The sequence below is a fragment of the Methylobacterium sp. Leaf111 genome (assembly GCF_001423285.1).
In the GTDB taxonomy this organism is placed as follows: domain Bacteria; phylum Pseudomonadota; class Alphaproteobacteria; order Rhizobiales; family Beijerinckiaceae; genus Methylobacterium.
On record NZ_LMNE01000001.1, the window covers coordinates 173,015 to 273,416 of the forward strand.

97 protein-coding genes and 2 other RNA genes (1 of these 99 only partly in view) are annotated in these 100,402 nt (G+C 71.2%); 44 read left to right on the plus strand and 55 right to left on the minus strand.

Annotation, left to right across the window (positions count from 1 at the left end):
• Nucleotides 1–488, plus strand: the 3' portion of a protein-coding gene (locus tag ASF41_RS00655; protein ID WP_056490002.1) for an FAD-binding oxidoreductase. The gene continues 235 nt to the left of window position 1, outside the view; 488 of the gene's 723 nt are visible here — the last part of the coding sequence; the start codon falls outside the window, past its left edge; the stop codon is at nt 486–488.
• Between the two features lie 82 nt (nt 489–570).
• Nucleotides 571–996 carry a GFA family protein gene (locus ASF41_RS00660; RefSeq protein ID WP_056490005.1) on the plus strand — a complete coding sequence of 142 codons (426 nt, stop codon included), beginning with the start codon at nt 571–573 and terminating at the stop codon, nt 994–996.
• 240 nt (nt 997–1,236) lie between these two features.
• Here ASF41_RS00660 and ASF41_RS00665 read toward each other — a convergent pair whose 3' ends face one another.
• On the minus strand, nt 1,237–2,325 hold the full coding sequence (locus ASF41_RS00665) for an NAD(P)/FAD-dependent oxidoreductase (protein ID WP_056490008.1): 1,089 nt from the start codon (nt 2,323–2,325) through the stop codon (nt 1,237–1,239).
• Nucleotides 2,326–2,573: 248 nt separating this feature from the next.
• On the opposite strand from ASF41_RS00665, the gene ASF41_RS00670 reads away from it, so the two are divergent.
• Entirely contained in the window at nt 2,574–4,289 is a 1,716-nt protein-coding gene (locus ASF41_RS00670; protein ID WP_056491179.1) for a DEAD/DEAH box helicase, read from the plus strand.
• 169 nt (nt 4,290–4,458) lie between these two features.
• Here ASF41_RS00670 and ASF41_RS00675 read toward each other — a convergent pair whose 3' ends face one another.
• Entirely contained in the window at nt 4,459–5,430 is a 972-nt protein-coding gene (locus ASF41_RS00675; protein ID WP_162242099.1) for a hypothetical protein, read from the minus strand.
• A gap of 218 nt (nt 5,431–5,648) precedes the next feature.
• Nucleotides 5,649–6,593 (minus strand): DUF6925 family protein, encoded by a 945-nt coding sequence (locus ASF41_RS00680; protein ID WP_056490013.1) that lies wholly within the window; start codon nt 6,591–6,593, stop codon nt 5,649–5,651.
• A 49-nt stretch (nt 6,594–6,642) separates the two neighbouring features.
• Between ASF41_RS00680 and ASF41_RS00685 the strand changes: the two genes are divergently transcribed.
• Both ASF41_RS00685 and ASF41_RS00690 read left to right on the plus strand, forming a co-directional pair.
• Entirely contained in the window at nt 6,643–8,127 is a 1,485-nt protein-coding gene (locus ASF41_RS00685; protein ID WP_056350439.1) for an ATP-binding protein, read from the plus strand.
• Entirely contained in the window at nt 8,124–8,783 is a 660-nt protein-coding gene (locus tag ASF41_RS00690) for a response regulator transcription factor (RefSeq protein WP_056350441.1), read from the plus strand. Before ASF41_RS00685 ends, ASF41_RS00690 begins: the two co-directional genes overlap by 4 nt.
• A gap of 12 nt (nt 8,784–8,795) precedes the next feature.
• On the opposite strand, the gene ASF41_RS00695 is transcribed toward ASF41_RS00690, so the two are convergent.
• The 5 genes from ASF41_RS00695 to tsaD are packed head-to-tail and all read right to left on the minus strand — an operon-like array spanning nt 8,796 to nt 12,622.
• Nucleotides 8,796–9,212, minus strand: coding sequence for an EVE domain-containing protein (locus ASF41_RS00695; protein WP_056490017.1), 417 nt, complete (start codon nt 9,210–9,212; stop codon nt 8,796–8,798).
• 48 nt (nt 9,213–9,260) lie between these two features.
• The gene (locus ASF41_RS00700; RefSeq protein ID WP_056490020.1) at nt 9,261–9,725 is read right to left on the minus strand and encodes an opioid growth factor receptor-related protein; all 465 of its coding nucleotides are present in this window, start codon (nt 9,723–9,725) and stop codon (nt 9,261–9,263) included.
• The gene (locus tag ASF41_RS00705) at nt 9,722–10,711 is read right to left on the minus strand and encodes an NAD(P)H-dependent glycerol-3-phosphate dehydrogenase (protein WP_056490023.1); all 990 of its coding nucleotides are present in this window, start codon (nt 10,709–10,711) and stop codon (nt 9,722–9,724) included. Before ASF41_RS00705 ends, ASF41_RS00700 begins: the two co-directional genes overlap by 4 nt.
• Nucleotides 10,708–11,586, minus strand: coding sequence for a GNAT family N-acetyltransferase (locus ASF41_RS00710; protein WP_056490026.1), 879 nt, complete (start codon nt 11,584–11,586; stop codon nt 10,708–10,710). Before ASF41_RS00710 ends, ASF41_RS00705 begins: the two co-directional genes overlap by 4 nt.
• Nucleotides 11,579–12,622 carry a tRNA (adenosine(37)-N6)-threonylcarbamoyltransferase complex transferase subunit TsaD gene (gene tsaD / locus ASF41_RS00715; protein WP_056269787.1) on the minus strand — a complete coding sequence of 348 codons (1,044 nt, stop codon included), beginning with the start codon at nt 12,620–12,622 and terminating at the stop codon, nt 11,579–11,581. The genes ASF41_RS00710 and tsaD overlap by 8 nt, the downstream gene beginning before the upstream one ends.
• Nucleotides 12,623–12,783: 161 nt before the next feature.
• Between tsaD and ASF41_RS00720 the strand changes: the two genes are divergently transcribed.
• From ASF41_RS00720 to ASF41_RS00735, 4 genes are all read left to right on the plus strand, one after another.
• Nucleotides 12,784–13,509, plus strand: coding sequence for a uroporphyrinogen-III synthase (locus ASF41_RS00720; protein ID WP_056490029.1), 726 nt, complete (start codon nt 12,784–12,786; stop codon nt 13,507–13,509).
• Nucleotides 13,510–13,638: 129 nt separating this feature from the next.
• Complete coding sequence (locus ASF41_RS00725; protein ID WP_056490033.1) at nt 13,639–15,864, plus strand: hypothetical protein; 2,226 nt, start codon at nt 13,639–13,641, stop codon at nt 15,862–15,864.
• A gap of 135 nt (nt 15,865–15,999) precedes the next feature.
• Nucleotides 16,000–17,616 carry a heme biosynthesis protein HemY gene (locus tag ASF41_RS00730; protein WP_056490037.1) on the plus strand — a complete coding sequence of 539 codons (1,617 nt, stop codon included), beginning with the start codon at nt 16,000–16,002 and terminating at the stop codon, nt 17,614–17,616.
• Nucleotides 17,617–17,793: 177 nt separating this feature from the next.
• Nucleotides 17,794–18,918 (plus strand): DUF2336 domain-containing protein, encoded by a 1,125-nt coding sequence (locus ASF41_RS00735; protein WP_056490041.1) that lies wholly within the window; start codon nt 17,794–17,796, stop codon nt 18,916–18,918.
• A gap of 32 nt (nt 18,919–18,950) precedes the next feature.
• Here the strand turns inward: ASF41_RS00735 and ASF41_RS00740 are convergent, their stop codons facing one another.
• From ASF41_RS00740 to ASF41_RS00750, 3 genes are all read right to left on the minus strand, one after another.
• Complete coding sequence (locus ASF41_RS00740; RefSeq protein WP_056350455.1) at nt 18,951–19,292, minus strand: DUF1491 family protein; 342 nt, start codon at nt 19,290–19,292, stop codon at nt 18,951–18,953.
• Between the two features lie 31 nt (nt 19,293–19,323).
• Nucleotides 19,324–20,052 carry a peptidoglycan-binding protein gene (locus ASF41_RS00745; RefSeq protein ID WP_056490044.1) on the minus strand — a complete coding sequence of 243 codons (729 nt, stop codon included), beginning with the start codon at nt 20,050–20,052 and terminating at the stop codon, nt 19,324–19,326.
• Nucleotides 20,053–20,141: 89 nt separating this feature from the next.
• Nucleotides 20,142–22,082: a PAS domain-containing sensor histidine kinase gene (locus ASF41_RS00750; RefSeq protein ID WP_056490052.1), complete on the minus strand. Its 1,941-nt coding sequence runs from the start codon at nt 22,080–22,082 to the stop codon at nt 20,142–20,144.
• 321 nt (nt 22,083–22,403) lie between these two features.
• On the opposite strand from ASF41_RS00750, the gene ASF41_RS00755 reads away from it, so the two are divergent.
• From ASF41_RS00755 to ASF41_RS26375, 3 genes are read left to right on the plus strand one after another with little or no spacing between them, the layout of a single operon-like run.
• Nucleotides 22,404–22,718 (plus strand): hypothetical protein, encoded by a 315-nt coding sequence (locus ASF41_RS00755; RefSeq protein WP_056217016.1) that lies wholly within the window; start codon nt 22,404–22,406, stop codon nt 22,716–22,718.
• A gap of 39 nt (nt 22,719–22,757) precedes the next feature.
• Nucleotides 22,758–23,804 (plus strand): cytochrome d ubiquinol oxidase subunit II, encoded by a 1,047-nt coding sequence (gene cydB / locus ASF41_RS00760; RefSeq protein ID WP_056217013.1) that lies wholly within the window; start codon nt 22,758–22,760, stop codon nt 23,802–23,804.
• Complete coding sequence (locus ASF41_RS26375) at nt 23,801–23,923, plus strand: hypothetical protein (protein ID WP_280138116.1); 123 nt, start codon at nt 23,801–23,803, stop codon at nt 23,921–23,923. Before cydB ends, ASF41_RS26375 begins: the two co-directional genes overlap by 4 nt.
• 46 nt (nt 23,924–23,969) lie before the next feature.
• On the opposite strand, the gene dgcA is transcribed toward ASF41_RS26375, so the two are convergent.
• Both dgcA and dgcN read right to left on the minus strand, forming a co-directional pair.
• Nucleotides 23,970–24,956, minus strand: a complete 987-nt coding sequence (dgcA, locus tag ASF41_RS00765) for an N-acetyl-D-Glu racemase DgcA (protein ID WP_056490054.1) — start codon at nt 24,954–24,956, stop codon at nt 23,970–23,972.
• Nucleotides 24,953–25,984, minus strand: coding sequence for an N-acetyltransferase DgcN (gene dgcN / locus ASF41_RS00770; protein WP_056269808.1), 1,032 nt, complete (start codon nt 25,982–25,984; stop codon nt 24,953–24,955). The genes dgcA and dgcN overlap by 4 nt, the downstream gene beginning before the upstream one ends.
• Before the next feature lie 185 nt (nt 25,985–26,169).
• On the opposite strand from dgcN, the gene maiA reads away from it, so the two are divergent.
• The 3 genes from maiA (at nt 26,170) to ASF41_RS00785 (ending at nt 28,614) form a co-directional block, all read left to right on the plus strand.
• On the plus strand, nt 26,170–26,814 hold the full coding sequence (gene maiA / locus ASF41_RS00775; RefSeq protein ID WP_056490056.1) for a maleylacetoacetate isomerase: 645 nt from the start codon (nt 26,170–26,172) through the stop codon (nt 26,812–26,814).
• Nucleotides 26,815–26,927: 113 nt separating this feature from the next.
• The gene (locus ASF41_RS00780; RefSeq protein ID WP_056216997.1) at nt 26,928–28,259 is read left to right on the plus strand and encodes an NAD(P)/FAD-dependent oxidoreductase; all 1,332 of its coding nucleotides are present in this window, start codon (nt 26,928–26,930) and stop codon (nt 28,257–28,259) included.
• A 22-nt stretch (nt 28,260–28,281) separates the two neighbouring features.
• Nucleotides 28,282–28,614: a hypothetical protein gene (locus ASF41_RS00785; protein WP_056216991.1), complete on the plus strand. Its 333-nt coding sequence runs from the start codon at nt 28,282–28,284 to the stop codon at nt 28,612–28,614.
• Nucleotides 28,615–28,631: 17 nt separating this feature from the next.
• On the opposite strand, the gene ASF41_RS00790 is transcribed toward ASF41_RS00785, so the two are convergent.
• The 9 genes from ASF41_RS00790 to rnpB all read right to left on the minus strand — a co-directional run bounded on the left by ASF41_RS00790 (nt 28,632) and on the right by rnpB (nt 39,804).
• A complete protein-coding gene (locus tag ASF41_RS00790) occupies nt 28,632–29,891 on the minus strand; it encodes an O-antigen ligase (RefSeq protein WP_056382486.1) in 1,260 nt (419 codons plus the stop codon).
• Nucleotides 29,892–30,000: 109 nt separating this feature from the next.
• Nucleotides 30,001–31,362, minus strand: coding sequence for a UDP-N-acetylmuramoyl-L-alanine--D-glutamate ligase (murD, locus tag ASF41_RS00795; RefSeq protein ID WP_056490059.1), 1,362 nt, complete (start codon nt 31,360–31,362; stop codon nt 30,001–30,003).
• A 5-nt stretch (nt 31,363–31,367) separates the two neighbouring features.
• A complete protein-coding gene (gene mraY, locus ASF41_RS00800) occupies nt 31,368–32,453 on the minus strand; it encodes a phospho-N-acetylmuramoyl-pentapeptide-transferase (protein ID WP_056216982.1) in 1,086 nt (361 codons plus the stop codon).
• Between the two features lie 85 nt (nt 32,454–32,538).
• A complete protein-coding gene (locus ASF41_RS00805) occupies nt 32,539–34,014 on the minus strand; it encodes a UDP-N-acetylmuramoylalanyl-D-glutamyl-2,6-diaminopimelate--D-alanyl-D-alanine ligase (RefSeq protein ID WP_056490062.1) in 1,476 nt (491 codons plus the stop codon).
• The gene (locus ASF41_RS00810; protein ID WP_056490064.1) at nt 34,011–35,489 is read right to left on the minus strand and encodes a UDP-N-acetylmuramoyl-L-alanyl-D-glutamate--2,6-diaminopimelate ligase; all 1,479 of its coding nucleotides are present in this window, start codon (nt 35,487–35,489) and stop codon (nt 34,011–34,013) included. Before ASF41_RS00810 ends, ASF41_RS00805 begins: the two co-directional genes overlap by 4 nt.
• Entirely contained in the window at nt 35,486–37,279 is a 1,794-nt protein-coding gene (locus tag ASF41_RS00815; protein WP_056269988.1) for a penicillin-binding protein 2, read from the minus strand. Before ASF41_RS00815 ends, ASF41_RS00810 begins: the two co-directional genes overlap by 4 nt.
• A gap of 119 nt (nt 37,280–37,398) precedes the next feature.
• Nucleotides 37,399–37,827 (minus strand): hypothetical protein, encoded by a 429-nt coding sequence (locus ASF41_RS00820; protein ID WP_056216973.1) that lies wholly within the window; start codon nt 37,825–37,827, stop codon nt 37,399–37,401.
• Nucleotides 37,824–38,882, minus strand: a complete 1,059-nt coding sequence (gene rsmH / locus ASF41_RS00825; protein WP_056490067.1) for a 16S rRNA (cytosine(1402)-N(4))-methyltransferase RsmH — start codon at nt 38,880–38,882, stop codon at nt 37,824–37,826. The genes ASF41_RS00820 and rsmH overlap by 4 nt, the downstream gene beginning before the upstream one ends.
• A gap of 511 nt (nt 38,883–39,393) precedes the next feature.
• Nucleotides 39,394–39,804: RNase P RNA component class A (gene rnpB, locus ASF41_RS04500), an RNA gene on the minus strand.
• Nucleotides 39,805–40,041: 237 nt separating this feature from the next.
• On the opposite strand from rnpB, the gene ASF41_RS25525 reads away from it, so the two are divergent.
• A complete protein-coding gene (locus tag ASF41_RS25525) occupies nt 40,042–40,215 on the plus strand; it encodes a hypothetical protein (protein ID WP_200941237.1) in 174 nt (57 codons plus the stop codon).
• Nucleotides 40,216–40,288: 73 nt separating this feature from the next.
• On the opposite strand, the gene gloA is transcribed toward ASF41_RS25525, so the two are convergent.
• Entirely contained in the window at nt 40,289–40,729 is a 441-nt protein-coding gene (gene gloA, locus ASF41_RS00830; RefSeq protein WP_056216966.1) for a lactoylglutathione lyase, read from the minus strand.
• Between the two features lie 147 nt (nt 40,730–40,876).
• Here gloA and pepN point away from each other — a divergent pair, with 147 nt between their 5' ends.
• Nucleotides 40,877–43,507, plus strand: a complete 2,631-nt coding sequence (gene pepN, locus ASF41_RS00835; protein ID WP_056490076.1) for an aminopeptidase N — start codon at nt 40,877–40,879, stop codon at nt 43,505–43,507.
• Nucleotides 43,508–43,700: 193 nt separating this feature from the next.
• The gene (locus ASF41_RS00840) at nt 43,701–46,091 is read left to right on the plus strand and encodes a PAS domain-containing sensor histidine kinase (protein WP_056269829.1); all 2,391 of its coding nucleotides are present in this window, start codon (nt 43,701–43,703) and stop codon (nt 46,089–46,091) included.
• Between the two features lie 256 nt (nt 46,092–46,347).
• On the opposite strand, the gene ASF41_RS00845 is transcribed toward ASF41_RS00840, so the two are convergent.
• From ASF41_RS00845 to ASF41_RS00865, 5 genes are all read right to left on the minus strand, one after another.
• Nucleotides 46,348–49,266 (minus strand): bifunctional [glutamine synthetase] adenylyltransferase/[glutamine synthetase]-adenylyl-L-tyrosine phosphorylase, encoded by a 2,919-nt coding sequence (locus tag ASF41_RS00845; RefSeq protein WP_056490078.1) that lies wholly within the window; start codon nt 49,264–49,266, stop codon nt 46,348–46,350.
• A gap of 3 nt (nt 49,267–49,269) precedes the next feature.
• Nucleotides 49,270–50,682, minus strand: coding sequence for a HAMP domain-containing sensor histidine kinase (locus tag ASF41_RS00850; RefSeq protein WP_056490080.1), 1,413 nt, complete (start codon nt 50,680–50,682; stop codon nt 49,270–49,272).
• Complete coding sequence (locus ASF41_RS00855) at nt 50,679–51,389, minus strand: response regulator transcription factor (RefSeq protein ID WP_056216948.1); 711 nt, start codon at nt 51,387–51,389, stop codon at nt 50,679–50,681. Before ASF41_RS00855 ends, ASF41_RS00850 begins: the two co-directional genes overlap by 4 nt.
• A gap of 180 nt (nt 51,390–51,569) precedes the next feature.
• Entirely contained in the window at nt 51,570–52,112 is a 543-nt protein-coding gene (locus ASF41_RS00860) for a DUF3016 domain-containing protein (RefSeq protein WP_056490083.1), read from the minus strand.
• 1 nt (nt 52,113) lies between these two features.
• A complete protein-coding gene (locus ASF41_RS00865) occupies nt 52,114–52,650 on the minus strand; it encodes a DUF2244 domain-containing protein (RefSeq protein ID WP_056216945.1) in 537 nt (178 codons plus the stop codon).
• A 20-nt stretch (nt 52,651–52,670) separates the two neighbouring features.
• On the opposite strand from ASF41_RS00865, the gene nth reads away from it, so the two are divergent.
• Nucleotides 52,671–53,405 carry an endonuclease III gene (gene nth, locus ASF41_RS00870; RefSeq protein ID WP_082501105.1) on the plus strand — a complete coding sequence of 245 codons (735 nt, stop codon included), beginning with the start codon at nt 52,671–52,673 and terminating at the stop codon, nt 53,403–53,405.
• A 272-nt stretch (nt 53,406–53,677) separates the two neighbouring features.
• Nucleotides 53,678–54,472: a phosphoribosylaminoimidazolesuccinocarboxamide synthase gene (purC, locus tag ASF41_RS00875; protein WP_055955211.1), complete on the plus strand. Its 795-nt coding sequence runs from the start codon at nt 53,678–53,680 to the stop codon at nt 54,470–54,472.
• 285 nt (nt 54,473–54,757) lie between these two features.
• On the opposite strand, the gene ASF41_RS00880 is transcribed toward purC, so the two are convergent.
• The 4 genes from ASF41_RS00880 to ASF41_RS00895 form a co-directional block, all read right to left on the minus strand.
• The gene (locus tag ASF41_RS00880; protein ID WP_056490086.1) at nt 54,758–56,449 is read right to left on the minus strand and encodes a glycosyltransferase family 2 protein; all 1,692 of its coding nucleotides are present in this window, start codon (nt 56,447–56,449) and stop codon (nt 54,758–54,760) included.
• A gap of 24 nt (nt 56,450–56,473) precedes the next feature.
• Nucleotides 56,474–58,384, minus strand: a complete 1,911-nt coding sequence (locus tag ASF41_RS00885) for a glycosyltransferase (RefSeq protein ID WP_082503888.1) — start codon at nt 58,382–58,384, stop codon at nt 56,474–56,476.
• A 136-nt stretch (nt 58,385–58,520) separates the two neighbouring features.
• Nucleotides 58,521–59,186: a hypothetical protein gene (locus ASF41_RS00890; RefSeq protein WP_056490092.1), complete on the minus strand. Its 666-nt coding sequence runs from the start codon at nt 59,184–59,186 to the stop codon at nt 58,521–58,523.
• 55 nt (nt 59,187–59,241) lie between these two features.
• Nucleotides 59,242–59,772: an invasion associated locus B family protein gene (locus tag ASF41_RS00895; RefSeq protein WP_108039224.1), complete on the minus strand. Its 531-nt coding sequence runs from the start codon at nt 59,770–59,772 to the stop codon at nt 59,242–59,244.
• Between the two features lie 192 nt (nt 59,773–59,964).
• On the opposite strand from ASF41_RS00895, the gene ASF41_RS00900 reads away from it, so the two are divergent.
• Nucleotides 59,965–60,342 (plus strand): hypothetical protein, encoded by a 378-nt coding sequence (locus ASF41_RS00900; RefSeq protein WP_056350489.1) that lies wholly within the window; start codon nt 59,965–59,967, stop codon nt 60,340–60,342.
• A 7-nt stretch (nt 60,343–60,349) separates the two neighbouring features.
• On the opposite strand, the gene ASF41_RS00905 is transcribed toward ASF41_RS00900, so the two are convergent.
• A complete protein-coding gene (locus ASF41_RS00905; protein WP_056216930.1) occupies nt 60,350–61,084 on the minus strand; it encodes a M48 family metallopeptidase in 735 nt (244 codons plus the stop codon).
• A 56-nt stretch (nt 61,085–61,140) separates the two neighbouring features.
• Nucleotides 61,141–62,442 carry a polyhydroxyalkanoate depolymerase gene (locus tag ASF41_RS00910; protein WP_056490097.1) on the minus strand — a complete coding sequence of 434 codons (1,302 nt, stop codon included), beginning with the start codon at nt 62,440–62,442 and terminating at the stop codon, nt 61,141–61,143.
• 189 nt (nt 62,443–62,631) lie between these two features.
• Between ASF41_RS00910 and ASF41_RS00915 the strand changes: the two genes are divergently transcribed.
• From ASF41_RS00915 to purQ, 5 genes are all read left to right on the plus strand, one after another.
• Nucleotides 62,632–64,017, plus strand: coding sequence for an ActS/PrrB/RegB family redox-sensitive histidine kinase (locus tag ASF41_RS00915; RefSeq protein ID WP_056490100.1), 1,386 nt, complete (start codon nt 62,632–62,634; stop codon nt 64,015–64,017).
• A gap of 54 nt (nt 64,018–64,071) precedes the next feature.
• On the plus strand, nt 64,072–64,674 hold the full coding sequence (locus ASF41_RS00920) for an ActR/PrrA/RegA family redox response regulator transcription factor (RefSeq protein ID WP_056490104.1): 603 nt from the start codon (nt 64,072–64,074) through the stop codon (nt 64,672–64,674).
• A 118-nt stretch (nt 64,675–64,792) separates the two neighbouring features.
• Nucleotides 64,793–65,029, plus strand: coding sequence for a hypothetical protein (locus ASF41_RS00925; RefSeq protein ID WP_056216916.1), 237 nt, complete (start codon nt 64,793–64,795; stop codon nt 65,027–65,029).
• Nucleotides 65,030–65,144: 115 nt separating this feature from the next.
• Nucleotides 65,145–65,384, plus strand: a complete 240-nt coding sequence (purS, locus tag ASF41_RS00930; protein WP_056269849.1) for a phosphoribosylformylglycinamidine synthase subunit PurS — start codon at nt 65,145–65,147, stop codon at nt 65,382–65,384.
• The gene (purQ, locus tag ASF41_RS00935) at nt 65,384–66,067 is read left to right on the plus strand and encodes a phosphoribosylformylglycinamidine synthase subunit PurQ (RefSeq protein WP_056490111.1); all 684 of its coding nucleotides are present in this window, start codon (nt 65,384–65,386) and stop codon (nt 66,065–66,067) included. Before purS ends, purQ begins: the two co-directional genes overlap by 1 nt.
• A 135-nt stretch (nt 66,068–66,202) precedes the next feature.
• Here purQ and ASF41_RS00940 read toward each other — a convergent pair whose 3' ends face one another.
• The 8 genes from ASF41_RS00940 to gap form a co-directional block, all read right to left on the minus strand.
• Nucleotides 66,203–66,748 (minus strand): adenine phosphoribosyltransferase, encoded by a 546-nt coding sequence (locus ASF41_RS00940; RefSeq protein WP_056216903.1) that lies wholly within the window; start codon nt 66,746–66,748, stop codon nt 66,203–66,205.
• A 51-nt stretch (nt 66,749–66,799) separates the two neighbouring features.
• A complete protein-coding gene (locus ASF41_RS00945) occupies nt 66,800–67,594 on the minus strand; it encodes an inositol monophosphatase family protein (RefSeq protein ID WP_055955245.1) in 795 nt (264 codons plus the stop codon).
• A gap of 119 nt (nt 67,595–67,713) precedes the next feature.
• On the minus strand, nt 67,714–68,709 hold the full coding sequence (locus ASF41_RS00950; RefSeq protein ID WP_056491181.1) for a tetratricopeptide repeat protein: 996 nt from the start codon (nt 68,707–68,709) through the stop codon (nt 67,714–67,716).
• A 26-nt stretch (nt 68,710–68,735) separates the two neighbouring features.
• Nucleotides 68,736–69,398, minus strand: coding sequence for a thiamine phosphate synthase (locus tag ASF41_RS00955; protein WP_056490114.1), 663 nt, complete (start codon nt 69,396–69,398; stop codon nt 68,736–68,738).
• 19 nt (nt 69,399–69,417) lie between these two features.
• The gene (fba, locus tag ASF41_RS00960; RefSeq protein WP_056216895.1) at nt 69,418–70,491 is read right to left on the minus strand and encodes a class II fructose-bisphosphate aldolase; all 1,074 of its coding nucleotides are present in this window, start codon (nt 70,489–70,491) and stop codon (nt 69,418–69,420) included.
• Between the two features lie 193 nt (nt 70,492–70,684).
• The gene (locus tag ASF41_RS00965; RefSeq protein WP_056382516.1) at nt 70,685–71,887 is read right to left on the minus strand and encodes a phosphoglycerate kinase; all 1,203 of its coding nucleotides are present in this window, start codon (nt 71,885–71,887) and stop codon (nt 70,685–70,687) included.
• 35 nt (nt 71,888–71,922) lie between these two features.
• Nucleotides 71,923–72,390 carry a hypothetical protein gene (locus ASF41_RS00970; protein WP_056350500.1) on the minus strand — a complete coding sequence of 156 codons (468 nt, stop codon included), beginning with the start codon at nt 72,388–72,390 and terminating at the stop codon, nt 71,923–71,925.
• 70 nt (nt 72,391–72,460) lie between these two features.
• Complete coding sequence (gap, locus tag ASF41_RS00975) at nt 72,461–73,468, minus strand: type I glyceraldehyde-3-phosphate dehydrogenase (protein ID WP_056382520.1); 1,008 nt, start codon at nt 73,466–73,468, stop codon at nt 72,461–72,463.
• 425 nt (nt 73,469–73,893) lie between these two features.
• Between gap and ASF41_RS00980 the strand changes: the two genes are divergently transcribed.
• The 7 genes from ASF41_RS00980 to ASF41_RS01005 all read left to right on the plus strand — a co-directional run bounded on the left by ASF41_RS00980 (nt 73,894) and on the right by ASF41_RS01005 (nt 78,431).
• Nucleotides 73,894–74,175 carry a DUF4164 domain-containing protein gene (locus tag ASF41_RS00980; RefSeq protein WP_082503889.1) on the plus strand — a complete coding sequence of 94 codons (282 nt, stop codon included), beginning with the start codon at nt 73,894–73,896 and terminating at the stop codon, nt 74,173–74,175.
• 36 nt (nt 74,176–74,211) lie between these two features.
• Nucleotides 74,212–74,571, plus strand: a complete 360-nt coding sequence (locus ASF41_RS00985; protein ID WP_056216876.1) for a cell division protein ZapA — start codon at nt 74,212–74,214, stop codon at nt 74,569–74,571.
• A gap of 121 nt (nt 74,572–74,692) precedes the next feature.
• Nucleotides 74,693–74,850: non-coding RNA, 6S RNA (ssrS, locus tag ASF41_RS23435), on the plus strand.
• On the plus strand, nt 74,840–75,448 hold the full coding sequence (locus ASF41_RS00990) for a 5-formyltetrahydrofolate cyclo-ligase (protein ID WP_056490118.1): 609 nt from the start codon (nt 74,840–74,842) through the stop codon (nt 75,446–75,448). The genes ssrS and ASF41_RS00990 overlap by 11 nt, the downstream gene beginning before the upstream one ends.
• A gap of 9 nt (nt 75,449–75,457) precedes the next feature.
• Nucleotides 75,458–76,279 carry a TIGR00282 family metallophosphoesterase gene (locus ASF41_RS00995; RefSeq protein ID WP_056216868.1) on the plus strand — a complete coding sequence of 274 codons (822 nt, stop codon included), beginning with the start codon at nt 75,458–75,460 and terminating at the stop codon, nt 76,277–76,279.
• Between the two features lie 141 nt (nt 76,280–76,420).
• Nucleotides 76,421–77,416, plus strand: coding sequence for a MotA/TolQ/ExbB proton channel family protein (locus ASF41_RS01000; protein ID WP_056490120.1), 996 nt, complete (start codon nt 76,421–76,423; stop codon nt 77,414–77,416).
• 1 nt (nt 77,417) lies between these two features.
• On the plus strand, nt 77,418–78,431 hold the full coding sequence (locus ASF41_RS01005; RefSeq protein ID WP_056216859.1) for a peptidoglycan -binding protein: 1,014 nt from the start codon (nt 77,418–77,420) through the stop codon (nt 78,429–78,431).
• Nucleotides 78,432–78,440: 9 nt separating this feature from the next.
• Here the strand turns inward: ASF41_RS01005 and ASF41_RS01010 are convergent, their stop codons facing one another.
• The 3 genes from ASF41_RS01010 to ASF41_RS01020 are packed head-to-tail and all read right to left on the minus strand — an operon-like array spanning nt 78,441 to nt 80,890.
• A complete protein-coding gene (locus ASF41_RS01010) occupies nt 78,441–78,833 on the minus strand; it encodes a hypothetical protein (protein ID WP_200941238.1) in 393 nt (130 codons plus the stop codon).
• Between the two features lie 10 nt (nt 78,834–78,843).
• Nucleotides 78,844–80,397, minus strand: coding sequence for a S10 family peptidase (locus ASF41_RS01015; RefSeq protein WP_056490122.1), 1,554 nt, complete (start codon nt 80,395–80,397; stop codon nt 78,844–78,846).
• Nucleotides 80,398–80,437: 40 nt separating this feature from the next.
• Nucleotides 80,438–80,890, minus strand: coding sequence for a DNA polymerase III subunit chi (locus ASF41_RS01020; RefSeq protein WP_056269888.1), 453 nt, complete (start codon nt 80,888–80,890; stop codon nt 80,438–80,440).
• 351 nt (nt 80,891–81,241) lie between these two features.
• Between ASF41_RS01020 and ASF41_RS01025 the strand changes: the two genes are divergently transcribed.
• Nucleotides 81,242–82,105: an alpha/beta fold hydrolase gene (locus ASF41_RS01025; protein WP_244479512.1), complete on the plus strand. Its 864-nt coding sequence runs from the start codon at nt 81,242–81,244 to the stop codon at nt 82,103–82,105.
• 169 nt (nt 82,106–82,274) lie between these two features.
• Complete coding sequence (locus ASF41_RS01030; RefSeq protein ID WP_056216844.1) at nt 82,275–82,505, plus strand: hypothetical protein; 231 nt, start codon at nt 82,275–82,277, stop codon at nt 82,503–82,505.
• 10 nt (nt 82,506–82,515) lie between these two features.
• On the opposite strand, the gene ASF41_RS01035 is transcribed toward ASF41_RS01030, so the two are convergent.
• The 5 genes from ASF41_RS01035 to tpiA form a co-directional block, all read right to left on the minus strand.
• Nucleotides 82,516–82,818, minus strand: coding sequence for a hypothetical protein (locus tag ASF41_RS01035; RefSeq protein ID WP_056490127.1), 303 nt, complete (start codon nt 82,816–82,818; stop codon nt 82,516–82,518).
• Between the two features lie 236 nt (nt 82,819–83,054).
• Nucleotides 83,055–84,683: a CTP synthase gene (locus tag ASF41_RS01040; protein WP_056216838.1), complete on the minus strand. Its 1,629-nt coding sequence runs from the start codon at nt 84,681–84,683 to the stop codon at nt 83,055–83,057.
• Nucleotides 84,684–84,942: 259 nt separating this feature from the next.
• Nucleotides 84,943–85,383, minus strand: a complete 441-nt coding sequence (gene secG, locus ASF41_RS01045) for a preprotein translocase subunit SecG (RefSeq protein ID WP_056269897.1) — start codon at nt 85,381–85,383, stop codon at nt 84,943–84,945.
• Between the two features lie 208 nt (nt 85,384–85,591).
• Complete coding sequence (locus ASF41_RS01050) at nt 85,592–86,350, minus strand: GNAT family N-acetyltransferase (protein ID WP_056490130.1); 759 nt, start codon at nt 86,348–86,350, stop codon at nt 85,592–85,594.
• 80 nt (nt 86,351–86,430) lie between these two features.
• Nucleotides 86,431–87,195, minus strand: coding sequence for a triose-phosphate isomerase (gene tpiA / locus ASF41_RS01055; RefSeq protein ID WP_056490133.1), 765 nt, complete (start codon nt 87,193–87,195; stop codon nt 86,431–86,433).
• A 176-nt stretch (nt 87,196–87,371) separates the two neighbouring features.
• Here tpiA and ASF41_RS01060 point away from each other — a divergent pair, with 176 nt between their 5' ends.
• The 7 genes from ASF41_RS01060 (at nt 87,372) to glp (ending at nt 95,185) form a co-directional block, all read left to right on the plus strand.
• On the plus strand, nt 87,372–89,276 hold the full coding sequence (locus tag ASF41_RS01060; protein ID WP_056382535.1) for a peptidylprolyl isomerase: 1,905 nt from the start codon (nt 87,372–87,374) through the stop codon (nt 89,274–89,276).
• A 7-nt stretch (nt 89,277–89,283) separates the two neighbouring features.
• The gene (gene trpE / locus ASF41_RS01065; protein ID WP_056490135.1) at nt 89,284–90,807 is read left to right on the plus strand and encodes an anthranilate synthase component I; all 1,524 of its coding nucleotides are present in this window, start codon (nt 89,284–89,286) and stop codon (nt 90,805–90,807) included.
• Nucleotides 90,808–90,870: 63 nt separating this feature from the next.
• Nucleotides 90,871–91,485: an aminodeoxychorismate/anthranilate synthase component II gene (locus ASF41_RS01070; protein WP_056216817.1), complete on the plus strand. Its 615-nt coding sequence runs from the start codon at nt 90,871–90,873 to the stop codon at nt 91,483–91,485.
• Nucleotides 91,486–91,549: 64 nt separating this feature from the next.
• Nucleotides 91,550–92,575 carry an anthranilate phosphoribosyltransferase gene (gene trpD / locus ASF41_RS01075; protein WP_056350526.1) on the plus strand — a complete coding sequence of 342 codons (1,026 nt, stop codon included), beginning with the start codon at nt 91,550–91,552 and terminating at the stop codon, nt 92,573–92,575.
• A gap of 9 nt (nt 92,576–92,584) precedes the next feature.
• On the plus strand, nt 92,585–93,436 hold the full coding sequence (gene trpC / locus ASF41_RS01080; protein ID WP_056490138.1) for an indole-3-glycerol phosphate synthase TrpC: 852 nt from the start codon (nt 92,585–92,587) through the stop codon (nt 93,434–93,436).
• A 10-nt stretch (nt 93,437–93,446) separates the two neighbouring features.
• Nucleotides 93,447–93,932: a cyclic pyranopterin monophosphate synthase MoaC gene (moaC, locus tag ASF41_RS01085; protein WP_056216808.1), complete on the plus strand. Its 486-nt coding sequence runs from the start codon at nt 93,447–93,449 to the stop codon at nt 93,930–93,932.
• A gap of 35 nt (nt 93,933–93,967) precedes the next feature.
• Nucleotides 93,968–95,185, plus strand: coding sequence for a gephyrin-like molybdotransferase Glp (gene glp, locus ASF41_RS01090; RefSeq protein WP_056490141.1), 1,218 nt, complete (start codon nt 93,968–93,970; stop codon nt 95,183–95,185).
• Between the two features lie 14 nt (nt 95,186–95,199).
• Here glp and ASF41_RS26380 read toward each other — a convergent pair whose 3' ends face one another.
• The 3 genes from ASF41_RS26380 to ASF41_RS01100 form a co-directional block, all read right to left on the minus strand.
• On the minus strand, nt 95,200–95,334 hold the full coding sequence (locus ASF41_RS26380; RefSeq protein ID WP_280138118.1) for a hypothetical protein: 135 nt from the start codon (nt 95,332–95,334) through the stop codon (nt 95,200–95,202).
• Nucleotides 95,335–95,405: 71 nt separating this feature from the next.
• Nucleotides 95,406–96,566, minus strand: a complete 1,161-nt coding sequence (locus ASF41_RS01095; protein ID WP_348271617.1) for a hypothetical protein — start codon at nt 96,564–96,566, stop codon at nt 95,406–95,408.
• 3 nt (nt 96,567–96,569) lie between these two features.
• Nucleotides 96,570–97,940 (minus strand): RsmB/NOP family class I SAM-dependent RNA methyltransferase, encoded by a 1,371-nt coding sequence (locus ASF41_RS01100; RefSeq protein WP_056490143.1) that lies wholly within the window; start codon nt 97,938–97,940, stop codon nt 96,570–96,572.
• Nucleotides 97,941–98,023: 83 nt separating this feature from the next.
• Between ASF41_RS01100 and ASF41_RS01105 the strand changes: the two genes are divergently transcribed.
• Nucleotides 98,024–98,251, plus strand: coding sequence for a DUF1674 domain-containing protein (locus ASF41_RS01105; protein WP_056216798.1), 228 nt, complete (start codon nt 98,024–98,026; stop codon nt 98,249–98,251).
• 176 nt (nt 98,252–98,427) lie between these two features.
• Nucleotides 98,428–98,736, plus strand: coding sequence for a cupin domain-containing protein (locus ASF41_RS01110; RefSeq protein WP_056216795.1), 309 nt, complete (start codon nt 98,428–98,430; stop codon nt 98,734–98,736).
• A gap of 117 nt (nt 98,737–98,853) precedes the next feature.
• Here ASF41_RS01110 and ASF41_RS01115 read toward each other — a convergent pair whose 3' ends face one another.
• Nucleotides 98,854–99,384 carry a L,D-transpeptidase gene (locus ASF41_RS01115; protein WP_056382547.1) on the minus strand — a complete coding sequence of 177 codons (531 nt, stop codon included), beginning with the start codon at nt 99,382–99,384 and terminating at the stop codon, nt 98,854–98,856.
• 195 nt (nt 99,385–99,579) lie between these two features.
• On the minus strand, nt 99,580–100,212 hold the full coding sequence (gene bluB / locus ASF41_RS01120; protein WP_244479513.1) for a 5,6-dimethylbenzimidazole synthase: 633 nt from the start codon (nt 100,210–100,212) through the stop codon (nt 99,580–99,582).
• Nucleotides 100,213–100,402 lie beyond the last annotated feature (190 nt).

Here is a 100,402-nt window from a genome sequence, read left to right on the forward strand (position 1 = left end):
GCCTGCCGGACGGCGAGGTCTCGGGCTTCTTCGACGCGGTGGCGGCGGTCAGCGACACGATCGAGCTGCGCGGCCCGATCGGCGGTTCCTTCGTCTGGCGCCCGGAGGATGGCGGGCCCCTTCTCCTGGCGGGCGGCGGGTCGGGCGTGGTGCCCCTCCTGTCGATGCTGCGCCACCGCGCGGCGAAGGCGCCGGCGGTACCCGCCCTCCTCATCTATTCCGTGCGCGACGCCGGCGAGATCCTCGCCGCCGAGGAGCTTGCGGTGCGCGCCCGCGACGAACCGCACTTCCAGCTGATGCTCAACCTGACCCGCGCCGGCGGCCGCCGGGTCGACGCGGCGATGATCGCGGAGGCGCTGGACCGGCTCGGACCGCCGCGCCATGCCTATCTCTGCGGCGGCAATCCCTTCGTCGGGGCGGTGGCGGACCTCCTCCTCGACGCCGGGGTGGACCCCGCCCGCGTCCGGACCGAGCGCTTCGGCGGCTGAGTTGCCATCGCGGGGCGCGGGCCGACCCGGTCCCGCCACGGATCACGGACCTGGAAGGTCTCGGCAGACGGAGGAAGACGCCATGTCAGCGCAGCTCGATCAGCGCGAGGGGCAGTGTCACTGCGGCGGCGTCCGGTTCCGTGCGACGCTGAGCGAGGGTCTCGACACGGTCCGGCGCTGCACCTGCTCGTATTGCCGGATGCGGGGGGCGGTCGTCGTCTCGGCCGAGACCGGCGGCGTCGAGATCCTGCAGGGCGCGGACCTGCTGACCCGCTATCGCTTCAACACCAGCGTGGCGCAGCACTTCTTCTGTTCGCGCTGCGGGATCTACACGCACCACCAGCGCCGCTCGAATCCCGACCAGTACGGCGTCAACGTCGCCTGCCTCGACGGGCTCAGTCCCTTCGACTTCGCCGAGGTCCCGGTGGTCGATGGCGTCAACCACCCGAACGACACCGGCGGATCGAGCCGGCTGGCCGGCATGCTGCGCTTCGTCCCCGCGCGCTAGTCGCCCCTCCCCGCCGCAAGGAATCCGGCCGCGGCCGCGTCCCGACGGTCGCGGCCGGACGCATGCCCCAGGCCCCGAGGCATGGTGCCGGTGGTCAGGGCGCGCGGGCGGGCGCGTGGAAGCGGGCGACGATCGCAGAGGGGCAAGGCCACAGCGTCGAGCAAATCGACTGCCGTCGCGGCGACGGGGCTGGCGCGGGCGGCCCGCTCGGCAGCGTCGCAGGCTCGTGCGCCGTTTCGCTCAGCCCCCGACGAGCCGATCCGCGACCTCCTCGGCCAGGGACAGGCTCGAGGTCAGGCCCGGGCTCTCGATGCCGAAGAGGTGGACCAGGCCGGGGAGCCCGTGCTCGGCCGGGCCGTCGATCCGGAAATCGGCGGCGGACTCGCCCGGTCCCGTCAGTTTCGGGCGGATGCCGGCATAGTCCGGGGTCAGCACCCCGTCGGGCAGGCCGGGCCAGTAGCGCCGGATCGCCCGGGCGAAAGCATCGGCCCGGGCGGGATCGACCCGGTAGTCCAGGCTCTCCACCCACTCGACATCGGGGCCGAAACGCATGCGGCCGGCGAGATCGAGGGTCAGGTGAATCCCGAGACCGCCTTCGACGGGCGCCGGATAGATCAGCCGCGAGAAGGCCGGCCGGCCGGTACAGCCGAAATAGCTGCCCTTCGCCAGGACCTGGCGCGGGATGCGCGCGGCGGGATAGGCCTCGACCGCGCCGGCGACCCCCTGGGCCCCGAGGCCGGCGGCGTTGACCACCGCCTCGAACGGCAGGGCCTCGCCGTTGACGGTGACGCTCCAGCCCGTGCGCGTCCGGGCGATCCGCGTCACCCGGCTGTCGAAGGCGATGGCGCCTCCGGCATCCTCCAGGTCGCCCTGGAGCGCCAGCATCAGCCCGTGGCTGTCGACGATCCCGGTGCCGGGCGCGTGCAGCGCCGCCACGCAGGCGAGGTTCGGCTCCAGGGCCCGGGCCTCGGCCCCGTCGAGGAGCGCCAGATCCGGAACCCCGTTGGCGTCGCCGCGCGCCTTGAGCGCCGCGACGGCGTCGCGCTCGGAGTCCGCGGTGGCCACGATGAGCTTGCCGCAGCGCCGGGTGGCAACGCCGTGGCTGTCGCAGAAGGCCGCGAGCATGGCCGCGCCGGCGACGCAGTGACGGGCCCGCAGGGAGCCCGCCGGATAGTACATTCCGCCATGGATCACCTCGGAATTGCGTGCCGAGATGCCCGTGCCGATCGCCCCCTCGGCCTCGGCCACGATGACGGCATGGCCCCGGCGCGCGAGGGCACGGGCCACGGCGAGTCCAACGATTCCGGCACCGACGACGAGGATATCCATGACGGGCCGGAGATGAGCACGAGAGGCACGGGGAACACAACACGAGGCGCGTCCGCTGCGGGTCCGGGCGCCCAGGGGTGGAGGGGCATGCATCCGCGGTCATGGCGCTGCGCCGCAGTTCCGGCTACAAGAGACGCCATCCGTAACCGTTCGAGGCCGGAATCACGTCGGTTTGGAGAGGATCGCGTCCGTCGCGACGGCTCCCCGGCGGGTTCTCCGCCTGCTTGCCCGCTAAGGCTTCCGTCACCGTGCCCTTCCCCACCCTGCCGGCCCCGCTCGCCCGAGCGCTGACCGCGCGCGACTACGAAGACCCGACGCCCGTCCAGAGCGCCGTCATCGAGGCGGCCGCGCAAGGCCGTGACCTCCTCGTCTCGGCCCAGACCGGCTCGGGCAAGACCGTCGCGTACGGCCTGGCCTTCGCCGAGACCCTGCTCGGCGACGCCGAGCGCTTCGGCCCCGCCGGCGCGCCCCTCGCCCTCGTCATCGCCCCGACGCGCGAGCTCGCGCTGCAGGTCGAGCGCGAATTGTCCTGGCTCTATGCGGAGACCGGCGCTCGCGTCATCTCCTGCGTCGGCGGCATGGACCCGCGCCGCGAGAGCCGCCAGCTCAACGACGGCGCCCACATCGTCGTCGGCACTCCGGGTCGCCTGCGTGACCACCTGGAGCGCCGCAACCTCGCGACGCAGGATCTGCGCGCCGTCGTCCTCGACGAGGCCGACGAGATGCTCGACCTGGGTTTTCGCGATGACCTGGAATTCATCCTCTCGGTGACCCCGAAGGAGCGACGCACGCTGCTCTTCTCCGCGACCCTTCCGAAGGCGATCGCGACCCTGGCCGAGCGCTACCAGAACGACGCCCTGCGCATCGCCGTGAAGGGCCAGGAGCGCGGCCACGCGGACATCACCTACAAGGCTATCCGCGTGGTGCCGCGCGAGCTGGAACACGTGGTGGTCAACACCCTGCGCTTCATGGATGCGCCGACGGCGATCATCTTCTGCAACACCCGCAACGCGGTGCGCCATCTCCAGGCGGTGCTCACCGAGCGCGGCTTCTCGGCCGTGGCGCTCTCGGGCGAACTCGGCCAGGGTGAGCGCAACGCCGCCCTCCAGGCGCTGCGCGACGGCCGGGCCAAGGTCTGCGTCGCCACCGACGTCGCCGCGCGCGGCATCGACCTGCCCACCGTCAGCCTCGTCATCCACGCCGACCTGCCGCACGATGCCGAGGTGCTGCAGCACCGCTCCGGCCGCACCGGCCGCGCCGGGCGCAAGGGCACCAGCCTCTTGCTGATCCCGGCCTCGAAGCGGCGCCGGGCCGAGCAGATGCTCATGATCGCCAAGGTCTCGTTCGAGTGGGCCGGCCCGCCCACCGCCGACGAGATCCGTCGCCTCGACGGCGAGCGCATGTGGCAGGATCCAATCTTCACCGAGGAGCCGGCCGAGGAAGACGTGGCCATGGCCGAGACCCTGATGGCGCAGCGCACGCCCCAGGAACTCGCCGCGGCCCTGGCGCGGATCTACCGCTCCCGCCTGCCCGCCCCCGAGGACGTCACCGATCCGGGCGCCGGCCCCGAGCGCAAGTCGCGCCCGGTCTACGATCCCGCCGACGCGGAGCGCATCGACGCCCAGGGCCCGGCCGTGTGGTTCCGGCTCAATCTCGGCCGGCGCGACAACGCCGATCCGCGCCGCCTGCTGCCGATGCTGACCCGGCGCGGCAATATCGGCCGCCAGGAGATCGGCGCGATCCGCATCTTCGATCGCGAGACGAAGTTCGAGGTCCGGGGCGGCGCCGCCTCGCGCTTCGCCCAGACCTTCGCCAAGAACGGCTCGCCCGAGATCCAGGTTGAACCGATCCTCGACGAGGAGCCGGCCCGCGAGGAGAAGGGACCCAAGGGCTTGAAGAGCCCGCGGGGCGCGCGCCACGAGCGCGAGATCGCCAAGAAGCCCCGCGCCAGCCGGGCGCGCTGACCGGACGGGGGCGCCCGAAACCGGGCGCTCCACCTCGACGAAGGGCGCCCGAAGCCGGGCGCTCCGATCCGACGAAGGGCGCCCGAAGCCGGGCGCTCCGATCCGACGAAGGGCGCCCGAAGCCGGGCGCTCCGGTCCGACGAAGGGCGCCCGAAGCCGGGCGCTTGCGCTAGAAGTGATCGGGCAGGTTCTTCACCGCATTGCCGAGGGCCTCGACGCTCTCGGCGATCTTGCGGCCGGCCGGGGCGAGCGACGGCACCTTCACGCCCAGGAATTCCGTCTGCTCCGGCTCGGGCTCCGCCTGCGCGACCGGGGGCGCCGACGCAGTCTCCGGCGCGCCACTCGGTGCCTTGGCAACGAGAGGCTTGGCAACAACGGGCTTGCCGACCGAAGACTTGACGCTCGAAGACTTGACGACCGAAGGCTTGGTCTCCGTCGCCTTGGCGACCGGGCTGTGCTTCGGCGCTTCCGGCGTCAGGGCCGTGAAGGTGCCGTTCGTCGCCCGCGACCGGGTCGTCTCGTTGGGCAGCGGCGCGATCAGGGTGGCGGTGCGCGTCACCGGGACCAGCGAGGCCGGACGCGCCGGCGGCAGCACCGCGGCGCTCTCGATCGGCGGCAGGCGCGCCGGCTTCGCGGCGACGGGCACCGCCGCCGGCTTCTCGACCGGAATCGCCTCGGGCGCCCGTACCGCGGGCGGCCGCGCTTCGGCGACCGTCACGCCGATGGGCTTCGCGTCCACGGTCCTGATTTCCAGGGGCCTCACTTCGGCGACCCGCGCCGCGGGCGGGGCGACCGCGGCCAGCGGACGCTCGGCCGTCGGAGCCGCGGACGGCTGATCCGGCGCGGCCGCGACGGACTTTGGCCTCGCCGGCGCGAGGGCCGGGACGCCATCGCGCAGGTCCGGCCATTCGGAGGCGTTGTGTCCGAGACTGGCGGGCGTCGCGGACGCCGTGGCGAGAGTCGGCCGGGTGAATTGCGGCCCCGCGAGGTTGCCGAGGGTCGCGAAGGCGAAGGCAGTGAAGCCGGCAAGGCCCAGGATGCCAGCGCCGGAGAGGAGCACCACCCGGAGTTTCACCCGGGACGGGCGGGGCGCCGGCGCGACGGGGCGCCGGGTCTCGGAGGGATCGATCGTTACGGACATCAGGGTCTCAGACATCTCGCACGCTTCAAGAGGTTCGGATTGACCGTTGCCGGTCGATCACGCGGCGCTGGTCGGGCACGACCGGCGCGGCGAGGCCCGAGGGGCGACGCCTGCGTGTAACGAAAGAGGCGCCGCAATGGGGCATGAAGATGTCCTTAACCCAATCCTTGAACAGGCTCGGATCAGACGCGTCACGAATCTGAATAGATCCAACAGGTTTAACGCGAGGTGTCTGGGCAGGACTTGGTCCCGTCCTGATTCGCCGCCGCCGCAGCCTGGACGTGAAAGAGGCGCGAGACGGCGCGCGTCGCACGATTCGCCGTCATGGGCGCGAAGGGCTCGCCCGCGACCAGGCGCGCCTTGAGGCGGACCCGCTCCGGGTCGCCCCAGCGGGTCAGCATCGCCTGGAAGGCGGCATGCGTCCGATGATCGAAGGGGCGGGGCCGGCCCTGCCCGTCCCGGCAGGGATGCGGCGGCGTGAACTGGGCGACGGGCACCAGCCCGGTGGGAATCGGGGCGGTGGCGGCGTGGGTGCGGCCCAGGGCCAGGATCCTCGGGTCGAGGAAGGCCCGCGGCCCGCCCGACTGCGGGTCCGCGCCGGCATAGACCTCGATCCGGCCGAGGGGCGTGGTGACGATCACATCCGCGGCGGCCATCAGGCTCGAAACCGCCTCGGGATCGTGTGCGGCGGTCCGTCCGGCCAGGGCGGCGAGGCGCGCGAGCGCGTCCGGGTCGGCGGAACGCAGAAACAGGCGGCCCTGCGGCAGGTCGAGGCCGAGGTCGAACCACTTATCCCCAAGATTCCGCGGTCGCAGGGCCCCGTCGTCGCGTCCGGCGGCGCGGATCGGCCCCGCCCCCGTCCGGGGGCAGAGCGCCATCGGCAGACACAGGGCGATGGCGTGGCTCCAGCCGCCGGTGAAGGCGGTCTCGTAGGCCACGGGAATCGCCTCCGCCGGCGCGAGGGCGATCCCGCCGAACGGGGTGATCCAGCCGAGGCGGCCGTCCGCCGGAGCGGCGACGACCTGATCGCCGCGGCGCCCGACGCCGGCGAGCGCGCCGAATCCCCCCATCGTCCAGGTGGTCTCGGGATCCGCCAGGGCTCCGGCCACGAGGCCCGAAACCGAATCGGGACGCTGCCATTCGGCGTCGGGTTCGCTACACACGGGGCGACGACCGCGCACGCTTTCCCCGACGGCCGCCACCCGAGTCGCCATGCCTCACGACGCCGCCTCCGCAGCCCGATCCCGATGGGGCCTGCCCCACCGCAACGGCGCCCCGCCCGCGGCGTCGGCGGAGGCGGGCCGCCGGTCGCTCTGGGCGTCGTGGCCGACGCGGACCCGGATGATCGTGCTGGTCCTCGCCATCGATGTCCTGGCCGCCCTGGTCTCGTGCGCGGTCATCGTCGTCAACGCCCGCTCCGCCGTCGAGGTCGAGATGCAGGCCGCGATGACGAATGTCGAGCTTCTGGTGTCCGATACCATCGACCTCGCCCAGGCGGGGCCGCCCGCCGGCATCCTCCAGACCCTGAACCTGCGCATCCACGATTTGCGCCACGTCCGCGTCACGGTGCTGGACGACGCCGGCAAGGTCGTCACCGGCGGCCTCGGCCGGGTCCGGCACGACCCGCACGCGGCGCCGGCCTGGTTCGCGGCCCTGATCGCCCCGGCGATCCGCGAGCACGACCTGCCGATCGTGGCGCAGGGCCGGCGCATCGGCACCGCCCGCATCACCACTCAGCCGCACGACGAGATCGACGAGGTCTGGGTCTATGCCCTGTCGCTCTCGCTTGCCAGCCTCTGCCTCAGCCTGGGGCTGCTCGGCGCCCTCACGGTGGCGTTCGGCCGCGTCCTGGCGCCGCTGACGGACCTCGCCGAGGGGCTGATCCAGCTGGAGCAGCAGGATTACACCGTCCGGCTCGAACCGCCGGCCTCGCGCGAACTCGCCGCCATCGCCACCCGGTTCAACCGGGTGGCCCAGGCCCTGGCGGAGACGCGGGCCGCCAACGGGCGGCTCAACCGCCAGCTCCTGTCGGCACAGGACGACGAGCGGCGCCGCACGGCCCTGGAGCTGCACGACGAGTTCGGCCCCTGCCTCTTCGCCCTGGAAGCGACCGCCGCCTCGGTGGTCCGCATGGCCGAGGCCGAGGCGCCGCCGGACCGGGCGCGCCTGAAGCAGCGCGCCCAGGACATTGCCAGCATCGTCGGCCAGGTCCAGACCCGGAACCGCGACCTCCTCAACCGGCTGCGGCCGCACGCCCTCGGGCAGGTGCCCCTGCCGGAATGCCTCGATCTGCTGCTGCGCGATTTCCGGCGCCGTCACACCGGGACGCGCTTCGCCGGGAGCTTCGAGGGCTTGGCCCGCGGCTACGGCGACGTGACCGACCTGACTGTCTTCCGCTGCATGCAGGAGAGCATGACCAACGCGGTGCGGCACGGCGGGGCGCGGAACGTCACCGTCCAGGTGCGAGACGAGGCCACCACCGCCGGGCGGGTCCTGCGCCTCGCCATCCGCGACGACGGCACCGGCATTCCGACCGGTCACAGCCTCGGACTCGGTCTTTCGGGGATGCGGGAGCGCGTGGAAGCCCTCGGGGGCACGTTCATGCTTGACAACGATCAGCCCGGCGCGGTTGTCCGGATCATGATTCCGCTCGATGATGAGCGGGACGTCGACACGAGTCCGATTCCCAGCGCATGAACGCGATCGCCACCACCACCGAGGCGCCGACCCTCGTCATCGACGATCACCCGATCGTACTCCAGGGCTGCCGGCGGGTGCTCGAGGATGCGGGGATCGAGCGGATCGTCGAGGCCACCAGCGTGGTCGCGGCCTATCGCAGCTTCCTGCGCCTGCGTCCCGGGACGGTGATCTGCGACCTGACCTTTCAGGGCAGCGGCCTCGCCGGGCTCGAACTGATCCGGCGGATGCGCGACGCCAACCGGGCGGTGCGCATCCTCGTCTTCAGCATGCACAACGATCCGGTCATCGTCGCGCGGGCCCTGGAGGCCGGAGCCCTCGGCTACGTACTCAAGGACCACGCCTCCGGCGAGCTGTTCGAGGCCTTCGAGCGGGTCCGGTCCGGCCGCCCCTACCTCGATCCGCGCCTGGCCACCGAGGTCGCGATGCTCCGCACCGACCCGAAGCGCACGCCCGAGACCCAGCTGACGCCGCGCGAACTGCAGATCCTGCAGCGCCTGGCGCAGGGCAAGTCCTACGGTGCCATCGCGAGCGACCTGTCGGTGAGCTACAAGACCATCACCAACGCCTGCTCGATGATGCGCCAGAAGCTCGGCCTGCGCACCCTCGCGGAGCTGATCCACCTGGCGGTGACGCAGGCGCAGCGCCAGGGCTGAGCGGACGGCGGCTCAGCCGAGGCCGCCCATCGCGCGCACCACCGCCCACTCGGCCTCCGTCACGGGCTGGACCGAGAGGCGGGAATTGTTGGCGAGCACCATGGCGGCGAGGCGCGGCTCGGCCTTGATCGCCTCCAGGGTCACGGGGCGGGGCAGCGCTTCGACGGCGCGCAGATCGACCATGCCGAAGCGGCCGGTCGCGTCGGAATCATCCGGGTAGTAGGGTCGGATCACCTCGACGATGCCCACCACCGCCTTGCCCTCGTTGGAGTGGTAGAAGAATCCGCGCTCGCCCACCTCCATCGCCATGAGATGCTTCTTGGCGACGTGGTTGCGCACGCCGTTCCAGTACGTGCCGGCGCCGCCCGCGGCGACCTGCTGCTCCCAGGACCAGGTCGAGGGCTCGGACTTGTAGAGCCAGTAGGCCATGCGCTTCTCCAGAGACGCCGGCTCCATAGCACCGGCCAAGCGTGGCCGTCAGGCCCCCCGGAGCGCGGCCTCCCAGTAGCACAGGCTCGTGGCGTTGATCGGGGCGCCGGCCTTCGCGTTCCGGGCTGTGACGAAGGCGTGGAACTCGGTCGCCGCCTCGGGCCCCAGGAGATCGGACAGGGCCGAGAGGATGCGGGTGATGCGCAGATGGTTGTGGTCGTGCGGCCGCAGCCAGCCGTCGGTCTCGGCATAGAAGCGGGTCATCCGCCCGAGGGCGGCGCGCAGGCCCGACAGGGCGGCCGGATCGGCGCGGATCGCCTCGGCCTCGGCCCGGCTCAGCACCGGCGCACCCGGTACGGCGAGGCTCGCCTCGTGCAGGGGGAAGCACCATTGGATGAAGTCGTGCACGCCCTCGATATGGGCGTCGTCGAAGGCGAGGATCTCCCTCAGGCGCCGCCCGGCCCCGTCGTTGCCGGAGCCGGTCAGGAAGGCACGGATGGGGTGCTGGCTCACTCGGCTTCTCCCCGCAGCGGCCGCGCCAGCAGGGCGGCGATGACGCCGTCGACGCTGGCGCCGCCCGAGACAATGGCGGCCACCGCCTCGGCCACCGGCATCTCGATACCCCGGGCGCGGGCGAGGTCGACCAGGGCGGCAGCCGTGAAGGCGCCCTCCGCCAGCTTGCCGCCGGCGGCCGCCTCGGGCGAGGCCCCCGCGCCGAGGCGCTGGCCGAAGGCGAAGTTGCGCGATTGCGGCGAGGAGGCGGTGAGCACCAGGTCGCCGAGGCCCGACAGGCCCATCAGCGTCTCCGGCCGGCCGCCATAGGCGCGGGCGAAGCGCATGAGTTCGGCGAAGGCCCGGGCGATCAGCGCGGCCCGGGCGCTCTCGCCGAGACCGCGTCCGGCAACGATGCCCGATGCGATGGCGAGGACGTTCTTGCCGGCCCCGCCGATCTCGACGCCGCGCACGTCGTCGGTGTGATAGACCCGGAGCGTCGGCCCCGAGAGGGTGCCGGCCAGGCGCGCGGCGAGACCCGCATCCGCCGCCGCGAGCGTCACGGCGGTGGGCAGGTTGCGGGCGACGTCCGCGGCGAAGCTCGGGCCGGACAGGACCGCCACCGGGGCGGCGGCGCCCAGCTGCTCGGCCGCGACCTCGCTCATGAAGGCGTCGGTGCCGCGCTCGATCCCCTTGGCGCAGAGCACGATGGCGGCTTGCGGCGCGAAGGCGGCGCCCAGGTCGGCCAGAACCCCGCGCAGGGTCTGGGCCGGCGTCACCATCAGCACCGTCCCGGCCTCGGCGAGGTCGGAAGCTCCGGCGGTGACGGCGATGCGGGGGTGCAGGGGCACGCCGGGCAGGTAGCGGGCGTTCTCGCGGGTGTCCTGCAGGCGCGCCGCCGCCTCCGGGTCGCGCAGCCACAGGGTCACGTCGTGCCCGGCCGCGGCGGCCGCGTTGGCCAGCGCCGTGCCCCAGGCACCGCCGCCGACGACTCCGATCCGCTTCATGCGCTGGTCCCTCGCAATGTGACGTGGTCCGCCCGCAGACGATACAGGAGATGCGGCCGCAGCGGATGCCCCGGCGGCAGGGCCGGATGCGGGAAGCCGCCCTCCGGGCGCATACCGAGGCGCTCCATCACCCGGCGCGAGGGCGTGTTTCCCTCGGCCGTGAAGGCGACGACCTCGGAGAGGCCGCAGCGGCCGAACAGGTCGGCGAGGGCGAGGCGAGCCCCCCGCGTGGCGATCCCATGGCCCCAGGCCTCGCGCGCCAGGCGCCAGCCGATCTCGACGGTCTCGCCCGGCCGCTCGCCGCCCGGGAACGGCATGGGCCGCAGGAGACGCGCGCCGCCGATCATCCCCACGAACCCGCGTCCCTCCACCGTGACGGCCCAGGGGCCGAAGCCGTCCACGGCGAAGCGCCGGGCACAGGTCCGCGCCTCGGCCCGGCTCGCGGCCGCGTCCTTGGTGGCGGGGAAGTGGCGCATGACCTCCGGATCGGCGTTGAGGGCGGCAAAGCGCGCTTCGTCGCCCGCCTGCCAGGGCCGCAACAGGAGGTTTCCGTCGCGAAGGCCCTCGGGCGGCGCCACCGCGTCGGCCTCCCGCAGCTTGCCGCGCAGGGCCAACGAGCGCCGGTTCAGCGCGCGCAGGTCGGCCCGGCCGAAGAGGACCGCCTCGCCGAGTTCGGTGGCGGCCGCGAGCTGGCCGAGGGGCAGGTTCGCCCAGGCCGGGGCCGGCACGCTCTCGCGCCATGGGCCGCCGCAGGTGTTGTCGAGGAGGATGCGCGCGAAGCAATGGTCGCGGTGCACCGGCCAGTCCGGGCGGGCCGCCTCGGGCAGGCGTCGCTCGACGAGGTCGCGCCAGCGCAGCCGCGCGGCCTCAGGCAACCGCCTTCGGCTCCGCGAAGGGCCAGCGGGCGCGGGCCGGCGCGGTGAGGTCGTCCACGAGGCCGAGGCGCAGGCGCTCGATACCCGCCCAGGCGATCATCGCGCCGTTGTCGCCGCACAGGGCCAGGGGCGGCGCCACGAAGGCGAGGCCCGCCTCGCCGGCCTGGGTGGTGAGCGCCCGGCGGATCGCGCCGTTGGCCGCCACCCCGCCGGCCGCCACCAGGGCGGTGGGATGGCCGGCCACGGAGGCGAAGTCGCGCATCGCCACCCGCAGGCGGTCGACCACCACGTCGACCACCGCCGCCTGGAAGCCGGCGCAGAGGTCGGCGACGTCGACGGAGGAGAGCGGCGCCAGCTTCTCCGCCTCGATCCGCAGGGCGGTCTTCAGGCCGGACAGGGAGAAGTTGGCCTCACGCCGCCCCAGCATCGGCCGCGGCAGGGCGAAGCGCTCCGGATCGCCGGTCTCGGCCAGGCGCTCGACCTCGGGGCCGCCCGGATAGCCGAGGCCAAGGAGCTTGGCGACCTTGTCGAAGGCCTCGCCGATGGCGTCGTCGATGGTGGTGCCGAGGCGGACGTAATCGCCGACCCCCCGCACCGCCACGAGCTGGGTGTGCCCGCCGGAGGCGAGGAGCAGAAGGTAGGGGAACCCGATGCCGTCGGTGAGCCGCGCCGTCAGCGCATGCGCCTCCAGGTGGTTCACGGCGATCAGGGGCTTGCGCGCCACCAGCGCCAGGGTCTTGGCCGTGACGAGGCCGATGAGCACGCCGCCGATCAGGCCGGGCCCGGCCGCCACCGCGATGCCGTCGACCTGGGCCAGGGTCAGGCCGGCGCTGCCCAAAGCCCGGTCGATGAGCCGGTCGAGCACCTCCACATGGGCGCGGGCCGCGATCTCGGGAACGACACCGCCATAGGCCGCGTGCTCGGCGATCTGGCTCAGCACCTCGTTGGAGAGGATGCGCCCGCGCCCGTTCTCGCCGGGGGCGACTACGGAGGCGGCGGTCTCGTCGCAGGTCGTTTCGATGCCGAGGACGTTCATGGACGGCGGATCATCTCGAATGGGGCCTCGTCGGAGGGGTGCGGGGTGGCCCGGGGGATGCGCCGCACCCTATCGTCCGCCTCCTCCGGCGGCAACGACGGGTTGCCAGCGGCGGCGAGACCGGCATGGATGGGCGCGGGGTTCTGGGAGCGCGAAGCGGGATGCGGATCTGGGTGGCGCGGCCGGAACCGGGGGCGGCGCGGACGGGCGCGCGCCTCGCCGCCCTGGGACACCGGCCCCTCCTCGCCCCGGTCCTCACCGTCGCACCGACGGGATTCCGCCTGCCGGAGGAGACCTTCGCCGGGCTGATCCTCACGAGCGCCAACGCGGCGGCGGCGCTGACGCCGGCGGAGCGCGCGCGCCTCCGCGTGGTACCGACCTTCGCGGTGGGAGCCCGGACTGCCGCCCTCGCGCGGGAGCTGGGCTTCGCGGACGTCCGCGAGGCGGAGGGCGACGCGCGGGCCCTGGCCCGGCTGGTCCGGGCCTCCCTGCCCATGGGCGCGCACCTCGTCCACGCGGCGGGGGCCGAGCGCAAGGCCGAGCCCGCCGCCTCCCTGATCGCGGCCGGATACCGCCTCGCGGTATGCGAACTCTACGCCGCGCGGGGGGTGGCGCGGCTGCCCGATGCGGCGGCGGACGCCCTCGCAGGCCGGCGCCTCGACGGGGCGCTCCACTACTCCCGGCGCAGCGCGCAGGCGGCACACGATCTCGCCACGGTGGCCGGGCTCGGCGGAGCCTTCGGAGACCTGACGCATTACTGCTTGTCGGCGGATGTCGCCGCGCCCCTGGTCACCGCCGGGGTCGCGGTCCATTTCGTGCCCGACCGCCCCGGGGAGGACGCGCTCCTCGCGGGATTGCCGGCCCCCGGGCCAACAGGATTTCGATAAGGGCCTCGCTCCGGCGGCGGCCCTGGTGCTAGGACGAGCGCAAGAAGCTGCGCCGCCAGCCTCGACCCACCGGGCGCCGGATGCGCCGAACGGGTCGGGCGGCGGGAGACGGGAAGGGAGCCTTGAACCGTGAAACCACCCAACAGCGACCCCAACCGCCCGGGTTCTCCCACCGGCAACCGGCCGGCCGAGCCTGGCAAGCCCGCCACGCCGGGCGGCTCCCTTCCGCCGAAGGTCGAGGCCTCGGCCAAGCCGGGTCAGCCCGGCGGCACGCCGGGTACGTTCGGCAAGAGTGAGCCGGGGAAAGGTGAGCCGGCAAAGGCAGAGCCGGTCACGGAAGGCACGAAGACGGACGCCGTGAAGACGGAAGCCGCCAAGGCCGCGATCCTCACGCCCGACGCTGGCAAAGCCGACACCGTCAAATCCGATGCTCCCAGAGCCGACGCCGTGAAGCCGGATGCCTCCAAGCCGGACCTGACCCGCCCCGATCCGCTCGCTGTCGGCGCCGCGAAGACCGAGACGATCAAGGCCGATGCGCCGAAGCCGGAGGCTCTCAAGCCCGATGCGTCGAAGGCTGACGCTTCCAGAACCGATGCTTTGAAGGCCGAGTCACCGAAGGCCGACTCCGGGAAATCCGAGCCGCCCCGCTCCGGCGGATTCGCGGGACCGCAGCCCGGCGCGCGTCCGGGCCAGTCCGTGACCGATGGCCCGATCATCGACCTGAAGGCCAAGCGCATGCCGGACCCCGTGCCACCAGCGAAGGCTGCCGGTGCTGCCGGTGCTGCCGGTGCTGCCGGTGCTGCCGGTGCTGCCGGTGCTGCCGCGGGAATGGCGAGCAAGCCGGCCGACGGCAAGACCTCTGATAGCAAGACGTCCGATTCCAAAACCGCTTCGGAGCTCCCGAAGGCGGGTGGTCCGACGACGCCGCGCATCACCCCAGCCGCCGCGGCTGCCCCGGCCGCTTCGTCCGGGGCCGGCTTCGGCTCCCTCGTCACCGCCGGCCTCCTCGGCGGCGTGGTGGGGGCCGGCCTCCTGTTCGGCGTCGCGCGCAGCGGCCTGATGGCCCCGGGCGAGGATGCCCGCATCACCGCCCTCGACCAGCGGATCGCCGCCCTCGCCCCGAAGGATGCGGTGGCCGGCCTGGACAAGCGGATCGCCGCGAACGAGGCCGCCCTCAAGGCCGTTCCGGAGGCGGTGTCGACGGCGCGCCAGGCCCTCGAGAAGGCGAACGCGGCCCAGGGCGGCGCGCCGGCTCAGGCCGAGGGAGCGCCCGCTGCGGCGGCTCCGGCCGCCGTGCCGGCCGATCTCGTCGCCCGCCTCGACGCCCTGGACCAGCGCGTCTCGGCGCTCCAGGAAGAACCGGGCCGCGACCAGGGCGGCGACGCCCGGATGGCGGTGACCCAATCCGCGGGACCGCAGCTCGCCGCGCTGGAACAGCGCCTGAAGGCCATCGAGGGCAAGGTCGAGTCCGCGCCGAAGCCCGCCGCGCAGCCCGATCTCGCCCCGAAGCTCGCCGCCCTCCAGGGCGACGTCGAAGCCAAGACCAAGGCCAATGCCGAGGCTGCCCAGGCGCTGAGCCAGAAGGTGGCCGCCCTGCAGCAGTCGCTGGAGGCTCGCGTCCAGGCCGCCACCGAGGCGGTCCAGGCCGCGACCCAGGCGAGCGAGAAGGTCGTCGACGCGAACAAGACCCAGGCGGCCGAGGCGGCCAAGGCGGTGGAGCGCCAGCTCCAGGCCCAGGCCGACAAGATCGCCGGCCTCGACAAGGCCGTCTCCGAGCGGGCCGAGACCGCGACCCTGCAGGCCGCCCTGCGCGTCGTGTCGGCCGACCGGATCGTCACCGCCCTCAACACCGGCGCCCCCTACGCGGATGCCCTCTCGGCCCTGCGCGGGCTGGAGCCGGGCGACCCGGCCCGCCTCACGGCGGTGGCGGCCTTCGCCGACAAGGGGGCCCCGACCGCCCGCTCGCTCGCGGCCGAGTTCCGCCCCGTCGCCGAGCGAATCGCGGCGAAGCGCCGGGCGGCCCAGACCAAGGCCGTGGCCGAGACCGGCGACATCGGGACCAAGCTGATGAGCATGGCCGAGTCGATCGTCCAGGTCCGGCGCGTCGAGACCCCGGCCGCCGGCGGCACCCCCGGCGCGGCGGCCCCCGACACCGCCCCGAAGGTGCAGGACTCCCTCGACCGCGGCGCGATCAAGGAGGCCGCCGAGGCCTTCGCGGCGCTGCCCGAGGCGGATCGGGCCGAGGCCGGCGATTTCGGGACCAAGCTGGCCTCGCGCGTCGCCGCCGGCGACGCGGCCCAGGGCCTGCTCACCGACGCCTTCAAGGGCCTGCCCGCAACCGGCGCCTCCCGTTGAGCGCGCGGCCGCGCGCCCTGTCCTCCGGCGGGATGCGCGGCCACCCGGATTTCGCGCGGGAGCGCCCAACGCTCCCGCCCCCGACTCTCGGTGTCGCCGGACCGGCCGACGCCACTCCCAGGAGTTTCTGATCCCATGTGGCGCGCCCTCGCCTTCCTGGCCCTTCTCGCGGTTGCCGCCTATGGCGCGACCTGGGTCGCCGACCATCCCGGCACCGTCACCATCGTGTGGAACGGCTACGAGGTGGCCACCAGCCTCGCCATCGGGCTGATCGGCGTCCTGATCGCCGCCATCCTGATCGGCTTCATCTGGGCCATCGTGCGGGGCTTCATCACCTTGCCGGAGACGCTGGTGCGCGGCTCGCGCGACCGGCGCCGGGCCAAAGGCTTCACGGCCCTGTCCCGCGGCATGGTCGCCGTCGGGTCGGGCGATCCGCTCGCCGCCCGCCGCCACGCCAACGACGCCGAGCGCCTGCTCGGCGCCGAGCCGCTGACGCTGCTGCTCAAGGCCCAGGCCGCCCAGATCTCCGGCGACCGCGAGGCCGCCGAGCAGGCCTTCCAGCGCATGGTCAACGACCCCGAGACCCGCGTGCTCGGCCTGCGCGGCCTGTTCGTCGAGGCCCGCCGCCGCGAGGACGACGCCTCCGCCCGAGCCTACGCCGCCGAAGCCGCCCGCCTGGCCCCCAGCGTCACCTGGGCCAACGAGGCCGTCCTGGAGGCGCAATGCGCCGACGGCGACTGGAGCGGGGCCAACGAGACCGTGGAGCGCCGTGCCTCCCTGGGCCTCATCGACAAGTCGACCGCCCGGCGCCAGCGCGCCGTCCTGCTCACCGCCGCCGCGCAGGAGCGCGAGGGAGGCGAACCGGAGGCCGCCAGCGAGCGCGTGCTCAAGGCGGTCAAGCTCGCCCCCGACCTCGTCCCGGCCGCGGTCCTCGCCGCGCGCCTGATGGTGCGCCGGGGCGACCTGCGGAAGGGCGCCAAGATCATCGAGGCCGCTTGGCGCGCCGGGCCGCACCCGGACCTCGCCAAGACCTACCTGAACCTGCGCACCGGCGATTCCGTGCGCGACCGCATGGCCCGCGCCGAGACCCTGGCCAAGATCTCGTCCTGGCACCCGGAGGCCCGCCTCGCCATGGCGCAGGCGGCGTACGAGGCCCGCGAGTTCGGCCAGGCCCGCGAAGCCCTGGCGCCCCTCCTCGCCGACCGGCCCACGGTCCGCGCCTGCCTGACCATGGCCCGCATCGAGGAGGCCGAGCACGGCGCCGGTTCGGGCCGGACCCGCGAATGGCTCTCCCGCGCCGCGCACGCCCCGCGCGATCCGCTCTGGATCGCCGACGGCATCGCGTCCGAGACCTGGGCGCCCGTCTCGCCGGTGAGCGGCCGCCTGGACGCCTTCGTCTGGAAGACGCCGACCGAGCTGATCGCCGGCCCCGAGGCGCCGCACGACGAGGACGCAACGGCCCCCGAGGGCGTCCTCGCGGCCCCGATGCCGGCCGCTCCGCCGGAGGCCTCGCCGAAGGCGGATGGTGCGGCCGAACCCAAGCCCGCGACGGTGCTGTTCCCGTCCGCCGCCAAGGAGACGGCGCCGGTGGCCGCCGGGATGGCGGCCGCGGCCGCGCACCCCGCGTCGGGTTCCACCTCGGTCGGCCCGTCCCCGGCCGCGGCCTCGGGTCCGCTCTCTGCCAAGTCGCCGACCCCGGTGGTGTTTCCCCCGCCGAAGGCCGGCGACACCCAGCCCCGCCGCGCCGGCTGACGGCGACCCCAGTCGCTGAGCCCGGTCGCCGAGCCCGGTCGCCGAGCCCGGTCGCGCCGCCGGGCTCGGGGCCAGCATGGCGCATGCAGGGACGGTCCCAAGCGACCGTCCTTAAAGGTCGGTTCACGCAATTCCGCTAATCCTCTCGATCAGCGAGTTCTGCGTAACCGAAGTGCCATGTCCCCATCTTTCGACGATGCGCCGGACCTCTCCGGCCTGATCGAGTTGTCGCGTCTCGACAGCCTCGATCTGAAACCCGTCATCCTTCGGGTGCAGACGGATCACTTTCTCTCGGCCACGGTCCGGGACCGGAAGACCGTCGCGGCCTTCGCCTCCCTGGCCGGAGGACTGATCCCGATCGTCGACGCCGAGACCGCCGAGATCGTCGCCCGCAAGCTCGCGCCCTTTCCCGACACGCCGCCCGCCCTCCTCGCCGCCCTGGTGGAGCGTGGCGGCGGCGCCCGGGACGCCGTCCTCGCCCAGGCTCCCATCCTCACGCAGGCGATGATCCAGGCCGCCCTCGCCGAGGACGCCGATCTCGGCCCCGCCATCGCGAGCCGGTACGATCTCAGCCGCGCCACCATCCTGGACCTGATCGGCCGCGAGAATCCCGGCATCGACCGGGCGCTGGCCGCCAATCCGGCCGCCACCCTTCAGGGCGAGTTGCTGGCCCGCCTCGTCGCCCGCGCGCGCAAGCAGCCGGACCTCGGCCGGACGCTCCTCGCCCGCCACGACCTCGCCCATGCCGACGTGGCGCCGCTGTTCCTGCTGGCGGACGAGACCCGCCGCGAGGCGATCGGCCACGCGATGATGGCGACGGCGGCCCTGCGGCCGAATCCGCCGGCACCGCGCGAGGCCGGCGCCGTGCTCACCGGCTTCTCCGCCCGGGGCGACGTGGCCGGGTTCGTGGCCGCCCTCACCGAGATGCTGGGCCTGCCCAAGGGCTTCCTCGCCACCACCCCCGATCCCTCGCTGCGCTACGAGCTGCTGACGGTCGCCCTGCGCGCCGCCGGCCTGCACGAGGAGGAGGCGGTCTACATCTACCTCACCCTGAACGAGACCGTGGCGCAGTCGGTCGACCGCGTGTTCAGCCTGGTCAAGCTGTTCCGGACCCTCCCGCGGGTCGCCGCGCGCGACCTCCTGGCCGCGATCCTGGCCTGGACCCCGCCGGAGCGGGCCTCGCAGGCGGGGCACCAGCCCTACCATGCCCCGGACGCCCAGCGCCCCCGGGCGCAGGCCACGGCCAGCGAGCGCCCGCCCCTGCGCACGCCCCTGCCGAGCCGGCAGCGCCAGGCGACCTGATCCGGCCCCGCGAAGCCCGCGCGGGACGCCGCCTATTCGGCGAGATCGAGGCGGTGGCGTCCAGCGCGATCGTCGATCTCGACGATCCAGAGATCGTCGTCGAAGCGCAGCTCCTTGCCGAGGCGCACCTCCACGTCGGCGGGCGGGGCCTCGCTGAGCAGGGCCACGAAGCGGCGGTCGCCGTGGGACTCGGTGTCCACGAGGGATTGCGGGGCCGGGCCGTAGAGATCGGCCCGGCCGTCGAGGCGATCCACCTTCACGAAGATCGCCCCCGCCTCGGGGGAACCGCGGCGGCGCTGCACCGCGGCGATGCCCTCGATGTCGAGGCGGCGAAGATGGGCGGAAACCCAGAAATCCGAGCGCAGGCGTGCCATGTGCCGGTCTATAGCACGCCGCCCCGCCGGATCAGCCCCGGGCGGCGCCCGACCGGGTGGCGAGCTCGCGGAAGGTCCGCGGCGAGGGCTCGCCCTTCACCGGAAGCTTGCGGTCCCGCTCGAATTTCTCGATCGCCGCCCGGGTGCTGGCGCCCATCAGGCCGTCGGCCTTCAGCGGCCCGTAGCCGAGCTTGACCAGGGCGCGCTGGGCCTGGGCGATGGAGAGGCCGCCGAGGGTCGCCACCGAGGCGGTGGTCTCCGCCCCCGCCGGCTCGCCGGCCCGGATGATCTCGCCGATGCCGTCCCGCGGCGCGCGCGCCGCCTCGGCCCGGGACGGCTCCACCTTCGAGGACTCGGGCTTGCTGGACACCTCGGGTTTACCGGACGGGTCGGATTTGCCCGCCTCCGCCTTCGCGACCACGGGGGCCGCGGGCTTCGGGACCTCGGCCGCCCGGGCGAGGGCCGGCTTGGCCGGGAGCTTGGGGAAGATCGGCGCGGGATGGCGGCCCATCTGGTAGCCGAGCGCGTTCAGGCAGATCATCGACACGGCGCCGAGGACGACGGCGACCCCGAGGGCCTCGCCGGGATGGCGCAGGACCGCGCGGCCCGCGCCTCCCGCCAGCGCCCCGAACCCCGCCAAGCCGCCGAGCCCGGCGAAGCGGCCGGGGGCCGGCCGTCGCCGGGCAGCGGGCCGGGCCTCGCGGCCACGGGACGGAACGACGATCTCTCGCTGGTCGCGGCGTGCTTGCGGCTCGCGCATTCGATCTCCTCAGGGCTGATCGCAACGGTGTCCGGGCCCCGCGCGAAGCGGGGCCCGGACGATCCGGTGCCGGCAGGATCGCGGCGCACTCATCCGGCGCGCCGCAGCGGAACGTAGCTCTCGCGCACCGTCTCGGGGCTCGATTCGAACAGGCCCATGGGCCGGCGCATCGGCACGGGACCGTCGTTCACGGCACCGACGAGGCTGCCGCCCGAAACCGAAGGGCGCAGGCGGGTGCGGATCGGGGCCGCCGGGACGACGCCGGTGCCGACCCGGCAGGCGCGCGGCAGGGTGACGATGATCGTGGTGCCCTCGCTCCGGGTGCTCTCGATGGTGATGGCCCCCCCGTGCAGGCCGACGAGGCCCTGCACCACCGAGAGGCCGAGGCCGGTACCCTCGTGGGTGCGCTCGTAGCCGCCGGCGCACTGGTAGAACGGGCTGCCGACGCGGGGCAGGTCGGCCTCGCTGATGCCGATGCCGGTATCGGCGACGATGAGGTCGAGGTGCTTGGCCGAACCGCGCAGGCCGACCTCCACCCGCCCGCCCCGCGGGGTGAACTTCACCGCGTTCGACAGGAGGTTGATGACCATCTGGCGGCAGGCGCGCAGGTCGGCGGTGATCTCCACCGGCGCGACGCTTGCGTCGCGCACCAGGGCGATGCCGGCCTGGTCGAACTTGAGCTGCATCAGGTTGCAGCAGGTCTGGATCAGGGCCGAGAGGTCGAAGGGCTCCGGGGCGTAGTCGAAATGGCCGCTCTGGATCCGCGACATGTCGAGGAGCGTGTTGACGACTTCCAGCAGGTGCTGGCCGGAATTCCGGATGATGCCGGCATATTCCCGGGTGCGCTCCGGATCGGTCGCCATCCCGCCCTCCCCCGAGAGCACCTCGGAGAAGCCGATGATGGCGTTGAGCGGCGTGCGCAGCTCGTGGCTGACATTGGCCAGGAAGCGGCTCTTGACCTCGTCCGCCCGCTCGGCTTCGGCGCGGGCCTGCTCCAGCTCCTCGGCATGGCGGCGGTGCTCGGTGACGTCGCGGGTCACCGCGACGACGCTGGATCGCGGGCGGCCGGGCGAGGCCGTCTCCGCCGTCTGGGCGTCGATCCGGTGAATGCGCATCTCGGCGAAGATCACCTGCGGCGCGGTCTCGGTGCGGGCCGCGGCGCTGTCGAGGTGCAGGCGGAACTGGACCCGGGCCGGGCGGCCATGGGCGGCGACGTCGCTCAGCGCCTGCAGCAGCAGGGGGCGGTCGCCCACATGGACGCGCTCCAGCAGGCCGTGGCCGTGCAGGGAGGCCGGCTCGGCCCCGAGGAAGCGGGTGGCCGAGGCGCTGGCCTCGAGGACGCGGCCGTTGGGGTCGTGCCAGGTCACGAGGTCGTCGATGGCCGAGAGCAGCATGCGGTCGCGGCGCTCGTTGTCGCGCAGGCGGGCGAGCCAGCGGCCCTCGTGGCGGAAATGTTCGAGGGCCTGGGCCGCGATGTGCCCGATCGCCGTGATGGCGAAGACCGGCATCGCCAGGGCGCGCGACCACTCGGGCAGCGGGGTGCCCTCGGCGAGGGGCGGCAGCAGGGCCACCGCGAGGGCTCCCAGGGCCGCGATGATGGCGGCGGCCAGGGTGGCGCGCCGCGAGCCCGAGATTACGGCCTCGAGGGGGATCGCCACCAGCCAGATTGCGGCGGCGGAATTGGCGCCCCCCGTCATCATGGCGAGGCAGACCACCACGCCGGTCAGGCCCGCCGAGGAGATGGCGTGGGCGAGCCAGAGGATGCCGGTGCGGGACAGGAGGACGGCGGCGAAGACCGGCAGCATCAGGCTGGCGATGGCCAGGGCCTCGACGCCGGTGGGCACGCCGCGCAGCACGAGGTAGGGCGGCAGGCCCAGCATCATCATCAGGCCGGTGGCAAGGCGGGAGACCAGGAAGCGCTCGTGCCGGAAGCGCACGCCGCCATCCTCTTTCACCGACTCATGGACGAGCCCCGCGAGGCGGACATCGATGAGGGAAGCCAGGGCACCGTAGATACGCAATACCGACACGCACAGCGCGGACAGGGCCCGACGGCCATCCCCGACGCCCCTTGGCTCGACGAAAACTCGACTGAGGGCAACTTCGCAGAGCCGACTTAAGCGAGTCTTGCGCTAGACAGTCCGATTGTCTCCGCATGCTTTCCGGGACGTAACCATGACCGGTCCCTCCAAAAGACCTTTTTGGGCCACGACACGAAAAAGCCTCGAAGGACATCGGGATAAGCTTGTGTTCACCATTCCGGCGCTTTGCGGGCGGCGCGTCAGGGGGTCTTTACCGGTCGCGTCCGACGGTGTTCGCGCCCCGGCCGGGGCGCGTCCGGGACGAGACCCATGTCCTTCCTCATCCGTGCCGGTCTCGTGATCGGCGTCCTGTCCTGGCTGGCGCTTCAGCGCCAGGGCGAGCGCGCGCCCGCGCCACCGGCGGTGGCCGATGCGGCGGCGGCGGCCTGGGACGCGCTGCCCGCGCCCCTGCGCGACGCCGCCCTGCGCGAGGGCGCCGCGGAGATCGGGCGGCGGGCCTTCACCGCCTCGCCCGTCTCCCGCGACACCCTCTCGGACAGCGACAGAAAAGTCCCGTGGCGGGGCGCGCAAACCCACGCGGATCGCGCTACGCTGGCCCAACGCGGGGAACGCGGGCCCCCGTAAGGGGGTAGATGGTTCGCGACGCGGCGAGGGATCCAGCGGATGTTCGGCTACGGGATGGAATACGAGGGCGCCGCCTTCTGGCTGCCCGTTGTCTGGGCGGGCCTGCTGGCGCTCGCGGTGGCGATGTACGTCGTCATCGACGGCTTCGACCTCGGGGTCGGCATCCTGTTCACGGCGGCGCGGAAGGGCAATTGGCGCGACCGGATGATGCTCTCGGTCGCCCCGATCTGGGACGGCAACGAGACCTGGCTGGTGCTCGGCGGCGGGGGCCTGTTCGCGGTGTTCAGCGTCGCCTACGCCATCCTCCTGCCGGCGCTCTACATTCCGATCATCCTGATGCTGATCGCCCTGATCTTCCGCGGCGTCGCCTTCGAATTCCGCTTCAAGGCGGACCGCTCGCAGTTCATCTGGGACAACGCCTTCCACTACGGTTCACTGCTGGCGACCTTCGCGCAGGGCATGGTGCTCGGTGCCTTCGTCCAGGGCTTCAAGGTCGAGGGCCGCGGCTTCGCCGGCGGCACCCTGGACTGGCTCACCCCCTTCAGCGTGCTCACCGGCATCGGCCTCGTCTGCGGCTACGGCCTCCTCGGCGCGACCTGGTGCGTGATGAAGACCTCGGGCGAGCTCGAGATCTGGGCCCGGCGCAAGAGCCTGCAGTTCCTGGCCGCCACCATCGTGTCGATGGCGGTGGTGAGCGCCTGGGTGCCGTTCCTCGGCCTCGACATCCAGTGGCGCTGGATCTCCTGGCCGAACATCCTCTACGTGGCGCCCGTTCCGGTGGTGACGGCCCTGGTGGCCTGGGGCATCTTCCAGGGCATCCGCGACGGCCGCCACGTGGCGCCGTTCCTCCTCACCATCGCGCTGTTCCTGCTCGGCTTCCTCGGCCTCGCCATCAGCCTGTTCCCCTACATCGTGCCGCCGCACTACACGATCTGGCAGGCGGCCAACGCGGTCAGCGCCCTGCAATTCGCCCTCGTCGGCTACGCCGTGGTGATGCCGCTGACCCTGGCCTATACCGGCTACGCCTACTGGGTCTTCCGCGGGAAGGTGGCGGAGGACATCGCATCCGGGGGCTACGGGCATTGAGCGGACGATCCTCCGGGGCCAAGGGCCGCCGGCTGCTCTGGTTCGCCGCCTTCTACGCCGCCAGCCTCGTGACCTTCACGGCGCTGGTCTATCTCCTGCGCGCCGTCGTGAAGGGGTGATCGGCCCGCCGAGTGCGCGGGCCGTTCGCGGGGAGACGCGCCGCCTTCACCCCCACAGGTCTGGTTCGGGCGGATGGATCAGGCTGCCCTCGAAGCGCAGGCCCGGCTCCCGGTCCCGGGCCAGGAGCAGCGGGCCGTCGAGGTCGACGTAGTCCGCGTGGTGGGCGAGCAGCATGGCGGGCGCCATGGCCAGGGAGGTGCCGACCATGCAGCCGATCATCAGCGAGAAGCCCCGCGCCCGCGCCTCGTGGGCCAGCATCACCGCCTCGGTGAGGCCGCCGGCCTTGTCGAGCTTGATGTTGATGGCATCGTAGCGTCGGCTGAGGGCGTCGAGGCCGGCCCGGTCGTGCAGGCTCTCGTCGGCGCAGATCGGGATCGGCCGGGCGATCTCGGCGAGGAGTGCGTCCTCGCCGGCGGGCAGCGGCTGCTCGATCAGGCCGACGCCCGCCGCGACGCAGGCCGCGAGGTTGGCCTCGATCGTCTCGGGGCGCCAAGCCTCGTTGGCATCGACGATGAGGCGCGCATCCGGTGCGCCGCGCCGCACGGCGGCGATGCGCTCCGGGTCGCCGACGCCGCCGAGCTTCACCTTGAGCAGGGGCCGGTGCGCGGCCTGGCGGGCCGCCGCCTCCATGCTCTCCGGGTCCCCGAGGCTCAGGGTGTAGGCGGTGGTGGCGACCTGCGGTGCCGACAGGCCGGCGATCGCGAAGGCGGGGCGCCCGAGCTGCTTGGCCTCCAGGTCGAACAGGGCGCAATCGAGGGCGTTGCGGGCGGCCCCCGGCTTCATGCCGACCTGCAGGTCCGCCCGGGTCGCCCCCATGGCGATCGCCTCGGCGTGATCCCGGATCAGCGCGACGACGCTCTCCACGGTCTCGCCGTAGCGGGCATAGGGCACGCACTCGCCGCGGCCGGCCCGGCCCTCCCCGTCGGAGACGGTGGCGACCACCACCACCGCCTCGGTGCGGCTGCCCCGCGCGATGGTGAAGGCCCCGGCGATCGGGAACGACTCGACCGCGACGTCGAGGTGCCGGGTCACGCGCTCGCCCCCGTGGCGGCGGGGGGAAACTCGGACACGATCCGGTCGACGATGGCCTCGACGCCGAAGCGGACCGGGTCGGTGGCCGGCAGGTCGTGGTCCCGGGCGAGGTCGGCGAGCAGCGTGCGGGCCGCCCCCTCCGCCAGGTCCTGCGTGTTGACGGCGATGCCCACCGGACGGATGTCCGGGTTCGTCAGGCGGCCGAGCTGGACGGTGAGATCGATGACCTGCCGGATCGTCGGAAGCGAGTGCTCGACGCCGCGCATCGTCGTGCGGGTCGGCTCGTGGCAGACCACGAAGGCATCGGCCTGCGCCCCGTGCAGCAGCCCGAGGCTCACGCCGGCGAAGGAGGGGTGGAACAGCGAGCCCTGCCCTTCGAGCAGGTCCCAGTGGTCCGGCGCTGCGGCGGGGGCGATCCACTCGACGGCGCCGGAGATGAAGTCGGCCACCACCGCATCGATGGCGACGCCGCGCCCCGAGATGAAGACGCCGGTCTGGCCGGTGGCGCGGAAATCCGCGTCGAGGCCGCGCTCGCGCATGCCGCGCTCCAGGGCGAGCACGGTGTACTTCTTGCCCACCGAGCAGTCGGTGCCGACGCTGAGCAGGCGTCGGCCGGGCCGCTTAGTGCCCTTGCCGGTGGCGAAGGTCTCGGAGGTGTGGCGCACGTCGTGCAGCTGCCGCCCGTGGCGCTCGGCGGCCTCGGCGATGGCCGGCACCGCCCCAAGACGGGCATGCAGCCCGCTGGCGATGTCGAGCCCGGCCTCCAGGGCCGCCACCACCTCGGCGACCCAGTGCTCGGGGAGAACGCCGCCCGCATTGGCGACGCCGATCACCATCGTGCGGCAGCCCTTCGCCACGGCCTCGACCAGGGTGAGGTCCGGAATCCCGAGGTCGGCGGCGCAGCCGGGCAGGCGCAGCTGGCCGACGCACCATTCGGGACGCCAGTCCTTGATGCCGTAGGCGGTCTTGGCGGCCAGGCGGTCGGGCACGTCGCCGAGGAACATCAGGTAGGGCGTTTCGATCTGCATCGCGTCACTCATCGGCCGAGGATGGACACCTCGCCTTCTCCTATGCGCGAGGATCACGGCGCTGCCAAATCGTGCCCGCGATGGCCATTCGCCGGCAGAACGGGCTTGCGGGCGGACGCGATGTCGGGTGTGGTCCGGGGCGATAAGAGACGGATAAGATTCCGCCAAGAGGAAACGTTGCGCGCATGAAGATGTACGGCAATTGGCGCTCGGCCGCGGCGTTCCGGGTCCGGGTCGCCCTCAACCTCAAGGGCATCGCCTACGAGGAGGTCTTCCTGGACCTCGATGCCGGCGAGCAGTTCAAGCCGGACTTCCTGGCGATCAATCCGCAGGGGGCGGTGCCGGCGCTCTTCGACGGCGACGGGCCGCCGCTGATCCAGTCGCTCGCCATCCTCGACTATCTCGAGGACATCCATCCGGCCACCCCGCTGCTGCCGGGCGAGCCCCGCGCGCGGGCCCGCGCCCGTTCCCTGGCCCAGGTGGTCGCCTGCGACACCCATCCGCTCTACGTGCCGCGGGTGCGCAACTTCCTGATGGAACGCTACGACCTGCCGCGCGAGCGCATGCTCGACTTCGTGCGCCACTGGATGGCGACCGGCTTGAAGACCCTGGAGACGCGCCTCACCCAGGAGCCTGGGACCGGGCGCTACGCGCAGGGCGACGCGGTGAGCCACGCCGATCTCTGCCTCGTCAGCCTTTGGGTCGGCACCGGCATCTTCGGCGTCGACACGGGCCCCTTCCCGACGGTCCGCCGGATCGCCGAGGATTGCCTCGCCCAGGACGCCTTCTCCCGGGCCCATCCCCTGCGCCAGCCGGGCGCGCCGGCGTGACGGGAATGGCGGTCCACCGGCAATCCTTCTAAGCTGAACCCCTGGATGACGATGCGTCGCTCGCCGTGGTGGCACGCATCCGTACAATCGCGGCACACGAGGACCTGAGCGACATGGTACCGGGCGAAACCGAGGACAATCTGCATCGCATCGTGGTCGTCGGCGGCGGCGCGGCGGGCCTGCAGCTCGCCACGAAGCTGGGCGACAAGCTCGGTCGCACGCACAAGGCGCACGTCACCCTGGTCGACCGGGCGCGGACCCACATCTGGAAGCCGCTGCTGCACGAGGTCGCCGCCGGCAGCCTCGATGTCGGCCACCACGCGGTCGATTACCTGCACCATGCCCACCGGCATCATTTCCGCTACCGGATCGGCGAGATGACCGGCCTCGACCGGTCCAAGCGGGTGATCCACCTCGCGGCCAGCCACGACACCGAGGGCCGCGAGGTCACGCCGATCCGCGAGATCCCCTACGACACGCTGGTGATGGCGGTGGGCTCGACCACCAACGATTTCGGCACGCCCGGCGTGCAGGAGAACGCCATCGCCCTCGACACCCAGAGCCAGGCGGTGCGCTTCCACCAGCGCCTGGTGAACGGGATGCTGCGGGCCCACACCCAGCCGGGGCCGGTGCGGCCGGGCCAGCTCCACGTCACCGTGATCGGGGCCGGCGCCACCGGCACCGAGCTCGCCGCCGAACTCCACCGCACCACCCGCCACGTGGCGGCCACCGGCCTCGACCGCATCGACCCGGCCAAGGACCTGAAGATCACCCTGGTGGAGGCCGCGAGCCGCATCCTGCCGGCGGTGCCGGAGCGGATGTCCCGCGACGTCATGGAGCTCCTCGCCAAGATCGGCGTCGAAGTCCGCACCGGCGCCCGCGTCACCGAGGTCCGGCCCGACGGGGTCCAGCTCGCCGATGGCGGCTTCATCCCCTCCGAACTGGTGGTCTGGGCCGCCGGCGTGAAGGCGCCGCCGTTCCTGCACGAGATCGGCGGCCTCGAGACCACGCGCAACAACCAGCTCGTGGTGACCCCGACCCTGCAGACCACCCGCGACCCGGACATCTTCGCGATGGGCGACTGCGCCTATCTCGTGGAGAAGGGCTCGGATACCCCGATCCCGCCCCGGGCGCAGGCGGCCCACCAGCAGGCCTCGCACCTCATCAAGATCATCCCCGACAAGATGGCCGGCAAGCCGCTGAAAGCCTTCAAGTACCGCGACTTCGGCTCGCTGGTCTCGCTGGGCGAATACTCGACGGTCGGCAGCCTGATGGGGTTCATCAAGGGCAAGAACATGTTCATCGCCGGGCTGTTCGCGCGGATGATGTACCGCTCGCTGTACAAGATGCACGAGCAGGCCCTGCACGGCACCGTGAAGACGACCCTGGACGCGGTCGCCCGGGCGCTGACCCGGCGCACCGAGTCGCGCGTGAAGCTGCACTGAGCATAACTGGAACCCGATCGGCATGTTTCTCGACATCGTGAAAGCGGTCCAGCAGCGCAATCCGGCGCTCGGCTCCTACGTCCTCGTGCTGCGCGGCGACGCGCGGGCGCGCGACCCGGCCGATCCGAGCCGGCTTTCCCCGGAGGCCGAAGCCTGGCTCGCCGAGCACGCGCCGGGCGCCCGGTTCTCCGAGGAGAAGGTGCTGCTGGCGCCCTATCCCGGCGCGATGCCGGCCGACCGGGCGGTCACCGTCCTGGCCTTCGCGGATGCCCGCCACCTCGCGGCCTTCGCCACGGCCTGGACGGCCGATCCGGAACCGGAGGAGCCCGAGGCATCGGAGCCCGCGGGGGGCTGAGCCCGCGCCCAGCCGCGTCAGCCCCGCGCCCCGCCCGCGCGCCAGCGCAGGCGGGCGGCTTCCAGGCCCCAGATCATGCCCAGCATCATGTAGACGTGGCGCCACTTCTCGATGTCGATCTGGAGAGCCTGCAGGAAGAACATCAGCAGGGCCGGCCAGACGATCTGGGCGTGGCGGCGATAGGGCGTGTCGTGGCGCATCAGCCGGAAGCCGACGACGCTCGTCGTCAGCACGAGGCCGACGAAGGCGACACCGGCGAGCCAGCCGCCATTGGCGAAGCTGCCGATATAGGTGTTGTGCGGCTCCAGGGCGAAGATCAGGCGCCAGCGCAGGGGACCCATGCCGAGCGGCTCGTCCACCAGCATGTTGAGGCCGCGCAGCTGGTTGCCGAAGCGCCCGGTCTCGCCGGTGTCGTAGTCCTGCGTGACCGCGGCGCGCTGGGAGAACATCTCCGCGGTGTCGCCGATCGAGAGCAGGCCGACGATGGCGACCGTGGTGGCGACGAGGGCCAGCACCGTCAGGGTGACGATGCGGCGGCGCAGGCGCGCCGAGGGGGTGGTGGTGTAGACGCTGCCGACCATCACGGCGACGGCGATGAGCGAGCCCGCCCAAGAACCGCGCGAGAACGACAGGAAGATGCCCGCCACGATCACCATGAGGATCGCCGACGAGAGGACCGGGCGCCTGCTGGTACCGAGGAGGAGGCCGTGCATCAGGTAGAGGGCGCCCAGGGTGAGGAACGAACCGAAGACGTTCGGATCCTGGAAGGTGCCCGAGGCGCGGCCGTACTTGTAGAACAGGTCCTCGGTCGGGATGTATCCGAAGTAGCCGACGATGCCGAAGGCGCTGGACAACAGGCAGCTCGCCACGAAGGTCTTGAGCGCCAGCTCCATCCGCGCCTGCGTGTCGTCGGAGAACAGCATCGCGAAGAACACGCCCGTGATGGCGAGGTAGGCGAGCTGGATCGTCCAGGTGACCGACAGGGGCTGGTCGACATAGGGCATCAGCGCCACCGTGATCGCGCCGACATAGAGGATCAGCAGCCCGAGCAGGGGCACCATGCCCCGGTGCAGGCGCAGGCCGAGGCAGAGCCAGAGCACGATGGTGGGGATCGCCACCACGTCGTAGGGCGAGGTGTCCGAGAAGGCGAAGCAGGCGAAGAAGATGAAGGCGACGAGGAGCAGCGTCGCCAGGCGTCGGAGCACCTTCAGGACGGGGATGTGGGCCCAGGCTCCCGCCTGCCAGCGCGACGCGCCGGGTGCCATCGTGGACGCCATGCACTCAACCCATCCCCGCGCCGCCGACAGGGCGGGACCGCGCTACACCCGCAGGATGGGACGCGAGAATGATTGAGAATTTGGATCGCGATTCCGCGCCCGGCCGGCCTCAGGGCAGCGCGCGCACCAGATTCCGGAACTGATCCCCACGATCCTCGAAACTCCGGAACTGGTCGTAGGAGGCGCAGGCCGGCGAGAGCAGCACCACGGGCTCGGCCGCCTCCGACGCGGCGGCGGCCTCGGCCGCCCGGGCGGTGGCGACCGCGAGGGTGCCGCAGGCCGTGTAGGGCACCCGGCCCTCCAGGGTGGCGGCGAAGGCGTCGCTCGCCGCACCGATCAGGTAGGCGTGGGCGACGCGATCGAAGAGGGGCGCCAGGGGGGCGATGCCGCCCTCCTTGGCCTTGCCGCCGAGGATCCAGTGAACGTCGCGGAAGGCGGTGAGCGCCTTCTCGGTGGAATCGGCGTTGGTGGCCTTCGAGTCGTTGACGAAGAGCACGCGTCCGCGCCGGCCGACGGCTTCCATCCGGTGCGGCAGGCCGGGGAAGCTGCGCAGGCCGGCGACGAGTTCGGCGTCATCGATCCCGAGGGCGCGGACGCAGGCCGCGGCCACCGCCGCGTTCTGCCAGTTGTGCGCCCCGCGCAGCGACCCGATCCCGCCGAGATCGGCGAGGGGCGTGCCGTCGGCGTCGAACACCGTCCCGTCGCGGGCGGACAGGCCGTCGAAGCCCGCCTCGGGCGTTCCCACGTGGATGCGCACGAGGGGACCGACGCGGTCGTCGGCGATGGCGCGGCTGAGGTCGTCGTCGACGCCGACGATGGCGCATTCCGCGTCCGCCACCAGCCGCGCCTTGATGGCGGCGTAGGCGTCCAGCGTGCCGTGGCGGTCGAGGTGGTCCGGCGTGATGTTGAGGAGGATGCCGAGGCTCGGGTCGAGGCTCGGCGTCAGGTCGATCTGGAACGACGACAGTTCGATCACGTGGATGCGGTCCGGCGCCGGCGGCGCCAGCGAGAGGATCGCGGTGCCGATGTTGCCGCCCATCTGCACGTCGCGCCCGGCGGAGGCGAGGATGTGGGCGATCAGCGCCGTGGTGGTCGACTTGCCGTTGGTGCCCGTGATGGCGACGAAGGGCGCGCCCGGTGCGCGCGCCCGGCGCTCCTGGCAGAACAGCTCGATGTCGCCGATCACCGGGATGCCGGCCGCGCCGGCCTTCTCCACCGTCCAGTGCGGCGCCGGGTGGGTCAGGGGCACGCCGGGGGCGAGGATGAGGGCCGAGAAGCCGCTCCAGTCCGCCTCGTTCAGGTCGAAGACGGTGATGCCCTGGTCGCGGGCGCGGCCCGTGCTCTCCGGGGAATCGTCCCAGGCCAGCACGTCGGCGCCCCCGGCGATCAGCGCCCGGACGGTGGCGAGGCCGGAGCCGCCGAGGCCGAACAGGGCGACCTTCTGGCCGGCGAAGGTGGTGACGGGCGTCATGCGGATCAGCGCAGCTTCAGGGTGGCGAGGCCGGCCAAGGCCAAGATCACGGCGATGATCCAGAAGCGGATCACGACCTGCGGCTCCTTCCAGCCCTTCTGCTCGAAATGGTGGTGGATCGGCGCCATGCGGAAGACCCGCTTGCCCGTCAGCTTGAACGACGCGACCTGGATGATGACCGACATCATCTCCAGCACGAACAGGCCGCCCACGATGGCCAGGACGATCTCGTGCTTGGTCGCCACCGCGATGGTGCCGAGGAGACCGCCCAGCGCCAGGGACCCGGTATCGCCCATGAAGACCTGGGCGGGGGGCGCGTTGAACCAGAGGAAGCCCAGCCCCGCCCCGATCACCGCGCCGCAGACCACTGCGAGCTCGCCGGTGTCGCGGACGTAGTTCACCTGGAGGTAGCCCGCCGTGAAGACGTTACCGACGAGGTAGGCGATGACGCCGAAGGTGCCGCAGGCGATCATCACCGGCACGATGGCGAGGCCGTCGAGGCCGTCGGTCATGTTCACCGAATTGCCGGCCCCGACGATCACGAAGGCGGCGAACAGCACGTAGAACCAGCCGAGGTTCAGGAGCGCGTCCTTGAAGATCGGGAAGGCGAGCTGGTTCTGCAGGGTCGGAGGCGAGTAGACCGCGATCAGCACGCAGGCCGCGATGGCGATGCAGGCTTCCAGCAGCAGGCGGAACTTGCCCGAGAAGCCCTTGTGCGACTGCTTCGTCACCTTGAGGTAGTCGTCATAGAAGCCGATCGCGCCGAAGCCCAGCGTCACCGCCAGGGTGACCCAGACGTAGTGGTTGCGCGGGTTGGCCCAGAGCAGGATCGCCACCACGCAGCCGGCCAGGATCATCAGGCCGCCCATGGTCGGGGTGCCCCGCTTCGTCAGCAGGTGCGACTGGGGGCCGTCCTCACGGATCGGCTGGCCCTTGCCCTGGCGCAGGCGCAGCGAGGAGATGATCAGCGGCCCGAACCAGAACACGAACAGGCCCGCCGTGAACAGCGCGCCGCCGGTGCGGAAGGTGATGTAGCGGAAGACGTTGAGGGCGGAGACGGTGCCGCTCAAGTCCGACAGGAGATACAGCATCCAGCACCCGGCCGTGGTTCGATTCGGAATCGGCCGGAGACCGGGGGCGCGCCGCGCCCCCTCCCCGGCCGTGATGACGGTCGCCTCAGCGCGCGACGGCGTGCGGCGGTTCGGCTTGGGCGTTCGCGTAACGGGCTTTGAGCGCTTCCACAATCCGGCCCATGCGGATGCTGTTCGAGCCCTTCACCATCACGGCGTCTCCGGGACGGAGCGCGGAGAGCACGGGCTCGAGGAGGTCGGCCGAGGTCGCCGCGCAGGCGCCGCGCCGGCTCACCGGCAGGGCCTCGAACAGGTTTCGCATCAGCGGGCCGGCCGTGAAGACGAGGTCGACCTTCGCCGTCTCCACCGGTCCGGCGAGGTCGCGGTGATGGGCCTCGCCCTCGGGCCCGAGTTCGAGCATGTCGCCCAGCACCGCGATGCGGCGACCGCGCGGGCCGGTCTCGATGCCGGCGAGCGTCGCCAGGGCGGCGCGGATGGAGGCCGGGTTGGCGTTGTAGCTCTCGTCGACCAGGAAGGCCTCGCCCGCCCCGATCGCCAGGGCGGTGCGCTCGCCGCGGCCGACGGGCGGGCGCAGGGCCGCCAGCGACAGGGCCGCGCGGGCGAGGTCCGCCCCGAGCGCATGCACCACCGCCATCACGCCGAGGGAATTCATGGCCGTGTGCCGGCCCGGCGTGCCGAGCTGGTAGGTCACCGGGATGCCCATCACCACCGCATCCACCACCGAGAGGTCGGGGCGCAGGACGATGCGCTGCGCGCGGACATCCGCCTCCGGGTGCTCGCCGAAGCTGACGACCCGGCCCGCCCGCGAGGCCTGGGCATGGGCGAGGAGGCGGGCATAGTGGGGGTTGTCGCGGTTGAGGATCGCGGTGCCGCCGGCCTTCAGGCCCGAGAAGATCTCGCCCTTGGCGTCGGCGATGGCCGACACGGAGGCGAAGTGCTCGATATGGACGGGCTCGACCGTCGTGATCAGGGCGATGTCGGGCTGCACCATCGCGGTGAGCGGCACGATCTCGCCCCCGTGGTTCATGCCGATCTCGAACACGCCGAACTGCGTCTGGGCCGGCATCCGCGCCAGGGTCAGGGGGACGCCCCAGTGGTTGTTGTAGGAGGCGATGGAGGCGTGGGTCGCCCCCTGCGCGGACAGGACGTGGCGCAGGGCCTCCTTGGTCCCGGTCTTGCCGACCGACCCCGTCACCGCGACGATGCCCGCGTCAGTTCGGGCGCGGGCCGCGGCGCCGAGCGCCCGCATGGCGTCGAGGACCGGGTCCTCGCCCGCCCCCGCCACCGCCAGGACCGGCCCGGCTTCGGCGAAGGCCTGCGCCCGGTCGGCGGCGACCACGGCCGCGCCGGCACCCCGCGCCAGGGCGGCCGCGACGAAGTCGTGCCCGTCCCGGGCCTCGCCCCGGATGGCGAAGAACAGGTCGCCCGGCTCCAGCGTGCGGGTGTCGATCGAGGCGCCGGTGATCGGCCTGCGCGCGCCCAGGAGGGTGCCGCCGGTGGCGGCCTCCAGGGCTTCGCCGCTCCAGAGCGGGGCCGTGCCGGGCGGGGTCGTTTGGGTCATGCTGAGCGTTCCGCGATCGCAGCCCGGAGGACGTCGTGGTCCGAGAAGGGCAGAACCTGTGACCCCACGATCTGGCCGGTTTCATGGCCCTTGCCGGCCACCACGAGGACGTCGCCGGGCTCCAGGGCCCGCACGGCGGTACGGATCGCCTCGGCCCGGTCGCCGATCTCGACGGCGCCCGGGGCGGCGGCCAGGATCGCGGCGCGGATCGCCGCCGGGTCCTCGCTGCGCGGATTGTCGTCGGTGACGATGACGACGTCCGCCTTGTCCGCCGCGATGGCGCCCATAATCGGGCGCTTGCCGGTGTCGCGGTCGCCGCCGCAGCCGAAGACGAGGCGCAGGCGCCCCGTCGCGAAGGGGCGCAGGGCGGTCAGCACGCCCTCGAGGGCCTCCGGCTTGTGGGCGTAGTCCACGAGGCACAGGCCGCCCTGGACCTCGCCGATCCGCTCCATCCGGCCCGGCACGCCGGTGAGGTGGTCGAGGGCGGCGATCACGCCCGCGGGGTCGGCCCGGCCGGCGGGGGTCGCCAGGACGAGGCCGGCGGCGAGCAGCGCGTTCTCCACCTGGAAGCCGCCGACCAGCGGCAGGCGCACGGCGTAGTCCTGCAGCCGGCCGGAGGGACCGGGCGCCTGCAGGGCGAGGTGCTGGTGGAAGCCCTCGGTGCGCGCGGAGACCAGCCGCACCGTGTCGCCCTTCGACCCCGTGGTGTGGACGTCGAGGCCGCGGGCGGCGGCGGCCGCCACCACGACGTCGGCATAGGCGCCGTCGAGGTTGATCACCGCCGGGATGCCGGGCTGCGCCAGGGTCGTGAACAGCCGCAGCTTGGCCGCCAGGTAATCGTCCATGGTGGCGTGGTAGTCGAGGTGGTCGCGCCCGAGATTGGTGTAGCCCACCGCGGCGAGCTCGACCCCGTCGAGGCGGCGCTGCTCGATCCCGTGGGAGGAGGCCTCCATGGCGAGGTAGGCGATACCGTCTTCGGCCAGCCGCGCCAGGGTGGCGTGCAGGGTCACGGGGTCGGGGGTGGTCAGGGAGCCGTAGGTGGCGCCCCGGTTGGTGACGATGCCCACCGTGCCGAGGCTCGCGGCCTCGGCGCCGAGGCGGGCCAGGATCTGGCGCACGAAATCCGTGACCGAGCTCTTCCCGCTCGTCCCCGTCACCGCCACCACCTGGGCCGGCTGCCGGCCCGAGAAGGCCCGGGCCGCGCGGGCGAGGCTGCGGCGCACGTCCGCCACGGCGACGTAGGGCACGCGCCCGTCGAGCCCCTTCGGCCGCGCGCCCTCGCTCACCACCGCCACGGCGCCGGCGGTCGCGGCGTCCGCGGCGAAGCGGCGGCCATCCGCGACGGTGCCGGGCACGGCGACGAAGACGAAGCCCGGCGCGACCTTGCGGGAGTCCGCCGTGAGCCCCGCGACCGGCAAGCCGGCGAGGCCGGCCTCCGCCTCGGGAAAGAGCCCGCCGAGGGTCGGCCCGCTCATCGCCCGTCCACCTGCGTGGCGTGGTAGGCGCCGAGTTTCACCATGAGGGGGAAGGGCTTCGCCGGCGGATCGAATTGCGGCGGCAGGCCCAGGATGGGCGCGACCCGCTCGATCGTCCGGCCGGTGACGACGCCGGAATTCCAGGCCGCCGTGGCGTAGCCGCCGGATTCCGGCAGGCCCTGCGGCTCGTCCATGATGGTGACGAAGAGGTATTTCGGGTTGTTCATGGGGGCGGCGGCCATGAAGGTCGTGAACAGGCGGTTCTTCACGTAGCGGCCGTGGATCACCTTCTCGGCGGTGCCGGTCTTGCCGCCCACGAAGTAGTACGGGATCGCGGCCTTCTTGGCCGAGCCCTCGACGGCGTTGAGGCGCATGATGAAGCGCATGGCCTCGCTGGTCTCGGGCTTGAGCACCCGGGTGGCCTTGGCCATCGCCGCCTCGGGCGTGGTCTTGAGGAAGGTCGGGGTCATCAGAAAGCCGCCATTGGCGATGGCCGCCACCGCCGCGGTCGCCTGGATCGGCGCCACCGCGAGGCCGTGGCCGAACGCGATGGTGATGGTGTTGATCTCGGTCCAGCGCGGCGGCACCAGGGGTTCGGCGCTCTCGGGCAGCTCCGTCCGCATGCGGTCGGTCAGGCCCATCTTCTTCAGGAAGGCCTTGTGGCCGGGCACGCCGATGCCGAGGGCCATCTTGGCCGAGCCGATGTTGGACGAGTGCGTGAACACCTCCGGCATGGTGATGACCCGGTTGGTGCCGTGATATTCGTGGATCTTCTGGCGGCCCCAGTTCAGCACGCCGCCGCGGGTGTCGAAGGTCGAGTTGACGTTGTACTTGCCGGAATCGAGCGCCATCGCCAGGGTCATCGCCTTGAAGGTCGAGCCCATCTCGTAGACGCCGACGTTCATGCGGTTGATGCGGTCGGGGTTGAGCGCATCGGCCGGGTCGTTCGGGTCGAAGTCCGGCAGGGAGGCGAGCGCGATGACCTCGCCGGTCTGGACGTCGAGGATCATGCCGGCGGCGGCCTTGGCCTTGAAGTGCTCCAGGCCCCAGGCGAGCTCGTCCCGCACGGCGAACTGCGCGCGCAAATCGATGGAGAGCTGGATCGGCGCGAGGTCGGTCTGCTTGGCCACGAGGCCGAAATCGTTGAGGGCCTTGTTGCCCTGGTTGTCGATGTACTTCTCGATGCCCGCGATGCCGATGTTGTCGAGGTTGGTCACGCCGAGGATGTGGGCCGCGGCTACGCCGTTCGGGTAGACGCGCTTGTGGTCGGGCAGGAAGCCGATGCCCGGGATGCCGAGGCGGTGGACCTCGGCCTGCTGCTTCGGCGTGATCTCGCGCTTGACCCAGACGAAGCCCTTCTTGGTGGAGAGCTTGGCGCGCAGTTCGGTGGCGTTGATCTGCGGCAGCACGGCGGTGAGGAGTTCGACCGCCTCGTCCTTGTCGTAGATGTTGCGCGGCTCGGCGAAGATCGAGACCGTGCGGATGTCGGTGGCGAGGATCTCGCCGTTGCGGTCGACGATGTCGGGCCGGATCGCCGTGGTGGCGGCGGCCGCGATCCGGCGGTCGCCGTTGTCGGCCTCCGGGAAGGCCGCCCCGAGGATCAGGCGGCCGGCGATGGTGCCGAACACCAGCGTGAAGGCGAGGCCCACGAGGCCGACGCGGGTGTAGGAGCGCTCGATGGCGAGGTGGAACATCGCCCGCGCGTTACGGATGACCCAGGCGCGCCGCGACACGGGCGGTGGCGCGAGGCCTTCGGCGGCCGGCTCCAGCCGCGTCCGCTCGACGGGCATCGCGTCCGGCGCCGCGACGGCAGTGGGCTCGGCCGGCGCGGGGGTCGACGCGGCGGCGGAATCGGCGTCTCGGGCGGGAATCGGGTCTCGGCCGGGCGGCGGGACTTCGGACACGGGCACTACCTCGAAGTCGTGGTCGGGGTTCTGGTCGTGGTGGTGCGCGGCGTGATGCTGCCGGTGGTGCGCGGCTCGTCGCCGCCGCGGCCCGCCACCGGCTTCTCCTTCGGCGTCGCGGTGGCGGCCAGCAGCCGGCCGATCTCGTCGCCGCGGTCGGGCCGCGCCGGCAGGTCGGCGAGGCGGCCGAGATGGGCGGTGCCGATGGGCTCGAGGGCGAGGTAGCGGTCCACCGCCGCCTGGAGCCGGTCGGGCCGGGTCAGGAGCTGCCACTCGGCGCGCAGCACCGCGATGGCCTGGCGCTCCTTCTTGAGCTGGGTCTGGGCCTTCGAGACCTGCCCGGCCTGGTAGAGCGTGTCGTACTTGATCGAGTAGGCGTAGATCGCCGAGCCGATCAGGCCGAGCACCGCGATCAGGTTGAGCAAACGGATCACCGGCGTGCTCCTCCGCTCCGACCGGTCCGCGCGGGCAGCGCGGCCAGGGTCTCGATGGCGGCCAGGGGGGCGGGCACGGGGGCGTCCGTGCGTTCCACCGCGCGCAGCTTGGCCGAGCGGGCACGGGGATTGGCGGCGGTCTCGGCCTCGGTCGGCAGCACCGGCCCCTTGGTCACGGACGCGAAGCTGCGGGGGGCCGGCGCTTCCAGGCTCGGCAGGTGGCGGGAGGCCTGGGCCGCCCGGCCGCTGCGGGCCGAGAAGAACTGCTTCACGATCCGGTCCTCCAGCGAATGGAAGGTCACCACCGCGAGGCGGCCGCCGGGCCGCAGGATGCGCTCGGCGGCGTGGAGCGCCTGCACGAGCTCGCCGAGCTCGTCGTTGACCGCGATGCGCAGGCCCTGGAAGGTCCGGGTCGCCGGGTGGATGCCGCTGGCGGGATCCGCCCAGACCACGCTGGCGACGATGTCGGCCAGGGCCGCGGTGGTCTCGATGCGGCCCCTGCGGCGCGCCTCGATGATCGCCCGGGCGACGGCGCGGGAGCGGCGCTCCTCGCCGTAGTGGAAGATGATGTCGGCGAGGTCGGCTTCCTCGGACTCGTTGACGAGGTCGGCGGCACTCGGCCCGGCACGCTCCATGCGCATGTCGAGGGGGCCGTCGTTGCGGAAGGAGAAGCCGCGCTCGGGCTGGTCAATCTGCATCGACGAGACGCCGATATCGAGGACGACCGCGTCGGCGGCGGCATGGCCGGCGCCCTGAACGCAGGCGTCGAGCCCGCCGAAGCGGCCCGGCACCAGGGTCAGGCGCCCGCCGGCCTCGGCCACCAGGGGTGCCCCGCCCGCGATGGCGCCGGGGTCGCGATCGATCGCCAGAACGTGAACGGACGGATCGGCCGAGAGCATCGCGCGGGTGTAGCCGCCGGCCCCGAAGGTGCCGTCGACGGCCAGCGCCCGGCCCGGCAGATCGAGGGAATCGAGGACCTCCGCCAGGAGGACGGGGACGTGCGGCGCCCCGTTGGGCACCCGGTTCACCCGCGCCTCGCGGGGAGCGCGCGTCATCGGGGCGCCCCGGCGCGCGGCGGTCGCGCGCGCCCGGGGACGGACGCCGCATGGGCGGAGGGACGAAGCGAGGACTCGACCGGACTGATGCGGCGCATGCGTCCCTTCCACGGGGCTGGAGCGCGCAGGCGCGGCTCGGAGAGACGGGGCGTCTCCGGGTCGACGCGTGACGCGACCGCGCATGCGGACACCGGCCTGCCTGGGACAGGGTGCGTCCGTCGATCCGAAAATCGCCGTTGACGGGATGAATCGGGGTACCATGGGCCTCTGAGCGCCGTCAACGAACCTGGCCGAGGGGGAGCGGCTCGGGACGATCAGACCTCAGCAAGGTTAACCGAGCGTAAGTTTTCCCGCGCAAAGCGGTCTGCCGGTGCGCGCCGTCGCAACCACCGGGGATGGGGCACCGACGGCCGTTTCTCATCGCGCGCGGGCAGTCCGGCGCCTCAAACGGTCCGCCGGCCGGGCCGGGCAGGACGTCCCGGGCGGACGCCGCCCGCGATGAACCTTCAGGCGGATCAGTCGGCCTATAAGCCGGGTTCTGTAGGGCCCGGGACCCTCGCGGTCCCCGGACGTGGCGGCCATTCCTCTGGGACGATCGTTGCCGATCGCCTCGAGCAACCAACCCGGGCGACGGGCCTGGAGAGAGGGCCTGACGGACCGTAAGGCCCGCCGTGTCGCCCCTATTCGGTCTTGCTCCCGGTGGGGTTTGCCGTGCCGTCCGCGTTGCCGCGTCCGCGGTGCGCTCTTACCGCACCCTTTCACCCTTACCGCGGATCGGCTCGCGCCGGTCCGTGGCGGTCTGCTCTCTGTGGCACTGTCCCTGGGGTCGCCCCCGCCGGACGTTATCCGGCACCGTCTCTCCATGGAGCCCGGACTTTCCTCCCCGGACCTTGCGGGCCGGAGCGGCCGCCCGGCCGACTGATCCGGCGCGGGTGTGCGCCGGGCACGGCCCGGGGGTCAAGGCCCCGGACGTCGCCGGGCGGGGAACGGGCGCTGCCGCACGGAGCGGCATGCCCGGATTTTGGCCTCGCCGCTTGCGGAGCCCGCGCCTCGCGCCAGGTGTCCAGGGCTGGCGCGCCGGCGGGTCCGGCGCCGCCACGGACCATCCGGGGTCCCGGGTCCGACGGGATCCCGGACCGCAACGGATCAGGAGGACGCGATGGCGACGAACGACACGGCCTGGACGCTCGAATCCGTCCAGCAACTCACCGAGATGGACCGCGAGGGCATCCCGGTCTCCGTCATGAGCCTGAAGCTGCGCCGGCCGATCGAGATCGTGGCGGCCAAGCTGAGCCAGCTCGGCATCACGCCCGTGCCCGAGACCGGCGCCTGAGAGCGGGGACCGACACTGGGGATCTGGACCGGGACGAACGGCCCCGCGCGGGGTCGTCCGTCCCGGGTGGACGCTACCAGGAGCCGGTGTTCTCCATGGAGGACCAGGGCTCCTGCGGCGGCTTGGCCGGGCCCTTCTGCAGCAGCTCGATCGAGATGCCGTCGGGGGACTTCACGAAGGCCATGTTGCCGTCGCGGGGCGGGCGGTTGATCGTGACCCCGGCCGCCTGCAGCTTGGCGCAGAACGCGTAGATGTCGTCGACCTCGTAGGCGAGGTGGCCGAAGTTGCGCCCGCCCGAATAGGTCTCCGGGTCCCAGTTGTGGGTCAGCTCGATCACGGGCGCCTGGGTCTCTTTGGCCGTGCCGGCATCGTCGGGGGCGGCGAGGAACACGAGGGTGAAGCGGCCCTTCTCGTTGTCGACGCGCCGCACCTCCTGCAGCCCGAAGGTGTTCACGTAGAAGTCGAGGGCGCGGTCGAGGTCCGCGACGCGGACCATGGTGTGCAGGAATCGCATGGGTTGGAGCTCTCCGAGGGACTGGCGCCTATGTGGTCCGGCGCGCGCACGCGTCAACGCGGGATGCGCGTCAACGCGCCGGAGCCGGCGCGCGTTGCGCCGCTGCGGCGCACCCCGCACAGTGGGGGCTCAGCCCGAGGAGTCCGCATGCGCACCGAAGCCCCGATCCCGATCCGCCTGGAGGATTACCGCCCCAGCGACTACCGGATCGACACGGTGGACCTCGACGTCGCGCTCCATCCCACCGCCACCCGGGTCCGGGCCCGGCTGACCCTGGCCCCCAACCCGGCCGGGCGCCCGGGCGCCCCCCTCGTCCTCGACGGCGAGGACCTGGTGCTGAAGCGCCTCACCCTCGACGGCGCCGACCTCGCGCCCGAGGCCTACAGCGTCTCGCCGGCCGGCCTGACCGTGCACCGGCCGCCGGCGGGCCCCTTCACCCTCGGCATCGAGACCCGGATCGACCCGAGCGCCAACACCAAGCTGATGGGGCTCTACCGCTCGAACGGGGTCTACTGCACCCAGTGCGAGGCCGACGGCTTCCGGCGGATCACCTACTTCCTCGACCGGCCCGACGTGATGGCGGTCTACACCACGCGGATCGAGGCCGATCGCGACGCGGCGCCGGTGCTGCTGGGCAACGGCAACCGTGTGGAGTCCGGCGCGGCCGGCCCCGGGCGCCACTTCGCGACCTGGCACGATCCCCACCCGAAGCCCGCCTACCTCTTCGCCCTGGTGGGAGGCCGCCTCGACGCCGTCCGGCGCCCCTTCACCACCAGCGAGGGCCGCGTGGTGGAGCTCGCCGTCTATGTCGAGCCCGGCAAGGCGGCGCGGGCCGACTACGCCCTCGACGCGGTGGCCCGCTCCATGGCCTGGGACGAGACCGCCTTCGGCCGCGCCTACGACCTCGACGTCTTCAACGTCGTCGCGGTCTCGGACTTCAACATGGGCGCGATGGAGAACAAGGGCCTCAACATCTTCAACGACCGCTACGTCCTGGCCTCCCCCGAGACGGCCACCGACGCGGACTACGCCGCCATCGAGGCGATCATCGCGCACGAATACTTCCACAACTGGACCGGCAACCGCATCACCTGCCGCGACTGGTTCCAGCTCTGCCTCAAGGAGGGCCTGACGGTCTTCCGGGACCAGGAATTCTCCTCCGACATGCGCTCCCGCGCGGTGCATCGCATCGGCGAGGTCCGCACCTTGAGGGCACGCCAGTTCCCCGAGGATGCCGGGCCGCTGGCCCACCCGGTGCGGCCGCGGCACTACACCGAGATCAACAACTTCTACACGGCCACCGTCTACGAGAAGGGCGCCGAGATCGTGCGGATGCTGCGAACGCTCCTCGGCGCGGACACCTTTCGTGCCGGGATGGACCGCTATTTCACCGACAACGACGGCACCGCCGCCACGGTTGAGGATTTCCTCGCCGCCTTCGCAGCCACCTCCGGCCGCGACCTCACCGCCTTCGCCCGCTGGTACGAGCGCCCCGGCACGCCGCGGGTCGCCGTGCAGGGCCACTACGACGCCGAGGCGCGGACCTACCGCCTCGCCCTCCGCCAGAGCCTGCCCGGCAGCACCGAGGCCCCGCCCCTGGTGATCCCCATCCGCCTCGGCCTGATCGGACCGGACGGCCCCCTCGCCGGGGCGGCGAGCGACCGGGTCGCCGACGGCGTGTTCGTGCTCGACCAGGCCAGCGACAGCCTGACCTTCACCGACGTCTCCGTGCGCCCCGTGCCTTCGCTGTTTCGCGGCTTCTCCGCCCCGGTGCGGGTCGAGATCGAGATGCCGGATGCCGACGCGCTGACGCTGCTGCGCCACGACACCGACCCCTTCAACCGCTGGCAGGCGGCCCAGAGCGTGGCCATGCGCCTCCTCGTGCAGGGGACGCGGTCGGGCACCCTGCCGGAGGCCGGGGCGGACGGGTTCGGTGCGGCCCTCGCCGGGTTCCTGGCGGACGAGGCCCTCATCGACCCGGCCTTCGCCGCCCTGGTTCTCGCCCTGCCGAGCGAGGCCGACGTCGCCAACGAGATCGCCACGGAGATCGACCCGAACGCGATCCACCGGGCCCGGCACGCCCTGCGCCGGGCGCTGGGGACGCGCCTGAAGTCGCAGCTCCTCGCCCTGCGCGACGCGCTGGCGGACGCGCCCGGCACGCCGTTCAGCCCCGAGGCCGCGGCCGCCGGCCGGCGCGCCCTCCGCAACGCGGCCCTCGACCTCGTGGCGGCGGCCGATCCGGCCGCGGCGAGCCTGCTCGCCGCACACCAGATGGACGCGGCGACGACGATGACGGACCGGCTCGCCGCCCTCTCGGTCCTGTCCCAGGTTCCGGGTCCCGAGCGCGAAGCGGCGCTCGACCGATTCGCAGAGGTTTACCGCGCCGAACCCCTGGTCCTCGACAAGTGGCTGGCGATCCAGGCCGGCATCCCGGAGGCCGAAACCCCTGACCGCATTCGCCGCCTGCAGACTCACCCGGCCTTCTCGATGGGCAATCCGAACCGGGTCCGGTCCCTCATCGGCAGCTTCAGCATGGGCAACCCGACCCAGTTCAACCGGCCCGACGGCGCGGGCTATGCCCTTGTGGCGGAGACGGTTCTGGCCCTCGACAAGACCAACCCGCAGGTGGCCGCGCGCCTCCTGACGGCCTTCGGATCGTGGCGGATGATGGAGCCGGAGCGCCGCGGCCGCGCCGAGACCACATTGCTGAAAATTCGCGCTGTTGCCGGTCTGTCACGGGACGTCGGGGACATCCTGGAGCGGACCCTCGCCGGCTAGCAAGTGCCTGAAGAGAATCGTTTTTTCGGCTCGCCCCGGCGTCGATTCCGCACCTCGGATTGGCAACGGGAGTCAAGCGTGGCCGGAAAAAACGCGTGGACAAAACCCCACCGGAAATGTTGAATCGTATACGATTCGGAAAGCGGGGCGGCCCGCCTTCCCGGTGCTACAATCCCAACGGCGGAGTTAGTCCATGCTGGAGGCGGATTCCGCTTCCCTCTCCGCGCGTGCGGATACGATTCTTGGCATCCACCGGCCGCAACACGCCGCCCATGTCCGATTCGTGCGTGCCGAGACCTGGCTGCGCTTCGCCCTGCCGGCCCTCTTCGCCACGTTCCTGATCTGCCTCGGGGCGGTGGCGGCCATGCTGCTGCAGGCCCAGCGCGAGGAGGTGATCCGGGCGGCGACCACGGACGTGGAGGCGGTGACCCGCCTCGCCGCGGCGGCCTTCGCCGGAATCGACATCGACGGCGAGGCCAAGGGCGAGGCGGCCCACCGCAACCTCGGCGCCCTGCTGCCGCCGGGCCTGCTCCATGCCGGCCGTCAGATCCTGCTGATCTCCCCCAACGACGTCATCGTGGCGGCCAATCCGCCCCTGCCCGGCCCCCGCCGCACCCTGACCCAGCATCTCGGGGAGATGCAGGCGCTCTCCACCCTGGGCGAGAGCGCGGGCGTGATGACCGTGACCCTGGCGGACGGCTCCGTGGTGATCGCGGCCCTGCGCAACCTGCCCGGCGGGCGGGGCCAGGTGGCGGTGCTCCAGCCGCTCACCGCCATCACCGCCGCCTGGACCACCCGGATGCGCAACCAGGCGATCCTCCTCGGGGCCGCCGCCCTGGTCATCATCGGCACCGGCATCGCCTACGCCCTGCAGACCCGCCGGGCCTACGCCGTCGACCGGGTCTGCGAGGAGATCAAGCAGCGCCTGGACACCGCCCTCGGCCGCGGCCGCTGCGGCCTCTGGGACTGGGACATCCCGCGCGGACGGATCTACTGGTCCGATTCGATGTACGCGCTCCTCGGCTATCACCGCGAGCGCGAGTTCCTGTCCTTCGGCGATGTGAACGCCCTGGTGCACCCCGACGACGGCGACCTCTACAGCCTGGCGCGCCACCTCGCGGCCAGCCAGTCCACCGTCGACCACGAGTTCCGGGTGCGCGGCGCCACCGGCAACTGGGTCTGGATGCGGATGCGGGCCGAGATCGTGCCGGACACCATCGACGGCGGCCGCCACCTCGTGGGCATCGCCCTCGACGTCACCGAGCAGCGCAATCTCGCCGAACTGAACGCCACCGCCGACATGCGCCTGCGCGACGCGGTGGAGGCCATCTCCGAGGCCTTCGTCCTCTGGGACACCGGCAACCGCCTCGTCCTCTGCAATTCGAAGTTCCGCCACCTCCACGCCCTCAGCCCCGAGGACGCGATTCCGGGCCGGCGCTACGCCGAGATCATGGGCCGGGGCGTGCTGCCGCCGGTCCGGCGCGAGCTGCGGGACCTGGAGCCGAGCGGCGCCACCGCCCGCACCTTCGAGGCCGAGCTCACCGACGGGCGCTGGCTCCAGATCAGCGAACGCCGCACCAAGGACGGCGGCTACGTCTCGGTGGGCACCGACATCACCAGCCTCAAGCGCCACCAGGAGCAGCTGGTCCAGTCCGAGCGCGAGCTGATCGAGACCGTGCGCGACCTCAAGCGCTCCCGCCGGACCCTGGAGCTCCAGACCCAGCAGCTCGCCGACCTCGCCGAGCGCTACCTCGACCAGAAGGCGCAGGCCGAGGGCGCCAACCAGGCCAAGTCCGAATTCCTCGCCAACATGAGCCACGAGCTGCGCACGCCGCTCAACGCCATCATGGGCTTCGCCGAGCTGATGGAGAGCGAGGTCTACGGCACCCTCGGCTCGCCCCGCTACACCGATTACTGCCGGGACATCCGCACCAGCGGCGACTACTTGCTCTCGGTGATCGACGACATCCTCAACATGTCGCGCATCGAGGCCCAGACGGTGAAGCTCGCCCCGCGGGAGATCGCGGTGGCCGGGGCGATCGAGGGCACCCTGAAGCTCGTGGGCGAGGCGGCCCGGGCCAAATCCCTGACGATCAACGTGGACGTGGTCGAGGACCTGACCGTGCTGGCCGACGAGCGCGCCCTGCACCAGATCCTCACCAACCTCGTGCAGAACGCGGTGAAGTTCACGCCCCCCGGCGACGGCCGCATCATCATCAAGGCGCGGCCGGCCGGTTCTAACGTCCACATCTACGTGGAGGATACCGGCATCGGCATCCCGAAATCGGCCCTGCGCCGCCTCGGCGCGCCGTTCCAGCAGGTCGAGACCAACCTCACCCGCAGCCACAAGGGCTCGGGGCTCGGCCTCGCCATCGCGCGCTCGATGGCCGAACTGCACGGTGGCGCCCTGCGCATCCGCTCCCAGGAGGGCCTCGGCACCATCGTGATGGTGCGGCTGCCGATCCCGACCGCGGAGAACCGCCGCAACCTCGTCGACGCCGCCGCCCAGGAAACCGTCGCGTCCCTTCGCGACGCCGCCGGCGCCACCCCGCGCCCGCCCGAGGCGGTACCGGAGACGGTCTGAGGTCTTTTCGGGGCGGGGGCCTCTGGCAGGCAGGGGGATTGATGGGACCGATCCGCTCGTCGGCAACCCACGCGCAGCACCACGTCATCCCGGAGCCGCGCAGCGGAGTCCGGGATCCAGACACACAGATGGTGCAGGACTTTCCATCGTCTGCGGCTCTGGATTCCGGGCTCGCCTGTGGCGCCCCGGAATGACGGTGCGCTGCCGTCGGTGATCGCGCTGCCGGGACGGAGGGCATCGGCCCGCCCCCTCGTCCTCACTCCGCCATCAGGCGCTCGAACAGCGCGCGGATCTCCATGCGCGCTTCGTCGAGCCCGGCGACCAGCCGGTTTGAATCCGGTGAACCCATCGCCACCGCGAGGCGCGAGAGGGCCACGGGCGAGGCCTCGGCCGGGTCGCCCTCCACCATCAGGCGCTGCCAGTGCAGCACGTCGTCGAACTGGCGGTAGGCTTCGATCAAGCGCTCCGCCGCGGGGTGGGCGAGGTCGCCGTGGTCGGCGGCCTTCGCGAACACCGCGCAGGCCCCGAGACCGACGAGGTCCGGCCGCCGGTGGGCCAGCCCGAGCACCAGGGCCTGGGCCAGGAAGTCGAGGTCGAGGAGGCCGCCGGGGGCGAGCTTGAGGTCGAGGGGGCCGCGATGGCCCTTCTCCCGCTCCACGAGGGCGCGCATCTCCCGCACCGCGCGCCGCACGTCGGCGGGGTCCCGCGGTCGGGCGACGATGGCGCGGATCTCGCCGTCGAGCTCGGCGCCGAGGCCCGCATCGCCGGCGATCACCCGGGCGCGGGTCAGGGCCATGTGCTCCCAGAGCTCCGCCTCCTCGGCGTGGTAGCTGCGGAAGCTGCGCCACTGCACCGCCACCGGGCCCTGGCCGCCGCCGGGCCGAAGGCGCAGGTCGACCTCGTAGAGATGGCCGCGCCGGGTCGGCACCGTGAGGGCGGCGACGATGCGCTGGGCGAGACGGTTATAGGCCACCGCCGCGTCGAGGGGTTTGGAGCCGGCGCTGGTGCGGTCTTCGGGGTCGAAGTCGTAGACCAGCACGAGGTCGAGGTCGGAATCCGCGGTGAGCTGGCGCGCGCCGAGACGCCCGAGGCCGAGCACCGCGAGGCGTCCCTTCGGCACCGCCCCGTGCTCGGAGAAGAAGGTCGCGGAGACGCGCTCCACCGTCACGGCGATCACCGCGTCGGCGATGCCCGCGAAGGCGCGGCCGGCCTCCTCGGGCGAGAGGATGCCGGAGAGGAGCCGGGCACCCGTGAGGAAGCGGAGCTGGCGGGCGGCGTCGCGGATCCGGTCCAGAAAGTCCTCGTGGTCGCTCGCCTGACCGAGGCGGGCGCGAACCTGCTGCGCCAGGGCCTCGGCATCCGCGCTGGCATCGGCGAAATCCCGGTCGATCACCGCGTCGAGGACGTGCGGGCTGAAGGCAACGGTCTCGGCGAGGCGCGGCGCCGTACCGAGGAGGTCGGCGAAGAGCAAGCGCAGGCGCTCGTTCGAGCGCAGGATGGTGAGAAGTTCGAGGGCCGCCGGCATCCGGGCGAAGGCCCGGTCGAGGGTGTCGAGGGCGGCGTCCGGGTGGGCGGTGCCGCCGAGCGCCTGCATCAGCACCGGCACCAGCTCGGTCAGCACCTCGCGGGCCCGGGGCGTCCGCACCGCCGGCCGCCGGCCGAAATGCCAGCCGCGCACGGTCTCCACCGCCCGCTCGGGCTCGCGGAAGCCGAGCTTCTCCAGGGTCGCGAGGGTCGCCGGGTCGTCGCCGGTGCCGCTGAAGACGAGGTCGCCGACATCGGAGGAGAGATCGGGCTCGGCCTCGAACAGCAGGGCGTAGTGGCCCTGCACCCGGCGGGCCTGGTGGAACAGGGCGGCCTCGAAGGCGTCCCGCGTGGCGAAGCCCGCGAACCGCGCGAAGCGCTCGAGCTCGTCGGCCTCGCTCGGCAGGCGCTGGGTCTGCTCGTCCCGCAGCATCTGCAGGCGGTGCTCGATGGTGCGCAGGAAGCCGTAGGCCGCCGTGAGGTCGTCGCGGGCGGTGGCGTCGATCCAGCCGTCGCGGGTCAGGCCGTCGAGCATGGCGACGGTGCCGCGCCCGCGCAGCTCGGGCCGGCGCCCGCCGAAGACGAGCTGCTGGGTCTGGACGAAGAACTCGATCTCCCGGATGCCGCCGCGCCCCAGCTTGATGTCGTGCCCCGCCACCGCGATCGTGTCGTGGCCGCGCACGGCGTGGATCTGGCGCTTCATCGCGTGCACGTCGGCGATGGAGGCGAAGTCGAAGTACTTGCGCCAGACGAAGGGGCGCAGGTTCGCCAGGAAGGCCTCCCCGGCCGGGATGTCGCCCGCGATCGCCCGCGCCTTGATGTAGGCCGCCCGCTCCCAGTTCTGGCCGAGGTTCTCGTAATAGACGTAGGCGGCGTTGAGCGAGAGGGCCGCCGGGGTCGAGCCCGGGTCCGGGCGCAGGCGGTAATCGACCCGGTGGACGTAGCCGTCGGCGGTGCGCTCCTGCAGCAGCTTGGCCATGCCCTGCGCCAGCTTGCTGAAGAAGGGCGTCGGCGGCAGGTCGGCCTTCAGGGGGGCGGTCTCGGGGTCGAAGAAGACCACGAGGTCGATGTCGCTCGAATAGTTCAGTTCGCCCGCCCCGTGCTTGCCGAGCGCCAGGACGATGAGCCCGGAGCCGGCCTGGGGTGCGCTCGGATCGTGGGGCAGGAAGCGCCCGGCGGCCGCGGCCTGGAGCAGCATGGCGTCGGCGGCCGCCCGCACCGAGGCGTCGGCGAAGTCCGAGAGGGCCTGGGTCACCGTGGCCAGGGGCCAGAGCCCGCCGAGATCGGCCAGAGCGACGAGGAGCGCGTGCTCCGCCCGGTTCTGCCGCAGCGCGCGGGCGACGGTGTCGAGGTCGGGCCCGCGGCCCGCATCCCGCTGCCGGGCGACGAGGGCCGCCAGGGCCGCCTCCGGCTCGGCCTCGACGAGGGCCGCGAGGCGCTCGGGCGCCCGGGCGACCAGCTGCCAGAGAAACGGGGAATGGTCGGCGAGGCCGAGGAGCAGGGCACGCAGGGGCGCGTCGAGGAAGCCCGCCGGCCAGGCGGGCGCCACCTCGGCGAGGCGCGCGGCCGCCCCGTCGGGATCGGACAGGACCGGGGCGGCGGACAAGCGCGCCCGAAGGCGGCGGCTCTGCGCGTCGGCGGCCTGGTTCATGCCCTACCCTCCCGTCGGATCTCCGGCCGGCAGGGTTATCACGACGGCGAGCCCGGGGGCATGGTCTTCCAGCGCCAGCGTGCCCTGGTGCAGGCGCACCACCGCGTTGACGAGGCTCAGGCCCAGGCCGAAGCCCGGCCGGGAGCGCGCCTCCTCCAGCCGGACGAAGCGGTCCAGCACCCGGCCGCGGGCCTCGCTGGGGATGCCCGGTCCGGAATCGGCGACGCCGAGGAGCAGGGTGTCGCCGATCCGCGCGGCGCTGAGGCGGATCTCGCCGCTGGCCCCGCCATACTTCACCGCGTTGTCGATGAGGTTGGCCAGCGCCTGCCCGATCAGCTCGCGGCTGCCGCGCAGGGTCAGGGGCGCGCCCTCCGTCTCGACGTGCAGCGCCAGGCCCTGCTCGGAGGCCAGGGGCTCGTAGAGCTCGGCCACGGCCTGGACCACGGCGGCGACGTCGAAGGTCTGGAAGTCCTCGCGGGCGTTCACGCCCTCCAGCCGGGCGATCATCAGGAGCGCGTTGAAGATCCGGATCAGCCCGTCGCTCTCCTCGATCACCCCCTCCATCGCGGCCCGGAGGGCGTCCGGCGTCTCGGCCGTGCGCAGGGCCTCCTCGGCCCGGTTGCGCAGGCGGGTCAGGGGCGTCTTGAGGTCGTGGGCGATGTTGTCGGAGACGTCGCGCAGGCCGCGCATCAGCTCGCCGATGCGCTCCAGCATGGCGTTGAGGTTGCGCGCCAGCCGGTCGAGCTCGTCGCCGGTCCCCGCCACCGCGAGGCGCCCGTCGAGGTCGCCCGCCATGATCCGGCGGGTGGTCTCGGTCATGGCGTCGACGCGCTTCAGGACCCGGCTGGCGATGAACCAGGCGCCGATCACGCCCAGCACGACCACCAGCCCCACGGACGAGCCGAAGGTCCGCCCGATCACCGCCCGCAGCCGGTCGCGCTCGGCCACGTCGCGGCCGACGAGGAGCCGGAAGCCGCCGGGCAGGACGAAGATCTGCATGATCGCCCGGTGCTCGACGTCGCGCGCGCCCCCGATGCGGGCGTAGTTGGCCTCGGTCTGGCCGGGATCGACGATGAGCCCGGTGGGCAGGGCGTCGATGTTGCCGACGAGGCGCTCGCCCGCCGCGTTGGTGACGAGGTAGAGGGAGGCCCCGGGCTCGCCGGCGCGCCGCTCCACGGCGGAGATCAGGCGCCGCAGGCCCCCGACCTTGTACTGCTCGGACAGGCCGTTGATCTCGGCCTCGATGGTGGAGACCATCTGGTCGTCGAGCGCCCGGCTGGCGTTCCAGGCGACGTAGCCGAGCGCCAGCAGGGCGAAAGTGGCGAACACCACCAGATAGGCGAAGGACAGCTTGAAGGCCGTCGTCCGGAACAGGTTGCCGAGGCGCCCGGCCGGGGCGTCGTCGAGATTCGTCACGACGCCGGGCCGGGGCCGCGCGCCTCGTCGACGCGCAGCACGTAGCCGGTGCCGCGCACGGTGTGGATGATCGGGTGCTCGAAATCCTTGTCGACCTTGGCGCGCAGGCGCGAGACGTGGACGTCGATGACGTTGGTCTGCGGGTCGAAATGGTAGTCCCAGACATGCTCCAGCAGCATCGTCCGGGTCACGACCTGGCCGGCATGGCGCATCAGGTACTCGAGCAGGCGGAATTCGCGCGGCTGCAGCGCGATCTCGTGGCCCGCCCGGGTGACGCGGTGGGACAGGCGGTCGAGCTCGAGGTCGCCGACCCGGTAGGCGGTGGCCTCCGCGGCCGTGCCCGGCCCGGCCCGGCGGCGGGCCAGCACCTCGGCCCGGGCGAGGAGCTCGGAGAAGGCGTAGGGCTTGGGCAGGTAGTCGTCGCCCCCCGCGCGCAGGCCCTTCACCCGGTCGTCCACCTGGCCGAGGGCCGAGAGGATCAGGACCGGCGTGGTCACGCCCTGCTCGCGGAGCGAGCGGATCAGCGACAGGCCGTCGAGCTTGGGCAGCATGCGGTCGACGATGAGCACGTCGTAGTCGCCCTCCTGGGCCAGGGCGTAGCCGTCGAGGCCGTCGGACGCCTGGTCCGGCACGTGGCCGGCCTCGCGAAACGCCTTGAGCAGGTACGCGACCGCCTCGCGGTCGTCCTCGATGATGAGCAGACGCATGGGACGGAGTGATAGGGGCTCGCCCGTCCGCGCGAAACCGCCTTGTCCGGCAACGCTCATGCCGCATCCCTCCTCGCCGGGTCGATGGCCCGGAGCATGGGAAGCGGCGGGTTGCGCGACGCTGGCGGAAACATGACGTTTTGGTCATGTGGCGGCCCCCGCCGCCACGGGGCAGCGCCCCTATTCGGGCCGCGGCCCCGGACCGCCGGCGCGCCCGGAGAGCCGGGTGCGGGCCCAGTCGCGCAGCAGGGCCTCCTCGTAGCCGAACCTCCCTAAGGCCGCGGCGGCGCGGGCGCCGAACAGGAAGTTGATGTCGGTCAGGCGCTCCTCGCCCCCGGCGATCCGGCGGCCGCCCCGCCGCAGGTCGTAGCGCAGGCGGATCGCCGGCGGGGTCACGTCGCTGACGATCCGCAGGCCCGAGGGGATGTTCAGGTCCGGGCGCACGAAGCCGGCCCGGTCGATGTCGAGGACGTCCACCACCAGCGTCTCGTCCGGTCCCATCACCCGCAGGGCCGAGGCCTCGATGATGCGGCGGATCTCCGCGAGGGTGCCGCGCAGGCCGGGCCCCGAGCCGTAGCGGTCGTCGGCGTCGGTGTAGCGCTCCGGCGCCACGAAGCGGACGGTAACCTGTGCCGGCACCGCCGCGCCGTCCCGCGAAAAACCGGCGCTGGCCAGCCCCGCGCCGATCAGCACGGCCAGCCATCCGCGCCCGCGCCGACTCATCTCAATAGCCCTTCTTCACCTGCGCCAGCGCGCGGGTCAGGCCCTCGGCGATCACCTCGCGCTCCGGCGGCGAGGCGTCGCGGGCGACCACCACGAATTCCCGGCGCGATTCGAGGGTCAGGGTCTGCATGCCGTACTCGTCGTCCTCCACCCGAGTGAGCTTGGTCCAGAGGGGGTTGAAGCGCCATTCCCGGCGCTCGCCCCGGTGGGTCACCCGGGCGAGCATCACCTCGATCGGGGTGATCGCCACCTCCTCGAAGGAGCGACCGCGCCGGAAGCTCGCCTTCAGCGCCACGTAGAGGGCGATCATGTCGAGGCCGAAGAAGCCGGCCACGGGCCAGAACCCGGCCCGGACGCAGGCGATCGAGGTCACGAGGGAGACGGCGCAGCACCCGATCATCACGTTGCGGAAGCCGTCGGGGCTCAGGGATTGGTGCGGCCGGATGGTGGCCTGGAAGACAGGCCGATCCATGCTGTCGGGATCGAGGCCGTCCGGATGCCGGCCGATCGGAGGGACGTGGTCATTGCCGCTCGCCATGCGGGGAATATAACGCAGGGATGCCCAGCCGACAGCCGACCCGACCCCGGAAATCGCCGATCTCCGCGCGCCTCGCCGCGCCGATCGTCGCAGAGGCGCCCGCCACGCCCGATCCCGTCGGCCCGGAGGCGGTGTCGGAGATCTTCGCGCGGCTCAGCGCGGCCAATCCGGAGCCGCGCGCCGAGCTGGAATTCCAGAACCCCTTCACCCTTCTGGTGGCGGTGGTGCTTTCGGCCCAGGCCACCGACCGCAGCGTCAACCTCGCCACAGCGCCGCTCTTCGCCATCGCCGACACGCCGGCCGCGATGCTGGCCCTCGGGGAAGAGCGGGTGCGCGACTTCATCCGCACCATCGGCCTGTTCAACACCAAGGCGAAGAACGTGATCGCCCTGTCGCGCATCCTGGTGGAGGAGCATGGCGGCGAAGTGCCCCGCACCCGCGAGGCCCTGGAGGTGCTTCCGGGCGTCGGCACCAAGACCGCGAGCGTGGTGCGCAACGTCGCCTTCGGCGAGGAGGCCATCGCGGTCGACACCCACATCTTCCGGGTCTCCAACCGGATCCCGCTGGTGGTCGCCCCCACCACCGACAAGGTCCAGGCCGGGCTCGAAGCCCTTGTGCCCGCCCCCTACCGGCTCAACGCCCATCACTGGCTGATCCTGTTCGGCCGCTACATCTGCAAGGCACGCAAGCCCGAATGCTATCGCTGTCCCATCGCCGACCTCTGCCGTTTTCCGGCCAAGACGCCGGCGCCCTGACCCGGAGGCGCGCCCCCTCCCGGCGGCGCTTCCTCCGGCCGGCCTCGGCCGCCGCGCCCTTGCCTCCAGCACGGACTCCCCGTTATCACCCGGCCTCTCCCTGAACGGCATGGGTCCCATCCGGCCAGCGCGTTGTGCTGCCAGCCGCCTTCGGGTAGTTTGCGCCACGGTCGCGGAGGCTTTCGACGTACGACGTGTCTCTCGGCCCGGCCCCACTCACAGGCCGCCACGCCGCGGATTCCGCATCGTTCGCTCGCAAGGAGTCACGGCCCATGGACTTCCTCAAACCACGGTACACGCCTATGAACCGCCGCCGTCGCATCTACGAGGGCAAGGCGAAGGTCCTCTACGAGGGTCCGGAGCCGGGAACGCTCATCCAGCACTTCAAGGATGATGCCACCGCCTTCAACGCGCAGAAGCATGATGTCATCGACGGTAAGGGCGTACTGAACAACCGGATCTCCGAGTTCGTCTTCCAGCACCTCAACGACATCGGCGTGCCCACGCACTTCATCCGCCGCCTGAACATGCGCGAGCAGCTGATCCGCGAAGTCGAGATCATCCCGCTCGAAGTGGTGGTGCGCAACGTCGCCGCCGGCTCGCTCGCCACCCGCCTCGGCCTCGAGGAAGGCACGCAGCTGCCGCGCTCGATCATCGAGTTCTACTACAAGAACGACGCGCTCAACGACCCGATGGTGTCGGAAGAGCACATCACGGCCTTCGGCTGGGCGACCCCCCAGGAGATCGACGACATCATGGCGCTGGCCATCCGGGTCAACGACTTCCTGTCCGGCCTCTTCCTCGGCGTCGGCATCCGCCTCGTCGACTTCAAGATCGAGACCGGCCGCCTCTGGGAAGGCGACATGATGCGCATCGTCGTCGCCGACGAGATCTCCCCGGATTCCTGCCGCCTGTGGGACATCAAGTCGTCGGACAAGCTCGACAAGGACCGCTTCCGCAAGGACCTCGGCGGCCTGATCGAGGCCTATACCGAAGTGGCCAAGCGCCTCGGCATCATGTCCGAGAACGAGAAGGTCCAGACGGGCGGCCCCCGCCTCGTCCAGTAAGACGCGCCGACCGGCCCCGCGGGTTTCGATCGCGCGGGCCGGCTGGGTTTTTCGAACGGCGACTCCTGTACCAGCGGTCGTTGGCGGATGGCACCGCGCCGTCATTCCGGGTCGCCGCAGGCGAGCCCGGCCCCGGAGGGGCGCGCCAGCGGCGTGCAATCCAGAACCGCCGACGCGGCGTCATATCCGGCACTTCCTGCGTGTCCGGATCCTGGGCTCCGCTGCGCGGCCCCAGGATGACGGGGTGCTGCGTGAGGGTTCCCGGACCTGAAGCCGGCACGACGCTCACCGCAGATCCACCGCGCCCGCCTCCGGCCAGTCCGGGCGCAACCGCGCGTAGGTGCCGAGATCGGGGTCGAACCCCGGGTGATAATGGGGGTCCTGCGCCAGCAGCGGTCCCCATCGGTCCTGGAAGGCCGCGACTTCGCGCCCGTGGCGCGCCCGGGCCGCGACCGTCCAGCGCCGGCTCGCGGCCTCGTCGTGGCGCAGCACCGCCCCCGGGACGAACAGGGTGCGATAGCCCGCCGCCCCGAGGCGCAGGCACAGGTCGACGTCGTTGAAGTCGACCGCGAAGGCGCCCGCATCGAAGCCCCCGACCGCCGCGAACTTGCGCGCCTCCACCACGAGGCAGGCGGCCGTGACCGCCGCCACCGCGCGGGTCGCCCGCAGCCCGCCGAGGTAGCCCGGCGCGTCGCCGGGAAAGAACCGGTGCGCGTGGGTGACCAGCCCGCCCGGCCCGAGCAGCACCCCGCCGTGCTGGATGCGGCCCCGGCCATCGAGGAGCTTGGCGCCGACCGCTCCCACATCCGGGCGCAGGGCCTCCCGCACCAGCCGCTCCAGCCAGTCCGGATGCAGGGCGGCGACGTCGTTGTTGACGAAGGCCAGGACCGTCCCCCGCGCCTGCGCGGCGGCCCGGTTGTTCATGCCGGCGAAATCGAAGGGGCCGGGACAGGGCACGATTCGGGCGAGGCCGGCCGCCTCCAGCTCCCGGAAATACGCCAGGGTCTCGGGGGCGCGACTGTCGTTGTCGCAGATCAGGATCTCCCGCTCCGGCCAGTCGGTGCAGGCGACGAGGCTGGCGATGCAGGTCCGCAGGAGATCGACCCGGTCCCGGGTTGGCACGATGAGGCTGACGCGCGGACGCGCCGCCGGCAGGGGGTGCGCCAGGGTGAGTACGCCGTCCGCCTCCACCCGGATCGCGACGGCGTGGTCGCCCCGGCGGTCCAGGGCCCGGCGCAGGGTGGCGGCGCGCGCCGCCGGGTCCTGCGCCCCGTCCGCCGCCGCCTCGCCGCGCGAGAGGAGGCGCGGCAGGTGCCCGATCGCCCCGCGTCCGAACCGCTCTGCCACCCGCTCGGTGAGGTCGAGGGCATCCGTGACCGGCCCCTCCGTCTCGGTGATGGCGGCGAGGGCCGAGGCCCGGACCGCCAGCACGGGGCCGAGATACGGCACCGCCCGGGCGTAGTCGGGGTCGAAGGCGGGACGCAGCAGCGGCATCGCCGGCCCGGTCTCGGGCCCCAGCAGCGCATCGCCGTAGGCGAGCTGGTGTGCCGGGGACCGCGCGAACGCCGCGGCGAGAAGGGCGGTGGCGCCCGGCAGCAGGGCATGACCCGGCGCCGCGAGGACGAGGAGGTCGGCGCCGGAGGGCGGGTCGCTCCCCAGATCCGCGACGGACAGGACCGCGACGGTCTCGCGCGGACGCGCCGCGCCCGCGGTCGTGGTCGTGGTCGTGGTCGTGGTTGCCCGCAGGAGCCGGCCTTGCGCCGCCGAGCTGCAGAGGAGTCCCGCATGGTCGAGGCCGAACAGGGCGGCCGCGGCCTGGCCGGCGCGGACGCGCTTGCCCGCCAGCCGCGCCCGCAGGATCGCCATCCCCTCCCCCCGGTGGCGGAGCAGGTGCCCAGCGGCCAGCGCCCAGCGCCGCCAGACCGGGCTCCGGGCCACGCCCGCGAAGGCGAGCGCCGGGTCGAGCCTCCTATTCACGGTCCTGCCTCGTCAAGATCTTCCCTATTCTAGATCTTCCCCGAACGTCGTCAGCGACAGGTCCGGATGGTAGTAGGGATCGTGCCGGATGGTGTCGCGCCAGCGCGCCACGAAGCGGTCGGCCTCCGCCTCGAAGCGCGCCCGCGCCGGCCCGACCGCCGGTCCGCGGCTGGTCGATTCGAGGTGGGCCATCACGGCCCGCGGCGTCCAGAGCGTCCGGTAGCCGGCCGCTGCGAGACGCAGGCAGAAATCGACGTCGTTGAAGTCGACGGCGAAGTTATCCGCGTCGAGGCCGCCCACCGCGTCGAACTTGGCCCGCCCGACCGCGAGGCAGGCCGCGGTGACGGCCGAGACCTCGTGGGCGACCCGCATCCGGCCGAGCATGCCGGGGGTGTCGGCCGGCCGCCGGCGCAGGATGTGCCCGGCCCGGCCCCCGAGCCCCACCACCACGCCGGCATGCTGCAGGGTTCCGTCCGCATAGAGGAGCTTCGCCCCCACCGCGCCGATCTCCGGCCGGCAAGCTTGGCGCACCAGGGCGCTGAGCCAGTCCTCGCGCAGCACCGCGACGTCGTTGTTGAGAAGGACCACCACGTCGCCCCGCGACGCGGCCACGCCGGCATTGATCATCGCGGAGAAATTGAAGGGCCCCGGACAGGACAGGAGGCGGACCCGCGGATCCCGCCGCAACGTCTCGTAATGGGCGAGCACCGCCGGATCGGTGGAGCCGTTGTCGACGATGACGAGCTCGATCGCCGGGTAGTCCGTCCCATTGAGCACCCCGTCGGCGGCGATCCGGATCAGGTCCAGGCGATCCCGGGACGGGATGACGACGCTGGCAAGCGGCGGCGGCTCCGGCAACGCCCAGAGCAGGTCGAACCCCGTCGGATGTGCCTCGACCCGCGCCGGACGGCGGGTCTCGGTGAGGTGCGTTTGAAGAATCGCCGCGTGACGCTCGGCTGAATCCGGCGGCGGAGGCGCCACGCGAGCGAGAACGCGCGGGACATGCGCGACCTCGTCGCGACCCGCGTGGTATACCGCGGCGAGCCCGAGGCGAACCGCGAACGCGTCCGGCGCGCCGAGCGGGATGGCCTTGAGGCGTTCGAGCAGGCCCCCGGCATAGAGGGTCGGGGTGCCGGGATAGGCCGTGGTCAGCGCCAGGTCCGGGCTCCAGTCCGGCTTGAGTGCCGGCGTCGGGTCCGGGCCCTCGCCCTGGGCATCCGCATAGACCATCTGCGGACGGTCCGGCTCCGCCAGGGCGCGGATCAGGATCGCCAGGGCGTCCGGATCGAGGGTGTCGCCCGGGGCAAGCAGGGCCAAAGCGCTGTCACCATTCAGCAAATCACCGAGGCAGGCCGAGGCAGGCCAGACGCGTTGCGCGATCCGCGCATCGTCCGTGGGGATGGCGACCCCCGCCTCCGACCAGCCCACGACGAGGCGCCAGACCGCGTAACGCTGGGCCTTCAGGCTCGCGATCGTGGCGGCGACCCGCTCCGCGTCCGCCGGCCCGGCCGGCATCACCAGCCGAACCGCCCGCCCTTCCGGCACCGGAGCCGCATCGGCGCGGGTCCGCCGGTGCGCCCAATCTGCGAAATCCGCGACCGGCGTCACCCCGCAGCTCCCCCGGAGGATGTCGCGGGTGCGGCGCTCGTTGCGCCTAAGCCGCTGATAAAAAGCGGAAATCGCCCGGAGCGGACGTACGCGCAGGCATTCGGCGAACACGCTCGCCTCCGAACGCAGGCCGACCCGTTCCAGCACGAAGCCGCTGCGTTCGTCGATGGCGAGGTCGATCGCCGCGGCATCCGCCGGCAGGAAGCCGAGCCAGCAGGCCGCCCCCTGCCCCGCCCCGGGCAGGACGAAAAGTTCGCGCCGTCCGTCGTCGCGGGTCAGGCGCAGGAGCGGCCGCAGCGGACGCACGACCGGATTTGCTCGATACATCAACACGATCCAGCGACCGCGCCCATTCTCGGCGAGGCGAAGCCGGTGACCGAACAGGGGATCATCCGTGGCGTCGAGCGAGAAGGCGACGGGGCGTCCGGATGCGGTCAGGACGTCACCTGCGCAGGCTCACCGCTCACTCGGCCGCATCCGTGGCGGGCGCCGCCACGCGATCCTCCGACGTGGCGGAGACCGCGGGCTTCTTCTTTTTCCGCGGCGCCGTCTTCTGCGGCGCAGCCCCGAGACGAACCTCGATGTCGTAGTCGCGGGCCATCGCCGCCGGGACGACGAGATTGTCCTCGACGAAGGAGAACAGTCCCTGCGCCGCCCCCGCGGGCACCGTGACCGGCACCCGGCGGACCCGGGACAGCACGACCTTGTCGCCGGCCTTGATGCTGATCGAGACCGGAGCTTCGAAGCGACCCGGCTTACCGACGGGTCCCAGCAGAACCTGCCCCTCGACGCCAACCTTCACCGACACGGAGCCGTCCTGAAGCTTGACGCATTCCCGGGCCAGGCGACCGATCGTGACCTGGTGCCGGAGGCTGGTGCCGTCTCCGGCCCGGCCCGCATAGCTCTGGATCGCTGCGCCGCCTTCCGGCACCGCCACCGTCGGGCAATAGGGCGGATCGGTGTCGTCCGGCTGGGACGGCGGCACCGTGGTCCCGCCGAATTTCAGCATGTTCATGAAGACGTTGCCCTCCTCCGCGGAGGTGGGGCCGACCCCGACGCCGCTCGCCGCGAGGGTTGCTGCCAGGAGGAGCCCCAAACGCTGCCGGCCCTTCGCCCTGCTGAGATTCATGCCGAGATCCCGCTCTCTTCGCATCAACCGTCTCACCCGCACGCCGCGAAGCCCATCACTTGAGGCTATCGAAGCCCTGGGCGAATCCCTTCATCGACAGAGGAATGCCGACGCCCTCCTCCGGCGTCTGGAACACGATGAAGGTGGCCTGCGCCCCCCCGCTGAACTGCTTGATCAAGCCGTCATCCATCACGACCTCGGCGACACAGCCCGTCGTCAGACACCGGACGAAGCCGGCGCGGCCCACATCGGTCTTGTCGATCTTCAGGCCGAGGCCAGACGGCAGCAGGACACCGAGCGGCGCGACCACCCGCAGGAGATAGCCGCGGTTGTCGGCCGTCTTCAGGACGATGACGACCAGCGTGAGGTTCGGCCGGTCCTCGGCGGCCAGGTATTGCACCAGGGCGCATTGCTCGGCCTTGGCGCCCGCCGGGGTCTCGCACCGCAGTTGCCAATCGCCGAACGTGTTGCGAACCATCCCCTGGGCGGCTGCGCCCTCGGGCCCGAAGCCGGCGAGCAGGATCCCTGCACCGAGCAGGCCCACCGCGACGCCCCGGGCGACCAGGCCGCGTGCAAGCTGCACCATTCCTCGAAACCCCACGCGTCGACCCTTTCGCATGGCCCGCCGCCCCGCGAACCGTTAACGGAAAACACGGGTGTTCCGACCATGCTGGGCCATCGAATGTCAAGCGAAGGCCGGCCTGCGGGAACCGACTATCGCGCCGCGCGTACAGCCTCTAGTGCTGACAGCCACGCTTGCCCGACAACGGACAGATCCATGCGACTGCGCGCCCCCCTCCTCCTCGCCACCCTCGCCCTCGCCGGTCCGGCCCTCGCGGAGCCGCTCCCCGTGGGCGAGACGACCTATGTCGAGCGCTCCCTCAACCGGGATGGTCCCCTCGTGATCGAGCATCGCCCGGTGGCACGCACGCCCGGCGGCCGGCGCGGCGGAAGCTCGGCCGAGATCGCGGGCTTCTGCCGCGACGGCGGCATCATCCGCCGTCGGGACGAGTTCGGCCAGCCGGTGATCCTGCGCCAGCGGGAAGTCTGCGACAGCGTCGCGCCGCGCACCCTGAACCCGGGCGATGTCGATCCCCGCCCGACCTGGCCGGCCGAGCAAGTCGTACGCGGCCGAGCACTCCGCGTCCGCGGTTGAGCCGACCTCAGCCGTAGCGGTGCAGGGTGGCGCCGTTGCGCTTCAGCCAGCGCTCGGCTTCGTCCACATGCGGGCAGAGTGACCCCACCAGGGTCCAGAATCGTGCCGAGTGGTTCATCTCGCGGAGATGCCCCATCTCGTGCGCCACCAGATAATCGAGCACCATCGGTGGCGCGAAGATCAGCCGCCAGGAGAAGTTCAGCTCGCCACGCACCGTGCAGGAGCCCCAGCGGCTTCGCGTGTCGCGTAAGGTGATGCGCGTCGGCCCCTGCCCCAGCTTCTCGGTGTAGCGCGCCACCGCCTCGGTCAGATCACGCCGGGCTTCCCGCTGCAGGAAATCGGTGACTCTTCGCGCGATGTGCGGCGCGTCGCAGGCAACCGAGAGGACGGGCTCCTCGGCAAGCGTCTCGAGCCGGGTGAGCCCGCTTCGACGGTCGCGATGCAGGACCCTGTGCGGCACGCCTCGGATCGGCAGAACAGCGTCCGCCGCGAACAGCACCCGCTCGGGCATGCGCGCCAGCCGAGCCGCGATCCATCCCCCGTGGCTGATGGCAAAGGTTCGGGCGACACCGACCGAGGTGCGCGTCGGAAGCGTCATGACCACTTCGCCGGTAGCACTCGAGACGCGCAGGGTCAGACGACGTGCTGTCGGCCGGCGACGCAGCAGGACGCGGAGGGTCTCGCCCTCGTGCAGGATGTCGAGGTGATCCGGGTCCGCCCCGCGCAGCAACGCCAATCGCATCTCGCCAGCTTAGCCGCTGTCGCGCCCCTTCGCCATCGACCCGAGCGCCCCCATCCTCAGGCAGGCGCCCCCGACAGGTCGGGTTCCGGCCGATGGCTGATTGCCACTCCTCCCCCCTCGGAATCCCCCATCTGGCGAATGAAGGCGGCGATACGGGGCGCGATGATGGTGCGGTAGCGCGACCCGTTGAACACCCCGTAATGTCCGACAGCTTGCTGAAGATGATAGGCTTTTCGCTGCGGAGGAAGGTTCGGCGTGAGGTCCAGGGCAGCTTGGGTCTGGCCGACGCCGGAGATGTCGTCGTTCTCGCCCTCAATGGCGAGAATGGCACAGCTATGGATGGCGCCGAGGTCGACGCGGGCGCCACGATGGATCATCGATCCTCTCGGAAGGGCGTGATCGACGAAGACCGTCTTCACCGTCTGCAGGTAGAACTCGGCCGTCAGATCCATCACGGCGAGATACTCGTCGTAGAACTCGCGGTGCTTCTCAGCCGAATCGCCATCCCCCGTCACGAGGTGGTCGAACATCTCGGCGTGGGCGTTAACGTGACGGTCGAGATTCATCGCCATGAATCCGGAGAGCTGGAAGAAGCCCGGATAGACGCTGCGCCAGACGCCGGGATAGCCGGCGGGCACGGTGGTGATGCAGTTGCGCTCGAACCAGGCCGTCCCGCGCTCCTGAGCCACACAGTTCACGGCGGTCGGTGAACGCCGCGTGTCGATGGGACCACCCATCAGCGTGATCGAGCGCGGCACCGGTGCGTAGCCCTGCGCCTCCATCACGGCGACCGCCGCCAGGACCGGCACGGCCGGCTGACACACGGCCATGACGTGAAGCTCCGGTCCGAGGTCGCGAAACATGTCGATGAGGTAGTCGATGTAGGAATCCAGATCGAACCGCCCGGCTCCGATCGGCACCATGCGCGCATCGGCCCAATCGGTGACGAAGACCTGATGGTCGGGTAGCATGGCCTCCACGGTGCCGCGCAGGAGCGTGGCGTAGTGGCCCGACATCGGCGCGACGATCAGAAGCTTCGGCTGTGGCGCCGTGGGGCCGCGTAAGAAGCTTCGATCGAAGGTGATCACCCGGCAGAAGGGACGCTCCCACACCACTCGCTCGCTGACCGGGACGCTCGTTCCGTCGACGGTGACGCTGGTGAAGCCGAAGGACGGCTTGCCGTAGCGCCGCGTGACCCGCTCGAACATCTCGCAAGCGGCCGCCAACGAGCGGGCATAGGGCGAGTAGGCGAGCGGATTGGCGGGGTTCTGCAGGCCGTGCCTGGCGACGTCGACGACAAGTCGCGCCGGCGTCGTCATCAGTCGGGCGGCCTCGTACCAGAGGTAGGACAAGTTCACGGACCATTCCCCATTTCACGGGCGTCGCTTCCCCGAGCTGCCTGAGAAATGCGCCGTCGGCTCGGCGCTCCACATCGACCTCTGCGGATTCGCTCCCCTCGGTTTAGCGCAAAAGCGATGTCGACAAGAGTGGATGTCCGAACCCGGAGGGATAGACGCGAGACAGCCGGGCCCTATCGTTCCCCTGACATGATCGACATGAGCACCAACGGCTTCGTCCGCGACGCACGGCATCTGCGTCTCGACACCTTCGTGCGCCTGCGATGGCTCGCGATCACCGGGCAAAGTGCGGCGGTGGTCGGGGCGCAATTCGGATTGGGCCTGCCGTTGCCTTTCGGCTGGTGCTTCCTCGTCATCGCCACATCGTCCTGGCTGAACCTCGCGCTGCGCATCCGCTTTCCCGCGAGCTACCGCTTGAGCGACGATTCCGCGGCCCTGCTGCTCGCCTTCGACATCATCCAGCTCGCCGCCCTGCTGTTTCTGACCGGCGGACTGCAGAACCCGTTCTCGCTGCTGTTCCTCGCGCCTGTGCTGATCTCGGCAACCGCCCTGCCGCCCGAACGGACCCTGGCGCTCGGTCTCTTGGCGATCGGCCTCGCGACCCTGCTCGCCCTCGTGCACCGCCCCCTGCCCTGGTTTGCCGACGGGCGGTTGGAACTGCCTTTCCTGTACATCTCGGGCATTTGGACCGCGATCCTGCTCGGAACCGCCTTCACGGGCGTCTATGCCTGGAAGGTCGCGGAGGAGACGCGCCAACTGGCGCAGGCCTTGGCCGCCACGGAACTGGTGCTGGCCCGCGAACAGCACCTGTCGCAGCTCGACGGGCTCGCGGCCGCCGCCGCTCACGAACTCGGTACGCCGCTCGGCACCATCATGGTGGTCACCAAGGAGTTGACCCGTCAATTGGCGACGACCGCCAGCCCTTCGGTGCGGGAGGACCTTGCGCTCCTGCGCGACCAGGTCGATCGCTGCCGTGGTATCCTCTCGAAGCTGACGTCGCTCGACCGCGACGAGGCCGGCTTCCTGCAGACGGTCAGTCTCAGCCACCTCGTGGAGGAGCTCGTCGAGCCGCAGCGTGCCATGGGCATCATCCTCGACGTCTCCAACCAGGGAGAGGGTCCGGAGCCGGTTTGCCGGCGCAATCCGGGCGTGATGTTCGGCTTGGCCAACATCGTGGATAACGCAGTCGACTTTGCCACCGAGCGGGTCATCATCGAGGCGCGCTGGACCCTCGAGCGGGTTTGGCTGGAGATCCGGGACGACGGACCGGGTTTCTCGAGCGAAGTCCTGCTCCGGGCCGGCGAGCCCTACGTGACGACCCGGAGCCCAGATCGGTCCCGCAGCCCAGACAGCACCGGCGCCGGTCTGGGCCTCGGACTTTTCATCGCCAAGACCCTGATCGAACGTTCCGGCGCGCAGCTGACGTTGTCGAACGTCTCGCAACATGAGGCGACCGGCGCCGTGGTTCGTGTCAGCTGGGCGCGTCACATCTTTGAGCGAGGCGCCTCGACGGTCGATCATGCGCAATTGAGTAGTGGGCAACCCCTGACGGAAACGGGTGCGACACCTATATGAGGATCACAGCAGAACCCTATTGAAGATGGTTCGTGAACTACGGAGGAGCGTCGGATGCTGACGCAGACTGGAACCACGACGCCGAGTGCTGAGATCGCTCAGCTCGCCGACAATGACCCCCTGGCCGCTTTCCAGGATCGCACTCTGCTGATCGTCGATGACGATAAGCCGTTCTCGACCCGGCTGGCCCGTGCCATGGAGATGCGCGGCTACGAGGTGCAAGTTGCCGAAAGCGTCGCCGAAGGCGTCTCGATGGTCGACGTCCGTCCGCCGGCCTTCGCGGTCATCGACATGCGACTCGGCGACGGCAATGGGCTCGACGTGATCGCTCGCCTGAAGGAGCGCCGCCCGGACGCACGGGGGGTTATTCTCACCGGCTACGGCAATATCGCGACGGCGGTCACGGCCGTGAAACTCGGTGCGTTCGACTATCTAGCCAAACCAGCCGACGCCGACGAGATCCATGGGACGCTGATGGCGCAGCCGGGCGAGCGGGCTGACCCGCCGGAGAACCCGATGTCAGCGGACCGGGTGCGCTGGGAGCACATCCAGCGTGTCTACGAACTGTGCGGACGAAACGTTTCCGAGACGGCGCGTCGCCTGAACATGCACCGCCGGACGCTTCAGCGTATCCTGGCCAAGCGCGCCCCACGCTGAAGGTCGGGGTCGAAACGAGGGCGACATTGCGCGACCCGTCCGGTTCGCGCTACGTCGCCCTCGATCATGTTTGCGCCGGGTCTCCCGCGCGTGAAGCCGGTAACGGGGCGACGCTTCAGTGAACACGCGCAATCTCATCACCATCCTGAGCATGATGGTTCTCGTCGGCACAGAGGTGTTCGCCGTCGCCATCGCGGCGGGCTGGGCTCTCGCCGGCCTCTTTGACCTTGGCGACACGGTGGGGCATGTGCTGATGGCGCTGTTCAGCCTCTTCGCAGCTTGGGTGATGCTGCAACTCTGGCGGCGCGCGACGAGCATTGAGCCTCTGCGGGGGCCAGATCCCACCACACGCTGATCGGAACACACAGCTTCGACGTTTATGCGCGGCCGCTCTTGGGCCGTTTCGCGTTGCTTGCCTGGCATTTCCCGATTATCGGCAGGGTGCCCCGACACCAGACGAGTTCGAACCCATGAAAGCACGCATCATCGTCACCCTGAAGACCGGCGTGCTGGACCCGCAGGGCAAGGCGATTGAGGCAGCCCTGACGTCGTTCGGCCTGTCCGGTATCGACAGCGTCCGCCAGGGGAAGGTTTTCGACGTCGAGATCGTGGGAGAGGACCGCGCGGCTGCAGAGGCGACGCTGAAGAGCGCCTGCGAGAAGCTGCTCGCGAACACGGTCGTCGAGAACTACGCCATCGAGATCGCCTGATGCACGCTGCCATCATCGTTTTTCCAGGCTCCAACCGCGATGCGGACGTGGCCCGAGCCTTGACCCAATCGGGTGCGGAGGTCGTGAAGGTTTGGCACGCGGATACCGCGCTACCGGCCGGCACCGATCTGGCCGTGCTGCCGGGGGGATTTTCGTACGGCGATTACCTACGCTGCGGCGCCATCGCCGGCCGCGCAGCCGCGATGGATGCCGTCCGTGCGCACGCCGCGCGGGGCGGCTTGGTGCTCGGCATCTGCAACGGCTTCCAGATCCTGTGCGAGTCCGGCCTTCTGCCGGGCGTCCTGATGCGGAACGTGGACCGGCGCTTTATCTGCCATCGCCAGCTGCTCCGGGTGGAGCGTGCCGACACCCGTTTCACCTCGGCCTATGCCGAGAATCAGGTCATCGACGTCTGCGTGGCTCACGGCGAGGGCAATTACTTCGCAGACCCGTATACCATTGCGCGTCTCGAAGGTGATGGCCGGGTGGCGTTCCGCTACTCGGACGCGGCTGGCAACCTCACCGTGGACGCCAATCGCAACGGCTCGCTGAATTCCATCGCGGGCATCTACTCCGAGAAACTCAACGTGCTCGGCCTGATGCCGCACCCGGAGAATTTCGTAGAGGATCTCGTCGGCGGGACTGACGGGCGCGGCCTGTTCACGAGCTTGGCAGCGGCGTAGCCTCCGCGCGCCTTTTTCTTCTCCGGAGAGAGGCTGCCCGCCGACGGCTGACGCTGGGTCGAGGTGGGTGAGGGGTCAGGATAGGTCCCGTACCCTCACCCACCTGCCCCGCGCGTGTCCCCGAAGGGGCGAAGGTCAGTGGCCGTCGAATTCCATCAAGGTCCGGACCGGTACATCGAGGTCGCGCAGCTTCTGCGCGCCGCCGATTTCCGGCAGATCGATGACGAAGCAAGCTGCCACCACTTCGGCGCCGATCCGACGCAGCAGGTTCACCGCGGCACAGGCCGTCCCCCCGGTGGCGATCAGGTCATCCACCAGAAGCACCCGGTCGCCCGGCTTGATGGCATCAACGTGGATTTCCATCTCGTCCGTGCCGTACTCTAGGGCGTAGGCGATCGATACAGTCGTGTGCGGAAGCTTGCCCTTCTTGCGGATTGGAACGAAGCCGGACGAGAGCTGGTGTGCCACCGCGCCTCCTAGGATGAATCCACGCGCCTCAATGCCTGCCACCTGATCGATGCGTCCCCCCGCGTACGGATGTACCAGCGCGTCAACCGCCCGGCGGAACGCGCGCGGGTCGCTGAGAAGCGTGGTGATGTCGCGAAACACGATGCCGGGCTTCGGGTAATCCGGGATGGACCGGATCGAGTCCTTCAACGCGATGTGGCGGCGGGTTTCCATGGGGAGCCCTTGTCGAGGAGAGTGGAGGCGAGGAAGCGCGCGAGGGCGCCCCTAGGCGTTGGCGCGGCGCAGGAGCTTCACGAGCTCACCGTGCAGAATCTCATTGCCGCAGGCGACCGAGCGGGCTGCCAGGGGCTCGGCACCCCCATCGGCGCTGGTGACGAAGCCACCGGCCTCGCGCACCAGAATGATCCCCGCGGCGATATCCCAGGTTTGCAGATCGCGCTCCCAGTACAGGTCCGAGCGGCCGCAGGCGACGTAGGCGAGATCCAGGGCGGCGGAGCCAAAGCGGCGGGCGCCCCCGGTCACGGCCATCACGGCGGCGACTTCCCGCAGGAGCTTCGGATGATCGCCGCGGCCGAGATAGGGTGATCCGTAGGCGACCAGGGCATCGGCCATGTCGGTGCGCCCGGAGACGCGCAGGCGACGGTTGTTGAGATAGGCACCCTTGCCGCGCTCGGCCACGAACAGCTCATCCTTGGCCGGATCGTAGATCACGCCGGCCACGATCTGCCCCTCACGCTCCAGCCCGACGGAAATCGCGAAGTGCGGGATGCCATGAAGAAAGTTCGTAGTCCCGTCGAGGGGGTCGACGTGCCAAGTGTGGCTTTTGTCTGCGCCCTCAACGTTGCCGGATTCTTCCAAGATGAGCCCGTAGCCCGGACGTGCCTTCATCAGGGCATCCTTCAAGACTTCCTCGGCCTTGCGGTCGGCGGCTGAGACGAAGTTTCCGGGGCCTTTGCGAGAGACCTGTAAATTTTCGATCTCGCCGTAGTCGCGCTTGAGACCGCGGGCCGCCTTGCGCACGGCGTCGACCATGACGGTCATGAGAGGTGAGCTGATCATCGATCTTCAGGTCCAGGCCGATTCAAAGAACGTCGATTCACTTAACATTCGGCGCGGCCATAGCACGTTTGCGCGCCGGCTCACCCCTATCGAAAGCGGGTCTGCCCCACGGGACGCAGCTAATTGACCTTCGCGCGATCCGCGGCCAGCGCTTCGGCGCGCTGTCGCTCGGCTGGCTCCAGGCCCTTCAGGTTCTCATCGAGCCAGCCGTCGGACAAACCCTGTGCGGATGCCGCGAGATTCCAGGCTGCCGCCTCGACCAGATTCTTCTGAACGCCGCGCCCGACCACGAACAGCCGCGCGATCCGGTTCTGCGCGATGGCATTGCCGCGGGCAGCGGCATGCTGGAAGTAGCGCGCCGCACGGGTCTCGTCCTTCGGGAGGCCCGTCCCGTTGAAGAGAAGGATGGCGAATTCGACCTCGCCGGCCAGATCACCGTTATCCGCCGCACGCCGAAACCATTCGGCGGCCTGGGTTGGATCCTTCTGCACACCGCGCCCCTGCAGGTAGAGGACGCCGAGATCGTGCTGGGCCGCGCCGATCTCCCCGTCCGCCGCCCTGCGGAACAGGGTGGCGGCCCGGGCCTGATCCGGCTCGGAGCCCGTCCCGAGGAGAATCAAGGCGAGATTGTAGGCTGCCGTCGTGTCACCGTTCCCGGCGGCCTTCTCGAGCCATTGTCGGCCGGCCTTCATGTCCTTGGCGCCGCCCCGCCCGTCGATCGACATCAGGCCCAGCGACGCCATTGCGTGCACGTCGCCCTGGGCCGCCGCGAGTCGGTACCACTCCGCCGCCTTGACCGGATCCTGCTTGATGCCGAGGCCCTGATTGTAAAGCTCACCCAGCAGCGTCATCGCCGCCGCATCCTTCGGGTCAGCCGCGATCCGCTTCGTCGCCTCACGAAACGCGGTGGTGTATTGCCCGCGCTGGTAGGCGCCAAAGGCTGTATCGGCTGCCTTGTCGCTGGGCTTCGCCGTGAAGGGGACCGCCCGCATGGCATTGGGCGAATAGGGAGTCGGCAATTCCTTCAGCGGGGCGGAAAAGACCTCGCGTGTCGCAGGCTTGGCCGCTTCCGGCGACAGAGACGACGCGGCCCGGACCTCGGACAGGCCGAGCATCAGAGCCAACAGGCTGAACGCCACCCTCACGCGGCCGTCTCCCCGGCGGCGGCAACCCGTGCTTGGATTCCGGCTACGTCGGCGTGCTCGCCGATCCAGAGGCCACTCTCCAGGCCGAGGAACTCTACGCCGATCGCCAGGAGTGGACCGATCTGGTCGACAGCGTCTGCAACGGCGATGCAGGGCGTCTCAAAGATCTCGGTCCACCAACCGGCGCGCTCCAGGACTGTCTCGGAATCGGGAGACATCCCATCCGGGTAGAGGCCACCGAACATGACGTAGTCGACGCCGGCCTCGCCGGCCTCCATCGCGGCGTGCTTCTGCTCGTGACCGCCGGCCCCCAGGATTCGTCCGTCGGCCAAGCGCTCGCGCAGGTCGCGCAGGTCGCCATCCCGAGCCTTGTCGAGGTGAACACCATCGGCACCGCCGCGGGCGGAGACGCTGACGAGGTCGCCGTCGAAATGCGCGCAGGCGACGACCACGGCCGCGCCGGCCTCGTGCGCGGCCGGGGCCAGGCGCTTGACCAGATTGACCAGGCTGCGCTCGTCGACCGGGGCCAGTCTCAGGATGACGGCCGCGACGTCGCCGGCCGCACAGGCGGCCGTGATCGCCGCGCCGAGCGCGTCGGCATCACCGGCCTCGACCCGGTGGGGGCTGAGCAGGGCGAGGCGGGTGCGGGGTTCCGACATACAGGGTCCTTCCGGCGCCTCAGCTCAATGCGCCGATCTTCGGATCGAGGGAGCCGTTGGCATAACGCTTGGCCATGGTGGCCACGGAAACCGGGCGAATCTTGGAACCCTGGCCGGCGGTACCGAACTCCTCGAAGCGCTGCCTGCACAGCTTGGTCATCGCCTCCATGGCAGGCTTCAAGTACTTACGCGGATCGAACTCGGCCTTGTTCTCGGCCAGAATCTTCCGAATCTGGCCCGTCATCGCCATGCGGTTGTCCGTGTCGATGTTGATCTTGCGAACGCCATGCTTGATGCCGCGCTGGATCTCCTCGACCGGCACGCCCCAGGTTGGCTTCATCTCGCCGCCATACTGGTTGATGATGTCCTGAAGGTCCTGCGGCACCGATGAGGATCCATGCATCACGAGGTGGGTCGTGGGCAGGCGGCGGTGGATCTCCTCGATGACGTTCATCGCCAGGACGTCGCCGTCGGGCTTGCGGGTAAACTTGTAGGCGCCGTGCGAGGTGCCCATGGCGACCGCGAGCGCGTCGACTTTGGTGGCCTCCACGAACTTCACGGCCTCGTCGGGATCGGTGAGGAGTTGGTCGTGGCTGAGCACGCCCTCGGCGCCGTGGCCGTCCTCGGCCTCGCCCTGGCCGCTTTCCAGGGAGCCGAGCACGCCGAGCTCGCCCTCGACCGAGACGCCGGCCCAGTGGGCCATCTTGGTGACGTTGCGGGTGATCTCGACATTGTAGTTGTAGTCGGCCGGGGTCTTGCCGTCGGCCTTCAGCGACCCGTCCATCATGACCGAGGTGAAGCCGTACTGGATCGCCGTGGCGCAGGTGGCCTCGTCACTGCCGTGGTCGAGGTGCATGCAGACGGGAATATGGGGATAGATCTCCACGAGGCCGTCGATAAGCTTGGCCAACACGATGTCGTTGGCATAGGCGCGCGCGCCCTTGCTCGCCTGCAGGATTACCGGGGAGTCGGTCGCATCCGCCGCCGCCATGATGGCGAGGCCCTGCTCCATGTTGTTGAGATTAAACGCCGGCACGCCGTATTCATGCTCGGCGGCATGGTCCAGGAGTTGCCTCAGGGTGATGCGGGCCATGGGTTTCTCCTCAGATACGATCGCCGCCGAGGCGATCCGCCAATCGTCGCGCCAGAAAACGCGAGCCTTCCGAATTCGTTCGTCATTTCGGACCTTTGCGGATCCGTTGCAACTCTCGCAGGACAGCATTCCGGGGACGCCGCGTTGCGTGACGGAGACTGTCATCCCGCAAAAGACCGCGTCGCGGATGCGATCAGCCCTTGGCCCGCAGGGCCTCGACACCGGGCAGTTCCTTGCCCTCGAGCCACTCGAGGAAGGCGCCGCCCGCGGTAGACACGTAGGAGAAAGTCTCGCCCACGCCCGCATGGTTGAGCGCCGCGACCGTGTCGCCGCCGCCGGCCACCGAGACGAGTTTGCCGGCCTGGGTCCGCTCGGCCGCGTGCCGGGCGGTCGCTACGGTGGCGGCATCGAACGGGGTCAGCTCGAAGGCCCCCAGCGGGCCGTTCCAGACCAGGGTGGCAGCCTCGTCGATGGCCGCGTTGATCTCAGCCACTGAGGCGGGACCGGCATCGAGGATCATGCCGGTCTCCGGCACGGCGTCGACTGGGACCGTCTCGTGCGCAGCGTTGGCCTTGAACTCGGAGGCCGAGACCGCGTCGACCGGCAGGATGATCCGGCACTTGGCCGCCTTGGCCGCCTCGACGATGCGCAGGGCGGTGTCGGCGAGATCCTTCTCGCAAAGCGACTTGCCGACTGCCTTACCCTGCGCGTGCAAGAAGGTGTTGGCCATACCGCCGCCGATAACGAGCATGTCGACTTTCGCCACGAGGTTCTGGAGAAGGTCGATCTTGGAGGAGACCTTGGCACCGCCGACGAGGGCGATGACCGGGCGGGTCGGGGCTTCGAGCCCCTTGGTCAGAGCGTCGAGCTCCGCCTGCATCAGGCGACCCGCATAGGCCGGCAGCAGGTGGGCCAAGCCCTCAGTGGAGGCGTGTGCGCGATGCGCGGCCGAGAAGGCCTCGTTGACGTAGAGGTCGCCATTGGTAGCGAGCTGCTCGGCGAAGGCCCGGTCGTTCTGTTCCTCTCCGGCATGGAAGCGGGTGTTTTCGAGGAGGGCGACGTCCCCGTCCTGCAGGCGCGCGACAGCGTCCGCCGCCGCCGAGCCCACGCAATCCTCCGCGAAGGCGACGGGACGGCCGAGCTTTCGGCTCAAGGTTTCGACTACGGGCTTCAGCGATTCTGTGGCGACGGGCTTGCCCTTCGGGCGTCCGAAATGGGCCAGCAGCACGACGCGGCCGCCCTTGCCGGCGATCTCGTTGATGGTCGGCACGATCCGCTCGATGCGGGTGGCGTCGGTGACACGCCCACCCTCCATCGGCACGTTCAGGTCCACGCGCAGGAGCACGCGCTTGCCCTGGAGCGGGCCGGCATCGTCGAGGGTGCGAAAAGCGGTCATCGGGGCCTTGACATTAGACGGGCGGGACGGGGCGATCAGCGCGGGGGCAGCATTGCATCCAGGTGGAAGCGCTGAGCCGCGAGGGTTAGCGCGACCGTGAGAACGGCGGTGATGATGGCGGTGAGCACGAGTGCGCCGGAGCCGGGCAGGCCGCGTGTGCGGTCCGCGATGGCACGGACCTCGCTTCGCAGAGCGGAGAGATCACTTTGGCGGGCCGCCTCGTTCATGCGGCCGGCGGCGCCCTCGACCTTCTCCTCCACGCGCGACAGCAACGCCTCGGAGCGGGCGTACTTGTCCTCGATCCGTGAGCACTTGTCCTCGATCCGGGCGAGCTGATCGCTCCCCGGAGTACTGCCGAACGACGGCAGGGGCTCCGCCTTCCCGACCACCACGGAGGGTGCGGTGGTCGGAGCGGCCGGGGTTGCCGCCGGCGCGGACGCCGGGGGCGGGAGCGCTGAGGTGCCTGGAATGAAGCCGCGTTCGGAGGGGGAGGTCTCTGTCATGTCAAGCACACCATGCTGGTCTCGCTTCGTCCTCGGGAACGTTCGATCCGTCAGGATACGGCGATGCGGCTCAGAGAAGCTTGCCCATGGCCACGGCCGTGTCGGCCATCCGGTTCGAGAAGCCCCATTCGTTGTCGTACCAGGACAGGATGCGCACGAAGGTGCCGTCCATGACCTTGGTCTGATCGAGGTGGAAAGTCGACGAGTGAGGATCGTGATTGAAGTCGATCGAGACGTTTGGCTGGTCGGTGTAGGCCAGCACGCCCTTCAGCGGGCCGTCCGCAGCGGCTCGGATCGCGGTGTTGATCTCTTCGACCGTGGTCTGGCGCTTTGCGGTAAACACGAGGTCGACGGCCGAGACGTTCGGGGTCGGCACGCGGATCGAGGTGCCGTCGAGCTTGCCCTTGAGTTCCGGCAGCACGAGGCCGACAGCCTTCGCGGCGCCGGTCGAGGTCGGGATCATCGAGAGCGCCGCGGCACGGGCCCGATAGAGGTCCTTGTGCATCTGATCCAGCGACGGCTGGTCGTTCGTATACGAGTGGATCGTCGTCATGAAGCCGCGCTCGATCCCGACGAGATCATTGAGCACCTTGGCCACCGGGACGAGACAGTTGGTGGTGCAGGACGCATTCGAGATGACGAGATGGTCGGCGGTCAGCTTGTCGTGGTTGACGCCGTAGACCACGGTCAGGTCGGCGCCGTCGGCGGGCGCCGAGACGATAACGCGCTTGGCTCCGGCATCGAGGTGCGCCTTTGCCTTGTCCTTCGAGGTGAAGATGCCCGTGCACTCGAGGGCGATATCGACGCCGAGCTCGCGGTGTGGCAGCTCGGCCGGGTTACGCACGGCCGTGACCTTGATGCGTTTGCCGTCAACGACGATGAAGTCGCCGTCGACCTCGACCTTGGCGGTGAACCGGCCGTGAATCGAATCGAAGCGAAGCAGGTGGGCATTGGTCTCGACGGGGCCGAGATCGTTGATCGCCACCACCTCGATGTCCTGGCGGCCGGCCTCATGGATGGCGCGCAGAACGTTGCGGCCGATGCGTCCGAACCCATTGATGGCAACCTTCACCGACACGGCGTGAGTCCTTCCCATAATCGGGCGCCGGCCACGCAGCACCCTCCAGCCATTTGATCGTCGCGGCTCGCCCGAACGGCAGGCCTCGATCCGTCGCCCGCTCTGTGCGAGTCCCGATTGAACGACAGATGAACTGCCGCGCAGGCTCGGGCGCGCGATCGCAGCCGAAGACCGAGGTAGCGCGCGGCAAGACGAACCCAGGGTGGCTGACAGGTCCCTGCCCTCTCGCCTGAGTGCGTCGCGTGCTGCCGTATAGCCGGTCTGCGAGCGGCCGGTCTCTAACATGGTGACAAATCGAGGCAAAGGTTACATGGCGCGGCGCAGGGGGTGGAAAACCGTTTCCCGGTGGATACCGTAGAGGTGTCCGGGCATGGCGCGAACGACTTCGTCCGATAGCAGCAGGTAGAAGAGAAGGGCATTCCTCCGTGAGCCAGACCATCGATCTGGCGCTGCAGCGTCTTGAAGCCGTGCTCTCACGGCTGGAGGGCGCGGTCGCGCAACGTTTCGAGGCCGAGCGTTACCCCAGCGACCTGGAAACCGAGCTCGCGATCATGGGCGAGGACCGGGCGAGGCTCGCCGCCGAACTCGATGCGGCCAGCGCGCGCCTCGCGGAGGTCGAGGCGACTTCGGCCGATGTCGACCATCGCCTCGGACGAGCGATCGACGCCGTCGAGGGCATGCTGACACCGGCCCGCGCCCTCCGCTAAGTTTGAAATCGCAACGCTCCAGTGACCCGACGCCCGATGCCCCAGATCAACGTCACCATCGACAGCAAGAATTACCGGATGGCGTGTGCCGACGGCGAGGAGGCGCACCTGACCGCCCTCGCGGAAGGGCTCGATGGACGGATCAGCGAAATGCGCCGGACCTTCGGCGAGATCGGCGACATGCGCCTCCACGTGATGGCAGCCTTGATGCAGGCAGATGAATTGCAGGAGGTACAGGGACGTCTCGCCGCGCTGGAGCAGGAAGCCGCCGCTCTCAGGGAGACAGTGGAATCGGCCGAAGCGGTCCGGGCGGCCGAGGAAGAGCGGCTTGCCGAGGAGCTCGTCCGCTGTGCCGAGCGGGTCGAGCGCCTAGCGCACGTCATTTCGGCCGGCTAACGATCTCGAGCGCCGGAATGTTGGGCGGCGGCTCGTCTCAGCGCCGATCTCGCCCATGAATTCTGCGAGTCGAACCAGCGCCCCCCTGGCGCGGGCCGCAGGCCGACGCTACATGGGGAAGGCGGGGCTGCCGGGTCCGTCAGGAGAACTTTTCCCCGGGGCCTTATCGACTCCCCAGGGAGCTGTCCCTGGCCTTGTCCCTGGACTTGGCCAACACGGCGCCCACCTACATTGTAGGTTTCCCGGGATCGACACTCCAACGGCTCACGTGGCTCCGCACTCAGATCTTTCTCCCTCCGAAACATCCGTTCCCGCCCGCAAGGCGGCCCTGCGCAACGAGGCTCTGGCCCGCCGCGACGCTCTCCGAAAGGAGGATCGCCGCATCGGTTCGCTACAGATTGCCGAGACGGTCATGACCATCGAGGCGCTCGCCAAGGTCGAGTTCGTCGGGGCCTTCTGGCCCATCCGCAGTGAGGTCGATCCACGCCCCCTCGCCCGCCTCCTGTTCGCGCGTGGCCAGCGCATCGCCCTGCCGAAGGTCACGCCCAACGGATTGGTGTTCCGGGAATGGCGCGAGGGTGAGGCTCTCGTCGCCGGTCGCTTCGGGCTCAGCGAACCGCACGACGATCTGCCGCCCCTCGATCCCACCGCGCTCCTCGTGCCGCTGGCGGCCTATGACCGGCGTGGTCATCGCATCGGCTATGGACGCGGCTACTACGACCAAGCCATTGAGCGCCTTTCGCGAAACGGTCCCGTGCTCACCATCGGGATCGCCTTCTCGGTCCAGGCCGTGGACACGGTTCCTTCCGAGCCGCACGACCAGCCCCTCGATCATCTCGTCACCGAAGCGGGGCCGGTCCCGCTGATACGGACCTGACGTCCCGCGATGCGCATTCTCTTCCTCGGCGACGTGGTGGGCCGCCCCGGCCGGACCGTCATCTCGGACCGCCTGCCGTCCCTTCGTGAGCGCTGGCGCCTCGACTGCGTGGTTATCAACGGCGAGAACGCCGCCGGCGGATTCGGCCTGACGGAAGCGATCTGCGACGAGCTCCTCCAGGCGGGGGCCGACGCGGTGACGCTCGGCAACCATTCCTTCGATCAGCGCGAGGCCCTCGTCTTCATCCAGCGGCAGACCCGTTTGGTCCGTCCGGCCAACTATCCACCGGGCACGCCGGGCCGCGGGGCCACCGTGGTCGAGACCCGCAAGGGCGCCCGCGTGCTCATCCTGAACGTCATGGGCCGGCTCTACATGGATGCCCTGGACGATCCCTTCGCCTCGGCCGAGCGGGAGCTCTCCGTCTGTCCCTTGGGCGCCGTGGCGGATGCGGTCATCGTCGACGTGCATGCCGAGGCCACGAGCGAGAAACAGGCCTTCGGTCATTTCCTCGACGGCCGGGCCAGCCTGGTCGTGGGCACCCACACCCACACCCCGACCTCGGATCACAGGATCCTGCCCGGCGGCACCGCCTATCTCTCGGATGCCGGCATGTGCGGCGACTACGATTCGATCCTCGGCATGCAGAAGGACGAGCCTCTGCGCCGGTTCCTGCAGAAGACGCCCGGTACCCGCCTGGAGGCGGCCCAGGGCGAGGGGACGCTTTGCGGCATCGCGGTGGAGACCGACGATGCGACGGGCCTCGCCAAGAGCGTGGCCGCGGTGCGCCTCGGACCCCATCTGGAGGAGACCTGGCCCCGGGCGTGGGATTAGCCGGCGCAACGGAGCGCCTATCCACGGAACCAGATCACGCGCGACTTGATCGGCGCCGAACCACCCTGCAATGTGCCGGCGCGTTCGCCCCGCCCGCTCCCCGCGGGCCGACAGTTCCGCGTTGAGAGTGTGCCCGAGCCGATGGCGACCCCCCCCGCACCCGCGACGATCGCCAAGCCGGGCATCTATCTCGTCCGGATGCTGGTCTTCCTGATCCTGGTCGGCTTTCTCGCCTTCGTCCTGTTCCGGCAGATCACCCCGGCCTTCCTCGCCAATCCGGGCCTGAACGGGCTTATTCTCGGGGTCCTGCTCATCGCCGTCCTGCTGGCCTTCGGGCAGGTGGTGCGGCTCTATCGGGAGGTGACCTACGTCAATGCCGTGGCGGCGGGGGAGAGCCCGAGCCGGCCGCCGCCCCTGATGGCGCCCCTGGCCCCCGCCATCGCCGCCCGGCCCGACGGGATCACCCTGTCGACCAGCCGCGCCTTCCTCGACACGGCGGCTGCGCGGCTCGACGAGGGCCGGGAAATTCTGCGCTACGTCTCGGGCCTCCTGATCTTGCTCGGCCTTCTCGGAACGTTCTGGGGCCTGATCGACACGCTGAGCGCGGTCGGGTCGGTGATCAAGACCATGCGGGGCGGCGGCGAGGCCGCGGCGATGTTCGACGAGCTGAAGAACGGCCTCGCGGTTCCGCTCTCCGGCATCGGCCTCGCCTTCTCGGCTTCCCTGTTCGGCCTCGCGAGCTCGCTGATCATCGGCTTCCTCGACCTGCAGGCCGGGCAGGCGCATGCGCGCTTCCACAACGAATTGGAGGACTGGCTCCTCTCCGGCGAAATACCGCAGGGTCGTGTCGAGGTCGCGGCGCCGACGAAGGTGCAACCCGCGCCACTCCCGACTCAGGATCCCACCAGCGCCCGCGAACTGAAGGAGGCGGTGGACCGCCTGACCGCCGTGGTGGCGGAGGGCGCCAACGGGCGCGTCGCCACCCAGGCCATGACGAATCTCGCGGAAGGCATCCAGGGGCTCGTGCAGCACATGCGGGCCGAGCAGCAGATGATCCGCGACTGGGTCGAGGCCCAGGCGACCCGCGAGCGCGAGCTGAAGCAGGTGCTGGAGCGCCTGGGCCGCGAGCGGAGCTGACATGGCCTCCACGCGCGGTCGCCGCGACCGGAGCCTCAACGTCTGGCCGGGCTACGTCGACGCCCTGGCGACGCTGCTGCTGGCGGTCGTGTTCCTGCTCACGATCTTCGTGGTCGGCCAGTTCTTCCTCTCCCAGGAGATCAGCGGCCGGGACTCGGTGCTGACCCGGCTCAATCGCCAGATCGCCGACCTGACGGACCTGCTGGCCCTGGAGCGCTCGACCCGGAAGACGCAGGAGGAGCAGGCCTCGTCCCTGCGCAACACCCTCCTCGGGGCACAGGCCGACCGCGATCGCCTCAGGGCGCAGGCCGAAGCGTCGCAGGGCTCGGCCGGGCGGCAGGGCGAGGTCGACAAGCAACTGGCGGCCGAGCGCGCCAACACCGCCCGCGCCGCCGCGCAGATCGACCTCCTGAACGAACAGATCGCGGCGATGCGGCGCCAGCTCGCCGCCCTCGAGGATGCGCTCGCGGCCTCCGAGAACCGCGACCGCGAGAGCCAGGCCCGCATCGCCGACCTCGGCAGCCGCCTCAACGTGGCCCTGGCCCAGAAGGTGCAGGAACTCGCGCGCTATCGCTCGGACTTCTTCGGCCGCCTGCGCCAGATCCTCGGCAACCGCCCGGACATCCGCATCGTCGGCGACCGCTTCGTCCTGCAATCCGAGGTGCTGTTCCCGGCGGGCTCCGCCAGCCTCAAGGCGGAGGCCGGCCCCGAACTCGACCGCATCGCCGGCGCGATCCTCGACCTCGCCAAGCAGATCCCGGCCGACATTCCCTGGGTGCTGCGCATCGACGGCCACACCGATGCGCGGCCGATCGCCAGCGCGCAGTTTCCCTCGAACTGGGCCCTGTCGGCGGCCCGCGCCATCGCGGTCGTGCAGGCCATGGTCGCGAAGGGCATCCCGCCCCAGCACCTCCTGGCCGCCGCCTTCGGCGAGTTCCAGCCCCTCGAGGCCGGGACCACCGAGGAGGCCTATGCCCGCAACCGGCGCATCGAGATGAAGCTCACGGAGCGCTGAGCCGGTCGCTCACTTGACGATGCGGTCGAGCCGGTTGTTGACGAAGAAGTACAGCTCCTTCGCGCCGGGCTCGTTGTAGAGCACCTGCACCTCGCGGCCGGCGCGCCCCTCCCCCACCAGAACGTCGGTGGGGGGCTTGCCCTTCAAGCGGACGAGGTCGCACTCGCCGATGCCGATCTCGATCGCGGCGGCGCCCGCCGGCGCGGGCGCCGTGCAGGTGCCGTCCCCCGTCAGGACGGGTCCCTGGAAGGTCAGGGCCGGTGCGGGCTTCGTCACGGCGACGGGGAGCGGCTCGGGTGCCGGAGTCTCCGTACGCCGGGTCTCGGTGCTGGTGCAGGCGGACAGGCCGCAGGCCGCGAGCACGGCCAGGATCAGCAGGCGCGGGTGGGTGGAAGCGGGCACGACGGGGTCCTCAGCGCTGCGCGGGGCCCCGCGCGCTGAGCGCGGCCGCGTAGAGAGCCGCCGCGTCCCGATGGAACGCGGCGCGCGAATCCGGTCGGGAATAGAACATGTGCCCGCCCGGGTACACGGCGAGATCGAGACGCCCGCCGCCATAGGCCGGCATCTGGTCGATCAGGAGCTTCGACGCGAAATACGGCGTGACCAGGTCGGTATACCCGTGGGCGACCAGCACCCGCATGTTGCCGTCGAGGGACAGCACGCCGCGCAGGGCGCCGAGGGATTCGGGCGCCGAGCGACCGCCGCCCCAGGTCCAGCCCCGGTTCACCGCCCCGTTGAGGAGTTCGTAGCGCAGATCCGGCACCCGGTAGCTCAGGGTGTCGGTGTAGAGCGCGATCATCGCGCTCGTCAGCGGCGCCTGGAGCGCGGTGAGCAGGGGGTCCTCGAAGCCCGAATGGGCGGCATTCGGGTCCGGGTCCCATCCGGTCACGCCCGTATCGTAGGCGCTGGCGACCCGGCCGGTGTCGCGGCCGATCTCGCGCTGGACGCTCTGGCCGGAGAGACGCCCGGCCTGGCGCCGCACGAAGCTCGGGTCGAGCCCGGTCAGGGCGCCGACCCGGTCGCCGAGTCGTGCCACGGCGGCGCTGTCGGACGGCCCCTTCAGGAGATCGGCGAGGTAGGGTCCGGTGGCGTAGGCCTCTGCGTCGGCCATGGTCTCGCGCGTCGGGATGCCGCCCGCCCGCTCGATGGCGGCGGCGGCGAAGGACGGCAGCTTGATCACGTGGCCCCAGGGGGTCGTGCGCGGTGCCTGCAGCCAGGCGAAATCGAGCACCGGCGAGAGCAGAACCATGCCCGACAGGCCGATGCCGATCTCCTCCTGGAGCTTCGCGGCGATCAACGGCCCGCGGAAGCCGCCATAGCTCTCGCCGACGTAGAATTTCGGCGCCGCCATGCGGTCGTTGGTGCGGAGCCAGCGGGCGATGGCCGAGGCCAGCACGGACGCATCGGCGTCGATGCTCCAGTAGCGCTTGGCATCTCCGTCGGCCGCGCGGCTGTAGCCGGTGCCGACGGGGTCGAGGAACACGAGGTCGGTGAAGTCGAGCCAGGTTCCGTCGTTCGGCACGAGTCCGATCGGCGCCGACGGGCTGATGCTGGCGCCCTCCACCGGCAGGCGCCAGGGTCCGATCGCACCGATGTTAAGGTAGGCGGAGGCGGCGCCCGGCCCGCCATTCACCGCGAAGGTCACGGGGCGCGCCGGATCGCGCGTCTTCCCAGCGCCCTGGCCGGCCAGCGTGTAGGCGATGAACGCGATCTCCGCCTGGAGCTTGCCGGCCTCGTCCACCAGCGGCAGGCTGCCGGCGCGGGCGGTGAAGGCGAGCGTGCGCCCATCCGGCAGGGTGACGCTGTGCTCGGTGACGGCGTCCGCCGGGAGCTTGCCGCCCTGGGTGGCGCGCGGCTCGGACGCTTTTCGCGCCTCGGCCGGACGCTCCGCCTGCGGGGCGGGCTGCGCCTGCAGCGGTGGGGTCGCGATCAGCAGGGCCGCGAGGCCGAAGGCGAGACGTCTCATGGCGAATCCTCTCGGCGATGGTCGGAATGCGGCAGCGACGTCAGGCCTTCTTCTGCCAACGGCCGTCGTCGTCCTGCTGCCAATAGGCGATCGTGTGTCCGGCGGCCTTCGCCTCCTTCCACTGCGCACGGGCGCGCAGGAGGGACTCCTGGTCGGTGCCGTCGAACAGCACGCAGATGCGTGCATAGTCGGCGGCATCGGGCGGCAGGTCGGCGCCCTCCACCAGGAAGCGGATCGACGCGGCGTTCGGGTTCGCATCCTTCAGGGTCAGCACGACGGGCTGGCTGGCCGCGTCGACGTCGCGATCGGTCCCATGCGGCAGGAAGCTGTCGTCGCTGTAGGTCCAGAGCTGGTCGTCCAGGGCCTGGAGCCGCTCCTCGCTGGCCGCCTGGATGGCCGCACGCCACTGGCGCTCCAGAGAGCGCTCCAGCAGGTTCGGGAGCACCTTTTCGAGGGGCTGGTTCTGGAGGTGATAGAACAGGATCTCGGTCACAGGCTGCAAGGTAGTCCGACGCTGCGCCAAAGCCAGCCGCATGGCCGCGCGCCGCGCCTCTTCCGGCGCGCGAATCCGCGCGTGAAAACCGCGCAGGTGCGGTCTCAGAACAGAACCGGCGGCCCTCCCGCGCGTCACCGTTCGAGGACGCGGCGGGCAATCTGCCGGAACCGTCGGGGGAAGGACCACCATGCCACACGGACATGCGCCGAACGATCGGCACCGGGTGATGACGGGCGCCTCGAGCGGACGGGGGCTCACCGCGTCCGCATCCCCCGCCGGGCGGAACCGGCGTTAGGCCTGATGGAGATCGCACCCATCGCCAGCCCGGTCGGGAGGATCTCACCCGCGGTGTCCGAGCGCCTCGTGCCACGATCGACCATCGACCTGCACGAGGGGCGTACGCTCGCCTACGCCGAAGCCGGGACCGGATCGCCCGTCGTGCTCATCCACGGGACGCTGATGTCCCTGGAAGACATGTGGCTCGGCCTGGTGCCTCACCTCGCCGAGCGGTTCCGGGTCATCGCCGTCGACCGTCCGGGCCATGGTTTCAGCCGGCGCCGGGGCGCGGCCGACGCCGATCTCTGGCGGCAGGCCGCCCTGATCCGGGAGGGCGTTCGGGCGCTCGGCCTGGAGCGGCCGATCATCGTCGGGCATTCCTTCGGTGGCGCGCTGGCGCTGGCGTACGGCCTTCGGTTTCCCGACGAGATCGCCGGTGTCGTCGCCCTGGCGCCGATCTGCTTTCCCGAGCCGCGCCTGGAACACCTGCTGTTCGGCCCTCGGGCGGTGCCGGGTGGGCGTTTCGCGTCCGACCTCCTCGGGCGCACGATGGACCCTGCGCTGCTGCCGCTCCTGTGGAACGCGATGTTTTTGCCGGCCACGATGCCGCCGGGCTACGCCGCCGCCAATCCGTTCGGGCTGGCCGGCACCGCAGACCAGCTGGTGGCCGAAGGCGAAGACGCGGCCGGCCTGATGGTCGGCCTGACCCGAAACGCGCTGGCGTATCCGGCCTGCCGGGTACCCGTCCGGATTCTCGGCGGCGATTCGGATCTCGTCGTCAGCACGCCGCGACACGGCTCTTGGGCCTCGCGGCTCATCCCGGGGGCCGCGTTCACCCTCCTGGCGGGGACCGGTCACATGCTGCACCACCAGCATCCCGACGACGTCGTGAACGCGGTCCGTGCCATCGCCGGTCACGATCCCGCGCAGGGTTGATCGAATTCGCGCGCCGCACGTTTTCGCTCAGCGTTTGTCAACCGGAAGCCATTATTGCGGTGCACACGCAACCCGTCGGCGCACCCACCGGCGCCGCACGGCTCCCATCTCCCAATCTCGCCGGATGCCCGAAGCCGGGTGCCGAGCGACCAGCCAAGGATCTCATCCCGTGAGCTTCACCGTCAGCGCGCGCGTCCTGGAGCGGTGCTTCAGTTTCCGCCACAGCTCCGTCCTGGGCGCCGTGGAGCAGGGCTGGTCGCTGATGATCGCGGGGATGACCGAGGTGCGGATCACCGACGCCTCGGGACGCGTCCACTGCCCGAACGCCCTGCATCAGCACCTGTTCGGACCGCGCGAGACGGCGCGGCCCGACTCGGATGTCATCGCGCTGGCGGCGTGAGCCGCGCGCGTCAGCGCTGAACGGTCCGCCCACCGAAGGTCGAGAACGACTCGTCGATGACGCCTTTCTGCGCGGCCTCGGCGTCGACCCGAACCTGGATCGCCCCCGTCAGCGCAGGCTCCCCTTCGGTCTCGCCCTTGCTCCGGCCGTCCTCCAGATCGCCCCCCGCCTGTTCCGTACCGGCGCTGTTGCGATCGCCCGCCACCACAACCGTGATCGCGTTCCGGTCGATGCCGTGCTCCTGAACGAGGTGTTCCACGCTCATCTCGGCATCGCGGCGGGTTTCGAAATCGGCGGTGAAGATCGGCGGCATTCCTTGACTCCCTGTGGGGCAGCGACCCCGTGTGAACAGTCAATGGAGCAACGGGGGCGACGTTCCCCAGGAGCCGGGCGCCGCCGTACCCGCCCGGGCGATGCCCGGGAGGCATGGGTCTGAGCCCGGCCGGAACAGCCGTCCGTCGGCCCGACCGTCGCTCCCGCAAGCCGGGAACGACGCGTCAGGCCGCAGGCCTCTGAAGACGGTCGGTGCGCGGCCGTTCCGATACCTGGCTAGACCAGACGGCTCTGGACGATGGCAGCGCCGATGAAGCTCTTGAAGAGCGGATGCGGCTCGAACGGGCGGGACTTCAGTTCCGGATGGAACTGCACGCCGATGAACCAGGGATGCCCGACATGCTCGACGGTCTCCGGCAGGAGTCCGTCCGGCGAGAGGCCCGAGAAGCGCAGGCCCTTCGCCTCCAGGCACTCGCGATAGGCCATGTTGACCTCGTAGCGGTGGCGGTGGCGCTCGGAAATGTCGGTGGTGCCGTAGATCTCGGCGATCTTCGAATCCGGCCGCAGGCTCGCCTGATAGGCGCCGAGGCGCATGGTGCCGCCGAGGTCGCCGGCCGCGGCGCGGCGCTCGAGCTCATTGCCCTTCAGCCATTCGGTCAGGAGCCCGACCACAGGCTCGCGGGTCTCGCCGAACTCGGTCGAGTTGGCCTCCGCGACGCCGGCGAGCGCCCGGGCCGCTTCGATGACCGCCATCTGCATGCCGAAGCAGATGCCGAAATACGGGATCTTGCGCTCGCGGGCGTAACGCGCCGCACGGATCTTGCCCTCCGCGCCGCGCTGGCCGAAGCCGCCCGGGACGAGGATGCCGTGGATGCCCTCGAGGAACGGTGCGGGATCCTCGCGCTCGAACACCTCGGCTTCGATCCACTCGAGGTTGACCTTGACCCGATGCGCGATGCCGCCGTGGGTCAGCGCCTCGGTGAGCGACTTGTAGGCGTCCTTGAGGCCCGTGTACTTGCCCACGATGGCGATGGAGACCTCGCCCTCGGGGTTCTTCACCCGCTCCGAGATCGTGCGCCAACGCGACAGGTCCGGCTCGTCCTGCGAGGGCAGGCCGAAATGCGCCAGCACCTCCCGGTCGAGACCGGCTTCGCGGTAGGAGAGCGGCACGTCGTAGATCGAGGCGACGTCGCGGGCCTCGATCACGGCGGTCTCGCGGACGTTGCAGAACAGGCCGAGCTTGCGCCGCTCGTCCGTCGGGATCGGCCGGTCGCAGCGGCAGAGCAGCATGTCGGGCTGGATGCCGATGGAGCGCAGCTCCTTCACCGAGTGCTGGGTCGGCTTGGTCTTCAGCTCCCCGGCGGAGGGGATGTAGGGCAGCAGGGTCAGGTGCACGAAGGCGGTGGCGCCGCGGGGCAGTTCCTGCCCGAGCTGCCGGATCGCCTCGAAGAACGGCAAGCCCTCGATGTCGCCGACCGTGCCGCCGATCTCGACCAGCACGAAGTCGAAGGCCTCGTTCCCCTCGAGGACGAAGTCCTTGATCGCGTTGGTCACGTGCGGGATCACCTGGATCGTCGCGCCGAGGTAATCGCCGCGCCGCTCCTTGGTGATGATGTCGAGGTAGATCCGCCCGGTGGTGATGTTGTCGGCCCGGGTCGCGGCGAGGCCGGTGAAGCGCTCGTAATGCCCGAGGTCGAGGTCGGTCTCGGCGCCGTCGTCGGTGACGAACACCTCGCCGTGCTGCGTCGGGCTCATCGTGCCCGGATCGACGTTCAAGTAAGGGTCGAGCTTGCGCAGGCGGACCTTGTAGCCCCGGGCCTGCAGCAGGGCCGCGAGCGCCGCCGATGCGAGACCCTTGCCCAGCGAGGAAACCACGCCGCCGGTGATGAATACGTACCGCGTCATGGGCCTCGGTCCATAAACAAGGGAGAACGATTCGCCAAACAACAAAAACGCCTATCCCCCGCGATACCTGCGCATGCGCGGCGAGGACGTCGTTCGATCGGCGTTGCAACGAGGAGCGGCGTCCGAGCACTTGTCCGAGCACTTGGACGCCGGGTATCTGGATAACCCCGCGGTTCACCTCGACCCGACCGGGCCCGGCGACCTCGCCGCGGTCACGACTCGGTCGAAGGCCCCCTCCGTCGGGCCATCGACCGGCCGGTCAGCGCGACTGCGGGGCCTGCGGCACGGCCGGCTGGGCCGGCGCGGTCTCGGGCACCTGCGCCGGGGTGCCGGGCGCCGAAGTCCCACTCGCCGGAGTCCCGGGCTGGGTGCCGCTCTGACCCCGCAGGGTGTCGAGCAGGTTGCCGGCATTCGGCTGGGTCGCGGGCTGGCTGGTCCCGGTTCCTTCCAGGATCGAACGCGGGGCCGCACTCCGGTGCGACAGGATCGCGAGCGCCATGCTGGTGGTGAAGAACAGGGCGGCGAGGATGGCCGTCGCGCGGGTCAAGGCGTTGGCCTGTCCGCGCCCCGTCATGAAACCCGCCACGCCGCCGCTCCCGCCGCCGCCGAGGCCGAGACCGCCCTCGGAGCGCTGGAGAAGGACCACGGCGATGAGGCCGAGGACGACGATGAGATGGATCGAGATCAGAACGGTCTGCATCGGGTTTCCGGAAGCTTCATCATCCGCGCGCCGGTTCCGAGGAGAGACCCGGGCACGAATGCGTTACGGGCCGGTGAGTCCTGGCGCCGCCGACATGTCCGCGGGGCCATACACCAGATGGCCCCGCGCGCCAACCGGACCGATGCTTCGGAACCGCGTCGGCCGGCGCGGCAATCCTTCGAACCCCGGAGTTATCGCGGAGGCAGCCCTAGTCCCGGCGGCGGTAGCGATAGCCGTAGAGGCTGCGCGAGAACCCGAGCCCGGCATAGAGGGCGCGCGCCGGCGCATTCTCGGCGACCACCTGCAGGCAGGCCCCGGTCGCCCCCTCCCGCCGGGCCCAGGCCATCAGGGCCACGATCAGGCTGCGCGCATGGCCCGCCCGGCGATGGGACGGGTGCGTCGCGACGGATTCGAACACGAGGATCCCGCGATGCAGGACGCCGTAGGCGACGGCCACCGTCCGGTTCGCCTCGATCCGCCGCGCGAACATCCGGGGCAGGATCAGACACGCGATCGAGTCGTGGTAGGTCCGCAGGGCGACCTCGGACACCACGCCCTCGCAGGCGGCCCGCGCCGCCAGCCACGCCGCGTCCGGGGCATTGTCGAGGGCGACGCCCTCCGCCCCGTCGCGGTCGTCCGGCGGAAGCTCGGCGAAGAGCGTGCAGGCCTCGCCCTCGGACCGATAGCCGAGACCGTCGAGCAGGACATCCATCTCGGGGACGAGATCCGGAACCCGGACGATCAGTGGGCGACCGAGGTTCCGGTAGAGGCTCTCGGCCTCCGCGACGATGCGGGCGGGATCGTCGCGCCAGCCGCGCAGGGGATTGAGGGAGTTCGTCCGACGGGTCGGACCGCCCGAGGCCCGCAGGATCCAGCCGCCGAGGCCGATCTCCAGCGGCGAGGGTCGGGCGTTGCGGCAGGCCTCCTCGACGACCCAGGCCCGATCCGCGTCCGATTGCCGGATCATGTCCGCCGACGAACCATGGGCCACTCCCGCCGAAACCCCGGGACCGAATCCGAACGAACTGGGATTTTTCGGCTCGATCCCTAGCGCAGGTAGGCGCGGGCGATGCCGAGGAAGTCGTCGGCGACCAGGCTGGCGCCGCCGACCAGCGCGCCGTCGACGTTGTCCACCGCCATCAGTTCGCGGGCGTTGCTCGGCTTGACCGAGCCGCCATAGAGGATGCGCACCGCCTGGGCCTCGGCGCCGATGAGTTGGCCGAGCATCTCGCGCAGCGAGGCATGGACCTCGGCGATGTCGGCCGGGGTCGGCGTCAGGCCGGTGCCGATCGCCCAGACCGGCTCGTAGGCGATGACCGTGTCCTTGGCGGTGGCTCCCTTCGGCACGCCGATCGCGAGCTGCGCGCGCACGATGTCGAGGGTCCGGCCCTCCTCGCGCTCCTCCTTCGTCTCGCCGACGCAGATGATGCCGCAGAGGCCCGCGCGGCGGGCGGCCAGCGCCTTGGCGTGCACGCCATCGTCGGTCTCGTGGTGGTAGGCCCGGCGCTCGGAATGGCCGACGATGACGTAGGAGGCTCCGAGATCGGCCAGCATCTCCGCCGAGATGCTGCCGGTGAAGGCGCCGTTCGGCTTGGCGTGGAGGTTCTGGCCGCCGATGGCGATCGGCGAGCCGTAGGTGGCCGCCACGCAGGAGGCGATCAGCGTGGAGGGCGGGCAGATGAGCACGTCGACCGTGTCGAGCAGGGCGGCGGTCAGGCCGTTGCGGACGGCTTCCACGACGGCGACCGAGCTGCGCAGGCCGTTCATCTTCCAGTTGCCGGCAACCAGCGGCCGTCGCCCCGACTTCGTCATCCCGTCCCTCGCTGCTAAGGCTTCGCTTCGCGGTCGCGCCGGCCCTAACAGAGCCTCAGGATGGGCGCAAACCGCGAACGCCCTTTGCGGTGACAGCACGGATGGTCTATCGCGGGCGACCTTCCCAGGAATGACGGGCGCTTCCGGCGCCCACGCGACGGGTGCCCGGACGTTCGATGCTGCAGAACATGCGCAAGGCCAGCCAGCACTGGCTCGGCAAGATCATCCTCACGGTGGTCTTCACCTTCCTGATCGCCGGCGTGGCGATCTTCGGCGTCGAGGAATTCTTCCGCGCGGGCTCGTCCACCAGCGTGGCCACCGTGGGCCGGGCGCAGATCTCCGCCGAAACGGTGCGCAGCGCCTATCAGAATCAGCTCCAGCGCTACCAGAGCCAGACCCGCCGCACCCTGACGCCCGATCAGGCCCGGGCCCTCGGCATCGACCGCCAGGTGCTCGCGCAGCTCGTCAGCGAAGCCTCCCTCGACCAGCAGACCGCCGCCCTCGGCCTGAGCATCCCCGATGCGGCCGTGCTGCGCGCGATCCAGGAGGAGAAGAGCTTCCAGGGCGCCGACGGCAAGTTCGATCCCGCCCTCTTCTACCAGACGCTTCAGCGCGCCGGCATCAACGAGGCCACTTTCGTGCGCGAGCAGCGCTCGGTCGCCGCCCGCCTGCAGCTCGCCGAGGCGGTCGCGGCCGACCTGCATGTCCCCGAGGCCCTGCGCGAGGCGGTGCACCGCTACACCACCGAGCGCCGTTCGGTCGCCCTGATGATGCTGCCGCCCTCCGTGGCCGGCGAGATCCCGGCGCCCTCCGAGGATGCGGTCAAGGCGTATTATGAGGACAACAAGTTCGCCTTCCGCGCGCCGGAAGCCCGCGCCGTCACCCTGCTGGTCCTCGACCCGCAGGCGATGGCCAAGCCCGAGGCCGTGACCGCCGAGGACATCGCCAAGCGCTACGATTCCGAGAAGGCGCGGTACGGGACGCCGGAGCGTCGCACGATCCAGCAGATCGTGTATCCCGATCAGGCTGCCGCCGAGGCGGCCCGGACGGCAATCGAAGCGGGCGACAAGCCGTTCGAGGCGGCCGCCGCCGAGACCGGCGCCGATGCCAAGAACCTCTCCCTCGGGACGCTCTCGAAGGCGGAGCTGTTCGATCCCGCCGTGGCGGACGCCGCCTTCGCCCTGCCCCCGAACACGGTCAGCGCACCGGTGAAGGGCCGCTTCGGCACCGTCCTCCTGCGCGTCACCGCCATCGAGCCGGGAACGGTGAAACCGCTGGCCGAGGTCTCCGCGGACATCGCCAAGACCATCGCCCTGGAGCGCGCCAACAGCGGCATCGACGCGGCCCACGACGCGATCGAGGACCAGCGTGCCAATTCGAAGCCCCTGGCCGACATCGCCAAGGAGCGCGACCTGCCGCTCCAGACCATTCCGGCCGTCACCGCGCAGGGCCTCGATCCCGCCGGCAGGACCGTCGAGGGCATCCCGGATCGCGACACCACCCTGACCGCCCTGTTCCGGGCCGAGATGGGTGGCGACAACGAGCCCCTGCGCACCAAGACCGGGGGATACATCTGGTACGACGTGACCGGGGTCGACCGCGCCCACGACAAGCCGCTGGATGAGGTGCGCGACGAGGTCGTCGCCCGCTGGCGCGCCGCCGAAGTCCAGAGCCGGCTGCTGGCGAAGGCCAAGGCGCTGTCGGCGCGCCTCGACCAGGGCGAGACCGTCGAGGCCGTCGCCGCGGAAGCGGGCCTGACCGTCCAGAGCCTGACCGACCTGGCCCGCAACCAGGCCCAGGGCGATCTGACGGCCGAGGTTGTCAACCGCGTCTTCGCGACGGCCGTCGACAAGTCGGCTTCCGCAGAGGCCGGCGAGAGCCGCGCCCTGTTCAAGGTCACGGCCGCGACGATGCCGGCCTTCGTTCCCGGCTCGCCGGAGGACGAGGCGATCGGCAAGCGTTTCCAGCCCACCATCGCCGACGATGTCCTGGGTCAGTACATCGGCGACGTGCAGACCTCGGTGGGCGTGACCATCAACCAGGCGGCCTTCCGCCGGGCGATCGGCGGCGGCGAGTACTGAGCCGACGATGTCCGAGGACCCCGCCTTCACGGCCTTCGTCGACGCCTACGAGGCGGGCCGTCCCGCCCTCCTCAACCTCACCCTGGTGGCGGATCTCGAGACGCCCGTCGCCGCCTTCCTGAAGCTGCGGGCCGAGCACCCCGGCACCGCCTTCCTGCTCGAATCCGTCGAGGGGGGCGTCGTGCGCGGACGCTACTCGATGATCGGGCTCGACCCCGACCTGGCCTGGCGCTGCCGCGACGGCCGGGCGGAGATCGCGCGCGGTCCCGACCTGTCGGTGTTCACGCCCGAGGCGGCTGCGCCCCTGGCGAGCCTGCGGGCCCTGATCGCCGAGAGCGCGATCGGCGCGGAGGGCGACACGGATGTGCTGCCGCCGATGGCGGCGGGCCTGTTCGGCTATCTCGGCTACGACATGGTCCGGGCCATGGAAGCCCTCGGACGCCCGAACCCCGATCCGCTCGGCGTGCCGGACGCGATCCTCGTGCGACCGCGCGTGATGGTGGTCTTCGACTCGGTGCGCGACCTGATCACCGTGGTCGGCCCGGTGCGCCCGATCGCCGGAATCGGCGCACGCGCCGCCTACGAGGGGACGTTGGGTCGGCTGGAGCGGGTGGCCGAGATCCTCGAAGGCCCCCTCCCCGTCGAGGCCCGTATCGACCCGCGCGCGATCGCGCATCCCGAGCCGGTCTCGAACACGACGCCCGAAGCGTACCTGGGAATGGTCGCCCGGGCCAAGGAGTACATCGTCGCCGGCGACGTCTTCCAGGTCGTGCTCTCGCAGCGCTTCGAGGCGCCCTTCACCCTGCCGGCCCTGGCCCTCTACCGCTCGCTGCGCCGGACCAACCCGGCCCCGTTCCTGTGCTACCTCGACTTCGAGGATTTCCAGCTCGTCTGCTCGTCGCCCGAGATCCTGGTGCGGGTCCGTGACGGGCGCGTCACCATCCGGCCGATCGCCGGGACGCGCCGGCGCGGCGCGACGCCGGCCGAGGACAAGGCGCTGGCCGAGGAACTGCTGGCCGATCCCAAGGAGCGCTCCGAGCACCTCATGCTGCTCGACCTCGGCCGCAACGATGTCGGCCGCGTCGCGCGCATCGGCAGCGTCACGGTCACGGGTTCGTTCTTCCTCGAGTTCTACAGCCAGGTCATGCACATCGTCTCGAACGTCGAGGGCGACCTCGACCCCAAGCACGATGCCCTCGCGGCCCTCGCCGCTGGCTTCCCGGCCGGAACCGTCTCCGGTGCCCCGAAGGTGCGGGCCATGGAGATCATCGACGAACTCGAGCGCGAGAAGCGCGGCCCCTACGGCGGCTGCATCGGCTATTTCGGCGCGCGCGGCGAGATGGACACCTGCATCGTGCTGCGCACCGCCCTGGTGAAGGACGGCCGCATGCACGTCCAGGCCGGTGCCGGCATCGTCTACGATTCCGATCCGGCCTCCGAACAGCAGGAATGCGTCAACAAGGCCAAGGCCCTGTTCCGCGCGGCCGAGGATGCGGTGGTGTTCGCGAGCCGGGCCCGGCGGGGACAGTAGCGCCCGGTTGACGGGTCGCCGGACTCGCGCCACACCGCCGTCATGCCTGCGCGCGAAGCTCCGATGTCCGACGTCCTCGTCATCGACAATTACGATTCCTTCACCTGGAATCTCGTCCACCTGATCGGCCCCCTCTGCGGGTCGATCGACGTGGTGCGCAACGACGCCATCACCACGCAGGAGATCCGCGCGCGCCGGCCCGACGCCGTGGTGCTGTCGCCGGGACCCTGTTCGCCGAACGAGGCCGGCATCTGCCTCGACGTGGTGAAGGACCTCTCGACCGAGATCCCGATCTTCGGCGTCTGCCTCGGGCTCCAGGCCATCGGGCAGGCCTTCGGCGGCGACGTGGTCCGGGCCCCGACGCCGATGCACGGCAAGGTCTCCAGCATCCAGCATCGGGCCTCGGGCATCTTCCGGGGGCTGAACGGGCCGTTCGACGCCACCCGCTACCATTCCCTGGTGGTGGAGCGCGGCGGCTGCCCGACCGATCTCACCGTCACGGCCGAGGCCGACGGCCTGATCATGGGCCTTCAGCATGCCCATCGGCCCGTCCACGGCGTGCAGTTCCACCCCGAAAGCATCCTGTCGCATCACGGATCGCAGATCCTGCGGAATTTCCTGGACATCGCGGCCACGTGGAATGCGGCGCGTGACAAGGGCCGCGACGGCGTGCATTGACGGGTTACGTCGCCTGTCTGGAATCAATCCGGTTCTCCGTGCCGGACCGTCACGCCCGAGCCACATGGAATCCTTCAAGCCCCTCCTCGCCAAGGTCGCCACCGGCGCGGGCCTGGACCGTGCCGAGGCGCGGCAGGCCTTCGACGATCTGCTCTCGGGCGAGGTCACGCCGGTTCAGGCCAGCGCCTTCCTGACGGCGCTGAAGGTCCGCGGCGAGGCCCCGGACGAGATCGTCGGTGCCGTCGAGGCCATGCGGGCACGGATGCTGCCGGTGCCCGGCGTCGCGGGCGCCGTCGACGTGGTCGGCACCGGCGGCGACCATTCGGGCAGCTACAACGTTTCGACCCTGGCGGCGATCATCACTGCCGCCTGCGGCGTGCCGGTGGCCAAGCACGGCAACCGGGCCGCCACCTCGCGCTCCGGCGCCGCCGACGTGCTCACGGCCCTCGGCGTGCGCATCGGCCTCGCGCCCGACGAGTTGAGCCTGTGCCTCGCCGAGGCGGGCCTGTGCTTCATGTTCGCCCAGACCCACCACGCCGCCATGCGCCACGTGGCCCCGGTGCGGGCCGAACTGCCGATGCGGACGATCTTCAACATGCTGGGCCCGCTGGCGAACCCGGCCGGCGTGCGGCGCCAGCTCTTCGGCGTCTCGTCGCCGGCCTGGGCCGAGCCGCTGACCGGCGTCCTGGCGGAACTCGGCAGCGACCGGGTCTGGACCGTGCACGGCAGCGACGGCCTCGACGAGATCACCGTGACCGGCCCCACCGCCGTGGTGGCGCTGACGGACGGCCGGATCTCGCGCTTCACCATCGATCCGCGCGAGGTCGGCCTGCCGCTCCATGGGCTGGAAGCCCTGCGGGGTGGCGACCCGGAGCACAACGCCGCCGCCCTGGCCGGGGTGCTGGATGGGGCGCGCAACGCCTATCGCGATATCGCCGTCCTCAACGCGGGGGCCGCCCTGGTGGTGGCGGAGGCCGCCGGCACCCTGGCGGAGGGTGTCGTCCGGGCCGGCCAGGCCCTCGACAGCGGCGCCGCGCGTGCCACACTCCGGACGCTGGTCCGTCTCTCGAACCGTCGCTCGAACGCCTGAAAGCCCGTCATGTCCGAGCCCAAATCCGGGTCCGTCCCCGAGACCGCGTCCGCCGAGCGCAAGGACGTGCTGGCCCGCATCGAGACCTACAAGCGGCGTGAGATCGCCGAGGCGAAGCTGCGGGTGCCGCAGACCAAGCTCGAGAAGCGCATCGCCGACGTCACGCCGCCGCGGGGCTTCGCCGAGGCCATCGCGGCGCATATCGCGCAGAAGCGCCCGGCCCTGATCGCCGAGGTGAAGAAGGCCTCGCCCTCCAAGGGCCTGATCCGCGCGGACTTCGACCCGGCCGTCCTCGCCGCCGCCTACGAGGCCGGCGGCGCCACCTGCCTCTCGGTGCTCACCGACACGCCCTCGTTCCAGGGCAGGCCCGAATACCTCACCGAGGCGCGCGCCGCCTGCTCCCTTCCGGTCCTGCGCAAGGACTTCCTGTTCGAGCCCTACCAGGTGTTCGAGGCGCGGGCCTGGGGCGCCGACTGCATCCTGGTCATCATGGCCTGCCTCGAGGACGACGAGGCCGCCGCCCTGGTGGAGACCGCGCACGACCTCGGCATGGACGTGCTAGTCGAGGTCCACGACACCGAGGAGTTGGCGCGGGCCCTGCCCCTCGGCACCCGGCTGGTGGGCATCAACAACCGCAACCTGAAGACCTTCGAGGTCTCTTTCGAGACCGCGATCCGCCTCGCCGCTGGCGTGCCGTCCGACCGGATCGCCGTGGCCGAGAGCGGCATCGCGGGCCATGCCGACGTGGTCCGGCTCGCGGCGGCCGGCCTCGACACCATCCTGGTCGGCGAGAGCCTGATGCGCGAGGCCGACGTGACGGCGGCCACCCGGCGCCTGCTGTTCGGCGACGCCCAGGCCTGAGGACGCGACGATGGCCGAACTCACTCACCTCGACGCGTCCGGCGCGGCCAACATGGTCGACGTGTCCGAGAAGGACGCGACCACCCGCACCGCCCGCGCGACCGGGCTCGTGGTCATGCTGCCCGAAACCCTGCGGCTGATCCGCGAGGGCGACGCCAAGAAGGGCGACGTCATCGGCACGGCGCGGCTCGCCGGCATCATGGCCGCGAAGCGCACCCACGAGCTCATCCCCCTCTGCCATCCCCTCCTGCTCTCGAAGGTGCGCGTCGATTGCGAGCCCGACGACGGCCTTCCGGGCCTTCGGGTGACGGCGGAGGTGAAGGTGCTGGGGCCGACCGGCGTCGAGATGGAGGCGCTGACCGCGGTCTCGGTGGCCTGTCTGACCATCTACGACATGGTGAAGGCGGCCGATCGCGGCATGCGGATCGAGGGCATCCGGCTGCTCGCCAAGGATGGCGGTCGCTCCGGGGCCTACCGCGCCGAGGATCGCGCTTGAGCGGCAGGCCTCCGAAACGGACGGGGTCCGCGGGCATGATCCCGGTCGCCGAGGCGCTGTCGCGGGTTCTCGAAGGCATTCCGGGTCCGGTCGAGACGGAGACCGTCGCGATCGGGCAGGCCGCCGGGCGTACGCTGGCGGCGGAGGTGCGGGCCACCCGGACGCAACCGCCCTTCCCCGCCTCGGCCATGGACGGTTACGCGGTCCGCAGCGCCGACCTCGCGGACGCGCCCGCCACCCTGCGGCTCATCGGGACCAGTGCCGCCGGGCACGGTTTCGCCGGTGTGGTGGGACCCGGTGAGGCCGTGCGGATCTTCACCGGTGCGCCGGTGCCGGAGGGGGCCGACGCGATCCTGATCCAGGAGAACGCAGAGGCGACATCCGACGGCGTGACCGGGCGGGACTCCGTGCCCGCGGGCCGCTTCATCCGCCCGAGCGGCCTCGATTTCCGCGTGGACGATCGCCTGCTCGCCGCCGGAGACGCGCTGGATCCGCGCCGCATCGCCCTCGCGGCCGCCGGAGGCCACGGCCAACTCTGCGTCCGGCGGCGCCCACGGGTGGCCATCCTCGCCACGGGGGACGAGTTGGTGGCCCCCGGGCAACCGGCGCGATGGGACCAGATCGTCGCCTCGAACGGGCTGGCCGTCGCGGCCCTGGTTCGGGAGGCGGGCGCGGAGGCCATCGATCTCGGAATCGCCGGCGACACCCTCGCGGCCCTGGACGACGCGATCCTGCGCGCGGTGGCGGCCGACGCGGACCTCCTGATTACCCTCGGCGGCGCCTCGGTGGGCGACCACGACCTCGTGCAATCGGCCCTGCGGACCCGCGGCCTGGAACTCGGGTTCTGGCGGGTTGCGCTCCGGCCCGGAAAGCCCCTGATGCACGGGCGCCTCGGCCGGATGGCCGTGCTCGGCCTTCCGGGCAACCCCGTGGCCTCGGTGGTCTGCGGATTGCTGTTCGTGGTCCCGGCGATCCGCGCATTGCTGGGCGATCCGCGGGCGTCGGCGGACCTGTCCGAGCCGGCGATCCTGGGCTGCGACCTGTCCGAGAATGACCTGCGCCAGGATTATCTCCGGTCGCGGATCGAGACGGCGCCCGACCGCCTCCCGGTGGTCTACCCCGAGAACCGCCAGGATTCCTCGATGCTCTTCGTCCTGGGAGCGGCCGAAGCGCTGCTGATCCGCGCGCCCCATGCCCCGGCTGCCAGGGCCGGGGAGCCCTGCCGCATCCTGAGGCTCGACCGGCGCCTCTGACGTCTCGGCTGGACCTAGACGAGGTAGAGCGTGGCGTCGGCGCGGAAGACCCGCGGGCAGTGCGCGGCATCGACCCAGATGCGCGCCTGATCGAGACTGATGCTGCGGGACTCGGCGATGTCCTTCAGGGTCATCCAGCGTGACGACATGATCGGCTCCCTCATGGTTAACGAGGCAACGGCCACGGCGGGGGTTTGTTTCCACCTCGGCGAATGATCGCTCAGCGCAGGTATGTGACGCTGTAGAGGGTCCGGCGCAGGGCCTCCTCGTCGACCCAGACGCGGCCGTTCTCGCAGGCCTCGCGCATGGCGGGTCGCATGCGGGCGCAGTATTCGCCGGTGTTGTCCTGCACCCGATATTGGCAGCGACCGCCGACGTTTCGCCGCCCGATGACCGGACTGGCGTGATCCGCGTGGAGATCCGGGTCCTTGGGATCGCGATCCTCCAGCAGGTACCAGCTGTAGCCGATGGTGGGCACGCGACCGTGGTCCAGGGCGTAATCGATCATCGCCAGGATCCGGCTGATCGCCCGCGGGCTCGGGGGCGTCCCCGAATCCCGCATCTCCACGAACTCGGCCTGATTGGCTGCCAGCCGATAGGACACCGGAAGCAGAGGCACGGGCAGGCCGACCCGTCGGCAGCGTGCGTCCACATGCGCGATCCAGCCCGCATTGAAGGTATCGGTCTGAGGGTGGCGAAGATGGGGGACCGTGCCGGCGAGGCTGCGGAAGCTCATCGGCCGGGGCGCCAAGCGGCTGCGATAGCGCAGGCGACGCAGGGTCGACGCGGCGTAGCGATAGCCGTCGTTGGAGGGCAGATCGCGATCCTCGCAGAGGCCGCCGATGTTGTAGAGGAGCGCGGCCGTATCCTCCTCGCCGCCCTCGATCTTGTCGAAGTAGGGCAGCAGCTTCGGGTTGCCGGCAGGCGACATTTCGGCGGCGTTGCGGCTCCAGGCGATGTCGGCGCGCCAGTTCGGGTGTGCCTTCAGGTGCCGGCGCAGGGCCGGGATGGCCGTCAGGCGCTCGGGATCGGCGAAGTAGTATTTCGTGGCGACATCGAGGGGGGCGATCTGGCGCCCCAGCCGATGCGAAATCATGTCGGCGGTGGCGTAGGCGAAGCAGATCGCGCTCTCGCCCTGATTCAGCGGCATCTCACGCGGCGATGGCGACAGTCCGACGTCGCGTGTCCCCTCGTGCTCCGCGAAGGGGATGCTGGTCGCCACCGGCGCACAGGTGGGATTGCGCACGTAGGCCGGCTTCGGCGGCAGGATGCGGAGATCCACCTGCGCCCGGGCGGGCATGGCCCCGACGGCGAGCGATCCCAGCAGGAACAGGACCGGTGCCGCTCCGTGACGGGCGCCGCCGAGCCGGAGCGAGCCCATCGCTCAGGCCTTTCGGCGCAGCCGGCTTGCGAAGAAGCCGTCGAGACCGCCGCTTCGATCCGGTGTGGTGCCGTGGAGGTGGGCGGGCAGGGTCCGCAGGTCGCCGGCGGCATCGATCGGCTCCGACAGGCCACCGAGTTCGGAGGCCTCGACGGGGACCCGCTCGAAATCCGGGTTGCGGGTCAGGAAGGTCGCGACCTGATACTCCCCCTCCTCCCGCTCCAGGGAGCAGGTGCAGTAGACGAGGCGTCCGCCGGGGCGCACCAGGGCGGCGGCCTTGTCGAACAGGCGTTTCTGCAGGCCGATCAGGCGACTGATGTCGCTCTCGGTCTTGGTCCAGGCGACATCGGGGTGCCGCCGCAGGGTACCGGTGGCCGAGCAGGGCGCATCCAGGAGGACGGCATCGAAGGCCCCGTCGTCGGTCAGCGCCAGGGCATCGCCGACCCGGATCTCCGCCTCCAATCCGAGCCGGGCGAAATTCTGCGACAGGCGCTCCAAACGAGGGCTCGACCGGTCCACGGCGAGCACGGACGCCCCCGCAGCGGCGAGCTGTGCGGTCTTGCCGCCGGGGGCGGCACAGAGATCGGCGACCCGCTCGCCGGGGCGGACGGCGAGGAGCCGGGCCGGCAGGGCCGCGGCGGCGTCCTGCACCCACCACTGGCCCTCGGCATAGCCCGGCAGGTCCGCGACGGCGGCGTGGATGTCGTGCAGGCGCACGCTGCCGGTCGGCAGGGCCACGCCGCCGAGGCGTTCCGCCCATTCGGCCGCCGAACCCCGCACCGTGATGTCGAGGGCCGCGCCCTGGAGATGCGCCGCCGCGATGGCGCGGGCCGTCTCCTCGCCGTAGGCGGCGCGCCAGCGGCGAGCGAGCCAGTCGGGGGTGTTGTCGGCCAGGGGATCGCCGGGATCGGCCACGATCTCGGACCGCTCGCGCACGATCCGGCGCAGGACCGCATTCACGAGGCCGGACAGGTGCTGGAGCTGCGGATCGGCCTTGGCGAGGCGCACGCCGAGGTCGACGGCGGCGTGGTCGGGGACGTTCAGATCGAGGATCTGGACGGCGCCGGTGGCCAGGAGCGCCACGAGGCGTGGCTGGTCCTCGGGCAGCCCCTGCGACATGCGGGCGGCGAGCACCCGGCGGAGGAAGCCGAGGCGCCGGAAGGTCGCGGTGGCGATGGCGCGGGCGAGGCCCGCATCGGCGGCGTCGAGGCCGGCGTTCCGGCTGGCCTGCGCCAGGGCATCCTCGAGGGCGAAGCCGCGGGTCTTGCCGATCAGGTCGGCCACCGCGCTGTGCGCGACCTGACGGGCGGCCAGCCCGGCGACGCCGCGATCGATCGGCGCCGTCGGCGCATCCGTGTTGCGGCGTGTCGCCATGAGTGCCACTTCCTGAAGCATGAGCCCGCGCACGGCGGGCCTCCCTGCGATGCCCTTCCACCCGTGACACCGAGATGCAAGCCATGACCAGCCCGGAACCGACGGAAAACGCTGCGGATGAGGCTCCGGCCGAGGGCCGGGCCCTGACGCCGGAGGCGGCGCGGGCGCTGGCGGAGGCGGCGGAGCGGCGGGCGGCGATCGATGCCCATGCCGCCGCGATCGCGGCGAAGCGGGAGCGACAGGGCCGGGGCGGCCTGGAGCCGGTGCGCTACGACGACTGGGAGATCAAGGGTATCGCCGTCGACTTCTAGACTCTGTCGGGTTCATCCCGAACCTGACGGACCCGCGAGGCCCTTCTCGTCGTTCGTCGTTCCGGGATCACTGGTTTCCACTGATCCCTGACAAACTCCGAGGGCGTTTCGTCGCCGGAACGGCGGCGATCCCCTCCCGTTGTTCCGGCCACGGACACACGCCAAGGAGCACGACGATGGCGATCAAGGTTTCGAGCAAGACTGCGGGCGCGGGTCCGCACGGCGAGGTCGCCCTGGCCCGCGGGCAGGTGGTCGCGATGCGGATGTGGCGCGACGAAGCGCCCAGCGCCGACAAGCCCATGGCCAAGCGCCCCTACGAGACGGTCGGCTACGTGATCGCCGGCCGGGCGGAGCTGATCGTCGAGGGCGAGACGGTGCTGCTCGAGCCCGGCGATTCCTGGCTGGTGCCGGAGGGCGCCGAGCATACCTACCGTATCCTCGAGGCCTTCACGGCCGTCGAAGCGACGGCGCCGCCGGCGCGCTAACAACCCCATGGAAGACCCGCGCGGTCGTGTCGAGGTCGCGCGGGTATCCGGTCCGAGAGCCCTGTCTTGCCGTTTGTCTTTTCGGGATAACCGGTTTCCCCCGATCCCCAACGAACGCTAGCGGGTGACGTAGACCTGCGTGCCCACCGAGACGCGTTCGTAGAGGTCGGCGATGTCCTGGTTGTACATCCGGATGCAGCCGTAGGACGCGTAGGTGCCGATCGAGCTCGGCCGGTTGGTGCCGTGAATGGCGTACTCGCCGCCGGCCAGGGTCATCGCCGCGACGCCCATCGGGTTGGAGGGCGAGCCGCCGGCGATGACGGCGGGCAGACGGGGGTTGTCGCGCTTGACCTCCCGCGGCGGCGACCAGGCCGGCTCCACGTACTTGCCGTCGATCTGGGTGGCGCCGCTCCACTGCTTGCCGGGCTTGCCGACCGCGACGGGGTAGCGGATCGCCGTACCGTCGCCGTTGACGAGGTAGAGCCGGCGCTCGGTGGTGCGCACGATGATCGAGCCCGGCATCACGCCGTCGTGGAAGGCCACGACCTCCCGGGCCTGGGCGGGTGCCCCCAGGAGCGTTGCACCGAGGGCAGCGCCAAGGACCGCCGCAGCCCCTGCGCGAGGGTGAACCGTGCCGTGCCGAACCATGACCTGTCTCTCCGAAAGCGTGACCGTTTGCCCGAGCATCAAGCGCGCAGGCAGGTTCTCGTTCCGGTAAAACGAAGCAGAGGAGCGCGGACAATACGCAGGATTCCGGCAGCGCGGTAAAGCACGGCCCGCGAAATCCCAACAAAGCTCGCGCTTCGCCTTCGGACTTCCTTGACTCTGTCAGGTCCCGGAGGGTCAGCGCTCGATCAGGGGCATTCCGGTGCCCAGGCGCTGCTGCCAGCCATGGCGTACGAGTTCCGGGTCCTCGTGTTCCTCCACGGGAAAGCCGACGCACAGATAGGCGACGAGGCTCCAGGTGCAGGGCACCTCCAGGATCTCGCAGACCGTGCCGGGCTCGAGGATAGAGACCCAGCCCACGCCGAGGCCATGGGCCCGGGCGGCGAGCCAGAAGGTCTGGACGGCTGTAACCACGGAGTAGCGCAGCATCTCCGGCATGGTCGCGCGCCCAAGGCCGTGCCCGGTGGCGGTGGCCTCGTCGCAGAACACCGCGAGATGGACCGGGGCCTCGCGCAGGCCGGCGAGCTTCAGGCGGACATAGGCCTCCCGCTGCTCGGCCGCGTAGGACTCGGCGGCGGCGGCGTTGCAGCGCTCGAAGCTGGCGAGCACCCGGGCCCGGCGCGCCGGCTCCGCGACCCGCACGAAGCGCCAGGGCTGGCTGTTGCCGACGGACGGACTGAAGCAGGCGAGATCGAGGCAGCCGCGCAGCAGCGCCTCGTCCACCGGATCGGTCCGGAACCGGCGCACGTCGCGGCGCCAGGCGAACAGGGTCGCGAGCGTCTGGCGAAACTCGGCATCGAAGCTGACCACGACCCGTCCCCGGCGGTAAATTCACCCCTTCATAGACGGAGTTTCTCCGCGCGGCAGAGTTTTCGCGCAAGTTCTGTCACGCAAGATCTGTCGGGCGAGACCTTCCACACGAGACCTGCCGCACGAGACCTGCCGCACGAGACCTGCCGCACGAGACCTGCCGCACGAGACCTGCCGCACGAGACCTGCC

What these genes read in the sequence shown, in the direction of transcription:
- ASF41_RS00660 (WP_056490005.1), top strand. Translation starts at nt 571, where the DNA reads ATGTCAGCGCAGCTCGATCAGCGCGAGGGGCAGTGTCACTGCGGCGGC.
- ASF41_RS00665 (WP_056490008.1), bottom strand. Translation starts at nt 2,325, where the DNA reads ATGGATATCCTCGTCGTCGGTGCCGGAATCGTTGGACTCGCCGTGGCC.
- ASF41_RS00675 (WP_162242099.1), bottom strand. Translation starts at nt 5,430, where the DNA reads ATGTCCGTAACGATCGATCCCTCCGAGACCCGGCGCCCCGTCGCGCCG.
- ASF41_RS00685 (WP_056350439.1), top strand. Translation starts at nt 6,643, where the DNA reads ATGCCTCACGACGCCGCCTCCGCAGCCCGATCCCGATGGGGCCTGCCC.
- ASF41_RS00690 (WP_056350441.1), top strand. Translation starts at nt 8,124, where the DNA reads ATGAACGCGATCGCCACCACCACCGAGGCGCCGACCCTCGTCATCGAC.
- ASF41_RS00695 (WP_056490017.1), bottom strand. Translation starts at nt 9,212, where the DNA reads ATGGCCTACTGGCTCTACAAGTCCGAGCCCTCGACCTGGTCCTGGGAG.
- ASF41_RS00705 (WP_056490023.1), bottom strand. Translation starts at nt 10,711, where the DNA reads ATGAAGCGGATCGGAGTCGTCGGCGGCGGTGCCTGGGGCACGGCGCTG.
- tsaD (WP_056269787.1), bottom strand. Translation starts at nt 12,622, where the DNA reads ATGAACGTCCTCGGCATCGAAACGACCTGCGACGAGACCGCCGCCTCC.
- ASF41_RS00720 (WP_056490029.1), top strand. Translation starts at nt 12,784, where the DNA reads ATGCGGATCTGGGTGGCGCGGCCGGAACCGGGGGCGGCGCGGACGGGC.
- ASF41_RS00730 (WP_056490037.1), top strand. Translation starts at nt 16,000, where the DNA reads ATGTGGCGCGCCCTCGCCTTCCTGGCCCTTCTCGCGGTTGCCGCCTAT.
- ASF41_RS00735 (WP_056490041.1), top strand. Translation starts at nt 17,794, where the DNA reads ATGTCCCCATCTTTCGACGATGCGCCGGACCTCTCCGGCCTGATCGAG.
- ASF41_RS00740 (WP_056350455.1), bottom strand. Translation starts at nt 19,292, where the DNA reads ATGGCACGCCTGCGCTCGGATTTCTGGGTTTCCGCCCATCTTCGCCGC.
- ASF41_RS00745 (WP_056490044.1), bottom strand. Translation starts at nt 20,052, where the DNA reads ATGCGCGAGCCGCAAGCACGCCGCGACCAGCGAGAGATCGTCGTTCCG.
- ASF41_RS00755 (WP_056217016.1), top strand. Translation starts at nt 22,404, where the DNA reads ATGTCCTTCCTCATCCGTGCCGGTCTCGTGATCGGCGTCCTGTCCTGG.
- cydB (WP_056217013.1), top strand. Translation starts at nt 22,758, where the DNA reads ATGTTCGGCTACGGGATGGAATACGAGGGCGCCGCCTTCTGGCTGCCC.
- dgcN (WP_056269808.1), bottom strand. Translation starts at nt 25,984, where the DNA reads ATGCAGATCGAAACGCCCTACCTGATGTTCCTCGGCGACGTGCCCGAC.
- maiA (WP_056490056.1), top strand. Translation starts at nt 26,170, where the DNA reads ATGAAGATGTACGGCAATTGGCGCTCGGCCGCGGCGTTCCGGGTCCGG.
- ASF41_RS00780 (WP_056216997.1), top strand. Translation starts at nt 26,928, where the DNA reads ATGGTACCGGGCGAAACCGAGGACAATCTGCATCGCATCGTGGTCGTC.
- ASF41_RS00785 (WP_056216991.1), top strand. Translation starts at nt 28,282, where the DNA reads ATGTTTCTCGACATCGTGAAAGCGGTCCAGCAGCGCAATCCGGCGCTC.
- ASF41_RS00790 (WP_056382486.1), bottom strand. Translation starts at nt 29,891, where the DNA reads ATGGCGTCCACGATGGCACCCGGCGCGTCGCGCTGGCAGGCGGGAGCC.
- murD (WP_056490059.1), bottom strand. Translation starts at nt 31,362, where the DNA reads ATGACGCCCGTCACCACCTTCGCCGGCCAGAAGGTCGCCCTGTTCGGC.
- mraY (WP_056216982.1), bottom strand. Translation starts at nt 32,453, where the DNA reads ATGCTGTATCTCCTGTCGGACTTGAGCGGCACCGTCTCCGCCCTCAAC.
- ASF41_RS00805 (WP_056490062.1), bottom strand. Translation starts at nt 34,014, where the DNA reads ATGACCCAAACGACCCCGCCCGGCACGGCCCCGCTCTGGAGCGGCGAA.
- ASF41_RS00810 (WP_056490064.1), bottom strand. Translation starts at nt 35,489, where the DNA reads ATGAGCGGGCCGACCCTCGGCGGGCTCTTTCCCGAGGCGGAGGCCGGC.
- ASF41_RS00815 (WP_056269988.1), bottom strand. Translation starts at nt 37,279, where the DNA reads ATGCCCGTCGAGCGGACGCGGCTGGAGCCGGCCGCCGAAGGCCTCGCG.
- rsmH (WP_056490067.1), bottom strand. Translation starts at nt 38,882, where the DNA reads ATGACGCGCGCTCCCCGCGAGGCGCGGGTGAACCGGGTGCCCAACGGG.
- ASF41_RS25525 (WP_200941237.1), top strand. Translation starts at nt 40,042, where the DNA reads ATGGCGACGAACGACACGGCCTGGACGCTCGAATCCGTCCAGCAACTC.
- gloA (WP_056216966.1), bottom strand. Translation starts at nt 40,729, where the DNA reads ATGCGATTCCTGCACACCATGGTCCGCGTCGCGGACCTCGACCGCGCC.
- pepN (WP_056490076.1), top strand. Translation starts at nt 40,877, where the DNA reads ATGCGCACCGAAGCCCCGATCCCGATCCGCCTGGAGGATTACCGCCCC.
- ASF41_RS00840 (WP_056269829.1), top strand. Translation starts at nt 43,701, where the DNA reads ATGCTGGAGGCGGATTCCGCTTCCCTCTCCGCGCGTGCGGATACGATT.
- ASF41_RS00845 (WP_056490078.1), bottom strand. Translation starts at nt 49,266, where the DNA reads ATGAACCAGGCCGCCGACGCGCAGAGCCGCCGCCTTCGGGCGCGCTTG.
- ASF41_RS00855 (WP_056216948.1), bottom strand. Translation starts at nt 51,389, where the DNA reads ATGCGTCTGCTCATCATCGAGGACGACCGCGAGGCGGTCGCGTACCTG.
- ASF41_RS00860 (WP_056490083.1), bottom strand. Translation starts at nt 52,112, where the DNA reads ATGAGTCGGCGCGGGCGCGGATGGCTGGCCGTGCTGATCGGCGCGGGG.
- ASF41_RS00865 (WP_056216945.1), bottom strand. Translation starts at nt 52,650, where the DNA reads ATGGCGAGCGGCAATGACCACGTCCCTCCGATCGGCCGGCATCCGGAC.
- nth (WP_082501105.1), top strand. Translation starts at nt 52,671, where the DNA reads ATGCCCAGCCGACAGCCGACCCGACCCCGGAAATCGCCGATCTCCGCG.
- purC (WP_055955211.1), top strand. Translation starts at nt 53,678, where the DNA reads ATGGACTTCCTCAAACCACGGTACACGCCTATGAACCGCCGCCGTCGC.
- ASF41_RS00885 (WP_082503888.1), bottom strand. Translation starts at nt 58,384, where the DNA reads ATGTATCGAGCAAATCCGGTCGTGCGTCCGCTGCGGCCGCTCCTGCGC.
- ASF41_RS00890 (WP_056490092.1), bottom strand. Translation starts at nt 59,186, where the DNA reads ATGAATCTCAGCAGGGCGAAGGGCCGGCAGCGTTTGGGGCTCCTCCTG.
- ASF41_RS00895 (WP_108039224.1), bottom strand. Translation starts at nt 59,772, where the DNA reads ATGGTGCAGCTTGCACGCGGCCTGGTCGCCCGGGGCGTCGCGGTGGGC.
- ASF41_RS00900 (WP_056350489.1), top strand. Translation starts at nt 59,965, where the DNA reads ATGCGACTGCGCGCCCCCCTCCTCCTCGCCACCCTCGCCCTCGCCGGT.
- ASF41_RS00905 (WP_056216930.1), bottom strand. Translation starts at nt 61,084, where the DNA reads ATGCGATTGGCGTTGCTGCGCGGGGCGGACCCGGATCACCTCGACATC.
- ASF41_RS00915 (WP_056490100.1), top strand. Translation starts at nt 62,632, where the DNA reads ATGATCGACATGAGCACCAACGGCTTCGTCCGCGACGCACGGCATCTG.
- ASF41_RS00920 (WP_056490104.1), top strand. Translation starts at nt 64,072, where the DNA reads ATGCTGACGCAGACTGGAACCACGACGCCGAGTGCTGAGATCGCTCAG.
- purS (WP_056269849.1), top strand. Translation starts at nt 65,145, where the DNA reads ATGAAAGCACGCATCATCGTCACCCTGAAGACCGGCGTGCTGGACCCG.
- purQ (WP_056490111.1), top strand. Translation starts at nt 65,384, where the DNA reads ATGCACGCTGCCATCATCGTTTTTCCAGGCTCCAACCGCGATGCGGAC.
- ASF41_RS00940 (WP_056216903.1), bottom strand. Translation starts at nt 66,748, where the DNA reads ATGGAAACCCGCCGCCACATCGCGTTGAAGGACTCGATCCGGTCCATC.
- ASF41_RS00945 (WP_055955245.1), bottom strand. Translation starts at nt 67,594, where the DNA reads ATGATCAGCTCACCTCTCATGACCGTCATGGTCGACGCCGTGCGCAAG.
- ASF41_RS00950 (WP_056491181.1), bottom strand. Translation starts at nt 68,709, where the DNA reads ATGCTCGGCCTGTCCGAGGTCCGGGCCGCGTCGTCTCTGTCGCCGGAA.
- ASF41_RS00955 (WP_056490114.1), bottom strand. Translation starts at nt 69,398, where the DNA reads ATGTCGGAACCCCGCACCCGCCTCGCCCTGCTCAGCCCCCACCGGGTC.
- fba (WP_056216895.1), bottom strand. Translation starts at nt 70,491, where the DNA reads ATGGCCCGCATCACCCTGAGGCAACTCCTGGACCATGCCGCCGAGCAT.
- ASF41_RS00965 (WP_056382516.1), bottom strand. Translation starts at nt 71,887, where the DNA reads ATGACCGCTTTTCGCACCCTCGACGATGCCGGCCCGCTCCAGGGCAAG.
- ASF41_RS00970 (WP_056350500.1), bottom strand. Translation starts at nt 72,390, where the DNA reads ATGACAGAGACCTCCCCCTCCGAACGCGGCTTCATTCCAGGCACCTCA.
- ASF41_RS00985 (WP_056216876.1), top strand. Translation starts at nt 74,212, where the DNA reads ATGCCCCAGATCAACGTCACCATCGACAGCAAGAATTACCGGATGGCG.
- ASF41_RS00995 (WP_056216868.1), top strand. Translation starts at nt 75,458, where the DNA reads ATGCGCATTCTCTTCCTCGGCGACGTGGTGGGCCGCCCCGGCCGGACC.
- ASF41_RS01000 (WP_056490120.1), top strand. Translation starts at nt 76,421, where the DNA reads ATGGCGACCCCCCCCGCACCCGCGACGATCGCCAAGCCGGGCATCTAT.
- ASF41_RS01005 (WP_056216859.1), top strand. Translation starts at nt 77,418, where the DNA reads ATGGCCTCCACGCGCGGTCGCCGCGACCGGAGCCTCAACGTCTGGCCG.
- ASF41_RS01015 (WP_056490122.1), bottom strand. Translation starts at nt 80,397, where the DNA reads ATGAGACGTCTCGCCTTCGGCCTCGCGGCCCTGCTGATCGCGACCCCA.
- ASF41_RS01035 (WP_056490127.1), bottom strand. Translation starts at nt 82,818, where the DNA reads ATGCCGCCGATCTTCACCGCCGATTTCGAAACCCGCCGCGATGCCGAG.
- ASF41_RS01040 (WP_056216838.1), bottom strand. Translation starts at nt 84,683, where the DNA reads ATGACGCGGTACGTATTCATCACCGGCGGCGTGGTTTCCTCGCTGGGC.
- secG (WP_056269897.1), bottom strand. Translation starts at nt 85,383, where the DNA reads ATGCAGACCGTTCTGATCTCGATCCATCTCATCGTCGTCCTCGGCCTC.
- ASF41_RS01050 (WP_056490130.1), bottom strand. Translation starts at nt 86,350, where the DNA reads ATGATCCGGCAATCGGACGCGGATCGGGCCTGGGTCGTCGAGGAGGCC.
- tpiA (WP_056490133.1), bottom strand. Translation starts at nt 87,195, where the DNA reads ATGACGAAGTCGGGGCGACGGCCGCTGGTTGCCGGCAACTGGAAGATG.
- ASF41_RS01060 (WP_056382535.1), top strand. Translation starts at nt 87,372, where the DNA reads ATGCTGCAGAACATGCGCAAGGCCAGCCAGCACTGGCTCGGCAAGATC.
- trpE (WP_056490135.1), top strand. Translation starts at nt 89,284, where the DNA reads ATGTCCGAGGACCCCGCCTTCACGGCCTTCGTCGACGCCTACGAGGCG.
- ASF41_RS01070 (WP_056216817.1), top strand. Translation starts at nt 90,871, where the DNA reads ATGTCCGACGTCCTCGTCATCGACAATTACGATTCCTTCACCTGGAAT.
- trpD (WP_056350526.1), top strand. Translation starts at nt 91,550, where the DNA reads ATGGAATCCTTCAAGCCCCTCCTCGCCAAGGTCGCCACCGGCGCGGGC.
- trpC (WP_056490138.1), top strand. Translation starts at nt 92,585, where the DNA reads ATGTCCGAGCCCAAATCCGGGTCCGTCCCCGAGACCGCGTCCGCCGAG.
- moaC (WP_056216808.1), top strand. Translation starts at nt 93,447, where the DNA reads ATGGCCGAACTCACTCACCTCGACGCGTCCGGCGCGGCCAACATGGTC.
- glp (WP_056490141.1), top strand. Translation starts at nt 93,968, where the DNA reads ATGATCCCGGTCGCCGAGGCGCTGTCGCGGGTTCTCGAAGGCATTCCG.
- ASF41_RS26380 (WP_280138118.1), bottom strand. Translation starts at nt 95,334, where the DNA reads ATGTCGTCACGCTGGATGACCCTGAAGGACATCGCCGAGTCCCGCAGC.
- ASF41_RS01095 (WP_348271617.1), bottom strand. Translation starts at nt 96,566, where the DNA reads ATGGGCTCGCTCCGGCTCGGCGGCGCCCGTCACGGAGCGGCACCGGTC.
- ASF41_RS01100 (WP_056490143.1), bottom strand. Translation starts at nt 97,940, where the DNA reads ATGGCGACACGCCGCAACACGGATGCGCCGACGGCGCCGATCGATCGC.
- ASF41_RS01105 (WP_056216798.1), top strand. Translation starts at nt 98,024, where the DNA reads ATGACCAGCCCGGAACCGACGGAAAACGCTGCGGATGAGGCTCCGGCC.
- ASF41_RS01110 (WP_056216795.1), top strand. Translation starts at nt 98,428, where the DNA reads ATGGCGATCAAGGTTTCGAGCAAGACTGCGGGCGCGGGTCCGCACGGC.
- ASF41_RS01115 (WP_056382547.1), bottom strand. Translation starts at nt 99,384, where the DNA reads ATGGTTCGGCACGGCACGGTTCACCCTCGCGCAGGGGCTGCGGCGGTC.